This is a genomic window from Roseburia sp. AF42-8, assembly GCF_003435965.1.
In the GTDB taxonomy this organism is placed as follows: Bacteria; Bacillota; Clostridia; order Lachnospirales; family Lachnospiraceae; genus Roseburia_C; species Roseburia_C amylophila.
Map to the genome: position 1 here is coordinate 57,672 of NZ_QTVB01000005.1, position 81,670 is coordinate 139,341.

Genomic DNA, 81,670 nt, shown 5'->3' on the forward strand with positions numbered 1-81,670 from the left:
CCGTCTTAGAATCCTTTACATATACACCGAGGCGGTCTGCATCCGGGTCAGTTGCAAGGATTAAGTCTGCATCTACTTTCCTGCCCAGTGCAAGTCCCAATGCAAATGCTTCCTCTGCCTCCGGGTTCGGATAACTTACGGTTGGGAAATCTCCATCCGGAAGTTCCTGTTCCGGAACAACATATACATTTTCAAAGCCAAGCTCTTTTAACACACGGCGGACCGGGATATTTCCTGTTCCATGTAATGGTGTGTATACAATCTTAAGGTCTTTGCCTACTGCATCAATGGCATCCTGATGTACCACAAGCTTCTTAAGTTCTGCAATATAAGCATCATCGATTGCCGCGCCGATAGTCTCATAAAGACCTGCTGCCCTGGCATCCTCTAAGGACATGGTCTTAACGGTGCTGTAATCAGTTACTTTCTTTACTTCATCCATAATTCCGGTATCATGAGGTGGTGTAATCTGTGCACCGTCCTCCCAGTATACCTTGTATCCATTGTATTCTGGCGGGTTGTGGCTTGCTGTAATATTAATTCCGGCAGTGCATCCTAATTTACGGACTGCATAAGATAATTCCGGTGTTGGTCTTAATGACTCAAATACATATGCTTTGATTCCGTTTGCTGCAAGGCAAAGTGCGGATTCATCTGCAAATTCCGGTGACATATGTCTGGAATCGAAGGCAATTGCCACACCCTTATCCTGTGCATTTACTTTTAAAATATAATTTGCAAGACCCTGTGTTGCTTTGCGGACAGTATAGATGTTCATACGGTTGGTACCGGCACCGATTACCCCACGTAATCCTGCTGTACCAAACTCAAGATCTTTATAGAAACGATCCTCAATTTCCTTGTCATTGTCTTTGATTGCCTGAAGTTCAGCCTTGGTTGCCTCATCAAAATACGCTCCCTCAAGCCATGCTTCGTAAGTTTCCTTGTAACCCATTCCTGATTTCCTCCTACTTTTCATTTATGTTGTTTACCAAAAGAGCCTGCCAGTGGCAGCCTCCTTCGGATGTCTCGCCCTTTCATTTCTCTCACTAATTCGTAAGACTGTTAACTACCTGATTTAATGTACTTGTCGAAGAATTATTGTTACTGGTTAATGTATCAATAATTTCACTCAATGCCTTCCTATATGCATCAGAGTCACTGGATGAACTTCCACTGGAGCTGTTAGTTCCACTGGAATTCGATGTACTGTCGGAATGCTTATGCTCCACGGTTGTGTTCTCTTCATTTCCGGCAGTTTCCGTCGATTCTGTCTCTGTACTGCCCGTATCATCACCTGACAACGCAATCTCTATCTGCGCTTCCGGCGAATTTACATATAGCCGCTTCGACCAGGTGTCATATCCATCTGCAGTAATCTGTATAGAATGGATGCCATACTGCAGCTGTAATGGCTGTGTATAATCAACCTGACTACCATCAATATACATCAAAGCGCCTGCAACATCAACCGCAAAGGTTAAAGTACAATATTTCGGATCCTCACCCTTTATGGAATCTACATCCACGGAAATCTGCTCATTTCTTGTTACAGCTACCTCTGTGGAACCGCCGTAGCCATTGCCGGCAACGGTTAATTCATAGGTTCCTTCCGGCACCTCTAACTGCATATTCTCCGTGATCTTATAATAATTCTTATGATTCAGGCTTAACCAGCCGCCCTCTAATGCCTGTGTATTTACAAGCTGGATGACTCCATGTCCTGTTGTAACGGACACTGACAGCACTTTCCGGTCAATTCCCTGTATTCTTAAGGTGTCCTGTCCGGTAACTGCGGACAATTCTATGGCTGCATCTCCGGAAAACACTTGTAATTCTTCATCATAAGAATACTTTGTGTCTCCGATGGTAAATATCTTATCTTCTTCATTATAGGAAAATTTTCCGATATCGTCCATCTCCCATGCATCTGCCGACTGCTCCACCTTTTCTAATATCAGGTCTTTATCCCGGAGTGTTAAAGTAACCACTTTTCCCGGTACCATGGATGCAGCCGAAATCAGACTGCCATGTCTGTCTTTAAAAATTGTCCCATCTGTATAAGAATACTGTTCATAACGTCCCGTGTCAATATTCAGAAATGTCATTGTTGAAAGTGTTGTATCAGCACCACTTACCGTATACAGGCTGCTTTCCTCTGCCTGTGTCACTTCCTCCGTTGCTGCCTCAACACCTGATACATAGCCTTTCATGCTGACAGGCCCATCGTCTTTCCTTCCACAGCCGCTCAAGGCCACAAATACTGTGAAAATAACCAAGGCCAACAGCCAGTGCTTCCCTGATTGCTTCATTTCGCACCTCTTTTTCTCCTGTATGCTCTTTTCCTCCGGCAATTGCCTGTACATGATTATACATGATTATTCCACAAAATAAAATAACATTCTTAAAAACTGCTGGCGGATTTCTTCCTGTTCGATAACCCGGTTCAACTTCTCAATGTCTCTGCCGGACACCCACGCCTTATTGGCATTAAAGTAGTGATTTGCCACTTTCCAGAACTTCTGTGGGTATGCCATCCTTACATAAAGCTGCTCCCATTCCTCTGGTAATAATTTTCGTCTTTTTTCGTAAGCTGCCAGCATATCCGTTGCCAGCCCGATATTAAAATTATGTTTTTCCATCAGTTTCCGTAAGAAATGCGCCAGATCCCCTACCAGCACATCATAATGTGCCTGTTCAAAATTTGTAATTATAATTTTACCATGGGTAAATAATACATTATGCTGGTTAAAGTCTCCATGGCAGATTCCATACATTGCTGCTTCCTGGCTCTGCTTTCCGCTCTGCCCCTGCGTTTCACCCGGATTTGGTTTCATCAGCCGATGTTCCACGTCCAGTGCCTGTTTTAAGAAAATCTCATAATTGCGCATAAATATCATTTCAAACTCATTCTTTTTATGCTTTCCATGAATATAATTGCGCACCTTTTTAAGCTCCCGGTTGTGCCGGAATACCTCCATGGCATAATCCTGTCCGCCAATTTTTAAATTTTCATCCTCCACCTTCTGCAGGACAAGATGCAGCTTTGCCAGTTCTTCTACCGCAGCAAGTACATCATCACGGCTCCTGGTCTCACACTCCCTGCCCTCTATATATTTTCTGGCATAGTACCATGTTTCATCCACCTCCTGGGCTAAGATCTCTCCTTCCCTGGTATGTATGATTTCATCTGCTTCTATTCCATTTTCTTTCAGACGGAGCAAAACATGTTCTATAGCTTCCGCTCTGCCTTTTGACCCGCGAAAAGATCCTATTATTATTTTTCCGCCCTCTGATGTCGTGCAGATATAGGTTCCCCTTCCTTTCTGGATGGCGGTTACCTCAAACGGATACTGTTCTAACAACTGGCTCGATAAATTATACACAAAAACCCCTCCATACGACGAATTCGCACAAATCTTTATGCGTCTTTCTATCATATGAAGAGGTTCTTTAAAGTATAACCTGTCAGATATTCTTTTGTATTCTTTTCCGGTTCTTCAATTACCACATCCAAAAGCTTTGCCAAAATGTTTCCTATCTGCGGACCGGGCTTCACACCAAGTTCTATTAAGTCCCGTCCGTTAAGTGCAAGGTCTTTTAGTGTCAGACAGTCTGCATCTTTGATTATTTTATCATAAATCTTATGATATCCGTCCAATGCTTCCAGCTTTTCTTTCCTCTGATAATCACTCTGGGCTAAAATATCTGCTTTCTTCAATTCAAATATAACCGGATAGCACTCTAATCCCGCCTTCTGTATTGCCTTTCGTACGGACTCCGGTGTCAGTGCCGGGTTAATATCGTGAATTGCCACCAGCCGGCAGACCATATCAATGGTTGCATTGTCGAATTTTAATCTGCGTAAAATTGTCTTCGTCTTCTTTGCTCCCACCTGCGGATGCCCGTAGAAATGGTCAATTCCATCTTCATCTGTACTGCGGCAGTCGGGCTTTGCCACATCATGAAATAATGCTGCAAGCCGTAGCACCTTGTCTGCTTCCACACCTTTTAACACTTCAATGGTATGCTCTCCTACTGTATAACAGTGATGGGGATTATTCTGTGGTGTACGCATCATCACCGAAAATTCCGGCAGTACCACATCCGCAATTCCTGTGGCATATACGGTACGCATCTCCTCCGGATGGACTGAGGTAAGAAGCTTAACCAGTTCTACCTGAATACGCTCTGCACTGACCTTTTTTAACATCGGTGCAAGCTCCTGAATCGCTTCTGCTGTCTCTTCTTCTATATCAAAGCCCAGCTGTGCCGCAAAACGCACTGCCCGAAGCATCCTTAAAGCATCTTCCCCAAACCTCTCCTTTGGTTCTCCTACACAGCGGATGATGCCACGTTTTAAATCTCCTGCTCCGTCAAAGGCATCCACCAGTCCCCGCTGTTCATTATATGCCATGGCATTAATGGTAAAATCCCGGCGTTTTAAATCCTCTAAAAGATTATCTGTATAGGTTACTTCCTTCGGATGTCTGGCATCCTCATATTCGCCATCAATCCGGTAAGTTGTCACCTCATACCCCTCTTTATCCAGCATTACAGTTACCGTTCCATGCTCAATTCCGGTATCGATGGTGCGCCCAAAAATTTCTTTTACTTCTTCCGGATAGGCAGAAGTGGTAATATCCCAGTCCTGAGGCACACGCTGAAGGAGGGTGTCTCTGACACACCCTCCTACTGCATATCCTTCAAAGCCTGCTTCCTGCAGCTTATCAATTATAAACTTTACATGCTCTGGAAGCTTCATTACCATACGTTTTCCCGTTTCCTTTGCTTTACTTCTGTTCCTGCTCTTCAAAGACTTATACGTTCCTTTGGATTCTGCTTTTACTGCATACAGAAGATCATCCGCCTCTTTAATCATTTCGTCAATGTCTTCTGCCTTCTTTACCTGATTGGAAGAAATAATACCAATAGAGCAGGAAAGTAATTTCTTATCATCAATCTCAACCGGCTGTCCGATTTCTTTTGCAATCAGTTCCCTGAACCCATCCTGTTTCTTAATCTCTTTATAGATAGCCTTTGCGGTATCCTCTAAAACCTTGTGCTCTCCGGTGTAGAGAAAAATAATAAATTCATCACCACCGAAACGTGTCACAAAGCCCTTGTCCCTGCAGACCCTGCTGAAGATATTTGCCATGGACTTAAGCAGCAAATCTCCTACATCATGTCCAAAGGTATCATTATATCCTTTGAAATTATCCAGATCGATAAACATAATACCAAAATCATGCTTCATGCGGCCCTTTTTAATCTTCCGGATAATTTCCTCGATGTTCTGATAGAATCCCTTCCTGTTGAAAATTCCTGTCAGCTGGTCGGTTACTGCAGATTTATACAATGCAGTATTCATTTCGTAGAGCTTCTCATATGCATAGAGACGATTCAGTGCATACTGCACTTCCCGGAACAAAAGCTCATAAATCCGCATATCACTCTCATCTAACATATAGCGGCTGACGGAAGAATGCCAGTTATCCTTCATCAGAATATATGCTATCATAATGCTTGTTACTTTTCCATTGTCAAAGAATGGAATAGCAACAAGGGAGCATACATTATCTTCACCAAACAGTTTGACCACATTCAGATGTTCCGAATAGTTACTGCTGATTTTCGATACAACAAACCCTCTCTGTGTCTTTTCGAACACTTCCTTTAAATACTTCTGCTCCTTCATAGAAAGACTGGCTTCTGTATTATCATAAAGTACCTTTGGTTTTCTTCCATGATACTGTATATATAATGCCCGGTCCAAATTAAAATGATACAGGAATGTCCGCATCACATTCTCTACCATTACTTCTGCCGAAACATCCGTCACATCAATTGTCTTCTGCCATGTCGACAGAAAATCCATCTGACGGCGTTCCTGCTTGTAAGCACGGTTTATGCTTTCCTGCTTCAGCTGCATTTCCATCTCCTGAGAAGATATCACATGAAGAGGTTCTTCTGATAAATACTGTTCTAATGGCTCTAATACCTTAATTTCTTCATCTGTGAGAGAATGGGTATTATCCCCAAGATATTGTTTTAGATTGCCTCTTCATTGCTCTTAAGTTCCATTCTTCCTGTCTGCCCATAAAAGCGGATCCTGTCCTTACGGAACAGCTGATAACAGAAGAACTGGTTTCCCTCAGTCCGCACCAGATGTGTCTCTGCACAATTAAAATCTTCAAATGCTGACGAATCATTACCGGAATCCATTCCAAGTAATGCCCGTGTGAAATGATAAAGGAACATATCGTCATCACAACGTGCATAATCGTGGATGATTCCCACATCATTCTGAAGCTTTTCTTTTTCAATTATGTAATTCAAGAACTGTTTGCAGTTATTGAGGTACTGTTCACAGTTGAAACGGTTGCCAATCTTCTGATTGCACAATGCTAAGAGTCCATACAATTTGCTTAAATTGCAGACCCTCAGACTATTCAAATGCAGACGTTCAATGGTCTTCATACAGCGCATCAGATATTCGTTGGCTTCCTTGAATTCTTCTGCTGCAATACAGTTAATTGCCATATTGTAATATACTTCCGCAATATCCTCCGGCAATTCCAGATTATATAAAATTTCTACTGCTTTCTGAAAATAACGCTTTGCAAGATCATTCTGTCTTAATGCCGTTAAGGTATAACCGATTCCCGAGAAAATACGTCCACTTTCCACAGAACGTTTGTTGTCCAGTGCTTCGAAAGTTCTTACCGAATACAGCAATGAAATCGGATACATACCGTTGGTAGACGCCAGCATAATATTCTTCTGGTATGCATTGTAAATAAGCTGTGTATTGCCAATTTCTGTTGCCAGTCTGATTCCCTTACTGAAATAAATAAGCTGGGATTCGGAATAATATGCCTTTGCTACAATCTCCGGCTTATTGTCATAGGCATATACATAAATGTACGCCAGATGATTCCGGTAGTCATATTTCATTAATTTTTCAATCATGGCATCGCTGACTTCCACGTTCTGTGCACAGAAGAAAATATTATTCCAGCCTGCCATTTTCGCTTGTATTTCTACCAGCTCTGCTTCAAACTGACCGCGCTCCATGCCGCCTTCTATTGCAATACTTTTTGCAACACCTGCACATTCAGTGGCTTCCTGCAGTTTTGACTGATACATATAAATTACAGAGCGGAGATAATATGCATAAAAGCGCATCCTGCGGTTCTTTTTCTTCTCTGCAAGCTGTAAGATACCCTCACTTATTTCCAGTGCTTTTGGCAAATCCCTCATATATACCGATACATATGCATAGAACTGCCAGAGTTCGTATTTCACTTCATCCGATACTGTAAAATTGTCAAATCTGATTCTGCGGTCTACTTTATCCAGATAAAACAACGCCTGTTCAAAATCCATGAAAAAGACAAGATTCTGCAATGTTCTGATATCATCTTCAATACTTTCTGCTGTAATAACCTCATCTCTTTGTTCCCGGGATTCTCCGGCATTTCCAATGCGGAATATTGCAACATTATTATCCAATTCCTCCGTTACGTTTTCCCAGCCCGGCAGCATATATTCCGGCAGACGCTGCTGCTCATTCATGCCGAGAACGATTCCGATATTCTCTGTATGCTCTGCTTTTAACAGTTCATAGACTATTTCTATGGTTCCCTTTCCGGCAAACTGCATGCGGTTAATCCAAAGCATAAACGGCTGTATCTTAGAAACTTCAACAAGCATTGCCACAATAGCATCATGCATCCGCTCCCGCTCATAGTCAACTTCTGTATACAATAAACTCTCTTTCCGGATACATTTTCCACTCTCCCGGTATGCTGCAATAATCGGACGCTGCAGGGAATAGACATTACACTTGTCCAGGAATTCATCAAATGTCATCTCCTTCTGCTGGTCGAAAAGTTCCAAAATCAAATCCGGAAACGGCTCATATGCTCCCGATAATTTCTCTGCCCGGAATTCGTGGGCTACAAAACGAACCTCTTTATTATTCGTTATCTGCTCTGATATTTCCAACTGCTTTAATGAAAAATCATTGCTGTATTTTGCCAGAACAATGTTGTGTTCTTTCTTTCCAATCTGTGCAAAAACCTGTTCCAGAATACTGTTATAATATTTTTGAATCATCTGTTTCCCCCTTCAGAAATATTCAAAAAGGCTCTGAAAATATATGATAATTCCCTGTTATCATATACCTCCCTTTCTCTTTCTGTAATAACCTGTCTGGTATTTATAATTTATATATTAGTATAGTCCTCAAACCCACGGATTGTCAATGTTTGTTGCGACTTTTTGGGGGCTTTTTGAAGGGAGTTTTCACACTTTTCCGATACCATTTATTTTCATAAAAATACAGCTGCTTTATAATGCATGTATTGGTAATTGCAGAAATTTTAATGCAGCTCTTGCTGCAATCTCCGTCGGGTCAACTATATTTTCTCTGATTCCTGCCAAGGAAAAAGCAATTGGTAATTCAGTACATCCCAGAATCACACTTTGCGCACCCTGTTTAATCAAGGATTTTAAAATATCGTCAAGTCCGTACTTTTCTACATCCTTTTTTCCAGCTTTAATACATTGATAGATTACTGCCATAATTTTCTGTTGCTGCTCTGCATCCGGATAAATCGTTTTGATTCCCTGTGCCCGAAGCTCTTTCTCATAAACCCCACTCTTTATCACACCATCCGTAGCCAATACGGCTGCACATGATATATTCTGCTTTTTTAAAACATTTACTGTCTCGCGGGGCATATGTAATATCGGAATATCAGTAAATATTTTTAATCGGTCATAAAAAAAATGTGCTGTGTTACAAGGTATCATCAACAAATCTGCTCCCATATTTTGCAGACTCACTGCACTTTTTACCATCTCTGGTATAGGATCCTCTCCCTTTTCAAGAATAGCTTTCGTTCTATCCGGAATATTCGTGTTACAATCAACACAAACATGCACATAGTTCTGATCGCAGTCTGCATCTGACACTTCAAAAATCTTTTTCATTAAATCGCAGGTAGCCATCGGTCCCATGCCACCAATAATACCTATTGTTTTTTTCAATTCCGTTCCTTCTTCCTCAGGTCATGTGTCAAAGCTCAGAAAGCCCGGAAATCATTATCATTTCCAGGCTTTCCTTGTAATGTACTTCAAATTTTCCATCAAAATCTGACATGCTGTATGTTTACATCATTTTTTAAGTTTTTTAATACTCTACCTTCCACATATAGCGTCGTGTTGTCAGTGGATGCTGTCTCTCCTCAGCCAAAGCCTTATTATAAACCGGATATACATTTGTGAATAAGGAATGGTTAAAATAGTCTACGACTGATGCATCAATTGTAGACAGCCCTAAATCCTTTGCATCAATTACTTCAATCCGTTTTGCATAAGTCTTCAAAAACTTCAATGCACGTTCATCCAACGGTCGATTGGTTCCCTCAGAAACCTGAAGCACAAATGGTACTTCTTTATCTGTAATTTCGAAAGGTCCATGGAAAAATTCCCCACTGTGAATACTAGAAGAATGAATCCACTGCATTTCCATAAAAATACATATACTTTGCATATATGCTGCACCATAACCCGCTCCGCTTGCCATAGTATAAATAATTTTATCATCTTTATATTCCTTGGCAAACAGTTCAGCCCGTTTTTCCACATGCTTACATGCATGTTTCACAATACCATCAATACGTCCAACACCATCCATAAATTCTTCATAATGCTCATACCCTTCTGTCTGATTCAACAGTTCCACTGCCACCAGAAGTGCACAGATAATTTTTTCACCAGCAATATCCTTGTTATCCCCAAAAGTATAATTGATAATATAATCACCAAATGGGGTAATCTCTGATTCCTCTTTCCATGTCAGAATAATTACAGCTGCACCTTTTTCCTTTGCCAGTTTCGCTGCATTAATTGTTTCCGGTGTATTTCCCTTATGGCACGATAAACACACGATTACATTTTTTCCCAAATCCTTCGGAGTACTATATACAAATTCATTACTATTAATTAGTGCTGACTTAATATTTGCACATTCTCTTTCCATAAATGTTTTCGCTGGATAAAGTGCTCCATTAGAACCACCGCATCCCACAAAATATAATGCTTTAATACCACCTTCTTCTTTTCTGCTTTCTAAAATTTCTGTAATTACATTCTTGATTTCTGTTGGCTTCATTGATAATCCTCCTATAAATATTTTTAATACATTGTTGTTATATTATTCTGCAAGCATTGGTCTTGCTAATTTCTGAATATATGAAATTTCTTCCTGGCTCAGTTTACAATACTCACTATTATCCATACTACATCCGGCATCCTGCACATACATCATTTTGGTATCCTTTTCTACAATAGTAAAAAACCAACGCTCTTTCGGTACATTGTATAAAGTTCCTTTCTCCACCGGAGTTAATTCAATATTAAACTTTCCATCTATTCTGTCCGCTGTAATAATAATACATTTTCCAGAAATCAAAATGAATTGTTCATCTGTCGTATGATGTATCTCTAAATGTTCTAACCCATCAATGTCATTATTCGGTTTCCAATTTTTGATACAAACAACCCATTTTTCATTCCGATATGCACATTCTATTCCTTCTCCATCATACCTGTAACTTGTCGGCTTTATATCCATATAGCATTCCTCCTTAAACCTTTTAATTATTTCTATTATCAATTATTCTTCCTGCAATTGGCGTTCCATACCCAAACGCTCCTTCGACACCGCAAATCTTTGAAGCGAATTCTGCTCCAGCCTGCATGGCTTTCTTTAAAAGTTCTTTAACATTCCCATCATCTTTACTTTCTTCTTTAAAAAATTCCGGTTCTTTATACCGTAAAATATATGTCAAAAATGTCGCGAAATAAGAGTCTCCTGCACCCATAGTATCCATAATGCTTTCTGCCTTTACAGCTTTTTCATACATCATTTCACCATGGTATAAAATGTATGAACCATCTTCTCCTATTGTTCCCAGAACAAGCGGAACTCCAAGCTCTTTTACTTTACTCATTTCCCTTTCGCGTTCTTTATCACTTAAATGTGCACAGGAAAGCATTGCCACTTTAATATGCGGACAAATTTTTTTCAGATATTCGTCTGTCCATCGATTTGAAAAATCAAATGCAACTGGAAGACCCAAAGAAGCAATTTCTTCTATGTCATCATCTATATAGGCATTCAGATTTGTATAAATCAAATCAAACTTTCTTATATATGAAAAATCTTCCTGCGTAAAATCATAAGGATACTCTTTTGCCACACCTCCATGATTGGACCCGACAAATACGCGATCTCCCTGATTCAGTGTCACACATGCAAATCCATTTTCACCTTCATAATTCCTGCTATGTGAAAAGTCTACATTCATATTTTTCAGTGCTGCCTGAATGCATTCTGCTACTTCATCATTTCCAAATTTACCTAAAAATGCACTTTCTGCATTATTCATATGTGCATATGCACATGTGTTAACACACTGACCTCCTGGATACATTTTCCCCCTGGAAAGATATTTGTCACAAACTGCATCTCCAATTGCAATTATTCTAGGCTGTCTCATTTTTATTTCTTTCTCCTTTCTTTCAATTTTTCTTTCACCCAGACTCCCTCACCTCTTCTTTTTGCAACAAGCAATTATTTTTCCAGATTCGCTCTTTCATTTTTTCAGATAGCCATTATTAATATTTATGTATATCTGGCAATCCATCATGAGGTGGCAGTTCCCACAGCCTGTCAGAATAACACAGGCTGTGTGCTGTTACTGTTTTCTTTATTTTGCCACCACCGGTTTTTATCAGAAAACAAAATATCCTATTCCTGTTGCTACTAATACTGATACAATTGTACATACAAGTCCCGGCCGCATATAGCTATGATTAAATATAAATTTTCCAATCTTCGTAGTACCTGCCGTGTCAAAAGCAAGACCTGCTATACACTGGCTGGAATCCGGGATAAAATAGTTGGATGAGCATGCCATCCATCCACCTACAATAATATAAGCCGGCAGATTCAATGCAATTGCAATTGGAATCATAATCATTGTCGTAGACGCTTGTGAACTTGTCAGTGCACCTACCAGAAATACTGCAATAATATAAATCCATGGATGTTCATTTGTTAAAGCTGACAAATTTTCTGTAATGAAGTTTGTCTGTGCACCAACAAAAGTATTTACCAGCCAGCAAAGTCCCGCTGCAAGAATAACAGCAAAGAATCCAGTCTTTAACAACGGTACTTCTAAAATGTCGTTACTATCAATTTTACTTACAATAACAATAATTGCGGCAGCTACATACATAATAATCTGGATTAAAGATGTCATTGCTAACTGTGTACCATCGCTAAATGTTGGACGGAGCGCCGGGAAAATACCGCATATTGCAATTACTACCATAGAAACCAGGAAGATAGCAACAGAAATCTTTGCTTTTTTGGTTACCTGTTTTTCTCCTTCTACTTTCTTTTTAAAATCTTTTACCAGTCCATCTGCAACCCTCTGCTGATATTCAGGATCATCCTCTAATTCCAGACCTTTCTTGTATACAGACAATGCTGCAACCAATACTCCTATCAGTGCTGCCGGAATTGCTACCAGCATAATTGTTGCCAGATTTACTTTTTCAAAAATAGTCATATAACCCACAATAGCTACTGTTGCAGCTGTTATTGGTGATCCGGTATTTGCCTGCTGGGATGAAATAATACTAACAGAAATCGGGCGCTCAGGCCGAATTCCATTTTCCAATGCTATTTCATTAATAACCGGAAGTAACGAATATACAATATGTCCGGTTCCACAACAGAATGTAAATAAATACGCTACAAAAGGTGCTACCAAAGTAATGTTTTTCGGATTTTTCCGTAATATTTTTTCTGCAAGCTGTACCATAAAATCCAATCCGCCAGTCGCCTGCATCGTACAGGCTGCGGTAATTACCGCCAACATAATCAGTATAACAGTAATCGGTGGATCTGATGGAGTCACTCTAAAGATATATACGAAAATCAACATTCCGATGCCGCCAGCCATTGCCAGGAAACTTCCACCTTTTCTGGTTCCCCACACAATAATCAGCATTAAAACAATAAATTCAATCCAAAACATGGACATCTACCTCCTCTTTTTTATTTATTCCAAAGCATGTGCACTACTTTAAAACCAAAATGTATTAATTTGTTTTTATTTGTATTGTTTTATTTTGTATCTATTTGTATTATATAGATTCCATACATTTGTGTCAATAAAGAAATACATTTTCGACATTATGCACAATTTTTTGTTTCACTTTTTGTACATCAATATCAATTTAATTGTGCATAGTAAAACCCGCCAGGAGCACTGGCGGGCATACAATTAAATACTTTTTATTCTTCTGTTTTCTCTTTCTTTCACTCAGGCAGTTAAACGTATGAAGAAATAACATAATCCGCCTGACTTACATCCTGATTCTCACCAGCTCCTGTATACGCAACTACCTCTATATTTGCAGCCTTTGCTGCCTGTATACCAATAAACGAGTCTTCTATTGCAATACATTCTTCCGGCTTTGCTTCTAAATATTGCATTGCTTTTCTATAGCATTCCGGATCCGGTTTTCTATTCCGGCACATGTCTCCGCATACCAGCACATCGAACAAACCCAGCATTTTCATCCGGTTCAATGCTACTACAATCAGCCGTGTAGAGGTTGAAGAAACCACTGCCAGCTTTTTCCCCTGTTTTTTCAAACCGGCAATAAACTCCAGTAATCCCTCCATCGGCTTAATGCAGCCATTTTCATATGTATTTCCTATTTCTTTTCTTTTTTGCAAAAGCTGTTCCATTGTTATTTTCTCCGGCGAGCGTTCCAGCAGTTCCAGCAGAATATGGGAATCATGTGAGCCAATTAGTCTATCCCTGTCTTTTTGTGTCAGTTCCACTCCAAACTCTTTTAATGCCAGACCCAGATAATTACCATTACTCTCTTCTGTATCTGCTATAACTCCATCAAAGTCAAACAATACATATTTTTTTTCACAGAATTTTTTCATTAATATTCTACCTTCCACATATAGCGGCGGGTTGTTAACGGATGTTCACGCTTTACTGCCAGTGCGTGGTTGTAAATCGGATATACATTATTAAACAGTGCATGGTTAAAGTAATCTACTACTGTTGCATCAATTGTGGATAAGCCAAGCTCTTTCGCATCAAGAACCTCAATACGTTTTGCATATGTTTTCAGGAATGTAAGTGCTCTCTCATCCAGTTCGCGGGTTGAGCCTTCTGATATCTGAATCATAAACGGACGGTTTGCATCTGTAACTTCAAATGGACCATGGAAAAATTCACCGGTATGAATACTGCTTGAATCAAGCCACTGCATCTCCATAAATATACAGATACTCTCCATATAGGCAGCTCCATATGCTGCACCACTTCCCATTGTATAAATCACTGAATCATTCTGATACTCTTCTGCAAATGCCTCTGCCCTGGCAGCCACATGTGTACGTGCATTTCTGATGATATTGCTAATCATGCCTAAAGCTTCATAGAATTTATCATAATTAGCATATCCCTCCGTCTGTGCAACTAATTCCACTGCCACAAGCAATGCACACTGCGTCTTTTCTCCTGCATAATCAATATCCCCTGCAAGATGATCAGGACTTGCATCAAATGTATAATGTATAATATAATCTCCAAATTCTATAATTTCTGATTCCTCCAGCCATGTCAGAATAATAACCGCCGCTCCTTTTTCTTTTCCTAATTTGGCAGCCTTAATCGTTTCCGGTGTATTTCCCTTGTGGCAGGCAAGACATATAATAGAATTTTCTCCAAAGTCCTTTGGTGTGCTATGCACAAACTCATTACTGTTTATCCAGGCTGATCTCAAAACCTGTGATTCTCTCTCCATAAATGTTTTTGCCGGATAAAGTGCGCCAAGTGATCCTCCGCATCCCACAAAATAAATATTTTTAATTCCACCGATGTCTTTTTTTTCTTCTAAAATTTCTTTCACAATGTTTTTAATGTCTTTACTTACGTATCCCATTTTTTCTCTCCTTTTTATAATGTATTTATTTGTTCTATGTGTTTACTATAATACAATATAATACATTCTGTCAATATATATCATACAATATAGGAAAATATATACATTTTTGCAACTTTGTTTTATAATATTTGTGAAAGTTATATTAGGAGAGAGGTATTTATATGGAACTGAACAACACCATTGCCACACCACTGTACAAACAATTGGAGGAAAAAATACGAAAAGAAATTGACGCCGGAGAACGGGCGGCCGGCAGTCGTCTGCCTACAGAAAATGAATTAAGTGAATCATACCATGTGAGCAGAGTTACTGTCCGAAAAGCATTAGCCGTTTTATCTGAATCCGGATATTTAGAAAGGAAATCAGGAAAAGGAACTTTTGTAGCGGAAAAAAAATTGCAGCGTAATATTACAGAAGTCATAAGTTTTTCTGATATGTGCCGGATGAAAAACGCAACACCTGGAGCTAAGACCATAAAAATTGCATTGGAAGATCCTTCTGAACGGGATTTAACTGAAATGTCACTACACGAAGGGGATAAAATACTCGTAGTGGAAAGAATCCGTTATATGGATAATGTCCCTGTCATCTTAGAGTTCAATAAATTTCCTGAATCCTTTTCTTTTTTATTTGGAGAAGATTTAAACGACTCTTCTTTGTATGAAATACTAAGAAAACACAATATCATTCTGGATCATTCACGTAAAACACTTGATATTGTTTTCGCTAATGCCCAAGAGGCTAAGACTTTAAACATCAGTAAGGGGTATCCTCTGCTCCGGATATCAAGTACCATCCACGATGTTGACAACACTATCACGAATCTTTGCAAACAGCTATGTATCGGTGATAAGTTCCAGTTTATTTTTTAGTTCCAATTTACACCATTTCCAATGCGGCTCATCTAATAGCAAATGCGATAAAGTTCCTTATTACAATTAACTTTATCGCATTTGTTATATCCTTAGAGAAGTCATTATTTCCCATTGTGCTACTATATTTTCTAAGGTTAAAAAGCTCCGGTTTCTGCCACCTGAAAATGCCGGAACAGAAAGGACAATTTCTTATGCATTTATCGAAAAATAAACTGGCGGTCTTTTTTCCGGGCATCGGTTATCACTGTGACAAACCACTGCTCTATTACAGCCGAAAGCTTGCTGCCGAAGCAGGTTATGAAACCGCTCTTACACTGGACTATTCCCTTGCCGGCAGCGATATCACTGGAAATATCCGGGGTAATAGGGAGAAAATGCAGCAGGCTTTTTCTTATCTTTATGAACAGGCTGTAAAACAGCTTTCTTCCGTAAACTGGCAGGATTATGATGAAATTATATTTATCTCAAAGAGCATCGGAACGGTTATTGCCTCTGCCTATGCAAGGAAGGAAAATATTTCCTGCCGCCAGATTCTCTATACCCCTTTACGGGAAACCTATGATTTCCACCCGCAGAATGCCATTGCTTTTCTCGGCACTTCCGATCCCTGGAGCGATATTGAAAAAGTGACTGGCATCAGCAGAGGGCAAAAGATTCCTCTTTTCCTCTATCCGGATGCCAATCACTCTTTAGAAACAAAGGATACACTTGATAATATCAAAACGCTTCGCAATGTCATGGAGGAAACGAAGCGGTTTCTTACTTCATAAATACTTTGTTGCAGCAAGTACCGGTTTATTCTTTTTGAATCAGGATTTTGCCATCCTGAACCTCAATCCGCACTTTATTGGAATCGATACCGGCTTCTTCTAACATTTCTTCTGTCAGCTGCAGCCGGTGGGCTTTATCTAAAACGGAATATTCTTCATGGGTAAATTCTGCTGCACTTGCAAGACGCTGCAGTTCTTCTAAAGATACTTTCCGAATCTTTTCGGTACTGATTTTGCCATCGGAAATCAGCACTGTCCGCTCCACTTTATCCGCCAATGCCATATCATGGGTCACTATGATTATTGTAATTTTAAATTCTTCATTCAGTTTGTGGAACAGCTCAAATATCTGATTTGCAGTCTTTGTATCTACTGCGCCGGTAGGTTCATCTGCCAGAAGAATCGACGGCTGATTGGAAAGTGCAACGGCAATGGCAATCCGCTGCTGCTCGCCACCGGATAGCTGGGAAGGGAACTTATCCGCATGTGCTTCCATACCGACTGCCTTTAATAAATCTCTGGCACGCTTCCGCTTCTCCCGGGCGGATGTTCCCGGATGAACCTGCATGGGTGCTTCAATATTTTCCAGCGCCGTAAGATAAGAGAAAAGATTTCTTGCACTCTTCTGCCAGACGAATCCCACTTTGTCACGGCGGTATAAAACCAGTTCTTTTTCCGTATAGGACGATAAGTCCTTTCCATCCACCATAAGGATTCCTGCTGTGGGTGATTCCAGTCCTCCGATGATATTAAGCAGCGTCGACTTTCCACTGCCGGATTTGCCGATAATTGCCATCATTTCCCCATCTTCTATCGTAAGATCCAGTCCTTCCAGTGCCATGACTTTATGCTGTTCCATCTCATATATCTTTACCAGGCTGTCACACTGAATCATTTTACCAGCCTCCCATCCTTTAATTCATAGACGAAATCACCAAGTTCCATCAGATTCGGGTCATGGGTGGTCATGACTACAGTGATATGCTCCTGCTCTACCAGTTCACGGAAAAGCTTCATGACTGCAAGCCCCGATGCCGTATCCAGTGCACCGGTTGGTTCGTCTGCAAAAATCACCTGTGGTCTGTGGGCAACTGCCCGGGCAATTGCCACCCGCTGCTGTTCACCGCCGGACAACTGATATGGCATATGATAAATCCGTTCTTTCAGTCCGACCCGCTCTAAGATTTCTATTACACGCTTCTTCTGTTCTCCCCTATTTTTCTGCTCTTCCTTATCCTTCTTCCGTTTCTCTTTATCACCGGATAACCGCAGGGCAAATTCCACATTTTCATAGGCATTCATCACAGGAATCAATGCCACAGACTGAAAAACAAATCCCATCCGGTAACGCCGCAAGTCCTCCCGCTCCCTGTCTTTTAAATATTCCAAATCTTTTCCGAAAAATTCCACTTTTCCTTCCGTCGGTACATCAAGAGCACTTAAAAGATTAAGAAGGGTTGTCTTGCCGGAGCCGGAACGTCCCTTTAAAATAGTAAGACTGTTGCTTGGTATCTCCATGGAAACGCCGTCCAAAGCCCGGACGATGCTGCCATCTCCCGACGAAAAATATCTTTTTATATTTTCTGTGCGTATTGCTATCGTCTGTTCCATCAGCTGTCCTCCCCTAACCGAAGTGCCTTTGCAATTTTCATGCTCCGCAGTATTTTCCGGATAATCAGATAACAGAATAACATCACTGCCAGAAGTACCGCTAAAAGCTTCAAAAGGTCTGTAGGATAAATGTATATTTCTATGGCTAGATTATGCTTTTGCGGCAGATAGACCACCATAAGCAGACGTACAAACAAAAGCGTTGTCACTGCTCCGATTCCTCCACCTGCCAGTACCGGTCCTGCCGAGGCAAAAAGCTGTTCCGTTAAAATCATCTTCCGGACTTCTCCCATCCGCATTCCCATTGCACGGTAGACTCCCAACAGCAATTCCCGTTTTTTCAGTGTCATGATCCAATACAGCAGAAATCCTACAGAACATATCACCAATGATAAAATAAAGCTTAATGTAAACATTCCATTTGTCACCTGTACCATGGCTGAATTCCGGTTGCCGGCAAGCTGTTCCTGCAATAAGGTAATATGTTGCGGCTGAACGCCTGCTGCCGCAAAACTTTTCGTAAACATAGTCTCTTTCACACCATCTGAAAGCTTCATCCACACCTGGTAAGGGGTCTGACCAAAAGCACTGATAACGGTGGCATAATTTGCTACCAGAAGATACTGTTCCTGTTCATTTAAATTGCCTTCTTCATCCTTTACATAAGCATATCTTTCATAACCAGGGAAGCAGTCTATGATTGCACAGACCTTTGCCTGCCTGCTGCCCATGGCATCTTCACCAATCTCTGCCGGCAGATACCTTGTATAACTTAAAGTATCTCCCACCTTTAACTTTAATTTGTCTGCCAGATTGGAAGAAATTATTACCCCATCCGGCTCCTCTGCCAGTGCATTCAGTGCATAAAACCAGTGTTCTTTGTTGACACCATCTTTAAGCCGTGCAGTCTCCCCGAAGCCTTTTGTGTGGATTGCCATAAGATTTCCATCAAAAACTGTTCCGTTTTTCGCAGTAATATCCGTCTTTTCATCTATCAGTACCCTTGTGGCATCTTCACAGACATTTTCTTTGATTAATGTTTCATATCTTCCAAAATCAGGCTCCAGATATTTCCAGCTGGTTTCCTTTCCTTCCATTTTCGAAACCTGCAGCCGGAAGTTTTCTTCCACCACTGCATCTGCTCCGGTGACATATGCAATCTGCTCTTCCATATTCTGATTCATGGTCCGTGCCATATTCGCATCAAAGATTCCACTGGCTATGGTCATAACGAGAAACACTGCTAAAAATCCCGATTGATACCAGGTTCTTTTCAACTGTAAAAATGCCGCATATCCTGCCGGGTGGAATCTGTTCTTAAAGACTCTGTCCACTGCAAGAATCAGATTATAAAAGAGACGTATAAACAATAATCCTGCTGCCAGTATAAACACCGATGTATTCAAAAGGATTACCGGGTCCATTCCCTTTCCGGCAATCATTTCCATTGCAAGACTCTCCTTCTGCCGGTTGTAGTTATAAAGCAGATACCCGGATAAAAGTAATAGCAGAATATCCAGATAACATTTTTTCCAAAATGGATTTTTCACAACACCGTTTTTTGCCATACTTTCATTTACAATGGTGTATTTTGTCCGCCGCAGCGCCGGTATGGTCAGAAACAGAATTACAATAGCCGCCGCCACCAGAGCGTAGAGAATCATTCCGCCATTTAAGGTATACATGCTTACATCTTTTCCGGTAAATTTTAAAAATCCGTCGGTGGAAGCTGCTCCTTTGCACATTCCGTAACCCAGCAAAGGTCCAATCGCTGCGCCTGTCAGTGCCAGAAAGGATGCCTGCAACAGGTAAATCGCACCCACCTGCAATTTTGTTGCTCCACGGCTCCGGAGTACTGCAATCTCCCCTTCTTCCAGAGAAAGTATCTGGGAGGATACCATATAGATAAATAACAGCAGCAGTACAATGCATGGCAGTTCCAATGCCCACAACATCTGCTGTATCGTTCGCTGCTTTGTAAAAAAGGACGCCAGAGTATCTGCCATATTATCCTGATACTTTGTATCCGATGACCGGAACTGCTGCATATAATCGGCATACTCTGCTGCATGCTTTGCATCTATCTGCCGGTAGTCCAACATCAGATTTTCTTCGTAACCGATTTCATCCTGCCCGAAGGAAGCAATCAATGTATCAAAAGTATTTTCCGATACAAACAGCGTATTTCCAAAATCACTGAGCGTGTGATACCAGTAACTGTCATTGATATCCTTTTCCTTTATGATTCCTGTTACCTTAAAATCCACTTCATAAGCTTCTGCTTCACTCTGCAATTTCAGATGAAGCACTTCTCCTGTCACCAGTCCATAGGCATCCATCGTCTCTTCACTGACAAGGCATGGATAGCAGCCGTTTGTTTCCGTCTGATTTTCACTGTCTAAACCCTCTCCGTATGTAATATCTGTGTTCTTCGATAATTCCGGCAGATATCCAACGGTAAAATATTCATTGGTTCCGCCCAGGCTGGTATCTGCTTTTCCACCGGAAAGGCTTAAATACTGCTCCGATGCCACGGTATCCACCGTCACATATTCGGTCCATTTTTTCTCATATGCCACAAGTTTCTCTAACACTTCCTTTGCAGAACTATAATCCTTCGAAGAATAGCTGCCACTACGATTCATCACTGCAGGAAATGTTTCCTGTTCCTTTGCATATGTTTCAAATCCTGTTCTTAATACCTGGTTTCCGGCACCACGTTCAAACATCGGATGACAGACAAATAATGCGATAAATAATGTAATTCCAAGAAGCAGGCACAAATTCAGTCCTTTTTTATTCTTTATTTTACAAAAGACAAAACGTAACATTCCAAATCCCCCTACTCTCTTGCCAGTACATCGCCAGACTCTATTCCAAAGAGAACCACTTTCCCATTTCCGGTAAGTGTATCATCCAGTAAAACATACTGTTTCACCAGATGGTCCCCTTCCATCTTCCACACAAAATATGACACTTTATCCGGATGCATTGCATCCTTCTCTTCATAAATCATCCTGCCGGAAGCACTATAACATCCTCCATGGAAATATAAGGGAAGTCCACGCTTTCTCCATTTCCCATATCATCTACGATTTCATCATTCATCCGTACATAAAATGCCGGTGTATCATACCCGGAGGTTGTCTGAAAGGTATAATGAGCACCATTTTCATCGATATAAAGACAGCCCTCATCCAGATTATTGCTGCCTGCTGCAAATCCCACACAGGTTCCGGTGTAAGTCGTATCCCCGGATGTAATACTTACCGGTTCTCCCGCCTCTGCAATATCATCCGTATACACCGTTACGGACTTACTGCTCACCATCTGCACCAGAAGTAAGTCTGATGCTTCTCCTTTCATCTTAAGAATTTCATCTCCGGCTTCCACCGTGTCTCCTTCCCAGACAGTTATTTTCGAAACCTGTCCATCTTCATCTGCATAAACGGATAATTTTCCGGTTCCGTCATTTCCGCGGCTTAACGTATCGTAAGCTGCCTGCAGTTGTTGCAGCGTATAGCTATGGTCTGCTTCTGCAACTTCTTTTTGAAGGGTTATGATCTGCCGGTCATAGTCACTGACAGAATCTGTGGCATTCTGCAATTCTATAAGCTGTGCATCATAGTCTGCCTGCTGTTTCTGATAAGTAGTATTCTCTGTCTCAATGGCATTGGCGGCTTCTGTAATGGCTGCCTTTCCTTCCCCGGTATCGATAATATAAAGAAGGTCTCCCTTTTTTACTTCCGCATCCTTTTCTACCGCAATTTCTACAAGCACTCCTTCTTTTTCTGTAAGATAAACCCTCGCATTCTTATCTGCCCTGCCATATTTTAATCCGTGGTTTTCCACCTGAAAATCTGACCGTTCCACCATATACTCCGTATAATCTGAAGGCATCCGCTCCATTGTCTCATAATAGACCGCTTCCCCTTCCTCTAATCCCTCTACGATCTGGGTATTATGGTCGTCTGATACACCTGTTGTTACTTTACGTTTTTCCCTTGTATCATCTCCGGTTCCTACATAGACATAATTTTCTCCATCTTCCTGATAAAGAGAATTGTTTCCCACCAGCAGGACATGCTCCGCTCTTTTCTCTTCAAAATATATGGGATATAACTCTCCCGCCTTAAGCTCTACGCCCTCCGGCTTTTCTATCAAAACATTGGGATAATTATTATTTATCTTTGCAAGTACCAGCTCATCGGTGCTGTATTCCCGCTCAGTAACCGGCACTCTTTCGCCGGATTGCAGCATATATTTTTCGGAAACATCTTTATACTTATAATTCTGCACCGTTACATCCTTAAGCTCTATTGCAAGGTCTTCAGTATCTGCCACAATCGCAACATTTTCTCCCGCGCCGGCTTTCCGGTTTACGGTCAGGCTCTTGGTATAAACCACTTCACCACTGTGATTTGCCTTTAACGTTCCATCTGCTATCAGAGCGTCCAATGCTGCAATCTCTTCATTCAGCTTCTGCACCCGGTACTCATGAAGCTTCGTATCGTAGCGGCTGTTTTCCTGCAGGACGGCTATCTGGGAGGTGATGTCCTCTGCCTCTGTCTCCTGCGTGTTATTCTCTGTTGCAGATTCCTGCATATCATCCTCTTCCTGAATGTTATTCTCTGCGGCATTCTGAATGTTATTCTCTGCAGTATCCTGCTGCTTCTGCTGGTTTGCCAATTTATCCTGCTTCAATTGGTTGATTTTCTGGTTTAATTCGTATACGGTATTTTCATGCGACAGCTCCTGCTGCTTTGCTTTCCGGGACGCACTTGCCTCGTCTACATCTGCGTATGCCAGCACATCACCTTTTTCTACGGTATCGCCCGGTTCTACCAGAATCTTTGTCACCGTGACATTGGCTTCATATGCCTGTCCGTACTCCTTTGGCACTGCCGTTCCCAGCAGCACGTTGGTGGTTCCGATATTTCCATAGGTCACCTGCTGATAAGAAGCATTACTTGCCGCCGGCTCTTCCAGGTCTGGTATTGTTTCTGTTTTCTTACTTCCACAGCCGCCAATTAACATTACAAAAAACAGGCCTGTCAGGACTACTGGAATCACGCTTTGTGCGTTTCCTGCGTAACTTTTTTTCTTTCTCACAGAGTCACCTTCTCTCCACCGGAAAGTCCGGATGTAACAACCCAATGATTCCCTACTTTTTCTCCAACCGTTACCGGCACTACCTTTCGATATCCGCTATCATCCAGAAGATAGACAAAGTGTCCCTCTTCACCTTCCTTTACGGCAGAGGCTTTCACATAAATGACATTTTCCAGCGTGGGCTTCGTAATCACAAGACTCAGCACGTCTGCCTCTGAAAGTGATGTCATATCCGATACCGGTGAAAATATGATTTTATTTTCTTCCACACCGGCAACCTTTAATTCATAGGACAGTGCATCCAGTGTAGCTGTATAAGTATCTCCCATGTTAAATTCATAGCCTTCCGGCAGGTCTGCTTCATAGTTACCGGTTCCACACACTTCAGTAATCAGATTATTTCCCGGCACAAAGCCTCCTTTTTGCAGATAATTATCCATGGCTGTAATGGTACCGGATTCTTTTGCTGTAATCTGATAGCGGGACAGCTTTTCTTCTGCCTCTTCCACATAAAGCTCTGCTACTTCAATATGCCGCTTTAAATTTGCAATATCTTCATTATAATCCAAGGATGCATCACAGCTCATGAGGTTTACATAATGTTCCACCAGAAGCTGTTTATCCGCAATCTCATCCTGACACTGTGTCATTTTTGCTTCCAGACTGTCTGAACGGAAGGATACCAGCAACTCTCCCTTTTCCACTTTATCGCCTACTGCCACATATACTTTGTCTAATTTCAATTCCGTATTTGTTGCATCATAAGTAATCTTTTCCAAACCCTCTGCTTTTAATTTCAAGGTAATTTCCGGCGTCAGATTTCCTTTTTTCACTTCCGTGGTATCATAAGCCAGCTTCTCATATGGTGTCCGGGCAGTTGACACAAGCTCTGGCTCTGCTTTTCCGCATCCCGTCAGAAAACTGCCTGCTGCCAGGTACAAAAACAGTTTCCATTTTCCCGTTCTTTTCTTTCTATCTGCCATAGGCACACCTTACCTTTCATCCAAAGGATGAATCAGTGTACCATCCATGGCATTGACAAATACCGGATGCCGGTTCATATCATTTCCGGATGCCATATAAAGACACCACGCCGGCACATAACTGTAACAGCCTTCCTTCTGGTCATCTTTGATACGCGCATAACCAAGCTTTAACTTATTAAAATTCTTGCACACATCCAGTTGGTAATCGTCTCCATTTTTTATAATCTCATCTTTGATTATATTTTGAATCGTTGATAACGGCAGCAGTTCCACTTCTTTTGAAATCTTTGTAACGCTTACCGGATACTGCATAAATACTTCTGTAATTCCATTATCCGTAACCGCAAATCGTATCTCATCCTCTAATTCAAAATTTACATCACTGTTTTCCGGCGTAACCCAGGAAATATCAAAGTCGTTATAATCCAAAGAATCACTAAATGCCAGTCCATTGACACCGGTTCCATAACCAAAGAGGTAGCCCCAGTCGATGACCTCCGCATAATCGGTATACTGTTCTCCATCCACTTCTATCTCATTTGCGCCATCCCAGGAATAATCCTGCTGCCCATAAAGCACCTGATTATCACGTCCTGTTTCTTTTAAGAACTGCTCCACTAACTGCTTTGCATCTTCTTGGGAAATACTGCATCCATTTTCCTTTTCCGAATTGTCGATATATGCAGTTACTGTATCATTCCCATATACAGCATCATAATCCTTTAGAGACTGTGGGCCATAATACTGATTCACATAAATGTCCGTCTTGTTTTTCACTAATGGCGATGCCACAATGTAGGCAATTGCATTTTCGTTTGTTTCTTTTACTTCAAATCGCACATTACATAAAAGGTCTCCGCAATACCCTGCATATTCATTGCAGCTGTCATAATCCTCTGCTGCAGTATAGGTATCTTTTGCAGTCTCTAATGCTTTTTCGTATTGTTTTTTCTGTTCTTCGGTTTCTTCCTTCCAGTCATTCAGCATTTCCTTATGTCTTTCTACATCCTGATGATGTGCATTATTCTCCAAATCATCGATTTGAGACTGGACAGCAACAATCGTTCCATCCATGCTGTCAACGGCAGTCTGTAATTCTTCTTTTGTCAGATGCTCAAAATCGTGGTAATAAATTTCAGAATCTTTAAAATATGCTTTCAGGAACTTTTTCTTATAATCGACATCTATCTTTAATTCTTCTGCCGCTACCACAGACATGGCATCTGCTTCCGGCACATCAATAGATGCATTGATTCTTACCTTCACATCTCCGTCAGAGGTTGTTACCGTAAAGCTGTCATCCCAGTTATCCGCTTCCCGGAATTCATCCAGTGTACCAACCACCCCTTTGGTTTCCTGTTCTGTTTCCATCTCATAATCTACTTTTTTCTCACCACATCCGGCAAGAAGTACCATCACCATACCTGCCAGAATCATTTTTCGTAAGATTGGATGTTTCATGCTGTCCCCTCCGTTTTCCATCTTTTATTTTCTGTTTACCTTTCCATTTTCCTCGTTTCTGGTGTTACTTTAACATGAAGATGTAAACTTTTTGTATCTTATCATTACAATAAAACCGGCAATTCTATGGCTGTATTTCTTATCGCCACAAAACTGCCGGTCTTGATCATTCTATTTTTACTTTTATTTTTTGTCTTTTCTTATTTTTTCCATCTGTTCGAAAGAAGTATCTCCAGTTCATCTGCTCCAACCGGTCTGGAATAATAGTATCCCTGAAACCATGTGGCTCCCACAGTCCGGAGATAATCTTCTAATGCCTTATTTTCCACGCCCTCCAGACAACTCTTGATATTGGCTGCATTGGCAAAATCCACCATGCTCTGGACAATCGCCTTATTCTTTTTATTTACAAGAATCTTCCGGATAAAGCTCATATCAATCTTAATCTCATCAATCAGCATCTCAAGTGCCATGGCAGAAGATGAACTTCCTGTTCCAAAATCATCCAGGGCAAATTTGATTCCATAGCCTCTTAATACTGCCATCCGCTCATTGATTACCGATACCGGAAGGCTTCTGCTGTAAAAAGCTTTTACTGTCCCACAAAGCCTGTTCCAGAACAAAATTTCCCAAATCATACATGGAAGGATCATTTTCGCAATAACTGCAGGTGACCATCTATGCCACTGAAAATACCTTGCCTTCTTTTTTATTTTACCATGTTACGCTTCGTTTGGCTATCTGATATTGTGCTGATTCCATAGATAAATCTTGTTTTATCAAAGAGTTCAAAGTACCGGTATGTGGCATCCTTTTCTTCCTGTATGTTATCGGATTTTATCCTCAGTCCGGCTACGTCCAACCCCGTGTAGGAAAGCTGTTCTGCCAGCTCTTTATCCACTGTTTTTTCTTCTTCATTGTCTTTAACGGATGAGGAAGCTTCCTCTGTAGCTGTAACATCCGATAAAATATCTTTTCCTTCTGCCTCCGCCAGCAAAACGGTGCCATCCTCTAACAGAAATACCGCATGCTTCTCTGTGCCATCATATTTTGTAAAAATAAGTTTCCAGTAGTAGGCACTGTAGGTATGAAATGTTGTATCCACCGCTTTCTCCGGAAATGCTTCCCAGGTATACCAGTTGGCATAAGAAGAAGCTAAATCAGAAGGATACTGCCCTTTCTGATAAATGGCTTCCATACTGTCTCTTGCCAGTGCCGCTGCCTCGTAATCCTTTAAAGTCATCTCATAGGAATAGGCTTCCTGTGTCTCACTCTCCCACTGCCCGGTAATCAGCTGGATGCGGTCATTAAGCTTAAGGCTTTCCGATGCCTCCTTTGCCAGCAGGGAATCGGAAGCAATATACTGTGCCGGAACCGCCTGCACTTCTCCCACTGCTTTACGTTCCTGCCCTTCAATCAGAATTCCCGGCAGAAAAATTCCTGTCAGCACCACCAGAAGTGTTCCTGCTATCATTCCACAGACACTTCCTTTTATCTTTAATTTTGTTCTTTTTCGTTTTCCTGTCCTTCTTTTCTGAAACATATCCGCATCTTCGTCCCCTTTTTTGGCTCACTTTCTACGATAAGTTCCGCCTGATGATGTTCTAAAATCAATGCCACTAATGACATTCCGATTCCGGCTCCGCCTTCCTGTCTTGCCCGGGATTTATCTGCCATATAGAATTCATCGCAAATCCGCTCTGTCTCTTCCTTGGTCATGCCGATTCCATAATCTTTTACGGAAAGTTCATAATAAAATGGATTTTCTTCTTCCTGTATTCTCTTTCCGCTAAATTCAATGACACCATGCTCTTTGGATGCTTTTCTTGCATTATCCAGTAAATTCACCAGTACAGTCACCAGAAGTTCTTTATTTCCGTACAGTACTGCCGGCTCGATATTTTCCTTTAACACAAGCCCTTTTGTCGCAAGGGACGGTGTCACCACCTTAAGTACTTCACTGCTTACATTTTCAACCTGAACTGCTTCCTTTTCCATTTCATGTTCCCTTAAATAAATCAAATCAAAGAGCTTTCCCGACATCCGCTCTAACCGTCTGCCTTCGGAAAAGATATAACTTAATGCCAGCAGCTGTTCTTCTCTTGGAAGCTCCATGGAACGCATGGTATCTGCATAACCGATAATGGAAGTCATCGGTGTCTTAATCTCATGGGTAAAGTCTGCTACAAACTGATCCCTTTTCCGTACCATTCCCTGAAGCTCTCCTATCTTTTCTGATACTGCTTCTGCCATCCGGTTAAAGTTTTCTGCCAGAAGTCCTACTTCATCCTGACTCTTTACTGTAATCCTCGTCTCATAAGAGCCATCGGTAATCTCCTCTGCCACCCGGTTCAACTGCTCCAATGGTCTGGTCAGATACCGGCTGATAACATAAATAAGCAGAGAGTCTATCATAAGGCAAATGAAAAGAATCAGCCGGAAATAACGGATTTCCCGGTCTCTTAATGCGTAGGCATCGGACACATCACTTCTGCTGATCATGCAGAGGTTCTCATCCCCTACCTTACTGGCTGCCGTCACATAAATATAATAATGACCGTCCTCTTCAAAGATGGCATAGTTCTTATTTCCATCCTCCTGCTGTGCTTCCCAGACTTTCTTTAAATTGGCATTTTCTTCTGTTTCGTTATAAACCAGCTTATCCCCATAATAAATAAAAAATGTCACATTTTCTGCCCGCATACCGCTGCTAACCTGTGCTCCAATGTCTGGAAGTGCGCCCTTTACCGACTCTTCCCGGTTCAACGCCTGAAGTACTTCATATTCCACCGAGGACTGCACCAGATTATTCTGAATGACTGCATTAGAAATCTGTGTTTCCTTCGCCAGTTCAAAATTCTTATGTATCATCAGATACCCCACCAGTCCCAGACTGACGGAAAGCAGGATTAAATTTGTAATTAATACTTTATATCGAAATTTCATGCTTTATCCTCTAACCGGTATCCTGCCTTAAATACTGTTTTAGCTCCGCTCCAAGATTCAGTTTTTTCCGTAATCTCTGGATATGAAGGTCTAAGGTTCTTGACTCTACGGAATATTCCGTTCCCCAGATTTCTTCATAGATTCTTTCCCGGAACAGTGTAATATTCCGGTTGCGCATCAGAATTTCTAAGAGTTCAAATTCCTTTGGCGTAAGCTCCACTTCTTTTCCTGCCTTTGTCACCACCTGATTTTCACTGTCTAATTCAATATCCATAAAAGTAATCTTCTGCTCCATCTTATGATAGCGGCGCAGCACAATATTAACCCGTGCCAAAAGTTCTACCACTTCAAAAGGCTTTACCATATAATCCTCTGCCCCGGAGGTCAGCCCCTGCATCCGGTCTTTTAGGGAATCCTTTGCAGTCAGAAAAATCACCGGAATTCCCATTGGACGGATGTATTCCATCAATTCAAATCCATTTAATTCCGGCAGCATAACATCCAATATAATCAAATCAAAATTTTCTGTTTCCAACAGGTCTGCAGCTTTCATTCCATTGTATACACAGACACACTGATAGCCTGCCTTCATCAGATTCAGCCGGATTAAATCCGATATTGCCTTTTCATCCTCTACAACCAATATCCGTATCATGCTGCCCGCTCCTTTTACTACTCTTTGATGTTTATTTTAACATATATTTGTATCTAAAATGTATCTGAACATTAAAAAAGAATGTGCCTTGCACATTCCCGCGCCTGCGGCGGTCGCTTGCGACATCTACCTTATACGCCGCAGTGCGCATCCTCGTGGAGCGTTTTTTGCTTTACAGGAAAGCAATTTCCTGTAAAGCAAAAAAAGTTTCTTCTATTCCTTCTGATTGCTCATCGGAATAAAAGAAACTTTTTTTATTCTCATTTTCTCTGGTCTAGAAGAAACAATTATTTTTTCATGCTACGCCTGCACCAGTGTCATTTTTCCACTGCAATGCATCTTCCGGATGCCCTCCGGTATCGTAAGTCTGTCTCCGGTATCTACCCAGATGCTGCCAATTAAACCGCTGCCGGATGCCACATAAATGACATCTGTGCTGTCAGAAAGCAGCAGATCCATTTCCCTCTCTACCTTAAATCCTGCACCTGTTACTTCTGCAGCACCACGCTCTATCCGGATTTTTCTATCCGGCTGGTTGCAGGATAACGCTGCTCCATTGCTTTCCATGACTTTCTTATACCAGAATGCTGAATCCTTTACATAACGCTGCTGAGTTGCAAAGTCCACATAAATAATTCCGAACCGTTCGGAATAGCCCTCATGCCATTCGAAATTGTCCAAAAAAGTCCATAAGAAATAACCGGCAATCTCTGCTCCTTCATCCGTCGCCTTCTGCAGATTGCCAAGGTACTCATCTAAGAACTGGATACGGTTGGCATCATGTACACTGCCATCTGCTTCCACATTGTCATGACAGGACATTCCATTTTCCGTAATATAAATCGGAAGCTGATAACGTTCGTAGAGGAATTTTCCTGCCCAGTATAGGCATTCCGGTGTCACCGGCCATTCTGCGGCAGTCTTTGGGAATCCTGCCGGACGGTCTACAAATTCCGGCTCTCCATCTGCTCCTGCACGAACCAGATATCCGTTATAAATATTCTGACCGTAAAAATCAATGGGCTGGTGAATCAGTTCCATATCTTCTTTCGTGATTTCCGGCAGATACTCCTTGTATTTCTCAAGACCTTCCTTTGGATAATGTCCTAAAATAACCGGGTCGGAATACCAGGATACATTCCAGGTCCAGTTGTCGACATCATTATAAAAGCCAAAATATACCTTCTTTGCAGCTTCAATATCTTCCGGAGAATTACTTGCCGGATATGCCACCCCACTGGTTGGTGCATAGCCAATCTGTATCGGCTGCTTTGCATATTTCCGGAGAGTAATAACTGCTTTTCCATGTGCCCGCAATGCATTATGCGCAATCCGGAAGCTTTCCTCTGGTGTGACTTTCTTTCCCGGTGCATGAATACCACGGTAATATCCCAGTCCGATAAAGCACTGTGGCTCATTCAAAGTAAAAATCTTGTCGCAGATATCAGTAAAATTCTCTGCTACTACTTTTGCATATTCTGCAAACCAATCTATGATTTCTTCATTGAGCCAGCCGCCTTTATCCTCCAATGCCTGTGGAAGTTCCCAGTGATAAAGTGTCATATATGGCTCAATGCCGTTTTTCTTCATTTCAAGAATCATATCACGATAGAGTGCCACCGCTTTTTCATTGACTCTTCCGCTTCCCTCCGGCATCAGTCTCGCCCAGCTTACGGAAAAACGGTATGCCTTCACACCAAGTTCTCTCATCAGCGCATAGTCCTCTTTATAACGGTGCATGTCATCGGCACTGACATAGGCATTATGATGTTCGAAAGTTCTTCCCTCTTCGGTAAAGGTGTCCCAGATGCAGGTTCCTGCGCCATCGTTTTTGTCTCTTCCTTCTACCTGATAGGCACTGCTGGCAACACCCCATACAAAGTCTTTTCGAAACATTTGTTTTCCTCCTGATTCTATTTCTTGTGTTATTCTTCTGCAATTGTAAAAAATGATATATTCTAATCATAAAATATATCATTTTTCACAATTGCAGAAGGATTTCTCAATCGTTTTCGTTACAAAAACACTCTACCACGAAACAACTGTTTCGGGATAGAGTGTTTTACCTTAAAAATGGTAGAAATCTATTTTATTAAGAAAAATCAGAATGTACGGATTCCATATGACATAACAGTTTGTTTTAAGTCATTTGACTTTTTGTTACTTTTGAATAGAATCGTAGTATTTTTTCACGATTTTCTCTGCTGGTTTTGCATATATTTCATAATCTTTTTTCTTTAATGCCGCACTTGGTGTATAAAGGTGGCTGTTCCAGGACCAGAATGCCATGCCATTCACCCAGTCTCTCTTTAAGCAGGCTTCAAGCATTGCTTCATACCAGTCTGCCTGTCCCTTAGCATCCGCTTCTCCCTGCACCGTCCAGTCATTTGGCACTTTATTGGAATCCAAGACAGACATGCATCCTGCCTCTGCAAAGAAAAAAGGCTTTTGAAACCTCTTTACAACCGCTTCAATCCGGTCAAGCTGGTTCTCCCAGTCCTCCAATGGATAATATCCGCTGGAAGAAATCACATCTACCGCATCCCACCATTTCACATTATGCTCCTGATATTTATCGGTATTATAGGAAACAAGTCCGTCAAATTCACTCCGGATATCAGCGATCAGCTTCCGCCACTCTGCTTCCCTGCGCTCTGCCATAACCATTTCGCAGCCTGCAATATGCATTTCCACACCCATTTCTTTTGCCAGTCTCGCATAATGAAGCTGAAATTCGGTATAAGATTCAAACCAGTTGCACCACTTTGGTTCACAGACTACGTCTTCATCAAAGAAATTTACATGGGCGCGCCAGGTTCCATTTTTGCAGTTTACCGTAGGCTTTAATGCCACACGCATACCAAGCTCTTTCGCATAATCAATCATGCCCTTTAATTCATCATCTGACACCGTTGCTTCAGAAGTATAACAAATCTCTTCCGACTGTGCCGTATCCTGCAAGCCGTTCGGTGCTAAGATAACAAAATTGCTGTTGGTATTTTCTTTCATTTTCTTTAAGCTATCAAAAGCACTCTTCTCCTGATAGCTCCCTTTTCTTGCAAATGGTGCATATGTCATGCCGCAGATATATTCCATGGTAAGTGTTTCCGTTCTCCTCTTTCAATGACTTTTTATGATGGAAACTATAGCATTCACCCTGGAATCTTGCTATAATGATTTATTATAAAAATAGTAAAAATCTCTTATAACAGGAATTCATTTATTTCAGATATATTGGGGGACGACTTTATGAATTCACTTTTTGAATACAGCGACCGGCTGAATGCTCCTTTTGAATGTTTCTTATTTGACACGAGAATCCATTCTTTTCCCATCCGGTCCCACTGGCATTATTTTGTTGAAATTCTGTATATGTTAGAGGGCACCGCCATCATCAACTGTGATGATGATACTTATGTATTAGAAGAAGGTGATATGACATTATTTCTTCCGCAGGCAATCCATTCTATCTATACTGCCACAGAGCAGCCATTGGTTTATTATGTCATGAAATTTGACTTAAACCAGCTTGCACCATCCGGCAATGCATTAAGTACCACTTTTTCTGGGATTAATTTTGTATCACTTTTTAATCTGGCGAAGGGTGATTCCCATGCTCCGAAATATTTTTCCAAAGCGATGTTAACAGACTATCCCATTGCCGGAATCTTTTCCTCCTGTGAACACGAAATGCAGCAGCAGGAATACGGTTACCGGATTCTGGTACAGTCCCAGATTAATTCCCTTTTAACCTTTATCCTGCGTATCTGGCGGGCACAGGGTTTTAATACGGATAAATCTCTGGCTATTCCGCAAAATACAGAAGAAGCGTCCATACATTCCATTACGGAATATATCGACGCTCATGCCCAGGAGCCATTAAAGGTGGAAGACCTTGCCAGAATGTGTAATATGAGTTATTCCTATTTTGCCAAAAGCTTCCGGGAACTCTATGGCCAGTCCTGTAAAAAATATATTGAATTTATCCGCCTTTGTAAGGCTGAGGATCTGCTGCTCTTTACCAATCTTGACTTGAATTATATCAGTCAGGAAACCGGATTTTCCGATTGCAGCCATTTTATTAAGGCTTTCCGAAACAAGCACAAAATGACGCCAAAGCAATACCGGAAGGAGCATTCCTCTTAATGGTAAATTCTTAAAACCTCATTCTTAAAGGTGCATGTAGATATCTGCCTGCTGAATTGCCACATCTGCTCCTGCCATCAGCATGGCAAAGAAGGTTAATGTGATGGTAAGGAATACCGCCTTACCATCATAGACAAATTCCACATTCTTCTTCCGGTTAGCAAGAAGAATTTCTATTCCAAGCAGGATAAAGATACATGGCCAGATATGGAAAATGATTTCATAGGTCAATACCGGCACAAACAGATGCACCAGAAACAGGATTCCAAATAAAACTAGTGCACTGCCTAAGGTAATGCTGCCCACTCTGTGGGTGCGTACTTCTTTCACATTCTCATCCATTTTCCTTATGCCTCCTTTGTTTCTTCTTCCTCAAGGGATTTTTTCTTACCATGAACCAGATAAATTCCTGCTGCTATAATTGCAATTCCTGCCAGCAGTCTTGGAAGCCGGTAACTGATTTCCTGAAGTACCCAGACCGTTTCATCCGGAATTAAATTTGCAATCATCCAATAGAAGCTGTTCCAGATTAACATAATACCAAGCAGAATCAGCACGACTGCAATAATGGTATGATAACGCTTTACAAAGGATTTATCTTTCCCGCCTTCTCCACTTAAATGGAATAAATACTCATCCTCCACGGCATAGAATTCTTCATCGGATAAGCCTGCTAAATTGTGTACATGAAAGAAGCTGTAGAACCATGCAATTACTGCAAGCACTGCCAGCGGTCCAAGTTCAAAAATGGATGCTGCTACAATAATGCCAAAGAACATCGACATCAGGCTTAAGCCCATTTTCATAAATCCCATATACATTTCCCCTGCTCCCGGTAAAAGGGAACAGCAAAATCTTAAAAACCCATTTCTCTTTTTCGTCATGTTATCTTTCCTCCTTTAAAAACCATCCATTTGTCGTCTCAGTAATAAAATTGCAAAATGCACTGGACGCATCATTTACACTTTGTAAGAAATTCTGCTCTTCACTACGCTTTTTCGCTTTCTCTTTCTGTTCCTGTAAGTCCTTATTGACCTGTTCTTTTGCTTCTGCTACATAAGTTTCCATGTTTGGTCTGCTCTGCTGCTCCACCGTAGGAACTACAATCAGAAATGCGATTGCCGCTGCCGCCGCTGCCATTACTTTCATGCTATAAGTCAGGAGTTTCCGCTTCGCTGACACTTTTTCTTTGTATACAATAACCTTCTGCTGCTGCTCAATTTTATGTAGAATATTTTCTTCTAAATATTCCGGTGCTTTTATCATCGGTCCTTCTTCTGTTTCCCGAATCAGTGCTTCTAACGCTTCGTCACTTAAATACTCCTGTGTATCTTCTTTTCTCATATCAGCTCCGCTCCTTTCCATATAGTTTTCTAAGCATTGCCCGCGCCCGGTATATCTGTGTCTGCACGGTTTTCAAATTCTTCTGCTTTAACTCTGCTATCTCGCCGGCAGGATGTTCTTCACAGAAGTACAGCTTTGCGATTTCATCATAAGGTGGTTTCAACTGTCCGCATTTTTCCTGCAGTTCTTCCCGGACCACCTCTTCGATGCATTGTTCTTCCGGTCCTCCCGCTCTCGCCGGATGACTTCCTAAGACTTCGTCTTCGGTGGGTACCATCCGCCTTGCCGCCTGTCTGCTGTAATCAATACATTTATTCGAAGCAATCCTGCAAAGCCAGGCTTTCTCATTCTTACCGTCGAACTCTTCCTTGTGCTGGTAGGCAGATAAAAATGTTTCCTGCGTCAAATCTTCTGCTGCAAAGTAATCTCCGGTCATCTTAACGCAAATAGAAAATACCAGATTCTGGTATTTATGAACCATCTGCGTAAATGGTTCCTGACACATTTTTATCCACCTCCTTGTCTCTTAAGAACGTTCTCATAATATATAACGAGTATCTTTTTCTATTGTCTTCAATTTTTTCAAAAAATCAATATTTTTTTAATTTATTCTATCCGGAATCCATTCTATTGACTTTTCTTTTCCGTGAAACTATAATCACTGTGGTTATCATGAATGATAGAGCAATTGCGAAAGAAAACATATATAACATATTTTAGCGGATAAATCTTCTGTTTCCTTTTAAATAGGAAATATTGTAATTCCATCCCCCGCATTTTTCTTTTTGCTATTCCGCCTGTCTTTCCAATGTTTGATAAGACACTTGGGCTGTTCGCCGAAATACGGACGCCTTTTGAAATCTGCCTAGGGGCACTTGGAATTTCGTCTGCAACCGGCAACACTGGCACATGGATGTGCCAGTGAGGTGTATCTGAACATGGATGTGAATATACACCGGTTGCCAGACGAAAGTAGAATCCCATCGAAATTCTTAGTGCCCCTTGCAGATTTCAGGCGGCATCCGTAATCGACGGACAGCACAAGCGTCTTTTATCAAAGCAAACGGAAAGACAGCCGGCAATCAGGAAAAATGCGAAGCAGGAATTACATAATATTTCCTATTAAGAAAAAGAAACAAAAGATTTATTTCTCAAAATATTTTAGAATCTTTTTCTTTCGCGATTGCCAATACATCTAATATACGAGGGATTTAAATGATGGAAAAGAAGAAAAACTCCATTGATATGACTCATGGATCTTTATGGAATAAAATTTTGATTTTTGCTCTGCCGCTGGCTGCCAGCAGTATCTTACAGCAGCTTTTTAACTCTGTTGATACCGCTGTTGTCGGCAACTTTGCCAGCAGCCAGGCTTTAGCTGCCGTGGGAAGTAACAGTTCCCTGATTGCTTTGATGATTAACCTTTTTATCGGTATCTCACTGGGTTCGAATGTTATTATTTCCCGATATATCGGTCAGGGTGTCCACAAGAATATCAAAGCTGCCATTCATACTGCCATTGTTGTAGCTTTGGCAGGCGGCATTTTCCTGCTGGTTTTGGGACAATTTATTGCAAGACCGGTTCTGGTTCTGATGGGCACACCGGATGATGTCATTGACCTTGCAGTCTTATACCTCGGATTTACTTCCTTGGCATGCCATTTATTCTGTTATATGACTTCTGCTCCTCGATTCTCCGGAGTACCGGAGACAGCAGACGACCGCTTTATGCACTGATTGCAGCCGGTGTTATCAATACCGGGCTGAATCTTATTCTGGTCATTGTCTTCCACCTTGGTGTATCCGGTGTTGCTATAGCTACCGTGGTTTCGAATATTGTAAGCTCCGGAATCCTGATTTACATCCTGCTGCATGAGGATAATCCGATTCGTTTAGAGCCAAAGGCACTTGCCATCTCCTGGCATGAATTAAAGAAGATTCTTGTCATCGGTGTTCCTGCCGGATTGCAGGGTATGGTCTTTTCTATTGCCAATGTCTGCATCCAGAGTACCATTAACAGCTTCGGCTCTGATGCTGTCGCCGGTTCTGCCGCAGCGTTAAACTTTGAATATTTTTCCTATTTTGTGGTAAATGCTTTTGCCCAGACTACTGTTACTTTCACCAGCCAGAATTACGGTGCCGGTGAATATGACCGCTGCAAAAAGGTATTCCGCTTAAATATGATATTTTCCCTTTTCTTCTGTGGACTCCTTTCCAGCGTCTTCATCTTAGGACGGGGCTTCTTCCTGCACCTTTACAGCAACGACCCGGAGGTACTTACCTTTGCCGTCCAGCGTCTGTTAATAGCAACAACTTTGGAGCTTTTGACTTCTACCTATGAAATCAGCGGAGGTGCCATGCGTGGGCTGGGACATTCCCTGTCGCCTGCACTGATTACCGTTTTCGGTTCCTGTGTCCTACGGCTCATCTGGGTATCTACCGTCTGCCGGTATTTCCATGAGTTCTGGGTAGTTATGGTTATCTATCCGATTTCCTGGGTGCTGACCGGAAGCATGATGCTTCTTGCCTATTACCTGCTGCGCAGGAAGTTATTCCGAAAAAGCGCACTATAAAAAATCCCGGAAGCAGATGATTCCTTCTTCCAAAGAATGAATCTTTCTGTTTCCGGGGTATTTTTATGGAGCCAACTTTAACGTACTCCTTTTTCTTTTTCTAAATTTTCTTTACAAATGTAACACACGGTCTTTGATTTCCTGGGTTCTTCCCTGATTCCAGAACTGGGTTCCGATATAACCACAGGTACGTCTTGCCACATTCATCTTATCCTGGTCACGGTTACCGCAGCTTGGGCATTCCCACACCAGCTTGCCGTATTTGTCTGTCACAATTTTAATCTCGCCATTGTAACCACATTCCATACAATAATCACTCTTGGTATTCAGTTCTGCATACATAATATGGTCATAAATATAACGGATGACAGACAGTACCGCCTCAATATTATCCTGCATATCCGGCACTTCCACATAGCTGATTGCGCCGCCCGGGGAAAGCTCCTGGAACTTTGCTTCAAAACCAAGCTTCTTGAATGCGTCAATGTGCTCTGTTACATGGACATGATAGCTGTTAGTAATATAACTCTTATCCGTAACGCCCGGAATAATTCCGAAACGCTTCTGTAAACATTTTGCAAATTTATAGGTCGTAGACTCAAGCGGTGTCCCATATACACTGAAAGCAATATTTGTCTCTGTCTTCCACTTATCGCAGGCATCATTTAAATGCTGCATCACTGCCAGTGCAAATGGTGTTGCTTCCGGATTAGTATGGGATTTACCAGTCATATAACGGGTACATTCACACAATCCTGCATAGCCTAAAGAAATAGTGGAATAGCCGCCATATAAAAGCTTGTCTATGGTCTCGCCCTTCTTAAGACGGGCCAGTGCACCATACTGCCAGAGAATCGGCGCCACATCAGAAGGCGTTCCCTTCAGACGGTTATGTCTTGCCATCAACGCACGATAGCATAATTCCAGACGCTCATCAAAAATTTCCCAGAAACGGGTCATATCTCCGCCGGAGGAACATGCAATATCCACCAGATTCAGTGTTACGACACCCTGATTGAACCGTCCGTAATATTTCGGCTTTCCTTCTTCATCTTTGTATACACTTAAGAAAGAACGGCAGCCCATACATGGATAGCAGTTGCCCTCTTTCAGCTGTTTCATGATTTTTTCTGAAATATAATCCGGTACCAGACGCTTTGCGGTACATTTTGCAGCCAGCTCTGTCAGATAATAATACTTGGAATCCGGCTCAACATTGTCTTCTTCCAACACGTAAATCAGTTTTGGAAATGCCGGTGTAATGTAGATGCCCTGCTCATTTTTCACACCAAGAATTCTCTGCTTCAAGACTTCTTCAATGATAGCTGCCAGGTCATCCCTTACCTGTCCTTCCGGTACTTCATCAATATACATAAATACGGTTACAAACGGTGCCTGTCCATTGGTTGTCATCAATGTGATCACCTGATACTGAATCATCTGGACACCACGTTTGATTTCATCTTTGACACGAATCTCAGCAACTTTATTAATCTGCTCTTCTACTAACTCCAGTCCTGCTGCTGTAAATTCAGCCTCTACCTGACGACGGAATTTCTGACGGCTCACATTGACAAATGGTGCTAAATGTGCCAGTGAAATACTCTGTCCCCCATACTGTGAGCTTGCAATCTGGGCAATGCTCTGGGTTGCAATATTGCAGGCAGTCTCAAAGCTCTTTGGCTTATCAATCATGGTCTCACTGATTACGGTTCCATTCTGCAGCATATCCTCCAAATTAACCAGACAGCAGTTATGCATATGCTGTGCAAAATAATCGGAATCGTGGAAATGTATAACTCCCTGCTCATGGGCTTCTACAATATCCTGTGGCAGGAGGAAGCGCTTGGTAATATCCTTGCTGACTTCTCCTGCCATATAATCACGCTGCACACTGCTTACAGTTGGATTCTTGTTGCTGTTTTCCTGCTTTACTTCCTCATTCTTGCAGGCAAGCAGTGTCAGAATCTGGTCGTCGGTAGAATTGGTCTTCCTTACCAGAGCACGTTTATAGCGGTAGGTGATATAATTTCTAGCTACCGTATACGCACGCTGATTCATAATCAGGTTCTCCACCAGATCCTGAATCTCTTCTACGGTTAATGCACGGTTCATGGTATTACATGCCTTCTCCACATTTTCACCAATGGCATTAATCTGTGCCTCTGTCATACGCTCGCTGTCTACCACACTTTCATTGGCTTTACACACAGCCGCTAAAATCTTCTCTTTATCAAATATAACTTCCGTCCCGCTTCTCTTAATGATTTTCATATTCGCACCCCTATTCAAAATAATTCATTTTCAACGCGTATACTATATATTGTATCAGATTAAATTATCTTTTCAAGGTATTGTGCCAAATTGTTTATTCTTTTTCTAATACAAGAGCGGAAAGCGGCTCTACATCGGCCTTTTCGGAAATAATTTTTTTGCCGTCTGCACCTGCCGTTTTGTCATCCACCAGAATTTTCCATTTTCCTTCCGGCAAATTATACAAAATCTCTTCATCATTTCCGTTGAATATTACCAAAATGTTTTCCGGTGTATCATCTGCACCTTTTCCCTTTAAAAGATATGCCACAACATTTTCCGGTGTATCTGATAAGAAGCAGAGATTCTGTGTCATTTCCGCTTCACTCTGCATACGGAAAACCGGATGGGCTTTCCGCAGTTCCATCAAGCCCTTATAGTATGCTATCATATCCGGATATTCATGTATATTATCCCACTTGATGCTGTTTACCTCATCCGGCATATTATAGCTGTTTTCTGCAAAACCTTTTTTCTCCGGCAGCGGTTTGCTGCGGAGGAATTCTTCACCTGCCTGGATAAAAGGCACGCCCTGGGAAGTAAATACAATGGCTGCGCACAACCGGTTCATGGCTTTCTTCTTTTCTTCCGATGCCTCCGGGCAGGAGACGGATAATTTATCCCACAGGGTATAGTTATCATGACAGGAGACATAATTAATACTCTGTCCCGGCTCTTTCGCCCACGGCTTACTGCCATAGGCATCATAATCTACCTGTGGATGTGCGACTGCTCCTGTAATGCCATAGCGTAATGCATTTTCCAGATGGGTGCCGCCATTAACGAAGCCAGATGATCATCATAGAATACGCTTCCTTTTATGGTATCACGGATGTCATCATTGAACATGCCGATTCCCGGCATCTTTTTCGCACTGGCTTTAAATGCACGTTTCTCCTCTGCCAGAGAAGATGGGCCACCGTTCCAGCCTTCCCCATAAAGATAAATATCCGGACGGATTTCTTTTAAACGCTCTGCAATAACATTCATTGTATCAATATCCAGAACTCCCATCAAATCAAAGCGGAATCCATCGATATGATATTCCTTTGCCCAGTAAATCAGGGATCTACGATTAATTTCTGCACCATCGGACGGTCACTGGCCACTTCATTGCCACAGCCGGATCCGTCAGTATATCCGGTCTCATCACTTCTATAATAATAGCCCGGCACAATCTTCTGAAGGTTGGAATCATCCCTTCGATAGGTATGATTAAAGACCACATCCATAATCACTCCGATTCCTCTGCTGTGCAATGCCAGCACCATCTGTTTCATTTCCTGAATCCGCACTGTTCCATCATATGGGCTGACTGCATAAGAACCTTCCGGAACATTATAATTATCCGGATCATATCCCCAGTTATACTGTGCTTTCTGATTTTTCTCATCTACGGTCTCAAAATCAAATGCCGGAAGAATCTGTACATGTGTCACACCAAGGCCACTGATATAATCAAGTGCGGTTGCTTCTCCAAAATGATTTGTAGTATTGGCTTCCGTCAGGCCTAAGAACTTTCCATTATGGAACACACCACTGGATTCATCCATGGTAAAATCCCTTACACTGCCTTCATAAATCACTGCATCTACAATCTGCTCCGGATTCCGGTATTCATCCAGTTCAAATCCCTGCGGATTGGTCTTTGCAAGATCAATTACCATTCCACGCTGCCCGTTAACACCCGCTGATCGTGTATATGGATCAACTGCTTCCTGCTCTTCTCCGTGATTTACTACTGTATAGGTATAGTAGATTCCATTACAATCTCCCTGTTTTTCAAAAACGTAAGTACCGTTTACTGACTTCTTCATAACATGCTGTTCTATGAGATTATCTCCTTCGCCCTGTTTATAAAGGTTCAGCTTCACAGATTCTGCCTCCGGTGCCCAGACCTTAAATCTTGTCATTTTCGGTGAGTATACCGCTCCTAAATCATTTCCTGTGTATACTTCATAATCAAACTTCTGCATATTTTTTCCTTTCCCTTGTTACCTGCGTACGGCTACAGAAAACACGCTTTGCGCATTCCCGCATAACCGAAAAAAGGAAGCTTCCGCCAATGCACGGATGCTTCCTTCTTGCAACTGGCTGTCATTTCAAAGACCCTATAGCTTTGCGTCACAGGCTTTCACCTGTTTTGCTGATACATAATCTTTATTATAATGGTGGCATAATTATAAGTCAATGACTCCGGTTACTTATTGCAATTCTTATATTTCAGCATAATTCACATATGTGAATTATGAATTTAACTCTTTTTTGATTTCGGCAATGGCTTCTCTTTCATCAAAATGATATTTTACACCTTTAATTTCCTGATAATCTTCATGACCTTTTCCAAGCAGCACTATCATATCACCCTTTTTGGCATTTTCGATACAATATTTGATGGCTGCCTTGCGGTCATCGATTTCGATATATTTTCCGTTGCTCTTTGCAAGGCCAATCTTAATATCGTTGTTGATGTCGCGGATTTCTTCATCTCTTGGATTATCACAGGTCAGCACGCTTAAATCTGCCAGTTCTCCTGTCACTTCCCCCATGTCATAACGGCGCAGCTTGGAACGGTTTCCACCGCCACCATAGACACAGATTAAACGCTTCGGATGATACTCTTTTAATGTGGTAAGCACACTTCTTGTGCTGACTTCATTGTGGGCATAATCAATAATTACCGTAAAATCTTTGGAAACCGGAACTAATTCCACACGGCCTCTGACTTTTACTTTATCCAGTCCACGTAAAATTGCCTCATCGGAAATTCCTGCCAGATGACAGGTCAGCATGGTTACCAGTGAATTGTATACTGAAAAGCTTCCCGGAATATGAACCACTGCATAAACATTCATACAGCCGGTAGTGGTAAAATGCATTCCAATCTGTCCCTCTTCATCCAGATATCCAACAGCTCCCGCCATCAGGTCTGCGTCTTTCTTACAGGAGAAGGTATGAAGCTTACAGGTATGATTTTTGATTATTCCATCTACGTGCTCATCATCTGCATTTACGATTCCCTCTTTGCACTGACGGAATAAGAGACTCTTGCATTCCTGATATTCTTCAAAGCTAGCATGCTCATTTGGTCCGATATGATCCGGTGATAAGTTGGTAAAGATTCCATAATCAAATACAATTCCTGCCACGCGGTGCATCTTAAGTCCCTGGGAGGATACTTCCATTACTACATATTCACAGCCGGCATCTACCATGGCACGGAACATCTTATGTAATTCATAAGATTCCGGTGTGGTATTCTTTGCCGGAAGCTTCTCCTCGCCGATCAGGGCACCGATGGTTCCAATCAGTCCGACTTTCTTACCGGCTTCTTCTAAAACGCTCTTTATCATATAAGTAGTAGTGGTCTTTCCTTTTGTTCCGGTCAGTCCAATGGTGGTAAGCTCTCTGTCCGGGTGTCCAAAGAAAGCAGCCGACATAATTGCCAGGGCATAACGGGCATCTTCTACCTGAAGAACCGTACAGTTCTCCGGAATATCAGTTTCTACTGCATGCTCTACCACAAGGGCAGCAGCACCTTTCTTTACCGCATCTTCAACAAAGTCATGTCCGTCTACAACAGCTCCTACCATACAGACAAATACGGTGTCTTTTTCTACTTTTCTCGAATCATAGATAATATCACTGATTTCTTTCTCCATCTCTCCCTGCAGGCAGGTATAGGTCAATTCTTCACATATTTCTGCTAATTTCATACTTCTCTCCTAATGTATTATTCCGCTGTTCCGATAATGTGGCTTGCATCAATTTCCGATTCAAATACCGTATGGGAAGGTCCGGTCATAAACATATGTCCGCTTTCTTCCTCCCACTCAATATAGAGCGGTCCGCCAATCTGCTCTACCGTTACTTTCCGGTCTAAGCGTCCGGTTAATACGCCGGCTACCACTGCAGTACAGCATCCGGTTCCGCATCCGATAGTCTCTCCGGTTCCTCTTTCCCATTCCCGGATTTTCACATAATCCCTGCGAACAAATTCCACAAAAGTTACATTGGTCTTATTGGTAAAAAGCTCTGTCATATGTTCAATGGTTTTTCCGTATTTTTCTACATCAAGGTCTGCCACGCTGTCTACATACATGGCACAATGCGGGTTGCCCCATGATACTGCCGTAATATGGAAGGTCTTATCCAGTACCTGTACCGGCTGCTCTACAAATTCATCCAGCTTTGTGTTGACCGGAATCACTTTTGCAGACATTCTCGGTGCTCCGATATCTGCTCTGATATTGCTTACCAGACCGTCCGTTACGGTTAAGTTCAGATGCTGCATGCCGCCTAAGGTTTCAATTACAAGGTCTGTCTTATCCGTCAGTCTGTGGTCATATACATATTTCCCTACGCTGCGCAATGCATTTCCACACATCTCGCCCTCTGTTCCATCCGGGTTAAACATCCGCATCCGGAAATCCCCTTTTTCGGACGGACAAATCAATACCATTCCGTCAGAACCAATGGCAAAATGCCGGTCACTTACGAATCTCGCAAGCTCCGGCAGATTGTCAAGATGCTGATGAATGGCATCGATATATACATAATCGTTTCCAAATGCCTGCATCTTTGTAAATTTCATTTATTTTCTCCTTGCTTTCTCTTTCCTTTATTTTTCTTAAGCATTCATTGCCCGGTCTAAATCTGCAATGATATCATCCACATTTTCAATTCCTACTGACATACGAAGGAAACAGTCTGTAATACCAAGCTTCTCTTTTACATCAAGCGGTGTATCCTCATGAGTCTGTGTGGTCGGATATGTGATTAAGGTCTCTGTTCCGCCAAGACTCTCTGCAAACATAATCATATCTACATTTTTAAGAATCTTCTTAACGGTCTCATAGCTGTCTACGGTAAAGGAAATCATTCCGCCAAATCCTGTGGTCTGACGGCAGGTTACTTCGTAATCCTTATGGTCTTCAAAACCAACATAATATACTTTCTTTACCTTCGGCTGTGTACGAAGCCACTCTGCTACCTTCCTGGCATTCTCATTGTGACGGTCCATACGGACTGCAAGGGTCTTGATTCCCCTTAATACCAGCCAGCTGTCTAACGGTGCCAGCTGGCTTCCATGGGATTTGATATGGATGTGAATCTTATCTGCGATTTCTTTGTTATCCTTTACCACTACGATTCCGGAAATGGTGTCATTGTGTCCCCCCAGATATTTTGTTGAACTGTGGGTTACGATGTCAGCTCCCAACTGCAGCGGTTTCTGGAAATATGGTGTTAAAAATGTATTATCTACAACGGTTAATGCTCCGATGGATTTTGCGATTTCAGAAATGGCATGAATGTCTGCCACCTTCATCATCGGATTGGTCGGTGTCTCAACGAAGAACATTTTTGTATTCGGTCGAATAGCTGCCTTTACTTCGTCTAATTCAGACATATCTACATAAGTATGCTCGATTCCATATTTTCCAAATACATCTCCAATGATACGGAAGGTTCCACCATAAATATCATCGGAAAGAATTACATGCTCGCCCGGATTTAACAAGGAAAATACTGCCATATTCGCAGCCTGTCCGGAAGAAAATGCAAATCCCTGGATTCCTCCTTCTAAGATTGCCATGGTTCTTTCCAATTCCTGTCTGGTCGGATTCTCAAGACGGCTATAGGCAAATCCTGTTGTCCGTCCTAATTCCGGATGACGGAAGGTTGCTGCCTGAAAGATTGGCATGCTGACTGCGCCGGTTAATGGTTCCGTTCCTAATGCTCCATGTACTGCTTTGGATTCAAAATGTAAATCCTCTTTTGTACTGTAATCAGTATAGTTGCTGAAGTTTTTCATATTGTTACCGCCTTTCTTCGTCTTAATTACCCACCAGATATTTTCGTTTCCAACAGGACAGCTGCCGGATGACACACTTGTCCTGCTTTTCATATATCAATCATTATACCAACATTTTATTGAAATTGATAGTAAAATAATGCTTTCCTTATTGCAAATCGTGCTTTATACTGTCCATAGACTGATTTTGTATATAGGATGTGATTTTTATGAAAAAATATGAGAAAACCGGATATCTTCATCATGACTTTAAGATATTTCACCTGACTGACCACGAAATGTCTGCCTACGACTTTCATTATCATGATTTTCACAAACTGCTCTTTTTCCTAAGCGGCAATGTCACCTATTGTATTGAAGGAAAATCCTACCAGCTTACCCCGGGGGATCTGGTTCTGGTTCGTTCCGGTGAAGTCCACCGTCCAATCATTCATGACACCACACCCTATGAGCGGATGATTATTTATGTTTCCCCGGATTTTACAGTTACATCATCCGATAAGACTATTTTCTTAAACCAGTGCTTTCTTCCGGACGCTGCCATGCCGTCCAATGTCCTGCATTTATCCGGCATGAAGGACCGGAGGCTCTTAGATACCATGACCGAGCTTGTCCACTCATTTTCCGTGGACGGCTTTGCCAATGAGCTTTACCAGAATACGCTTTTCTTAGAATTTATGATTCACTTAAACCGGGCTGCCTTATCCGGCACCCTGCAATATGAAGATTCCTTTCAGGCAAACGAAAAGATTCTGTCGGTTCTTACCTATATGAATGAACATCTGACAGAAGATATTACGGTGGATTCTTTAGCAGAGCACTTTTTTACCAGCCGCTATTATCTGATGCACTCTTTTAAGGAGCAGACCGGGTATACCATCGGAAATTATCTTTCCACGAAACGGCTTCTCTTTGCCAGGGATTTAATCAGCTCCGGCACTGCAGTAACCGATGCCTGCTTTGCCTGCGGCTTTCACAATTATTCTACTTTTCTTCGTGCCTATAAAAAGCAGTTTGGGAAATCCCCGCGGGAAATGATTTAGGTTCTGCGAAAGAATAACATTTTAACAGAAATTTCTTTGCTATTTGAAGTAGGTGTGTTTATGTGCGTCAAAATACCAGTAGTTCTTAATATTATGTTTTGCTTGTCTGCAAGCAGTCTTTCCGTTGCTTTGACATAAGATACTTTACATAGCGAAGAAATTATTAGCAAAATGTTATTATCTTTCGCAACTGCCTAAGATATGATTTCATAGAAGGAGACCTGTATGTTTACAAAAGTGAAAGATTTTTTCAAAAAAGAAACCGTCTGCTGCATTGCTTTCCTGCTGGCAGTTGTATCCATGTTTTTTATTCCACCATCCGTAAATTACTTTTCTTATATTGATTTCCGGGTACTGGCTCTTTTATTCTCCCTGATGGCTGTGATAAGGGGGTTTTCTTCGATTGGCGTCTTTACCAGACTTGGAACCCTGCTCCTTCATAAGGTGCATTCCCTGCGGACACTGGCAGCCCTTTTTGTCTTTCTCTGCTTCTTTTTCAGTATACTGATTACCAACGATGTTGCCCTGATCACTTTTGTGCCTTTTACAATTCTGGTGCTGTCGATGGCTGACCAGCGACAGGCATTGATTCCAGTTATCGTTCTTGAAACCATTGCCGCCAATCTCGGCAGTATGCTGACTCCCCTTGGCAATCCGCAGAATCTCTATCTGTATACAATTTCCGGTCTGTCTCTATGGGATTTTATCCGGATCATGCTGCCCTATTCCGCTGTATCCGCCCTGCTGCTCATCCTTTTCCTGCTGGTTCTTCCAAAAGTCTCTTTCCAGGCAGACAATTTTTCTGCAGTCCAAACGGAATCTTCCGCCTGTTCCACTGATAAGCCAGCCTCTTCCCGCAGTCACAGGAATCCCCGGATTCTGTTTGCCGCTTATTGCATTCTTTTTCTGATATGCCTTCTGACGGTACTGCACATTCTGCCATTTCAGATAATGCTGCTTATCGTTTTCTTTGGTTTTCTTATTCTTGATTACCATGTGTTAAAAGATGTGGATTATTTTCTGCTGCTTACCTTTCTTTGCTTCTTCATCTTTATCGGAAATATGAAGCAGATTTCCCTAGTACACGAACTGATTTCAAAGCTTTTGGTCCACCATGAAGTTCTGATGGGTATTGGTGCCAGCCAGATTATCAGTAACGTGCCTGCTGCCATCCTGCTTTCCGGCTTCACCGATGATTATTCTGCCCTGCTGATTGGGGTAAATCTCGGCGGCCTTGGTACTCTTATTGCTTCCCTGGCAAGCCTTATTTCCTTTAAATTCTATGCCAATAGTAATGGAAGCGATACAAGGCGGTTTCTTGGGATTTTCACCCTCTACAATGTGATTTTTCTTGGAGTCCTCTTTATTCTTTCACTTATTCTCTGCTGATTTTCACAGGCAGTTGTGAAAAAGATAGAACTTTTACCCGAATCATATTTCACTGATTCGCAGGGGATTTTCTTTCGCTACGAAATACCACAGTTCTAAAATGCATGTTTTTCTTTAGATGATTAAAACAGTCTTTCCAATGTTTGTCAGAATAACTGCACTGTCCACCGAAGTACAGATGCCTGATAAGGGCTGTTAGGGGCACTTGGAATTTCGTCTGGCAACATGCAACGCTGGTACAGGGATGTACCAGTGAGGCACATTTGAACATGGACGTGAATTTGTGCCGGTTGCCAGAAGAAAGTATAATTATGCCGAAATTCCCTGTGCCCCTTGCAGGCTTTATGCGGCATCTGTTCTCGACGGACAGTACAGCTATTCAGTCAAAGCAACCGGAAAGACAGTTTATCAGCAAGAAAAACACGCATTCTAAGAACTGTTGGCATTTCATATCGGATAAAGAAAATCCCCTGTGAATCAGTGAAATACGATTGCGGTAATCTATTCCCTTTTCACAACTGCCTGTGATTTTTAAACAGGAATAAGTTGACGGAACATTTTCCCCCTTATATAATAAGATGCAGATGTCTTAAGACAAAACAGAAAATATTTGATACCAGAAAATATTGGAGGAAATGCTATGTGGCTTGCAGATAACTGGAAAGATTATGAAGTAATAGACTGTTCAAAAGGTGAGAAATTAGAGCGTTGGGGTGACTATATCCTGGTACGTCCAGACCCACAGGTTATCTGGGATACGCCACGGAAAGAAAAAGGATGGCACAAAATGAATGCCCATTATCACCGTAGTAAGAAAGGTGGCGGCGAATGGGAATTCTTTGACCTGCCACAGCAGTGGAGCATCCACTACCACAGTCTTACTTTCCAGTTAAAGCCTTTCAGCTTCAAGCACACCGGTCTTTTCCCGGAGCAGGCTGCTAACTGGGACTGGTTCTCTGAACTTATTAAAAAAGCAGGAAGACCAGTTAAAGTCTTAAATCTTTTTGCCTATACCGGTGGTGCTACGATTGCTGCCGCAGCAGCAGGTGCATCCGTTACCCATGTAGACGCTTCCAAAGGTATGGTTACCTGGGCCAAGGAAAATGCTGCTTCTTCCGGTCTTGCAGATGCACCAATCCGCTGGATTGTAGATGACTGTGTCAAATTCGTGGAACGTGAAATCCGCCGTGGCAACCACTACGATGCTATTATTATGGACCCTCCATCCTATGGCAGAGGTCCGAAAGGAGAAATCTGGAAAATCGAAGAATCTATCCATCCGCTGGTCAAACTCTGTGCCCAGCTTCTGGTGGACAGACCTTTGTTCTTCCTGATTAATTCCTATACTACCGGCTTACAGCCAGCTGTCCTCTCTTACCTTATCGGAACAGAACTAAAACGTTTCCCTGGCAAAGTCACAGCCGACGAAATCGGTCTTCCGGTCAGTTCCAACGGACTTACACTTCCTTGTGGGGCTTCCGGACGGTTCGAGGGAATTTAAACTTAATATCAAAAAGGCATGACGTTAATCCGTCATGCCTCTTCATCCCTATCCTTTTCGAATCTTCTCATTAATAATCTTCATGTCCAATAAACTTGCACTTAGCAATATATCCACCACACCAGATGGCTCCTGCCACTGTTACGGACAACAGACACTTGAATACCGCCAGTGCGATGATTCCAATTGTAAGATTTCCTGCAAAGTATGCAGAAACCACCCCCTGTATCGGTTTACATAACATAAGCCAGCCTCCCACATAAAGGGCTAGCAGCGTTCCGATGACAGAACAGAGTGTTCCGATCATCAGTCTCAGTGTTTTATGGCTAATCTGTGTTTCCTCTGCCTGTTTTGTAACTTCTTTCATCCTAATTTCCCTCTTCTCTAACATATCCCTTAGCATTTCTACTTGTTTAAACTTTTCAGATAAAAATTTGCATTTCTATATCAAATATACAATTTTTTGTCGAAAGTTCAAGTGATTTTCTATTGCAATCTGTTGTAATCTGTTGTATCTGCGTCTTTCTTACTTTATAATAGTAACACAGTAAAAAGATTTTTTTCAGGGGTGACTCTATTATATGAATGGTTCGAAAAAACTACAACAGCTATTGGCTGTTCTCTGTATTTTTACAATTTTATTATGCAGCTGTAGAAAAGCAGAAAATACTCTTTCCACAAAACAGGAAAATTCGCTGCCAACTATTGTAATCGGCAGTGACAATTATCCGCCTTTTAATTATAGCGGAACAGATGGCAGACCAACCGGCATTGATGTGGAACTTGCCACGGAAGCCTTCCACAGAATGGGCTATCAGGCTGAATTTGTCACCATCGACTGGGAAAATAAAAAAGCTCTTCTGCAGGATGGCAGTATCGACTGTGCATGGGGCTGCTTTAGCATGGACGGACGAATGGATGAATACAAATGGGCGGGACCTTATATGATCAGCCAGCAGGTGGTTGCAGTCAGTCCGGACAGCAATATTTACACACTGCAGGATCTTGCCGGTAAAAACATCGCCGTTCAGGCTACCACGAAACCGGAAGATATTTTTCTCAACCAGACCGACCCCGACATTCCAAAAATTAACGGGCTTTTCGCCATGCAGAATCGTGAGCTGATTTACCCAATGTTAAGCAAAGGTTATGTGGATGCGGTTGCTGCCCATGAAACTTCTATTTTACAATATATGTCTGATTATCATGTGGAATACCGCATTCTGGATAAACCGCTTCTTACTGTCGGACTGGGTGTGGCTTTCTCTCTTGATGATACCAGCGGGCTTAACGAAAAACTGTCTGATACTTTAGAGGAAATGCAAAAAGATGGAACCTCTGAGAAAATCATCGGAAAATACTTAGCACATCCAAGTACTTATCTGGAGGTAGAAAATTATGAAGTCAAATAAGAACAAACCCTTTAGACTGCGTTTTTTCTGGCCTTTTTCAATATTTCTTGGCATCCTGTTCTTCCTTCTGGTATTTTTTACTTCCGCAAACGATGATATCGAATCCACAGAAGAACACCTTGCAGATACGGTTAATTATTTGAAGAAACAATGCTCCACCTACAGCAATTTAAATTTAGCCTCCGAAACCAAGAGCCTGATGCGTATTATTGAATGCTGTCAGCAGGCTGCCCACAATATTTCTACGGATAACTGTCTGCATGGCACAACATCCATGGAAAAAGCTTCCATGGAAGAATTTACAAAAGAGTTTTATATTACCGGCATTATTTTTCTGGATGAAACCGGAACTGTAACCTCTGAATATTGTACTGATTCCATTGGCAGTGCCGGCCTAACCGATACGCTGAAAAAAGAAGTTCTTCTGGATGTTGCCATACATCCGGAAAAAACATACTCTTCCAGAATCAACTGTGAAGATGGCTCTTATATCGACCTGGCAGCGGTAGGACGTACCGATACCTCTGGTATTATTGTAACTTATTACCATACACCACTTGATTATATTGAAAGTTACAGTATCTCTTTTCAGAATTTGCTGTCCGGCTACAGTATCAGCCGTAACAGCACCATTGTCATTACCAGTGGTGATAAAGTGATTGCCTCAAATGAAGAAAAACTCGAAGGAACAGATATTAATGATATTGAAGTACTACAGAATATAAACAAAAAAGCGGTAAGTGGACAGATGGTTCATGTTCATAATACAGTCTCCTCACCAAAGCATGTCTTTGGTATGTTAGATCAGGGACAGAATTATTATATCTACATCTATCTGCCTGAGCATGCAGTTTTTGAAACGACTCCGCGAAAAGTATTTTATTATATGTTTAGTTATATCTGCCTTCTTCTGATTTTCCAGATGCTGCGCTGGAAGACTGACCAGAGCTACCAGAAAGCCCAGTTGAAGAAGGATAAACTCTATCAGGAATCACTAAAGGAGGCTGCCCAAAAGGCAGAAAGTGCCAACCTTGCCAAGACTGAATTTTTGCAGCGGATGAGTCACGATATCCGGACGCCGATTAACGGAATCCGTGGTATGGTGGAAATTGCCGGACATTATAAAGATAACCCTGTCAAACAGCAGGAATGTCTCGAAAAAATCCAGGAGTCTTCTGGTCTGCTGTTAGAACTTGTAAATGAAGTTCTTGATATGGGAAAACTGGAATCAGGCGAAATTGTCTTAGAATCCCGCCCGTTCCATGTTCTACACCTGGTCAATGATATCACCACCATCATAGAAAAGCAGGCTGCGGAACGTGGCATCGAAATTATTTCCGGAGTTCCTTCTGTCCAGCATCCCTGTCTCATCGGAAGTCCTATTCATATCAAGCGGCTTCTTATGAATATTGTAAGCAATGCAGTAAAATATAATAAGGAAAATGGAAAAGTCATTCTAAGTTGTCATGAAGTACGTTTCACGGAAGATACTGCCTGGATTGAATTTACCTGCTCTGATACCGGAATCGGCATGAGCAAAGAATTTCAGGAGCATTTATTTGAACCTTTTACTCAGGAAAACCATAATGCCCGTTCTACTTACAACGGTACCGGACTTGGCATGGCAATTGTAAAGAATCTTTTGGATAAAATGGGCGGAACCATTGATTTTTCCAGCGAAAAGGATATTGGCACCACTTACCGGATTACGATTCCTTTTTGTATCGACCATAATGCCGCTTCCACTTCTGAAGCGGAAACTTCCGCTGAAGAAATCTCTCTTTCCGGCTATCATATTCTTCTGGCAGAAGATAATTCTCTTAATCTTGAGATTGCGGAATTTATTCTGACGGATGCTGGTGCAACGGTTACTGAAGCCCACAATGGAAAGGAAGCCCTGACCTTATTTGAAGCCTCCTCTCCGCAGGAATACGATCTGATTCTGATGGATGTCATGATGCCAGTTATGGATGGCTACCAGGCTACGAAAGCCATCCGTTCCCTGGACCGTGCAGATGCCGCAACCATTCCGATTCTTGCCATGACTGCCAATGCTTTTGCAGAAGACCGGCAGAAGACTTTTTCTGCAGGAATGAATGAACATCTCACCAAACCGCTGGATACAGAACTTCTTTTAAAAACAATTGCTAAATACACACCTCGGAAGAAGCTCCTATGACGCCATAGTGCAGCGGGAACTTTCTCTTCTTTGCCAGACAACCGTAAGAAACTGCCGGCAGCAGATTCTTACGGTTATTTGATATTATTAGAGTCTCTACCCAATCTGATGCCCAACAATTCGATAATAGGTTCTTGAGGTCATCTTGTATACCAGAAGATAAATAACTGTAAATACTGCAATCGTACCAAGGAGACAGTACGCAAACAGTCTTCCATTATTCAGATTCATCACTGCCAGTATCATCCGGATCATTGGAAACGCTGCCAGCACATGTAGCGCAGCGGTAACAATCGGTAGTAAAAATACCATCCGGATCTGTGCACTGATTGTTTTCTTTACCTCTTCATTGCTCATTCCTACTTTTTCCATAATGGCAAAGCGCTCTTTATCCTCATATCCTTCCGAAATCTGCTTATAAAAAATAATAAGTACGGTAATCATCAAAAACAGGATTCCAAGGAAAATGCCAAGGAACAGAAAGCCACCATACATCTGCCGGAAGGAATCTTCATTTTCTGCCCTGTTTTCTATCATAATATAATATTTACCGTCATGCCCTTCCTCCATTCCGGATGCACCAATTGCCGCAGATACTGCATTTCCACAGGCAATTTTTTCTTCCTTGTTTCCATCGATGTCGATATACAGAGAATAATAATAGCTGCTGGCATTTTTCCCATAAATTTCTTTCTGTGCTTCATACAACGGTGCCATATCTTCTATATTGTTTACTACCATATAATAGACCTGATTATCCATCCAATGTCCATTTTCAGAAGAAAAATGCTGTTTCTGTAAAATAGGATAAGTATAATCTCCAACCGTAATCGTATCTTTATCATAGCCATCACTGGTTACCAACACCACTTCGTGATCCGAAAGCTCCGGAACCCTTACATTATAAGCTTCCTCATAATCTTCCCTTGTAATCATGCGGAGCATAATAATATCAGAACTATAATCGCCCTCATCATCATGTTTTCGAATTACAAGATTTCCATCTTCTGATATGCAGGAAAATGTCAGCGTCATCATGCCCTGTTCTTCTTTTATACTGCGGTTCTCCTGCTGGATGGTGCGGTTCACTAACTCCCGCAACGTATCACCTTCTGTAATCGGATTTTCACTGATAATGGATACTCCGATATCTCCCTGATAACGGGTTGCCAGTTCATCATCCAGTCCGGCATACATACTTACCGTTGAAGAAATTACCACCAGTACCATCGTGGATAAAATACAGATGCTTGCCAGTCCTGCTGCATTCTGTTTCATCCGGTAAATAAGACCAGAGACTGCCACAAAATGTTTCTTTTTATAATAATAACTTTTTCTCTTTCTTAAGAACTTAAGCACTGCAATGCTGCCTGCCATAAATATAAAATAGGTTCCGATAATTACAAGTATTACCGCTACAAAGAACAGAAGCACTGCAGTTACCGGATTATCTACTGTAATTGCCATATAGTAGCCTGCTGCAAGTGTTACAATTCCAACTATTGCCATCAGCTTTTTCGTCTTCGGCTCCCGCTCGCCCTGGCTGCTTCCATGCAGCAATTCCACCGGTTTGGCAAGCTGTATCTGAAACAGATTATATATAAAGGTCAGCATAAAAATACCGGAAAACAAAAGGATGGTACTTACAACGCCACTTTCTGATACATAAAAAACAATTTCTGCATGGTATCCAATCATGGCGTACAATAACATACACATCAGTTTACTGAAAGCAATTCCTGCAACAAGTCCGCCACCGATGGCAACCACTGCCGAAAAAAACGTCTCCAGAAAAATTACTTTTGCCAGATGCCTTTTCTCCATTCCAAGAATGTTATAAATACCAAGCTCCTTTTTTCTCCGTTTCATAATAAAGCTGTTGGTGTAAAACAGGAATATCACAGAGAAAAATCCAATGATAACTGCACCCAGTCCCAGCACAAACTTTACATCCACGGCACCAAATGGCAGTTCGTCCAGTCCCGGATTGTAATTCAGATACAACATGGTATAAAAGAATGCCACCGTCAGTATTCCGGTCAACAGATACGGCAGATAAAACTGTCTGTTGTGCTTTATGTTATTTACTGCCAGTTTTCCATATAACCTCTTATTCATCTTTCTCACCACCTGTCGTAAGCATCATAAGTGTATCGGAAATCTTTGCATACAATTCTTCACTGCTTAAATTGCCACGGTAAATCTGGTGGAATACTTCTCCATCCTTAATAAATAATACCCTTCTTGCATGGCTGGCAGCTTTGGTACTATGCGTTACCATAAGAATGGTCTGTCCCCGCTCATTAATCTTATTAAATAATGTCAATAAATCTTCCGTCGCTTTGGAGTCCAATGCTCCGGTAGGCTCATCTGCCAGTACCAGTTCCGGTTTGATTATCAAGGCTCTTGCTACCGCCGCACGCTGTTTCTGTCCGCCAGATACTTCATAAGGATATTTTCCCAGAATATCAAGAATTCCAAGCTGCGCTGCAATCGGTGTTATGCGCCGCTCCATCTCTTTATAATCCACACCGGATAACACCAGCGGAAGAACGATATTATCTTTTAACGAAAAATTATCCAAAAGATTAAAGTCCTGAAATACAAATCCAAGATTTTCTCTCCGGAATGCGGAAATCTCTTTTTCCCGGATATCCACAATGTTCTTGCCATTTAATATGACCTGTCCACCGGTCGGCTTATCCAGTGCTGCCAGAATGTTTAAAAGCGTGGTCTTTCCGGAACCGGATTCTCCCATGATTGCTACATATTCCCCTTCTTCCACAGAAAAGTTAAGACTTTTTAATGCCTCTACCTGATTTCCACCCAGACGGGTTGTATAAACTTTTTTCAGATTATTTACTTCTAAAATTGCCATTGTTTTCTCCTCACTTTATTGCTCTGTCATCTTTTCCATTATCATAGCAAAAAAGGAAAATGTCAGCCATGGATTCTGCTTACATTTTCCCTTTATCTCTTACATTTTTGTAAGATTGAAATTATATTTTCTAGCTTTTTTATTGTACCATAATTATATTCCACATTTTTCAGGTGATAAATTTGCTAATATTTACATTTTTCAGGACATAATTTTGTATATCACTTATCTCTACTTCACATGCTGTGCATCCATCTTATTTTGTCAACACTTTTCTGCAATACTTACGTGCACCACATCGTGGACAGGTCAGTTTTCTTTTTCGGATAGTATGTGGTCCCATAATATAATCCTTCATCTCTGGCACAAATCTGCCATGACATTCCGGACATTCATACGCTCCTGCATCACGGTCAAGAACGCAGGCAATCGCAATACCCATTATAATTACTGCCGTACCTAACATAATTAAAAGAATCCTCAACCAGTTTTCCATTACAAGAGCTCCTGACACCACAAATAATGGTGTTGCTGCAACAATTACTAACATTGCCACCATTGCTGATAAAATTATTTTTTTCTTACTTTCCTGTGCTTCTTTTACTAAATTCACCATATTTTCTTCCGCCTTTCTACGATAATCTTCTTCAGAAACTCTTTCTCCGGATAAAAGCTCATTTACAGTAATATCCAGTTCCCCACACAAAGGTAATAGCAACGACACCTCCGGAAAACCATTTCCACATTCCCACTTAGAAATCGTTTTATCACTAATTCCTAATTTCTCAGATAACTGCTTCTGGGTATAACCCTTTCTTTTTCTTTCTTCTGCAATAAATTTTCCAATTATTATCTGATCCATCTGCTTTCCTCCTTTCTGCTTTGATTATCTGGTAATTTCATTTTAAGTACACCCACGGGACGTAGAAAATGGTGAATTTATGCGGATTCCACGCTCCGTAGATACTGTTTTAAGAAAACTTTAACTTACTTTTGAAAAAAAAAATGGAAGCTTCCCCTCCTACCGTATTTCAAGATGTACCTTCGTTCCCACTCCAATCTCCGACTCAATCGTAATTTCATGGGACAGCTTGCGCATAATTTTCCGGCAGAGATACAGTCCGATTCCTGTGGAGTGCTTATCTGCATGACCGTTATAACCGGTATAGCCTTTTTCAAAAATCCTTGGCAAATCCTCCGGTGCGATACCGATTCCGGTATCTTCGATAACCAGCTCTTTTGTCTCTTGCTCCGATTCTTCCTCTAAATAAACAGAAATGGTTCCACCGGCAGTATATTTAATGGCATTGGATAAAATCTGTTCGATTACAAATTCCAGCCATTTTTCATCGGTCAGTACCTGCGTGTCAATGGAACTTAATTCCATTTTAATTTTCTTTCGCACAAACAGTCTGGCATACTTGTGGATTGCCTCCCGTACTACTTTATCCAGCGCAACTTCCCCGATTACAAAATCTGTGGTTTTCGCTGATATTCTGGTAAACTGCAATGCCATTTCCACATACTGTTCAATGGAGAAAAGCTCTTCCCACATTTCCTGGCTCCGCTCATCCTCTTCCTCTGCCAGCAGCAGGCGCAGTGCCGCAATCGGCGTCTTAATCTGGTGCACCCACATGGTAAAATATTCTGCCTGCTCCACCTGCCCGTTTTCCAGCTCATTAATCTGCTGCTGCAGGGTGATATATAAAGAGCGAAGCAATTCCTGATAATCCGTTTCCATCTGTCCCCGTGGCAATGACAGCTTATCCATTGTCACTGCAATTTCAGAAGTCTGCTTTTCTAACTTCTTATGATGCAGATAACGCCTTGTAAAGTCTATGATTACTACCAGCAAAAACAGGAAGAAGCACAAAAATGCCGCATATCCCCATTGTGCCAGCGGCACCTGCTCGAATCCGATTACAAAGCACAGGATTCCAAAGCAGGCAAGCACTAACAACAGCCATTTCAGATTTTCCTTCAGATAATTTTTGACAAATCTCATTTCAGCCGATACCCGATTCCCTTCTTTGTAAGAATAAAATCCTCCAGACCTGCATCTGAAAGCTTCTTCCTAAGGCGGTTTACATTTACGGAAAGTGTATTCTCATCCACAAAGCAGTCACTTTCCCAGAGCTTTGTCATCAGCGTATCTCTTGAGACTACCTTTTCCTTATTTTCCATCAGTGTCTTTAGAATCCGCAGTTCATTCCTGGTAAGTTCCACTTTCTTATCCTGATAGGTAAGGACTGCTTCCGCCACCTGAAGCATCACTCCGTGATAGGTCAGTATTTCGCCGCCTTCCGTAAAATCATAAGTACGCCGCAGCATCGCCTGTACCTTTACCGTTAGGACACTTAAGTCAAAAGGCTTTGCAATAAAATCATCCGCTCCCATATTCACAGCCATGACAATATTCATATTGTCCGCAGCTGAAGAGAGAAAGATAATCGGTACCTTGGAAATTTTGCGGATTTCACTGCACCAGTAATATCCATTGTAAAAAGGAAGTCCGATGTCCATCAGCACAAGCTGCGGTGCAAACTCCGCAAATTCTTTTGTAACTGCTGAAAAATCTTTTGTGCACTGCACTTCATATTCCCAGTTTTCTAAATGTTTTTTAATACTTCTGGCTATAATTACATCATCTTCCACAAGATAAATCCGGTACATCTTCCCCCTGCCTTTCCGCTTTTCCCATACCCTTCACTTTCTCTATGTTTTTCACTCTTTAATCCGGTGTTTCATAATACGGAAAAAGATTTTTATCCTTGTCTTTTTCAAACATGTTGTTGTATTGCAGGATATTATACTGATTCAGAAGGTCTGCATCTCCCCCCTGTGCCTCAGAATAATGAAAGAATTCACCCTGGCTCTTCGAATAAAATGCTCTGGAATTCATTGCCGGTATCTCTTCCTGTAAGTCTGCTAAGAACTGGTTATATGCCGGCAGTTCAATACCCGCCTGCTGCAGTGTCATTGTAGATAAGTAATTCAGGCTGGTCAGTTCCACATCTTTACTTTCACTGTCATAATTCGTCCATACAAAAAATGGTACTGTAAATAATTCCTGCAGTTCATCCAAGGTAAGACCGGATAATCCCTTGCCATTCATGGACTGATAGAAATTATTATTCAGACTCGGCTGATGGTCTCCGAAAAATACGATTTCGACCTTGTCATCCACATTTTCAAAATAAGTAATCAGATTTCCAGTGCTTGTCACTCTCATGAATCAGGCTTAAATACTGGTTCACATCACTGAAATAATGATTCTTAAGATTTATCGTATTCCGGAAATTGTCATAATAATCGGTATAGCCACCGTGATTCTGCATGGTAACACCTAAGATAAATAATTTCTCATCGGAAGTCTTTTCCTCATACTGGTCAATAATTTTATTGTATAATTCCTGGTCCGTAATATATTCCCGCATGATATTGGTCTGGTCGAAATCATCGATAAAGAGACTCTCATCGAAGCCCAGCAACGGATAAACCTTGCTTCTGCTCCAGCCGGACGCATAGTAAGGATGCATGGAAATGCAGGAATATCCCCGCTCCTTTAAGGTGCTCACCAGGGAATACGGTTTCTTTGACATATACTGCTGATAAGGCACGGAGCCGCTTGGCAGGAATGCCATGGAATTTCCCGTCAGAAATTCCCACTCAGAATCCGGTGTCTTTGCACCAAAGACAGAAGACAGTGCATATCCCTTAATGACATTGGTGTCCATGGAATCAAAAAATGGTGTTACCTCTTCCGTTGTCTCAAATCCATAATGGGAAATCACACTCAAATCAGCAAAGGACTCATTCATAATGACAATAATGGTCGGGTCATCTTCCGAGCCTTTATTCTCCGGTGCCGGATATTCTTTGGAAATCTCTTCCACCACATCTTTTGAGTATCCATCCGGCTCCGCCACAAAGGAATCCCGGATGCTGAGTACAAAATTTAAGATATAGCCGTTGCGGTAAGTTCCTTTCTGTTCCCAGGATTCCATTACCGTATCTTCTGTGGCAATTCCCACATAAATTCCCATCACCAGCGCTGCCGCAAAGGCACTGATCCGAAGCATCCATTTCTTTTTAAATTCAAAATTCAGCTTCCTTATAAAGGCAACATATATCATGCTAAGAAGTATGACATAGACCGCCCGGTCTTCCAATACAAATTTATAATTTGCTGCCACGGAAAGTCCGGTGGATGCCGCTTTCAAATCTCCGAAAGAAAATTCATTTCCACGGAACTGATAGACAAAGTAATTGATTCCTGCAAGGCTTAAAAGGAAAATATGTCCTATCATGCAGGCAATCTTCGGCTTTGCTGTAATCACTAACAGGGCAAGATAAAAGGCCATGCAGCAGAGCACATTCCATCGGGTGTGATTCACACTGATTTTCTCCCGCAGCTCTGCATCCAGCAAAAGATACTGCACCATATGCTCTGTCATGATGGCACTTAAGAAAATTTCAAGAGCAGCCCAGAGTGGATTGGCTTTCTCCGGCAATGTAATCTTAAGATTTTTGATTCCAAAATAAATCAGCCCTGCGGCAGCTGCCACTGGCACATTTACCCCACCATAGAGACAAAAGCCCAACATCACTGCAAAAGCAATGAGTCCGGCTCTTATATTTGTTTTCTTATAATCCAGTTCGATAAGTCTAGCTGAATGTTTTTTATTCTGCTCCGTTTTATCCTGTACGGTCTTATTCTGTTCTATTTCATTTCTTTCTGCTTTATTCTCATTCATTTCTTACAATCCTGCCGTCTTCTTCTGTGACAGAACTTCTGTCCATCCGCTACTATAACGCAGGTCTTTTTTGTTTGCAAGCCTCTTCACAAAATCTTAAAGAAATCTATGCGACTGCAATCGGTCCCATTCCCATTGCCCAGCAGATGATATACAAAATCAGAAGGTGCGCCGGATAGAAAATGTAGAAAAAGTATTTCAAAGAAAGTCCACGTTTTCCATTATAAAACGCAATCGGAATGAATGCCAGCGGTGCAGTAAGCTCCCAGGAAAATCCGATACATCCTGCAAGCAGCTGGTAGGATTTTTTCTTACGGAATACATAGAGTAATACGATGCAGGCAACGCCAATTCCGGCATAGTCGGTATTTAAAAATTCTGCCGCAAGGATTCCTGCTGCAAGAATTCCCGCATCAAAAATAACTTTCTTAAACTTCGCAAACCGTTCCTGATTCTCCACTGCCTGAAATCCCCACATAACCATCAGTCCGATAAACAGTGTAAAAAATACATTCTGATAACCGGATTCCAATATTTTTCCATTGAATAATAAGTCAAATGGAATTTCAGATACCATGCAGAAGGAAAGCAGACGAAGTGCATATTTCTTCACATCATGTGTATGTTCAAAACCTCGATTAAAAGGAAACAGAAAATCGGAAATGCCAGTCTTCCGACAAAACGCATCATCTGATATGTAATCACCAGGGTACTGTTGGCATCAATCCATGCATTCAGATCTGCCGCCTCATTCATACCACGGACTACCAGCAATCTGCCAAGAACTCCGGCTCCGATATGGTCAATTAACATCGTTATAATCGCAATGATTTTCAGTGTGCTGCCACTGATTCCTTTTCTTTCTTTCATCTTAATTCCTTCTCTTTCCCTTACTGCTGTGCCTTATCTGCCTTGCGTTTTGCAATCCGTCGGTCAATACGCTTATGCAGTAATACCACCACACCACCGATAACAAATGGAAGTACGAATGTTGCAAAACGGTATAACAGTGCCGCAGAACCGGCTTCTCCGGTTCCTACCAATACTGTAAACAATGCGGTAAATACAAACTCTGAGGAACCGATTCCTGCCGGAGACGGAATGACTGCTGCCAGCATAAAAGCAAGGGAAGTAACTGCCCAGGACTGTAACAGTGTCAATCCATATTCCCGATATAAAATCACGAATGGTATGCCATAGCAGAATGCAAATTTCAACAGATTCTTAGCTACAATGGATGCGATTAGTTTTCCCTTGGTCAGAAGCATGCCTGCTGCATCCTCTAAGATGCCACACTGTTCCCGTAACATGGCTGCCTGCGCATCGAATTTTCCTTTGCGGTTCAGCTTGTCCACCAGGAAAAGTAAAATTCCATGGAACTTCTTTGAACAGCAGAATAAAAGTAATGCAGTTGCTATCACTGCCGTCAACACATATCCTGCAATCAGAAGATTAAAATATTCGGAATAATGTTCCTTCATAAATCCGAAATTTAACAGGAAGAAAATAATGGAAAAGATTGCAATCGTTACTTTATGAATCGCATACTCTACCATATACATTCCGGTTCCCTGAAAAACCGGAATTCCTTTTTCATTGAAATAATATACCGCTGCCACACCGGCACCACTGCCTAAGGTTGCCACACGGTAAAATGAGCAATAAAAGGCGCTCTCTACACCCATCCGGTATGTAAACTGTGGATTATACTGCTTTGCGAAGGAATAATTAATCCATCCTTCTACCACATTATACATAACACCGGCACCGCAGATGGTAATGACCACCCAAGGTGCAGTTGTAGAAAGCTCCTTTAAAATTGGTCCGGCTGAATCCCGGAACGTATAAATGATAATTGCTACGATGGCAATTACAAAAACCAGTTTCAGTATTTGCTTTGTCCGCTTATTAATAAAACCTCACTCCCAGTTCTCTTTTTCCTCTGCTGCCTGTCTATTTTACCACGTATCTCCATGGATTATTCGTCACACACAGGATTATATCAAATATCCATTTTTTGTCAAACTTCTGTATTATATTTCCTGGCAAAAAGTGCTATACTTTAATTATCTATATATAAGCGATTGCAACGAAAGAAATTCTAAATGGTGAGTTTTTGATATTCAAAAGATATCTTTTTCTTTGATATGAAATGCCTGCAGTTCTTAGTGCATGTTTTTCTTGATTGTAAACTGTCTTTCCGCCTGCTTTGACGGAAGTACCGCACGGTCCGCCGGATGCGGATGCGACATAAAGCCTGCAAGGGGCACTGGGAATTTCGATTTACATTTCATTCGTTCTGGCAACCGGCGCAAATTCACATCCATGTTCAGATGCGCCTCGCTGGCACGTCCTGTGCCAGCGTTGCCGGATGCCAGACGAAATTCCGGGTGCCCCTAACAGCCCTTATCATGCATCCGCATTTCGGCGAACCGTGCAGTACTTTTGTCAAACATTGGAAAGACGGTTTTTATCACAGGAAGAAAAACATGCACTTTAGAACTGCGGTATTTTATAGCCGAAAAAGATACTTTTAAATAGCAAAAAACTCACCCTTTAAAATTTGCTGCAATCACTTAAAATATAATTAGTTGAAAGGATTGTTGTTATGCCAGGATTTACCACCCACTATTTATTTGGACTGAATTCTTTTCGTGAATTAGAGGAACCAGATCTTGTTTCCTGCATCCGTAAATTTCCGCATGCATTCTGTATGGGCTTACAGGGACCGGATATTTTCTTTTATTACCTGCCGTCCTACCTCCGCTCTTCCGGAAATATCGGGCAGTTGGCACACCACAAAAATACCGGTATTTTTCTTACCCAGCTTTTAAAAAGTAAGGACATGTTCTTGGAAGAGACGGAACAGCAGATTGCCATTTCCTATATCTGCGGCTTTCTTGGACATTATGTCTTAGATACTACCTGTCATCCATATATCTTTGCCAAGTCACACTATGGCACTTATGATAAGGGTTATTTTGGTCATCATGTATATCTGGAAACAGATATTGATGCAGAGCTTCTTGCTTATTATAAAAACTGTGCACCATCTGAATTCAACCAGAGTGCCACCCTGCACATCAGCCGGAAGGAACGGCACATTATTGCTTCTTTATTATTAAAGGCTTACAGCTCCACATATAAAGAGTACCGCTTTACTTACCGCTCCATGCAGGCTGCCTTAGAAGCTGTGCAGCTTAATACTGCATGGATTCGTGACCCGCAGGGCAAGAAAAAAGTCCTTGCCCGTAAAATCGAGGCAAAGACTTTAGGTTATGCATGTATTTCTCCGTTGATTCCAAGTGACTACTTTACTTTTACGGTAGACCCGCTGAATCTTCGTCATTTCCGTTGGCGAAATCCATGGAACAAAGAAGATGTCTCCCATGAGTCCTTCTTTGACCTTCTGGATACTGCGGGAACCCGGTATCAGTCCATCTTAAATAAAACTGCAAGACTGTTTACGCTTCCAATCGGAACGCCGGTTTACCGGGAACAGTTAGATGCACTTTCCTTAGAGCTAGGAAACAACTCTTATGATTCCGGACTTCCATTAGAGAAAAATTCCTGAATCTGACCACAGATAATCTCCATGAGGCGGGTGCGGGCTTCCACACTCGCCCATGCAATATGCGGCGTAATCAGTAATTTCTCACTGTCTTTGATTCTGCTCAGCGGATTTTCCGGACTCATCGGTTCTACCCGGAGGACATCCAGTCCTGCTGCCGCAATCTCACCCTGTTCCAAGGCTTCTGCCAAATCCTCTTCTACCACAATCGGTCCTCTTCCAAGGTTTAAGAAAATAGCCGTTTTCTTCATCTGATGAAAAGCTTTTTTATTCATCAAATCCAACGTTTTTTCATCCAACGGTGCATGAACGGATACAATATCCGATTCCTTTAACAGTTCTTCGAAGCTGACACGCTCATAGCCCGGCTGGCTGTTTCGCCCGGAAGTGGAATAGTAAATGACACGACAGCCAAAGGCTTTTGCAATATCTGCAACTCTTCTTCCGATATTTCCAAGTCCGATAATGCCCCAGGTCATTTTTGCCAGCTCTCCGAAATGTTTATCAAAGTGGGTAAACATTTTATCTCCGATATATTTTTCTTCTTTTACATAGCGGTCATAATAAGGCAGCTTTTCCAGTAAATAAAAGAGCATGGCAAAGGTATGCTGTGCCACCGATTCCGTGGAATATCCTGCTACGTTGCGCCATGCAATACCACGTTTTTCAAGGTATGCCTTATCGAGATTATTCGTTCCGGTTGCCGTCACACACACAAGCTTTAAGTGGCTTGCATTTCCAATGGTCTTTTCGTTAACTTCTACTTTATTTAGTACCAGCACATCTGCATCCACGCTTCGTACTGCCGCTTCCTCTGCTGTCGAGAAATCATATTTTATAACTTCTCCCAATGCATCATATGCGGATAAATCAATATCCTCTCCAATTGATTTTGCATCTAAAAAAACGATTTTCATTCTATCTCTTCCTCCTGCAATGCTGCCGCAATTTCATTCATTTTCTTCTTGTCCAGCCGGTAAAATTTCAACGCAATCAAAGAACTTACCCAGCCGATAATCGGTGTTCCGCAAAATAGGAATATGGTTGTATAACGCAATACCGGTGTCAAGGCATCACCAATCTGCGGAAATGTTTTATTATATCCAATAAGTAACATTACCAGTCCTACAAATGCCGTTCCCAGTGCCGCAAAAATTTTATCTACAAAGGAAAACAGTGCTCCCATCAGTCCCGGTACAAATTTACCGCTGCGGTACTGCTCATAATCGGAGCAGTCTGCAATCATCGGCACCACCATATTATTTGTAATGGACTTACAGCCATTTAATAATACAAAGAATAACATAAACCAGAAGGAAATGGCATTAAAATGTTTGAGATTAAAAGTAACCGTATTGATATTGTCCTGCATCAACACCACAATCAATAGTAACTGGAAGAAAATGCCAAGTCCCGTAAATAATACCAGTGCCTTCTTCTGTCCCATCCTCTGTGCTGCCCGGATGCCAACGGTCACTACCAAAAGCGTCGGCAATGCTGCCACCACACCAATCCATCCGGCAATTCCATAATTTTCCATCATGATGCCATAAAGCATAACGCCTACTGTTGTATGGCTGTATACCGTTGCCGCAAACCGGTTGGTGCAGGCTGCCATAATCAGCATACGGATTGGCTTGTTCTGTTTTAAAATCAAGAAAAAATCCCACACCTTAATCTTCTGTGTCTGCTGATGTTCATAGCGTCCCGGCTGGTCTTTCTTCCAGATTCCGATTACCGCCAAAAGTGTTGCCAGTGCCGACAATACCACAACCCAGAATACATACTCCACATACAGCTCTTCGTTGGTAAATCCACCGTATTTCGGCACCAGATAATTGGCTACAAACAAGGCACTGCCGCCGTATGCCGCCATGATGAAAATGGAATCGAAATAAGTGGACAGCGGGCGTTTCTTCGGATTATTGGTAATAATCGTCTGCCCCGATTTGGCAACCACAGTCTGAAAGGTATATCCGATAATAAAAATTGCATAGATAATAATAAAATACGGAATCCGTACCCACTTTGAAATCAGATGTGTTGTCGCAAACAGGAGAACAGCACTGACTGCCATCAGTATATTTCCAGCCACCATAAAAGGACGGAATTTTCCAAACCGTCCTTTACTCTTATCCAACAGAAAACCAACCACAGGGTCAGTTACACCATCAAAAATATTCATTGCTGTTACCAGTGAAGAAATCAACACAACAGAAAAGCCAGCCATGGAATTGGCATAGTATGAGATATAGCCCATCAAAGCCAGATACAGATTTGCTGCTGTATTATTCATGGAAAAAAATGCAATCTGCCAGATTTTTGCATCATTATAATGAATTGTCTTTTCCTGCTCTATCTGTTCACTCATCATTCCTGCTTCTTACTTCTTCAAATAATTCTTTAATGCTACCATCTGTTCTTTTCCCTCAAGATAACCTTCTTCGTATAATTCTTCTAACCGCTTCGGGTCACTTTCGGTTCTGCCTACCCCATGGGTCGTATCCGGTGCAATTACAAAAACGCGTCCTTCTTTTTCCAACCGGAATAATTTTTGCATGGACTCATTATATTTTGCTGGACGCTCCTTCAAATCCTTTACGATATTTGGATAACGCCGATATAATGCAGAAGAAATCTTCGTTCCTCCATCCGTATGCTTCTCATAGCCACGCTCTCTTGTCAGTACGACAATTACCTTATCGCAGCCCTGCTCTAATGCCCTCTCAAATGGAACGGAATCTGCCACGCCGCCATCCAGATAATAGCGTCTGCCCACCTGCACCGGCTTGAAAATACCGGAAGTGCACAGCTTGCTTCGATAACTGACATGCTGGAGCTGTCTCTTGGCACTTCAAGATACTCTGCTTTACCGGAATGAATGTTGGTCACTGCTGCTTCCACCTGTCCCGGAAATGCTGCAAATGCATCATAATCAAAGGGCAGTAATTTATTTGGCACTTCATCAAAGACGTAATCCAGATTATAAAAGGTCTTGCGGTTCTTATCAAATAAGAACTTAAATCCCTGATAATTACCATCTGACATATATTTTCTTGCAAGCTCTAAGTTTCTGCCGTGCTGCTTTGACAAATAGGATAAGCCAAAGGCTATTCCTGCCGATACGCCGATAAAATAATCAGGCATTATATTTTCTTCAAGAAATGCGTCTGCCACTCCACAGGAAAAAATTGTCCTGCTGGCTCCGCCTTCAAATACCATTCCAAGTTTCATATGCAATCGCCTGCCTTATCTTTTCTTACTCTACTGTGGTTTTACAATCAGTTTGACACCACTTATTGCCACAACTTCTGCAGTAGTATCTGCTTCTATGGTAACTGCATCGTCATTGCTTCTTGCCGTCCATTCCTGTCCGTTTAATACAGCTGTTCCTGTCTCTTCGATATTGTCAATCTTCATTGTTACACGTACGGTCTTTCCGATGGCATCCTCGTAATTCGTCCGGGTCTTATGCGGGTTTAAATATTTTACTGCCCATGGTCTTGTAAAGAATAACAATACAAAAGATACCACAAGGAATAAAATTACCTGCAGCCAGACTGGACCTCCTACTGCTGCCACAATCAGGGCTGCCATGCTTCCGCCTGCAAACCAGATGGTTGTCAGTCCTACCGTAATAATCTCTATAATCAGTAATATTACAAAAAGTGCTAACCAGAAAATAATCATCTCCTGCTCCTCCCTTTTCTTCGTTTGCATCTATTATAGCAAAAAGTCATATATATAGGAAGTAGAACCTTCTCTTTTCCTTATGTCTTTTCCTAAGCTTTACAGATTCTTCTCAAGATTATAGCGTACACGTTTCAAAAGAGAATATAGTTCATCTGCTTCTTCTTTTGTCATTCCATCCACCAGGAGCTTCTCCATTTCAGAAAAGAAGTTCATCATTTTCAAATGCTGCTGTTCCCCCTTTTTCGTCAGAAGAATCTGCTTTAATCGTGCATCTTCTTTTAGTTCTTTTCTGGTAATCAGTTCCTTTTTCTCCATGGACTGCAGCATTTTGCTTGCCGTTGCCCTGGAAATTAAGAATTCCTGCTCAATGTCCTTCTGGCAGATGACCTTATCTTTATTACAATATAAAAAGCCCAGTGTCCGCCCCTGCATCGGTGCCACACCATCTCTCTGATCCGCACCATACCGGTCACAGTATGCTCCTATCATATTATGTATGACCCGGATGTCATTTCCAAGTTTTCTCTCTTCGCACATCTCATAATCCTTCTTTTCTTTCCCAAAAAATTCATTGACATATAAAAAATATTGTTATATAACAATATCTGTTAGTATGCTAACATTTATGTTATAGCATACAATTTAGAAAAAAGGAAGTGAAATTTATGTTAAAGACTTTAGCTGCCCAGATTAAAGAATTTAAACGTGATTCCATCTTAACTCCTATCTTTATGATCCTTGAGGTTCTGATGGAAACTTTAATTCCTTTTCTGATGGCTTCCATCATTGATAATGGTGTCAACAAGGGTGACATCCATCACATCTATGTAGTCGGTGCCTGGATGGTCGTTGCTGCATGCTTCTCCCTGTTTGCCGGAATTATGGGTGGAAAATATGGTGCCCGGGCATCCACCGGATTTGCCCGTAACTTAAGGAAATCCATGTTTGAAAATATTCAGACCTTTTCCTTTGCTAACATTGATAAATACAGCACTGCAGGTCTTGTTACCCGTATGACTACTGACGTCACCAACCTGCAGAATGCTTACCAGATGATCCTCCGCATGTGTACGAGAGCACCGGCCAGTCTGATTTGTGCCATGGCAATGTCCTTCTTTATCAGTCCGAAGCTTGCCAGCGTTTATCTGATTGCCGTTATCCTCTTAGGTGGTGTGCTTGCTATCATCATCCGGTTTGCTACCAGATATTTTAATGAAGCTTTTCCAAAATATGATGACTTAAACGCAAGAGTCCAGGAAAATGTTTCCGCTATCCGCGTAGTAAAAGCTTATGTCCGTGAAGACCATGAAGCTTCTACTTTTAAGAAAGCCAGCGGAAATATTTACAAGCTCCTGGTAAAGGCTGAAAATGTTGTTGTTTTCAATGCTCCTGCCATGCAGTTTACGGTATATACCTGTATTCTTTTAATCAGCTGGCTTGGTGCAAAGATGATTGTAAACAGCAGCCTCACTACCGGTGAGCTGATGAGTCTCTTAACCTACTGTATGAATATTCTGATGAGCCTGATGATGCTCTCCATGGTATTTGTCATGATTACCATGAGTGTTGCCAGTGCCCGCCGGGTTTCTGAAGTATTAAACGAAAAGAGTAACTTAAATAACCCAAAGCATCCGGTTATGGAAGTAAAAGACGGAAGTATTACCTTCGACCATGTTGCCTTCAGCTATAAAGAAGATGCGGCTGAGCCGGTTCTTTCCGATATCAATCTGTCTATTCATTCCGGTGAAACCATCGGTATCTTAGGCGGAACCGGAAGTTCCAAGTCCAGTCTGGTGAACTTAATCAGCCGTCTGTATGATGTAACTGAAGGCTCTGTCTCCGTTGGCGGCATTGATGTAAGAAAGTATGACCTTGATACCCTGCGTAACCAGGTTGCCGTTGTACTGCAGAAAAACGTACTTTTCTCCGGTACAATTCTTGATAACCTGCGCTGGGGCGATAAAAATGCTACGGAAGAAGAATGTATCCGTGCCTGCAAATTAGCATGTGCCGATGATTTTATCAACACTTTTCCGGATAAATACAATACATACATCGAACAGGGGGGAACCAACGTATCCGGTGGTCAGAAGCAGCGTCTTTGTATTGCCCGTGCCCTCTTAAAGAAACCGAAGATTCTGATTCTGGATGACAGCACCAGTGCCGTAGATACCGCAACTGATGCCAAAATCCGCAAAGCCTTTGCCGAAGAGATTCCGGGTACAACCAAGCTGATTATTGCCCAGCGAATCTCCAGTGTCCAGAGTGCTGACCGCATTATTGTCTTAGATGAAGGTAAGATTAACGGCTTTGGAACCCATGAAGAATTATTAGCAAATAATGCCATCTACCGTGATGTCTATGAATCCCAGACCGGCGGCGGTGGTGACTTTGATGAGAATGGAGGTGCTCAGTAATGGCTGAAAAAAGGAAAGTAAAGAATCCGGGCAAATTATTCTGCCGTCTGATGGCTTACATTTTCCGGAAATACGGAATTGCCTGCTTCCTGGTACTTGTCTTTATTGTATTAAGTGTTCTTGCCAACACCCAGGGAACCATGTTTATGAAAACCCTGATTGACAGCTATATTATCCCGATTCTGAATTCACCGGATAAGGACTTTGCACCGCTGGCTGCTGCCATCCTTCGTGTTGCATGCTTTTACGGTGTGGGAGTTTTAAGTACCTTTGCTTATTCTAAGATTATGATTTATGTTACGCAGGGTACTTTAAATGATTTGCGAATCGATTTGTTTACCCATATGGAAACACTGCCCATTAAATACTTTGACACGCATGCCCACGGCGATATCATGTCTGTATACACCAATGACATTGATACCCTTCGTCAGATGATCAGCCAGAGTATTCCGCAGTTAATCAACAGTGTCATTACCATTGTCAGTGTACTGATTTACATGATTATCCTGAATATCCCACTGACTGTTCTTACTCTTGTAATGGTTGGTGTCATGCTCCTTGTCACGAAAAATCTTGCCGGGAAAAGTGGTAAATACTTTATCGCTCAGCAGCGTGACCTTGGTGCAACCAATGGTTTTATCGAAGAAATGATGGATGGTCAGAAGGTAATTAAAGTCTTCTGCCACGAAGAAGAAAGTATCGAAGCTTTTAACAAATTAAATGACCAGCTTTTCCGCAGTGCTGACAATGCCAACAAATTTGCCAATATCCTAATGCCGGCAAATGCCCAGATTGGTAACATCAGTTATGTACTCTGTGCCATGGTTGGTGGTGTCCTCGCCTTAAATGGCATCGGTGGATTTACACTGGGCGGACTGGCAAGTTTCTTAACCTTTAACAAGAGTTTTAATATGCCAATCAACCAGGTCAGCCAGCAGTTAAACAGTATTGTTATGGCTATGGCAGGTTCCGAGCGAATCTTCACTCTTTTGGATGAGACACCAGAAACCGATGAAGGTTATGTTACTCTTGTCAATGTAGAAAAAGACGGTGAAAAACTTGTAGAGACTTCCGATACCCGAAGCGGACGCTGGGCCTGGAAACACCAGCATCAGGCAGACGGCTCCATTGACTATGTCGAGTTAAAGGGTGATGTGGTCTTTGATGATGTAGACTTTGGATATAATGATGATAAGATTGTTTTACACAATGTGAAATTATTTGCTACTCCTGGTCAGAAAATTGCTTTTGTCGGCTCTACCGGTGCCGGTAAGACTACCATTACGAACCTGATTAACCGTTTCTATGATATTCAGGATGGTAAAATCCGTTACGACGGTATCAATGTCAACAAGATTAAGAAAGCTGACTTAAGACATTCCCTTAGTATCGTATTGCAGGATACCCACCTCTTTACCGCCAGCGTAATGGAAAATATCCGCTACGGTAAACTGGATGCTACCGATGAAGAAGTTATCGCTGCTGCAAAGCTTGCCAATGCAGATTCCTTTATCCGTCATCTTCCGGATGGTTACAATACCATGCTGACCGGTGATGGTGCCAACTTAAGCCAGGGACAGCGGCAGTTACTTGCCATCGCCCGTGCAGCTGTTGCCAATCCTCCGGTACTGATTCTTGACGAAGCAACCAGCTCCATCGATACCAGAACCGAGCTTATCGTTCAGGATGGTATGGATAAACTGATGGCAGGCAGAACAACCTTTGTCATTGCCCACCGTCTCTCCACTGTTAAGAACAGTGACTGTATCATGGTATTAGAGCAGGGCCGCATTATTGAACGGGGCAGCCACGACGAACTAATTGCCCAGAAGGGTAAATATTATCAGTTGTATACCGGACTGCACGGATAAACTTTCTACATGCAGGTTCTGTCATAGACAGTGCTTTATAGCTTCTTAGCAACGTAAAAGACACGAAGTATGTTTCAACCAACTGTTGTTTGTCTGAACATACCTCGTGTCTTCTTTCGTATTCTATGCAATGTCTGCTATGCAAATGGTTTTGCCACAAATTTTCCTTTACAATATCTGGCAAGAATATTCCGGTCATTGCCATCATAGATATACTGCTCTAATTTTTCAAATGGCGTACGTGGCAGCAGACCATCCATTTCATCGGTTTCAATGACCAGTGCATCAAAATCATAGCCTTCTTCAAAGCTTCCGACTTTACCGAAAAAGCTTCCGCTCTGCTTGGTTGCAAGATACAGCGCTTCCGGAAGCTGCAGTGCTTTCTCCTCCGGATGGGAAAGCCAGTTCACTTTCGAAAGCTCTATGGAAGCTGCTACGTGGCGGTTCATATCAGGTGTGTGGCTTCCTGCAATATCACTGGCAATACAGCATCTAAGTCCTCTTTCCAAATTCTTCCGTAACGGCATCACGCCGCTGGACAGGTCTGCGTTGGACTGGGCACAATGGGCAAGCATCACGCCTTTTTCCTTTAAAAAATCTTTTTCTTTATCGGAAAGCCAGATAGCATGTGCCATAATCGTGCGGTTACTCCGCATCAGTCCGTAAGTTTCATATACTCTGGTATAATCTTCTATGGAAGGATGCAGTCCCTTTACCCAGGCAATTTCACTCCGGTTTTCAGATAAATGGGACTGCACCGGAAGATTATATTTCTCACCCAAATCTCCCAAGCCCTGCATTAGTTTTTCTGTTGTGGCAGGAACAAAACGCGGTGTTAATATATAACTGAATTCTTTTAATTTCTCTCTGCTTCGGATAATCAACTCTTCCGTATCTGCTAAGGACTGCTCTGTATCCTCGATTAAAATGTCCGGCGAGTTGCGGTCCATATTTACTTTTCCGATATAACCGGATAAACCGGACTGTTCTGCCAGCTCCATGAATCTCCAGGTTGCATCCTTATGTAAGGTTGCAAATGCGGAAAAACGCATGGTTCCCACTGCCCACAGGCGGTTCAAAAAGAGCTTATATGCCTTTTCTGCAAATGCCACATCCTTATATTTTGCTTCTACCGGAAATGTATAAGTTTCCAGCCACGGAAGCAGTTCTTTATCAAATCCCACGCCCCGGTTGATTAGCTGTGGGGCATGGATATGTACATCATTAAATGCCGGAATGATAATGGCTTCTCCATAATCAATTACTTTTTCCTGACGGTATTCTTCCGGCAGCGTATCATAGAAGGCTTTTACTTTGCCATTTTCAATAAGAAGATACGCCTGCTCTTTTACCACCATTTCATCAATGGATGGTGTATACAAAAAGTTTCCCTTGATTATCATTGTGCAACAACTCCTTCACTCTTCTTTACCTTCTCAGCACTCTCTTCCGGCAGAACCAGATTCAAAATGACTGCGGTAATACCACCAACTGCTGTACCACTGCTTAAGAAGTACTGGACGGTAGATGGGAACATTGCCATTACATCAGAAGAAATAACCATGCTGGAAACGGTAAATACAACGGATAATCCAATGACGAGGATTTTTTTCTGTGTCATCTTTTCACGGCTGACAATTTTTAAACCATTTGCAATCAGAATCTGACAGATAACAATAAAGATACCACTGATAACGCAACCCGGTACGGATGCAATGATTGCCATTAACTTCGGGCAAAAGCCCATAATTGCAAGAATCACACCTGCTGTCATTACTACGACACGGCTGCCGATTTTTGTAATTGAAATAACACCTGCATTAGATGAATATCCGGTTAATGGAGTTCCTCCGAAAACGGAACCAACGAGGCATCCTAAACCTTCGCCGATAACTGCACGATTCAGTCGTTCATCGGTTAATGGTTCTCCGGTTACATCACTGACGGTAATCCATACACCTGTTGTTTCTATTAATACGATAAAGTAAATGAATGTCATTAAAATACATGGAGATAATTCAAATTTCGGTAATCCAAAATGGAATACGTTTGGTACCTGGAACCATGCTGCTTCTTTTACTGCGGAGAAATCCAATGTTCCCATAAATCCAGCTACGATACAGCCTACAATCAACGCACCTACTACGGAAAAGAGACTTAAAAATTTATGTCTGTAATTTGTTTTGTAAGAGATTACATTTACAATAATTAATGTAAGCATTGCTGCAAGACCCGGAACCATATTGTTCATCAGTCCGCCATCGCTGCTGATTACACCGCTGGCTGCAGTAGAGGTTAAAGAAATACCTACTATCATAATAACCAGTCCACCGATATAAGCCGGCACACATTTATTTACGATTTTGGAAAATATCTTTGTTACACCTAGGAGACAGAGAATGATTGCTCCCGGAATCAGGCTTCCGATTAAGGTCGGCATTCCATTGGTGGAACCGATTGCTGCAAGTGCGCTTAAGGCAACAAAGCTTGCGCCCTGTACCACCGGAAGTTTTATTCCGATTCCTGTCTGGATAATGGTTGCAATACCACAGGTAAAGAAACACATCTGAATCAGGTAACTGGTGTCTGCTCCAGATAACCCAAGCATGGCTGCAAGAAGGATTGGAAATACATACAAATCCATGGATAAAATATGCTGGAATGCAAGCAGAATTGCTTTTCCCGGCTTTACTTTTTCATTTACTCCCACAATTAAATTTGAGTTCTGGCTCATAACAATTCCTCCTGTCTTTGGCTATTAAACTACGAGAAACACGCTTTACGCGTTTCTCGAGTTATCGCGGTGCTCGCCAAATCTGCATGCAAGCATGCGATTTTTCTCGCTACTCGCGAAAAAAGGCGCCGCTCCTATTCGGAGACAGCGCCTTTGCCATCAATAATCATATTATTCTGTTCCATACTAGTATAAAAGAAATAAAAAAGAAAGAATACCCCATCACTTTGTTGAGAAGGAAAGTGATAAAGCTTCTTTCTTTAAGTTGTGAACATAATAGCACCGGAGTTTTTACTTGTCAAGGGCAAATTTTATTTTCTTGCATCTAAAATATATTTTCAGTGCGTTACTCCCACATCTATACCCACTGCTTATTTTCGAATGAATTTATCATCCTGCGTGGTTTCATCGTCCGATACGTAACGTTCTACTCTCATGTGAAGGTCGTATTTATCCCTCAATGCCGCAATGGTCTGCATCATCGGAGAAGCATGGTGCACATCCAGTGCCTGCTGGCTCTCCCAGCTGTCTATCAGAAGTACTGTTTCCTTATCCTGCAGCGGCTGAAAATATTCATATCTTAAATTGCCCTCTTCCCGGCGGATTGCATCTGCTGTTCCGCTGTTTTCCATCTCCTGAGCAAATTTTAATGCATTTCCATTTTCACCAGTATAATAAAGATTTACTGTTATGCTCATATGCGTCTCCCTCCTGATAATATCCCCATTTTATAAATGTAATATTACAGTTACATTATTTCCAGTCATAAAATTGCAGTTACAAAGTCTCTAAGAAATGAATCATCAGCTTCTTTAATCCCTGCTGCTCTGTTGCAAGTATTACATTCATCAGATTTGCTTCTAACATTCGTTTCATTTTCTTCTTTAATTTCATATGCGTCACTCCTTTTTTAACGGAGCCCGGAATCTATTTTCCGGGCTCCAACATGCTATAAATGCAAGGGACATATGGCGATGTCTTCCTTACAGTCCAAGGATAACATGTTTTCTGTTCTCTGCAACAAGTGTGACGGATTTTGAATGATCGTTTCAAAAGAATCGGCTCTTATGAATGAAATCTTGAAATTTTGTTTCATTTTATTGCTATGATTTTTCTGTATCACACAGGTTCTTTGCACCAATCTCATAATATTGCTTGCTCAGTTTTATATTTTCAGCATAACCGGCAGAAAATTCCATTGCAAACATAACATCCAGAAGGTATTTTGTTGCTGCGGAAAATGCCACTGTCCACAGTCCTTCCATCCGGATACTTCCACACTCTGTCAGTGTTCTTGGTGTCAGCAGAACCTCATCCACATATGCTTTCATCCTGCTTTTGCCCTGGGATGTAATCAGAATGGTTTTTGCTTTTGCCCGATGTAAATCCCTTACCAGTTCCACCAGCTTCTTATTATTTCCGGTATGACTAATCATGATGGACAGATGATTTTCATTATTCTGCAATGCCATCATCCTTTGTATATTATCTTCCGCATAAGTATTTGCCACCTTATCGCAATGGAAGAACTGGCTGCAGCCGTAGCGTGCCAGATGTATATTCATATCAAAGGCATAGAAATCAATGTACTTGGCCTCATGCACCATTTTTCCCACCCGCGCCAGCTGATCAATCGTAAGAAGACGCTTTGTCTTTTCAACGGCAAGGGTGTCAATGTCCGCAATCTTATTCATAATGGTCATGGCATTTTCCTGCTGCTGTATTACAAAATGCTCTGTGGTCGTCTCCTGTCCACCCTCCGTACTCTGCAATTCACTTAGGAAACGCAGCCGGAATTCTCCATAATCCTGACAGCCGATTTTCCGGCAAAAGCGGCTTACAGCAGCAGTACTGCTATAAGAAACTTCCCCTAACTGCTTTGCTGTCATGGAAATGACAGTCTCCGGATGTTCCATCAGATAATCACGAATATTTCTTTCCCGTTCCGTCAAGTCCTTCCGCTCCTGCATCTGTCGGATAATTTCCATTTGCCATTCTCCTTTTTACGCATTGAATTCATCTAAAATTGCATACAATTCTTCAGCACTAGCTGCCAGATGTGTTGCTCCATGCTCCTTTAAAAATGGAACATCCCGGAATCCCCAGGTCACACTGATACATGGCATACCGGAATTTGCTGCTGTTGCAATGTCCACATCAGAATCGCCTACATAGACTGCTTCTTCACTGCTGCTTCCAAGCTCCTTTAACGCCTGCATAACAGTGTCAGGTGCGGGTTTCTTACGAATGCCATCCTTTTCTCCAATGGCAACTTCAATCTTTCCTTTAAAATAAATCTGCTGTAATTCCTTTACTGCAAAATCCGCTTTATTTGAAACAATTGCAAGGCGATAGCCTGTCCCTTTAAGGAAGTAATTATTTCTTCCACGCCCGGATAAAGGCAGGTGGTATCATTACAATGCTCACCATAATATTCTTTAAAAGCTGCAAATACATGCTCAAATTCCGGATTTTCCTCTCCGCCCTCTAACGCACGCTCAATCAGCTTGCGGATGCCATTTCCGACAAATTTCCGGACATCCTCTATACTGTGCTGTGGCTGCCCATATTTTCCAATGCATAATTGGTTGCATCAGTCAAATCTTTTAATGTGTTTAATAAGGTTCCATCCAAGTCAAAGATAACAGTGTTATATTTTTTCATCCTTCTTCTGCCTTTCTGTCACTTCCCCCGCCCCATAATTAGCAGACAGCAAATGTGAATCATGCGCTGACATTGCTCATGAGAAGCTGTCCTCTTGTAGCCATATAATTTCTGCCGCATTTTCTTTCTCAGACTCCGTGCACACGCAGATGTGGTAATCCGGTATCTCATCATGCTCTGCGAAGTTTACCGGCTGCAGGATGCCTTCCCGGTAAAGTGCTATGCCATCTTTCTTCGGATAAGATGCGATGCCATTCTCCCTCCGGTGAACTGCAATGTTCTTTAATGGAAAGGTAATTCCTTCGCCACTCCATTTTACATAGCTTTCCTTGGCTGTCCAGAGACGTACAAATGCCATTTCTTTATCCGGCTGGCTCTGTATCCATGCCTGCTCGTCCTTTGTGCAGCACTTGTCCAAAAGCGTCTGCTTTAATGCTCTCCGGTGTTCGATGTCAATTCCAACCGGTGCATCAGAAAATACCGCCACTGCATAGTTTCCTGTGTGAGACAGATTAAAATGCAGTCCCTCACAGCCTGCCACCTGCGGCTTGCCATGGGTTCCCATTATAAGCTGACAGGCATCTAAATCTATACCATTTTCCCGTAGCCCATAGGAAAGCAGGATGCCTGCAGCAAGACTCCGCAGTCTGTCCTCTTCTTTTTTTATTTTATTTACCTTCTCCCAACGTGTGGGAAGCAATTTTATTTGTTCTTTATATTCCGGATGCTCTTTTAACAGCCGGATATCCATTCCATATATGCTCCACATATTCATATCATAGCACAAATACAAAAAGTTCTCCACATTCTGTTATAAAAAAGAATGTGCCTTGGCGCATTCTCGCGCCTGCGACATCTACCTTATGCGCCGCAGTGTGCATCCTCGCGGAGCGTTTTTTACTTTGCAGGAAAGCAATTTCCTGTAAAGTAAAAAATCCCCGGGCAAAATACTTCTCTTCCCGTAAGAAGCATTCCCGGGGTTCCACTTTTAAACTATGTAATTAGTCCTGATTGATAGTCTCATTTAAGATTCCAGTAATCTCTTTCATGGACTTTTCAAACTCTTCATCATTGTTGTTATTGAAAATCAGTAAATCATCTTTTACATTCGGATCATGCAGATCTTCCGGAATCTCAAAGTTACAGGATGCAATATATTCATCCCAGTGCTCTAACTTCCAGTCATCACGGTCAGATGCTCTGGTAATCATTCTCTCATGAACGATTTCCGGATCTGTCTGTACCCAGATTGTTACTAATGTAGCATCTTTCTTTGCCAGCTGGGCTTTCAGACCTTTGATATATTCCATATCACGGATTTCTCTTGTAAATGGTGCATTGATAAGAACCAGATCTTCATACTCTAATGCCTCCAGTGCCAGATTTACGACACATTCATATTCATAATCACGAATGTTCTTCTCAAAGAAATCACTGCTTCTATTATATGGCTGTCCAGCCACTACAAAAATCTGTTTGGATAATGTAATTAAAGTATCCTTATCCAGATATACAATATGATTTAATCTCTTTGCCAGTTCTTTTGAAATATATGTTTTCCCGCAAGCTGGCGGCGATGTTACGATAATCAGTTTCTTGCTCATTTCTACTTTTTCCTCCGTATTGCCTGTTCATTTTTCCCTCTATTATAAAACAGGTTTTCCGATAGAACAAGGGGTTTTTTTTACTTTTTTTCCTATTTTTTCGTAAATATGCAATATTTTTTAAGATAATAACAGCCGTTTATCTTAGAATTTCTCCGTTGCTTTCGATTACTTTCTTGTACCAGTAGAAGGATTTCTTTTTCGTTCTCTTCAAGGTGCCTTTCCTTCACATATCGATCCAGTATAATTTCAAGGCTTTCATCTTTTTCCTCTTATCCCTGTACTTTTATATGGTTCTTGTCTGTCTCTGATAGCAGAACGGGTCTACCGGATTCTTTCCCTTAAAGGACGACTCGCCATTTATTTTCTTTACCAGCATTTCAACGTTAAATTCATTGGCTGTATATGCATTGATAAAGGTCTCTATCATCGGCACATCCTGCATATGATACGGATTTGCAATGGAGATAAACATGGTCGGAATCTCATGGACAAACCATGGTGCATCATATCCGATTGGTGGTCTCCCACTGCCGGTTTTCCGCTGGCACTGATGGCATCTGTAGTAATCATTCCGTTGAAACCAAGCCTTCCTCTTAACAATCCCTGTAGCAGTTCTTTGGATAATGATGCTATATGCAAAAAAATGCCCTTTTTCCACACAAATTTGATTTGCACATTTATTTTATCCGGTGTATATTTTTACTGAACTGACAAAAGAAAGAAGGTCGAAAAAATGGAACACATTGCAAGAAATGATGCTTTTGCATTACTGAAAAAATATAACAAAGACCCTTTTCATATTCAGCATGCGCTTACGGTTGAAGCTGTTATGAAATGGTATGCCAATGAATTAGGCTATGGCGAGGATGCTGAATACTGGGGTATCGTGGGACTGCTTCACGATATCGACTTCGAATTATATCCTGCCGAGCATTGTCTTAAGGCTCCGGAATTGTTAAAGGATGGCGGCGTTTCGGATGACATTATTCATGCGGTCTGCTCCCACGGCTACGGCATTACCGTAGAATGTGGCACAACCATTGATGTGGAACCGCTTCACGAAATGGAAAAGGTCTTATTTGCTGCAGACGAATTAACCGGTCTTATCTGGGCTGCTGCACTGATGCGTCCGTCCAAAAGCACGAAAGATATGGAATTAAAATCCTTAAAGAAGAAATATAAAAGCAAAGGCTTTGCTGCCGGATGTTCCCGCGAGGTCATCGAGCGCGGTGCCGCTCAGCTTGGCTGGGATTTAGAGAAACTGCTTACCATGACTTTACAGGCAATGGCGGCAACCGAAGATGAAATCAAGGCGGAAATAGACGCGGAATAATTTTTCTGTCTTGCTCCTGCCCTCTTCCTATGTTAAAATGTGAAAAAGCATATATTATACAATCTATATGGCACTTTCTATAGTTCAAATCCGGTTCTGTTTAGAACCCAGCATTTCTGTATCTATCTATGCTTTTGATTCACTATTTAACTAAAAAGCAGGAGCGATACAGTATGGAAATAACTGCCATTATTCGATAGCAGGTAATCTTTTGCCACTGGATATAATATTTATTTTCTATTGCTGCTTATCCTCCTGCCACACACAAGGAGGACTTGCCTATGACAGGAAAAGCACATGAAGCAAATGAAACAACGAAACGCGCACCGGTGGCGAACCGCAAATTTAAGGACACTGTTTTCCGGATGCTGTTTTCGGATAAGGAAGCACTATTATCCCTTTACAATGCAATTAATAACAGTCATTACACGGATTCCGGTGCCCTCGAAATTGTAACCCTGGAAAATGCCATTTACATGGGAATGAAGAACGATCTGGCTTTTATTCTGGACATGAATCTCTATCTATACGAGCATCAGTCCACAATGAATCCAAATATTCCGCTTCGGGATTTATTCTACATCGCAGTGGAATACCAGAAGCTTGTGGATAAGAAATCCCTGTATTCTTCTGCACTACAAAAAATTCCAAATCCCCATTTTATTGTATTTTATAATGGAAGCACACCGATAGATGATTGCTATACCAGCCGTTTGTCAGATGCTTTTTATCATGTAACTGACAATCCATCGTTAGAACTTATTGTTACTACATTCAATGTAAACGCAGGACACAACAACGAGTTAATGTCCCATTGCCAGATATTAAAGGAATATTCCATTTATGTTGCAAAGGTTCGTTCCTTTGCAGAACAGATGCCTTTGGATGATGCCGTACAAAAGGCTGTCACCGAATGCATTCAGGAAAATATTCTGGCAGATTTTCTTAGGA

Annotated in this window: 72 protein-coding genes, 5 pseudogenes and 1 riboswitch (1 of these 78 running past the window's edge); of the genes and pseudogenes, 15 read left to right on the plus strand and 62 right to left on the minus strand. The window is 41.7% G+C overall.

Annotation, left to right across the window (positions count from 1 at the left end; all coding sequences use genetic code 11):
* From DW059_RS03510 to DW059_RS03570, 13 genes and pseudogenes are all read right to left on the minus strand, one after another.
* Nucleotides 1–955: the 5' portion of a phospho-sugar mutase gene (locus DW059_RS03510; RefSeq protein WP_117697716.1), read on the minus strand. 782 nt of this gene lie to the left of the window's left edge; 955 of the gene's 1,737 nt are visible here — the first part of the coding sequence; the start codon lies at nt 953–955; the stop codon falls past the left edge of the window.
* Nucleotides 956–1,049: 94 nt separating this feature from the next.
* Nucleotides 1,050–2,312, minus strand: coding sequence for a hypothetical protein (locus DW059_RS03515; RefSeq protein WP_147326024.1), 1,263 nt, complete (start codon nt 2,310–2,312; stop codon nt 1,050–1,052).
* A 66-nt stretch (nt 2,313–2,378) separates the two neighbouring features.
* Nucleotides 2,379–3,386 carry a phosphotransferase gene (locus tag DW059_RS03525; RefSeq protein ID WP_158551995.1) on the minus strand — a complete coding sequence of 336 codons (1,008 nt, stop codon included), beginning with the start codon at nt 3,384–3,386 and terminating at the stop codon, nt 2,379–2,381.
* 50 nt (nt 3,387–3,436) lie between these two features.
* Nucleotides 3,437–4,771: a CCA tRNA nucleotidyltransferase gene (locus tag DW059_RS17505; protein ID WP_118544480.1), complete on the minus strand. Its 1,335-nt coding sequence runs from the start codon at nt 4,769–4,771 to the stop codon at nt 3,437–3,439.
* A gap of 60 nt (nt 4,772–4,831) precedes the next feature.
* Nucleotides 4,832–5,938, minus strand: a pseudogene (locus tag DW059_RS17510) (GGDEF domain-containing protein); the annotation flags it as partial.
* Nucleotides 5,939–6,051: 113 nt separating this feature from the next.
* On the minus strand, nt 6,052–8,121 hold the full coding sequence (locus tag DW059_RS03535) for a tetratricopeptide repeat protein (RefSeq protein WP_117697726.1): 2,070 nt from the start codon (nt 8,119–8,121) through the stop codon (nt 6,052–6,054).
* A gap of 234 nt (nt 8,122–8,355) precedes the next feature.
* On the minus strand, nt 8,356–9,057 hold the full coding sequence (locus tag DW059_RS03540; RefSeq protein ID WP_117697729.1) for an aspartate/glutamate racemase family protein: 702 nt from the start codon (nt 9,055–9,057) through the stop codon (nt 8,356–8,358).
* 142 nt (nt 9,058–9,199) lie between these two features.
* Nucleotides 9,200–10,183, minus strand: coding sequence for an SIS domain-containing protein (locus DW059_RS03545; protein ID WP_117697731.1), 984 nt, complete (start codon nt 10,181–10,183; stop codon nt 9,200–9,202).
* Between the two features lie 42 nt (nt 10,184–10,225).
* Entirely contained in the window at nt 10,226–10,645 is a 420-nt protein-coding gene (locus DW059_RS03550) for a hypothetical protein (RefSeq protein WP_022242350.1), read from the minus strand.
* A gap of 22 nt (nt 10,646–10,667) precedes the next feature.
* Nucleotides 10,668–11,573: a fructoselysine 6-kinase gene (locus tag DW059_RS03555; protein WP_117697733.1), complete on the minus strand. Its 906-nt coding sequence runs from the start codon at nt 11,571–11,573 to the stop codon at nt 10,668–10,670.
* A 234-nt stretch (nt 11,574–11,807) separates the two neighbouring features.
* Nucleotides 11,808–13,121 carry an anaerobic C4-dicarboxylate transporter family protein gene (locus tag DW059_RS03560; RefSeq protein WP_117697735.1) on the minus strand — a complete coding sequence of 438 codons (1,314 nt, stop codon included), beginning with the start codon at nt 13,119–13,121 and terminating at the stop codon, nt 11,808–11,810.
* A 296-nt stretch (nt 13,122–13,417) separates the two neighbouring features.
* On the minus strand, nt 13,418–14,047 hold the full coding sequence (locus DW059_RS03565) for an HAD family hydrolase (protein WP_117697737.1): 630 nt from the start codon (nt 14,045–14,047) through the stop codon (nt 13,418–13,420).
* Nucleotides 14,047–15,057 (minus strand): SIS domain-containing protein, encoded by a 1,011-nt coding sequence (locus DW059_RS03570; RefSeq protein WP_117697739.1) that lies wholly within the window; start codon nt 15,055–15,057, stop codon nt 14,047–14,049. Before DW059_RS03570 ends, DW059_RS03565 begins: the two co-directional genes overlap by 1 nt.
* Before the next feature lie 164 nt (nt 15,058–15,221).
* On the opposite strand from DW059_RS03570, the gene DW059_RS03575 reads away from it, so the two are divergent.
* Both DW059_RS03575 and DW059_RS03580 read left to right on the plus strand, forming a co-directional pair.
* Nucleotides 15,222–15,932: a GntR family transcriptional regulator gene (locus DW059_RS03575; protein WP_117697741.1), complete on the plus strand. Its 711-nt coding sequence runs from the start codon at nt 15,222–15,224 to the stop codon at nt 15,930–15,932.
* Between the two features lie 194 nt (nt 15,933–16,126).
* Nucleotides 16,127–16,705, plus strand: a complete 579-nt coding sequence (locus DW059_RS03580; RefSeq protein WP_117697844.1) for an alpha/beta hydrolase — start codon at nt 16,127–16,129, stop codon at nt 16,703–16,705.
* A 25-nt stretch (nt 16,706–16,730) separates the two neighbouring features.
* Here the strand turns inward: DW059_RS03580 and DW059_RS03585 are convergent, their stop codons facing one another.
* The 13 genes and pseudogenes from DW059_RS03585 to DW059_RS03640 form a co-directional block, all read right to left on the minus strand.
* Nucleotides 16,731–17,600, minus strand: a complete 870-nt coding sequence (locus tag DW059_RS03585) for an ABC transporter ATP-binding protein (protein WP_117697743.1) — start codon at nt 17,598–17,600, stop codon at nt 16,731–16,733.
* On the minus strand, nt 17,597–18,316 hold the full coding sequence (locus DW059_RS03590; RefSeq protein WP_117697745.1) for an ABC transporter ATP-binding protein: 720 nt from the start codon (nt 18,314–18,316) through the stop codon (nt 17,597–17,599). Before DW059_RS03590 ends, DW059_RS03585 begins: the two co-directional genes overlap by 4 nt.
* The gene (locus tag DW059_RS03595; RefSeq protein WP_117697747.1) at nt 18,316–21,147 is read right to left on the minus strand and encodes an ABC transporter permease; all 2,832 of its coding nucleotides are present in this window, start codon (nt 21,145–21,147) and stop codon (nt 18,316–18,318) included. The genes DW059_RS03590 and DW059_RS03595 overlap by 1 nt, the downstream gene beginning before the upstream one ends.
* 11 nt (nt 21,148–21,158) lie before the next feature.
* Nucleotides 21,159–21,332, minus strand: a complete 174-nt coding sequence (locus tag DW059_RS15860) for a hypothetical protein (protein ID WP_158552001.1) — start codon at nt 21,330–21,332, stop codon at nt 21,159–21,161.
* Nucleotides 21,329–23,428, minus strand: coding sequence for a biotin/lipoyl-binding protein (locus DW059_RS03600; protein ID WP_117697749.1), 2,100 nt, complete (start codon nt 23,426–23,428; stop codon nt 21,329–21,331). Before DW059_RS03600 ends, DW059_RS15860 begins: the two co-directional genes overlap by 4 nt.
* A complete protein-coding gene (locus DW059_RS03605; RefSeq protein WP_117697751.1) occupies nt 23,425–24,411 on the minus strand; it encodes an efflux RND transporter periplasmic adaptor subunit in 987 nt (328 codons plus the stop codon). Before DW059_RS03605 ends, DW059_RS03600 begins: the two co-directional genes overlap by 4 nt.
* Before the next feature lie 9 nt (nt 24,412–24,420).
* Entirely contained in the window at nt 24,421–25,875 is a 1,455-nt protein-coding gene (locus DW059_RS03610; protein ID WP_117697753.1) for a DUF6034 family protein, read from the minus strand.
* Nucleotides 25,876–26,075: 200 nt separating this feature from the next.
* Nucleotides 26,076–26,513, minus strand: coding sequence for an EAL domain-containing protein (locus tag DW059_RS03615; protein WP_158552004.1), 438 nt, complete (start codon nt 26,511–26,513; stop codon nt 26,076–26,078).
* Between the two features lie 71 nt (nt 26,514–26,584).
* Complete coding sequence (locus DW059_RS03620; protein WP_117697757.1) at nt 26,585–27,418, minus strand: hypothetical protein; 834 nt, start codon at nt 27,416–27,418, stop codon at nt 26,585–26,587.
* Complete coding sequence (locus DW059_RS03625) at nt 27,373–28,821, minus strand: sensor histidine kinase (RefSeq protein ID WP_117697759.1); 1,449 nt, start codon at nt 28,819–28,821, stop codon at nt 27,373–27,375. The genes DW059_RS03620 and DW059_RS03625 overlap by 46 nt, the downstream gene beginning before the upstream one ends.
* Nucleotides 28,818–29,476, minus strand: a pseudogene (locus tag DW059_RS03630) (response regulator transcription factor). The gene DW059_RS03625 and the pseudogene DW059_RS03630 overlap by 4 nt, the downstream one beginning before the upstream one ends.
* 300 nt (nt 29,477–29,776) lie before the next feature.
* Complete coding sequence (locus DW059_RS03635) at nt 29,777–31,372, minus strand: GH1 family beta-glucosidase (protein ID WP_117697761.1); 1,596 nt, start codon at nt 31,370–31,372, stop codon at nt 29,777–29,779.
* A gap of 264 nt (nt 31,373–31,636) precedes the next feature.
* A complete protein-coding gene (locus DW059_RS03640; RefSeq protein WP_117697763.1) occupies nt 31,637–32,572 on the minus strand; it encodes a glycoside hydrolase family 113 in 936 nt (311 codons plus the stop codon).
* Nucleotides 32,573–32,725: 153 nt separating this feature from the next.
* Between DW059_RS03640 and DW059_RS03645 the strand changes: the two genes are divergently transcribed.
* Nucleotides 32,726–33,622 carry an AraC family transcriptional regulator gene (locus tag DW059_RS03645; protein WP_117697765.1) on the plus strand — a complete coding sequence of 299 codons (897 nt, stop codon included), beginning with the start codon at nt 32,726–32,728 and terminating at the stop codon, nt 33,620–33,622.
* A gap of 24 nt (nt 33,623–33,646) precedes the next feature.
* On the opposite strand, the gene DW059_RS03650 is transcribed toward DW059_RS03645, so the two are convergent.
* Genes DW059_RS03650 through DW059_RS03665 form a run of 4 tightly spaced genes read right to left on the minus strand, consistent with a single transcriptional unit; the run spans nt 33,647 to nt 35,471 of the window.
* Nucleotides 33,647–33,964 (minus strand): LiaF transmembrane domain-containing protein, encoded by a 318-nt coding sequence (locus tag DW059_RS03650; RefSeq protein WP_117697767.1) that lies wholly within the window; start codon nt 33,962–33,964, stop codon nt 33,647–33,649.
* A 5-nt stretch (nt 33,965–33,969) separates the two neighbouring features.
* A complete protein-coding gene (locus tag DW059_RS03655; protein ID WP_117697769.1) occupies nt 33,970–34,506 on the minus strand; it encodes a hypothetical protein in 537 nt (178 codons plus the stop codon).
* A gap of 1 nt (nt 34,507) precedes the next feature.
* Nucleotides 34,508–34,966 carry a hypothetical protein gene (locus DW059_RS03660; RefSeq protein ID WP_117697771.1) on the minus strand — a complete coding sequence of 153 codons (459 nt, stop codon included), beginning with the start codon at nt 34,964–34,966 and terminating at the stop codon, nt 34,508–34,510.
* A gap of 1 nt (nt 34,967) precedes the next feature.
* Nucleotides 34,968–35,471, minus strand: a complete 504-nt coding sequence (locus DW059_RS03665; RefSeq protein ID WP_117697773.1) for an RNA polymerase sigma factor — start codon at nt 35,469–35,471, stop codon at nt 34,968–34,970.
* A 710-nt stretch (nt 35,472–36,181) separates the two neighbouring features.
* Between DW059_RS03665 and DW059_RS16315 the strand changes: the two genes are divergently transcribed.
* Complete coding sequence (locus tag DW059_RS16315) at nt 36,182–36,703, plus strand: MATE family efflux transporter (protein ID WP_242986084.1); 522 nt, start codon at nt 36,182–36,184, stop codon at nt 36,701–36,703.
* The gene (locus DW059_RS03675; protein ID WP_242986086.1) at nt 36,622–37,539 is read left to right on the plus strand and encodes an MATE family efflux transporter; all 918 of its coding nucleotides are present in this window, start codon (nt 36,622–36,624) and stop codon (nt 37,537–37,539) included. Before DW059_RS16315 ends, DW059_RS03675 begins: the two co-directional genes overlap by 82 nt.
* A gap of 111 nt (nt 37,540–37,650) precedes the next feature.
* On the opposite strand, the gene nrdD is transcribed toward DW059_RS03675, so the two are convergent.
* The 7 genes from nrdD to DW059_RS03700 form a co-directional block, all read right to left on the minus strand.
* Nucleotides 37,651–39,813: an anaerobic ribonucleoside-triphosphate reductase gene (gene nrdD / locus DW059_RS03680; protein ID WP_117697777.1), complete on the minus strand. Its 2,163-nt coding sequence runs from the start codon at nt 39,811–39,813 to the stop codon at nt 37,651–37,653.
* A 94-nt stretch (nt 39,814–39,907) separates the two neighbouring features.
* On the minus strand, nt 39,908–40,423 hold the full coding sequence (locus tag DW059_RS16320; RefSeq protein ID WP_242986087.1) for an alpha-1,6-glucosidase domain-containing protein: 516 nt from the start codon (nt 40,421–40,423) through the stop codon (nt 39,908–39,910).
* 140 nt (nt 40,424–40,563) lie between these two features.
* Nucleotides 40,564–40,842, minus strand: coding sequence for a hypothetical protein (locus DW059_RS16325; RefSeq protein ID WP_242986088.1), 279 nt, complete (start codon nt 40,840–40,842; stop codon nt 40,564–40,566).
* Between the two features lie 71 nt (nt 40,843–40,913).
* Nucleotides 40,914–41,828, minus strand: a complete 915-nt coding sequence (locus DW059_RS16330; protein ID WP_242986089.1) for an alpha-amylase family glycosyl hydrolase — start codon at nt 41,826–41,828, stop codon at nt 40,914–40,916.
* 106 nt (nt 41,829–41,934) lie between these two features.
* A riboswitch (cyclic di-GMP riboswitch) is annotated at nt 41,935–42,010 on the minus strand.
* Between the two features lie 88 nt (nt 42,011–42,098).
* On the minus strand, nt 42,099–43,568 hold the full coding sequence (locus DW059_RS03690) for a UDP-N-acetylmuramoyl-L-alanyl-D-glutamate--2,6-diaminopimelate ligase (protein WP_117697779.1): 1,470 nt from the start codon (nt 43,566–43,568) through the stop codon (nt 42,099–42,101).
* A 17-nt stretch (nt 43,569–43,585) separates the two neighbouring features.
* Entirely contained in the window at nt 43,586–44,446 is an 861-nt protein-coding gene (dapF, locus tag DW059_RS03695) for a diaminopimelate epimerase (protein ID WP_022243023.1), read from the minus strand.
* A 36-nt stretch (nt 44,447–44,482) separates the two neighbouring features.
* The gene (locus tag DW059_RS03700) at nt 44,483–45,667 is read right to left on the minus strand and encodes a trans-sulfuration enzyme family protein (protein WP_117697846.1); all 1,185 of its coding nucleotides are present in this window, start codon (nt 45,665–45,667) and stop codon (nt 44,483–44,485) included.
* 209 nt (nt 45,668–45,876) lie between these two features.
* Here DW059_RS03700 and DW059_RS03705 point away from each other — a divergent pair, with 209 nt between their 5' ends.
* The 3 genes from DW059_RS03705 to DW059_RS03715 all read left to right on the plus strand — a co-directional run bounded on the left by DW059_RS03705 (nt 45,877) and on the right by DW059_RS03715 (nt 49,600).
* Nucleotides 45,877–46,710, plus strand: a complete 834-nt coding sequence (locus DW059_RS03705; RefSeq protein ID WP_117697781.1) for an AraC family transcriptional regulator — start codon at nt 45,877–45,879, stop codon at nt 46,708–46,710.
* A 225-nt stretch (nt 46,711–46,935) separates the two neighbouring features.
* On the plus strand, nt 46,936–48,099 hold the full coding sequence (locus DW059_RS03710; RefSeq protein ID WP_117697783.1) for an SLC13 family permease: 1,164 nt from the start codon (nt 46,936–46,938) through the stop codon (nt 48,097–48,099).
* Between the two features lie 640 nt (nt 48,100–48,739).
* Nucleotides 48,740–49,600, plus strand: coding sequence for a class I SAM-dependent methyltransferase (locus tag DW059_RS03715; protein ID WP_117697784.1), 861 nt, complete (start codon nt 48,740–48,742; stop codon nt 49,598–49,600).
* 70 nt (nt 49,601–49,670) lie between these two features.
* Here the strand turns inward: DW059_RS03715 and DW059_RS03720 are convergent, their stop codons facing one another.
* A complete protein-coding gene (locus DW059_RS03720; protein ID WP_117697786.1) occupies nt 49,671–49,967 on the minus strand; it encodes a hypothetical protein in 297 nt (98 codons plus the stop codon).
* 214 nt (nt 49,968–50,181) lie between these two features.
* Between DW059_RS03720 and DW059_RS03725 the strand changes: the two genes are divergently transcribed.
* Together DW059_RS03725 and DW059_RS03730 are read left to right on the plus strand one after the other, a co-directional pair.
* Nucleotides 50,182–51,012, plus strand: a complete 831-nt coding sequence (locus DW059_RS03725; RefSeq protein ID WP_117697788.1) for a substrate-binding periplasmic protein — start codon at nt 50,182–50,184, stop codon at nt 51,010–51,012.
* Nucleotides 50,999–53,191, plus strand: a complete 2,193-nt coding sequence (locus DW059_RS03730; RefSeq protein WP_117697790.1) for an ATP-binding protein — start codon at nt 50,999–51,001, stop codon at nt 53,189–53,191. Before DW059_RS03725 ends, DW059_RS03730 begins: the two co-directional genes overlap by 14 nt.
* 96 nt (nt 53,192–53,287) lie before the next feature.
* On the opposite strand, the gene DW059_RS03735 is transcribed toward DW059_RS03730, so the two are convergent.
* From DW059_RS03735 to DW059_RS03770, 9 genes and pseudogenes are all read right to left on the minus strand, one after another.
* On the minus strand, nt 53,288–55,309 hold the full coding sequence (locus tag DW059_RS03735; protein WP_117697792.1) for an FtsX-like permease family protein: 2,022 nt from the start codon (nt 55,307–55,309) through the stop codon (nt 53,288–53,290).
* Entirely contained in the window at nt 55,302–56,069 is a 768-nt protein-coding gene (locus tag DW059_RS03740; protein ID WP_117697794.1) for an ABC transporter ATP-binding protein, read from the minus strand. Before DW059_RS03740 ends, DW059_RS03735 begins: the two co-directional genes overlap by 8 nt.
* A 256-nt stretch (nt 56,070–56,325) precedes the next feature.
* Complete coding sequence (locus DW059_RS03745; RefSeq protein WP_117697796.1) at nt 56,326–56,931, minus strand: helix-turn-helix domain-containing protein; 606 nt, start codon at nt 56,929–56,931, stop codon at nt 56,326–56,328.
* A 159-nt stretch (nt 56,932–57,090) separates the two neighbouring features.
* A complete protein-coding gene (locus DW059_RS03750; protein ID WP_117697798.1) occupies nt 57,091–58,074 on the minus strand; it encodes a sensor histidine kinase in 984 nt (327 codons plus the stop codon).
* The gene (locus DW059_RS03755; protein WP_117697800.1) at nt 58,071–58,742 is read right to left on the minus strand and encodes a response regulator transcription factor; all 672 of its coding nucleotides are present in this window, start codon (nt 58,740–58,742) and stop codon (nt 58,071–58,073) included. Before DW059_RS03755 ends, DW059_RS03750 begins: the two co-directional genes overlap by 4 nt.
* Nucleotides 58,743–58,800: 58 nt before the next feature.
* On the minus strand, nt 58,801–59,301 hold the full coding sequence (locus tag DW059_RS16950; protein ID WP_330408249.1) for a sulfatase-like hydrolase/transferase: 501 nt from the start codon (nt 59,299–59,301) through the stop codon (nt 58,801–58,803).
* Nucleotides 59,261–60,826, minus strand: a complete 1,566-nt coding sequence (locus DW059_RS16955) for an LTA synthase family protein (protein WP_330408250.1) — start codon at nt 60,824–60,826, stop codon at nt 59,261–59,263. The genes DW059_RS16950 and DW059_RS16955 overlap by 41 nt, the downstream gene beginning before the upstream one ends.
* A 106-nt stretch (nt 60,827–60,932) precedes the next feature.
* Nucleotides 60,933–61,696 (minus strand): annotated as a pseudogene (locus DW059_RS03765) (TraX family protein).
* Between the two features lie 20 nt (nt 61,697–61,716).
* Complete coding sequence (locus tag DW059_RS03770; RefSeq protein WP_330408254.1) at nt 61,717–62,739, minus strand: lysylphosphatidylglycerol synthase transmembrane domain-containing protein; 1,023 nt, start codon at nt 62,737–62,739, stop codon at nt 61,717–61,719.
* A gap of 695 nt (nt 62,740–63,434) precedes the next feature.
* Between DW059_RS03770 and DW059_RS03775 the strand changes: the two genes are divergently transcribed.
* Nucleotides 63,435–64,400: a zinc dependent phospholipase C family protein gene (locus DW059_RS03775; protein WP_117697804.1), complete on the plus strand. Its 966-nt coding sequence runs from the start codon at nt 63,435–63,437 to the stop codon at nt 64,398–64,400.
* Here DW059_RS03775 and DW059_RS03780 read toward each other — a convergent pair.
* The 6 genes from DW059_RS03780 to DW059_RS03800 all read right to left on the minus strand — a co-directional run bounded on the left by DW059_RS03780 (nt 64,364) and on the right by DW059_RS03800 (nt 68,627).
* Nucleotides 64,364–65,314 (minus strand): D-2-hydroxyacid dehydrogenase, encoded by a 951-nt coding sequence (locus tag DW059_RS03780; RefSeq protein ID WP_117697806.1) that lies wholly within the window; start codon nt 65,312–65,314, stop codon nt 64,364–64,366. The genes DW059_RS03775 and DW059_RS03780 overlap by 37 nt on opposite strands.
* Entirely contained in the window at nt 65,311–66,768 is a 1,458-nt protein-coding gene (locus DW059_RS03785) for an MFS transporter (protein WP_117697808.1), read from the minus strand. The genes DW059_RS03780 and DW059_RS03785 overlap by 4 nt, the downstream gene beginning before the upstream one ends.
* Before the next feature lie 12 nt (nt 66,769–66,780).
* Nucleotides 66,781–67,146 carry a DUF6363 domain-containing protein gene (locus DW059_RS16340; RefSeq protein ID WP_242986091.1) on the minus strand — a complete coding sequence of 122 codons (366 nt, stop codon included), beginning with the start codon at nt 67,144–67,146 and terminating at the stop codon, nt 66,781–66,783.
* A complete protein-coding gene (locus tag DW059_RS16345; protein ID WP_242986093.1) occupies nt 67,113–67,631 on the minus strand; it encodes a patatin-like phospholipase family protein in 519 nt (172 codons plus the stop codon). Before DW059_RS16345 ends, DW059_RS16340 begins: the two co-directional genes overlap by 34 nt.
* 30 nt (nt 67,632–67,661) lie before the next feature.
* Nucleotides 67,662–68,087 (minus strand): NfeD family protein, encoded by a 426-nt coding sequence (locus DW059_RS03795; RefSeq protein WP_022243497.1) that lies wholly within the window; start codon nt 68,085–68,087, stop codon nt 67,662–67,664.
* A gap of 99 nt (nt 68,088–68,186) precedes the next feature.
* Nucleotides 68,187–68,627, minus strand: coding sequence for a MarR family winged helix-turn-helix transcriptional regulator (locus DW059_RS03800; RefSeq protein WP_117697810.1), 441 nt, complete (start codon nt 68,625–68,627; stop codon nt 68,187–68,189).
* Nucleotides 68,628–68,755: 128 nt separating this feature from the next.
* Here DW059_RS03800 and DW059_RS03805 point away from each other — a divergent pair, with 128 nt between their 5' ends.
* Nucleotides 68,756–70,507 carry an ABC transporter ATP-binding protein gene (locus tag DW059_RS03805; protein ID WP_117697812.1) on the plus strand — a complete coding sequence of 584 codons (1,752 nt, stop codon included), beginning with the start codon at nt 68,756–68,758 and terminating at the stop codon, nt 70,505–70,507.
* On the plus strand, nt 70,507–72,381 hold the full coding sequence (locus tag DW059_RS03810) for an ABC transporter ATP-binding protein (protein ID WP_117697814.1): 1,875 nt from the start codon (nt 70,507–70,509) through the stop codon (nt 72,379–72,381). Before DW059_RS03805 ends, DW059_RS03810 begins: the two co-directional genes overlap by 1 nt.
* A 137-nt stretch (nt 72,382–72,518) precedes the next feature.
* Here DW059_RS03810 and DW059_RS03815 read toward each other — a convergent pair whose 3' ends face one another.
* The 9 genes and pseudogenes from DW059_RS03815 to DW059_RS16350 all read right to left on the minus strand — a co-directional run bounded on the left by DW059_RS03815 (nt 72,519) and on the right by DW059_RS16350 (nt 80,044).
* The gene (locus tag DW059_RS03815; protein WP_117697815.1) at nt 72,519–73,784 is read right to left on the minus strand and encodes an amidohydrolase family protein; all 1,266 of its coding nucleotides are present in this window, start codon (nt 73,782–73,784) and stop codon (nt 72,519–72,521) included.
* Nucleotides 73,781–75,115 (minus strand): uracil-xanthine permease family protein, encoded by a 1,335-nt coding sequence (locus DW059_RS03820; RefSeq protein ID WP_117697817.1) that lies wholly within the window; start codon nt 75,113–75,115, stop codon nt 73,781–73,783. Before DW059_RS03820 ends, DW059_RS03815 begins: the two co-directional genes overlap by 4 nt.
* Before the next feature lie 371 nt (nt 75,116–75,486).
* Nucleotides 75,487–75,813, minus strand: a complete 327-nt coding sequence (locus DW059_RS03825; RefSeq protein ID WP_117697819.1) for a putative quinol monooxygenase — start codon at nt 75,811–75,813, stop codon at nt 75,487–75,489.
* 405 nt (nt 75,814–76,218) lie between these two features.
* Nucleotides 76,219–77,103 carry a MurR/RpiR family transcriptional regulator gene (locus tag DW059_RS03830; RefSeq protein ID WP_117697821.1) on the minus strand — a complete coding sequence of 295 codons (885 nt, stop codon included), beginning with the start codon at nt 77,101–77,103 and terminating at the stop codon, nt 76,219–76,221.
* Between the two features lie 15 nt (nt 77,104–77,118).
* Nucleotides 77,119–77,779, minus strand: a pseudogene (locus tag DW059_RS17775) (HAD family hydrolase).
* 76 nt (nt 77,780–77,855) lie between these two features.
* Nucleotides 77,856–78,572, minus strand: a complete 717-nt coding sequence (locus tag DW059_RS03840) for a 4'-phosphopantetheinyl transferase family protein (protein ID WP_118540796.1) — start codon at nt 78,570–78,572, stop codon at nt 77,856–77,858.
* Nucleotides 78,573–78,780: 208 nt separating this feature from the next.
* Nucleotides 78,781–79,383 (minus strand): AAA family ATPase, encoded by a 603-nt coding sequence (locus DW059_RS03850; RefSeq protein WP_117697827.1) that lies wholly within the window; start codon nt 79,381–79,383, stop codon nt 78,781–78,783.
* A gap of 139 nt (nt 79,384–79,522) precedes the next feature.
* A pseudogene (locus DW059_RS16085) lies at nt 79,523–79,606 on the minus strand (beta-glucosidase); the annotation flags it as partial.
* Nucleotides 79,607–79,669: 63 nt separating this feature from the next.
* Nucleotides 79,670–80,044, minus strand: coding sequence for a hypothetical protein (locus DW059_RS16350; RefSeq protein ID WP_242986094.1), 375 nt, complete (start codon nt 80,042–80,044; stop codon nt 79,670–79,672).
* Nucleotides 80,045–80,119: 75 nt separating this feature from the next.
* On the opposite strand from DW059_RS16350, the gene DW059_RS03865 reads away from it, so the two are divergent.
* A complete protein-coding gene (locus DW059_RS03865) occupies nt 80,120–80,719 on the plus strand; it encodes an HD domain-containing protein (protein WP_117697829.1) in 600 nt (199 codons plus the stop codon).
* A gap of 281 nt (nt 80,720–81,000) precedes the next feature.
* The coding region (locus DW059_RS03870) for a hypothetical protein (RefSeq protein WP_117697830.1) at nt 81,001–81,670 on the plus strand (670 nt) is incomplete at its 3' end.

Excerpts from the sequence above, each read along its gene's own strand:
- DW059_RS17505 (WP_118544480.1), bottom strand. The coding sequence starts at position 4,771 with ATGGTAATGAAGCTTCCAGAGCATGTAAAGTTTATAATTGATAAGCTG.
- DW059_RS03580 (WP_117697844.1), top strand. The coding sequence starts at position 16,127 with ATGCATTTATCGAAAAATAAACTGGCGGTCTTTTTTCCGGGCATCGGT.
- DW059_RS03725 (WP_117697788.1), top strand. The coding sequence starts at position 50,182 with ATGAATGGTTCGAAAAAACTACAACAGCTATTGGCTGTTCTCTGTATT.
- DW059_RS03780 (WP_117697806.1), bottom strand. The coding sequence starts at position 65,314 with ATGAAAATCGTTTTTTTAGATGCAAAATCAATTGGAGAGGATATTGAT.
- DW059_RS03660 (WP_117697771.1), bottom strand. The coding sequence starts at position 34,966 with ATGAGAAAAGAAGATACACAGGAGTATTTAAGTGACGAAGCGTTAGAA.
- DW059_RS16315 (WP_242986084.1), top strand. The coding sequence starts at position 36,182 with ATGATGGAAAAGAAGAAAAACTCCATTGATATGACTCATGGATCTTTA.
- DW059_RS03585 (WP_117697743.1), bottom strand. The coding sequence starts at position 17,600 with ATGATTCAGTGTGACAGCCTGGTAAAGATATATGAGATGGAACAGCAT.
- dapF (WP_022243023.1), bottom strand. The coding sequence starts at position 44,446 with ATGAAATTTACAAAGATGCAGGCATTTGGAAACGATTATGTATATATC.
- DW059_RS03655 (WP_117697769.1), bottom strand. The coding sequence starts at position 34,506 with ATGACGAAAAAGAGAAATGGGTTTTTAAGATTTTGCTGTTCCCTTTTA.
- DW059_RS03595 (WP_117697747.1), bottom strand. The coding sequence starts at position 21,147 with ATGTTACGTTTTGTCTTTTGTAAAATAAAGAATAAAAAAGGACTGAAT.
- DW059_RS03700 (WP_117697846.1), bottom strand. The coding sequence starts at position 45,667 with ATGAAAAACTTCAGCAACTATACTGATTACAGTACAAAAGAGGATTTA.
- DW059_RS03850 (WP_117697827.1), bottom strand. The coding sequence starts at position 79,383 with ATGAGCAAGAAACTGATTATCGTAACATCGCCGCCAGCTTGCGGGAAA.
- DW059_RS03805 (WP_117697812.1), top strand. The coding sequence starts at position 68,756 with ATGTTAAAGACTTTAGCTGCCCAGATTAAAGAATTTAAACGTGATTCC.
- DW059_RS03785 (WP_117697808.1), bottom strand. The coding sequence starts at position 66,768 with ATGAGTGAACAGATAGAGCAGGAAAAGACAATTCATTATAATGATGCA.
- DW059_RS03545 (WP_117697731.1), bottom strand. The coding sequence starts at position 10,183 with ATGAAGCCAACAGAAATCAAGAATGTAATTACAGAAATTTTAGAAAGC.
- DW059_RS03750 (WP_117697798.1), bottom strand. The coding sequence starts at position 58,074 with ATGAGATTTGTCAAAAATTATCTGAAGGAAAATCTGAAATGGCTGTTG.
- DW059_RS03825 (WP_117697819.1), bottom strand. The coding sequence starts at position 75,813 with ATGAGCATAACAGTAAATCTTTATTATACTGGTGAAAATGGAAATGCA.
- DW059_RS03645 (WP_117697765.1), top strand. The coding sequence starts at position 32,726 with ATGAATTCACTTTTTGAATACAGCGACCGGCTGAATGCTCCTTTTGAA.
- DW059_RS16325 (WP_242986088.1), bottom strand. The coding sequence starts at position 40,842 with ATGAATGTTATTGCAGAGCGTTTAAAAGAAATCCGTCCGGATATTTAT.
- DW059_RS03705 (WP_117697781.1), top strand. The coding sequence starts at position 45,877 with ATGAAAAAATATGAGAAAACCGGATATCTTCATCATGACTTTAAGATA.
- DW059_RS03735 (WP_117697792.1), bottom strand. The coding sequence starts at position 55,309 with ATGAATAAGAGGTTATATGGAAAACTGGCAGTAAATAACATAAAGCAC.
- DW059_RS03565 (WP_117697737.1), bottom strand. The coding sequence starts at position 14,047 with ATGAAAAAATTCTGTGAAAAAAAATATGTATTGTTTGACTTTGATGGA.
- DW059_RS03730 (WP_117697790.1), top strand. The coding sequence starts at position 50,999 with ATGAAGTCAAATAAGAACAAACCCTTTAGACTGCGTTTTTTCTGGCCT.
- DW059_RS03535 (WP_117697726.1), bottom strand. The coding sequence starts at position 8,121 with ATGATTCAAAAATATTATAACAGTATTCTGGAACAGGTTTTTGCACAG.
- DW059_RS03650 (WP_117697767.1), bottom strand. The coding sequence starts at position 33,964 with ATGGATGAGAATGTGAAAGAAGTACGCACCCACAGAGTGGGCAGCATT.
- DW059_RS03635 (WP_117697761.1), bottom strand. The coding sequence starts at position 31,372 with ATGTTTCGAAAAGACTTTGTATGGGGTGTTGCCAGCAGTGCCTATCAG.
- DW059_RS03710 (WP_117697783.1), top strand. The coding sequence starts at position 46,936 with ATGTTTACAAAAGTGAAAGATTTTTTCAAAAAAGAAACCGTCTGCTGC.
- DW059_RS03515 (WP_147326024.1), bottom strand. The coding sequence starts at position 2,312 with ATGAAGCAATCAGGGAAGCACTGGCTGTTGGCCTTGGTTATTTTCACA.
- DW059_RS03810 (WP_117697814.1), top strand. The coding sequence starts at position 70,507 with ATGGCTGAAAAAAGGAAAGTAAAGAATCCGGGCAAATTATTCTGCCGT.
- DW059_RS03640 (WP_117697763.1), bottom strand. The coding sequence starts at position 32,572 with ATGGAATATATCTGCGGCATGACATATGCACCATTTGCAAGAAAAGGG.
- DW059_RS03555 (WP_117697733.1), bottom strand. The coding sequence starts at position 11,573 with ATGAGACAGCCTAGAATAATTGCAATTGGAGATGCAGTTTGTGACAAA.
- DW059_RS03560 (WP_117697735.1), bottom strand. The coding sequence starts at position 13,121 with ATGTTTTGGATTGAATTTATTGTTTTAATGCTGATTATTGTGTGGGGA.
- DW059_RS03575 (WP_117697741.1), top strand. The coding sequence starts at position 15,222 with ATGGAACTGAACAACACCATTGCCACACCACTGTACAAACAATTGGAG.
- DW059_RS03775 (WP_117697804.1), top strand. The coding sequence starts at position 63,435 with ATGCCAGGATTTACCACCCACTATTTATTTGGACTGAATTCTTTTCGT.
- DW059_RS03720 (WP_117697786.1), bottom strand. The coding sequence starts at position 49,967 with ATGAAAGAAGTTACAAAACAGGCAGAGGAAACACAGATTAGCCATAAA.
- DW059_RS03800 (WP_117697810.1), bottom strand. The coding sequence starts at position 68,627 with ATGTGCGAAGAGAGAAAACTTGGAAATGACATCCGGGTCATACATAAT.
- nrdD (WP_117697777.1), bottom strand. The coding sequence starts at position 39,813 with ATGAAAATCATTAAGAGAAGCGGGACGGAAGTTATATTTGATAAAGAG.
- DW059_RS03755 (WP_117697800.1), bottom strand. The coding sequence starts at position 58,742 with ATGTACCGGATTTATCTTGTGGAAGATGATGTAATTATAGCCAGAAGT.
- DW059_RS03590 (WP_117697745.1), bottom strand. The coding sequence starts at position 18,316 with ATGGAACAGACGATAGCAATACGCACAGAAAATATAAAAAGATATTTT.
- DW059_RS03675 (WP_242986086.1), top strand. The coding sequence starts at position 36,622 with ATGCCATTTATTCTGTTATATGACTTCTGCTCCTCGATTCTCCGGAGT.
- DW059_RS03665 (WP_117697773.1), bottom strand. The coding sequence starts at position 35,471 with ATGTGTCAGGAACCATTTACGCAGATGGTTCATAAATACCAGAATCTG.
- DW059_RS03820 (WP_117697817.1), bottom strand. The coding sequence starts at position 75,115 with ATGAGCCAGAACTCAAATTTAATTGTGGGAGTAAATGAAAAAGTAAAG.
- DW059_RS03620 (WP_117697757.1), bottom strand. The coding sequence starts at position 27,418 with ATGTTTCAGAAAAGAAGGACAGGAAAACGAAAAAGAACAAAATTAAAG.
- DW059_RS16345 (WP_242986093.1), bottom strand. The coding sequence starts at position 67,631 with ATGAAACTTGGAATGGTATTTGAAGGCGGAGCCAGCAGGACAATTTTT.
- DW059_RS03715 (WP_117697784.1), top strand. The coding sequence starts at position 48,740 with ATGTGGCTTGCAGATAACTGGAAAGATTATGAAGTAATAGACTGTTCA.
- DW059_RS03690 (WP_117697779.1), bottom strand. The coding sequence starts at position 43,568 with ATGAAATTAGCAGAAATATGTGAAGAATTGACCTATACCTGCCTGCAG.
- DW059_RS03570 (WP_117697739.1), bottom strand. The coding sequence starts at position 15,057 with ATGGGATACGTAAGTAAAGACATTAAAAACATTGTGAAAGAAATTTTA.
- DW059_RS03740 (WP_117697794.1), bottom strand. The coding sequence starts at position 56,069 with ATGGCAATTTTAGAAGTAAATAATCTGAAAAAAGTTTATACAACCCGT.
- DW059_RS16330 (WP_242986089.1), bottom strand. The coding sequence starts at position 41,828 with ATGCAGAAGTTTGATTATGAAGTATACACAGGAAATGATTTAGGAGCG.
- DW059_RS16955 (WP_330408250.1), bottom strand. The coding sequence starts at position 60,826 with ATGAATGAGAATAAAGCAGAAAGAAATGAAATAGAACAGAATAAGACC.
- DW059_RS03610 (WP_117697753.1), bottom strand. The coding sequence starts at position 25,875 with ATGAAACATCCAATCTTACGAAAAATGATTCTGGCAGGTATGGTGATG.
- DW059_RS03615 (WP_158552004.1), bottom strand. The coding sequence starts at position 26,513 with ATGATTTGGGAAATTTTGTTCTGGAACAGGCTTTGTGGGACAGTAAAA.
- DW059_RS03625 (WP_117697759.1), bottom strand. The coding sequence starts at position 28,821 with ATGAAATTTCGATATAAAGTATTAATTACAAATTTAATCCTGCTTTCC.
- DW059_RS03550 (WP_022242350.1), bottom strand. The coding sequence starts at position 10,645 with ATGGATATAAAGCCGACAAGTTACAGGTATGATGGAGAAGGAATAGAA.
- DW059_RS03815 (WP_117697815.1), bottom strand. The coding sequence starts at position 73,784 with ATGATAATCAAGGGAAACTTTTTGTATACACCATCCATTGATGAAATG.
- DW059_RS03830 (WP_117697821.1), bottom strand. The coding sequence starts at position 77,103 with ATGGAAATTATCCGACAGATGCAGGAGCGGAAGGACTTGACGGAACGG.
- DW059_RS15860 (WP_158552001.1), bottom strand. The coding sequence starts at position 21,332 with ATGATTTATGAAGAGAAGGATGCAATGCATCCGGATAAAGTGTCATAT.
- DW059_RS03865 (WP_117697829.1), top strand. The coding sequence starts at position 80,120 with ATGGAACACATTGCAAGAAATGATGCTTTTGCATTACTGAAAAAATAT.
- DW059_RS16320 (WP_242986087.1), bottom strand. The coding sequence starts at position 40,423 with ATGAACCGGTTGTGCGCAGCCATTGTATTTACTTCCCAGGGCGTGCCT.
- DW059_RS03795 (WP_022243497.1), bottom strand. The coding sequence starts at position 68,087 with ATGATTATTTTCTGGTTAGCACTTTTTGTAATATTACTGATTATAGAG.
- DW059_RS03605 (WP_117697751.1), bottom strand. The coding sequence starts at position 24,411 with ATGGCAGATAGAAAGAAAAGAACGGGAAAATGGAAACTGTTTTTGTAC.
- DW059_RS16950 (WP_330408249.1), bottom strand. The coding sequence starts at position 59,301 with ATGAGAGTGACAAGCACTGGAAATCTGATTACTTATTTTGAAAATGTG.
- DW059_RS03745 (WP_117697796.1), bottom strand. The coding sequence starts at position 56,931 with ATGGATCAGATAATAATTGGAAAATTTATTGCAGAAGAAAGAAAAAGA.